We start from the raw sequence: 115343 nt of genomic DNA, 5'->3' as shown, positions 1-115343 counted from the left end.
CCTGGAGAATTTGTGGGAGAATACAATTGACGAGGCTATTCAGGAACGGATAGAACTGCTGATTCACCGGGTACATTACCAGGATTTGCAGGCTGCGTTGCGTGCATGGGGACTTTCAGATACGCACGACCTCATGCAGGGCGCCATACTGGCCGCCAGGTACCAGTTTCCCGACCTGATCGATTCACAGATCATCACAGAAATAGACCGGATTAAACGCAATATCTGGCTCGAACTGAATAACTACCTTACGCCACTCGAACAGATCAACGTGCTGAACAGCATGATCTATAACTATTTTGGCCTCAAAGGAGAAGAAGTTTCCTATCAGCGCAAAAACCAGTTTTTTATAAACCAGGTGATCGAATCCAAAAAAGGGAATCCTGTCACCAACGGTATCATTTACCAAAGCCTTTGCAGTATGCTGGATTTACCGGTGTATGCAGTAAATATACCACGACAGTTTATCCTCGCTTATTTCGATAGCTATATCGATTTCTCAACACCGGTAGACCCTGCAGACCACCGGATCTTATTTTTCATTGACCCGATACAAGGTCAGATCTATACACAACAGGATGTGGATACCTATCTCAAAAGAGTATCTGTACCATCTGTACCCTCCTACTTCAAACCGCAATCCAATAAGCAGATCATCCAATTCCTGCTGGAAGAACTGGCCAAATGCTTCCAGGATGATAAAGATGCGTATAAACAGGACGAGCTGATGAACCTGGCGAGCATTATCGAAGATTAACGCGGATTTTTTTCTTGCCCAGGATTAACGGTGATTATGATGATTTTCAGGATTTTTTCTTGTGATTGATTTGATTTTAAAAGAGATTTGGGAAGATATAAGCAAATCCGCTTACATCTTCCCAAATCTTTTAAAATCAAAAAGAAAAAAATCCTGAAAATCATCATAATCACCGTTAATCCTGGGCAAGAAAAAAATCCCCGGCAAGTAAACCCCGTATAATTAAAAAGCCCACCGCATAAGCGATGGGCTTCTTAATTTCTTGCAAGAAAGATATATTATGTGATATAATAATCTCTTACTTAGCTGGAGTTGCAGCAGCAGCAGAATCAACTGGAGCTACAGTAGCAGCAGAATCAACGTGAGCAGCAGAATCAACTGGAGCAGTTGCAGCTGGAGCAGCGTTCATTGTGTCAACAGCAGGAGTTGCAGTAGAATCAGCAGCTGGAGTGCTACCACCGTTACAAGCTACAAAGAACATACCTGCAGCAACAGCGAATACGAATACTTTTTTCATTTTTTGTTTGTTTTATTTTTAAAACCGCCGCAAAGGTAGACAAATTTTACAAATTACAAAATCCTGTCATCTCTTTTTAAGCAAAAACGGCTATTTTTTCCTGAAAAATATCTTTAATGGTACTCCGGTGAAGTTGAAGTTCGAACGGATCTGGTTTTCCAGGTAGTTACGATACGGCGTTTTCACATCGTCCGGCAGGTTACAGAAAAAGGCAAATGCCGGCGTATGCGTAGGCAGCTGCGTTACATATTTAATGCGGATAGGAATACCTCTTACTACCGGCGGGTGATAAGCTTCAATCGCTTTCAGCAGTATTTCATTCAACACGGAAGTCTGTATCCTGCGTTTGCGGTTGTCATACACCTCCAGCGCGGTTTCGATGGCTTTGAAAATACGCTGCTTTTCTATGACAGAAGTAAAGATAACCGGCACGTCGGAGAATGGTGCCAGGCGTTGCTTCAGTTCCTTTTCGTAATCTCTCGCAGTATTGGTGCCTTTTTCAACGGTATCCCATTTGTTTACCAGTACTACGATGCCTTTACCTTTACGGGTAGCGAGACTAAAAATGCTCAGATCCTGTGCCGTTACGCCCTTTTCAGCGTCCAGCAGCAACATCACCACATCAGATTCATCAACCGCCTTGATGGCACGGATCACAGAGTAAAACTCCAGGTCCTCGTTCACCTTGGTTTTACGCCGGATACCTGCGGTATCGATCAGCATAAAGTCCTTCTGGAACATGTTGTAATGGGTGTGAATGGTGTCGCGGGTGGTACCGGCAATATCTGAAACGATATTGCGTTCTGCACCTACCAATGCATTCAGCAAGGATGACTTACCCACATTCGGTTGCCCGATAATAGCGATTTTGGGCAAATCTGTGTCCAGGCTGGCCTCTCCCATTTCAGGCGTGATATTGCTCACTAACTCATCCAGCAATTCGCCGGTACCGCTCCCGCTCATGGAAGAAAGGAAGAAAATATGTTCAAAACCAAGGCTGTAAAACTCTGTCGCTTCCAGCTGCCGTTGGTGATTATCTACTTTATTTACCACTAAGTAAACCGGTTTGGAGGCACGGCGCAGGATATTAGCTACATCTGAATCCAGGTCGGTAATACCAGTGGTTACATCACACATAAAAATGATCAGGTTGGCCTCTTCTATGGCTACTTTTGCCTGTTTGCGGATTTCCCGCTCAAATACATCATCACTGCCTGCTACAAATCCGCCGGTGTCTACCACGTTGAATGTTTTACCATTCCAGTCGGCAATACCATATTGACGATCACGGGTTACACCGCTCTGGTCGTCCACGATAGCCTTACGTTGCTCCAGTAAACGATTGAACAACGTTGATTTGCCTACGTTGGGGCGACCCACTATAGCTACTGTAAATCCTGCCATTTTCTATTAAATTTTGTCGTACTAACCTGGATAATACATCCAGGAATTTTTTATTATTAATATCCGTATTCCTTCAGGAATGTATCATTATCACGCCATTTCCCGCGTACTTTTACAAACAGCTCCAGGAATACTTTTCTTTCTATGAATTTCTCTATGTCCTGACGGGCCAATGTGCCTATCTCGCGGATCGATTTCCCTCTTTCGCCCAGGATAATACCTTTCTGGGTGTCGCGGGTAACAATGATTTCCGCGGTGATCTTTGTCAGTGTTTCCTTTTCCTGGAATTGCGTAACAATTACCGTAGTGTGATAAGGAATTTCCTCCTCGAATAACTGGAATATTTTTTCACGGATCATTTCTGCCACGAAAAAGCGTGTAGACTTATCCGTTAGTGTGTCATCAGGATAAAAAGCATTGGCTTGCGGCAGCAAGGCTACAATTTCAGCCAGTAATTCCTTAATACCTTTTTTCTGCATGGCAGACACCGGTACTACCGCTGCTGCTTTGCCCCATGCTTTTGCCCGTTCAATTAACACCGCCATTTCCTCTTTCAGGATATTATCCATCTTATTGATGATCAGGATAATGGGCACTTTCAGTTTCAGCGAGTCAAACATTTCCAGGTTTTCTTCCAGGGAATCTTTGGCGTCCATGATCAGCAAAGCCACATCAGCATCTTCCAGCGCGGATTTCACCGCCCCCATCATTTTCTCGTGCAGCTTGTATTTAGGATCAATAATACCCGGCGTATCGGAAAACACGATCTGATAGGCAGGGTCTGTTAATACCCCGGTGATACGATGCCGTGTGGTTTGCACCTTAGGAGATATGATAGCCAGCTTCTCACCGATAATGGCGTTCAGCAATGTGCTTTTCCCCGCATTGGGCTTACCGAAAATATTTACAAAACCTGCTTTGTGCATGATGACAATTAAAGACTTGCTTTCACAACTCAAACTTACAGAAATAAAAAAAGCCGAATTTCTTCGGCTCTTAATCTTTTAGACGCTCTTCAGCTCTATTTTGTAGCGAGGAGCGGATTCGAACCACTGACCTTCGGGTTATGAGCCCGACGAGCTACCTCTGCTCTACCTCGCAATGAGGGTGCAAAGATAACATTATTTTAATTCACACCAAATCTTTTTGAAAAAAACACAAAAAGCCAATCGTAAACGATTGGCTTTCATATTGGAATGCTTGATACACTTTTAGAATGGAAGATCGTCAGCGGGCTGTTCCTGAACAGGTTCTGCATCTGGAACAGGGGTTTCGGTTAAAGTTGCCAGCCGTTTTTCCTCATCCCTGCGGCTGAGTAACTGCAACGAAAAAACCCTCAGTCTTAAAGCGCCCGATAGCGCACCGGTGCTGTTGCTTACATAAGCCTCCACTTTTGGAGTACCTTCTACATAAACCATCACACCCTGCGTTAAATAAGGAGCTACGTTACTTTTTTCCCACAGGGAGCAATCTACCCAGGTGGTTCTTTCCTCCAGTACGCCCAGTGCGTTTTTAAAACGCTCATTAACAGCTACCGGGAAATTAAATACGGATGCCCCGTTGACTTCTTTTTTCACTACATCGCGGCCAAGATGCCCGATTAACTGAAGCTTGATCATCAGAAATAAAGATTTAAATAGTTAAAAATTTATGAAAGATGATTGAGAGAAGTATCCATGGAAATTACGCAATTTTCTTTCGCCCAAAAAATAATTTCTGCTTTTTACCCCATACAAGTATACCTTTGCATTAACGCAACACATGGGGTGCCTTACTTTCAGGCTGAGATCACACCCAATGAACCTGGACCAGGTAATGCTGGTTAGGAAATGACAAACAGAAAACAGACACATTTACATGAAACAGCTAATGTTATTAGTGCTGCTATCTATAGCAGGCACTTTACATGCACAATCGCTGGTAACCGGTACCGTTACCAACAAAACCAGTGGCCGTCCACTGGAAGGAGTTACCATTTCTATCAACCAAACCGGCGCATTAACCGACAGCAAAGGCCGCTACAGCATTCATCTTCCTAAAAAAGGAAGCTATCCATTAACCGCCAGCTTCATTGGTTTTAAATCATTTACCACTACTGTAAATGCCAACAATAATATTCAACAGGAAGATATTGCACTGGAAGTATCTCCTTTGTTTGTAAAACCGGTAGAGATCAGCAGTCTGCGTGCAGGCAAAAACTCGCCTTTTGTAAATACCACCATTGCTGCGGCTGATATTAAGAAAGGCAACCTGGGTCAGGACCTTCCCGTTTTACTGGACCAGCAACCGGGTGTAGTTACCAACTCCGACGCAGGCGCCGGTATCGGCTATACAGGTATGCGGGTACGCGGTTCAGATATTACCCGCATCAACGTTACGGTAAACGGTATCCCGGTAAATGATGCCGAATCGCAGGGAACTTTTTTTGTCAACATGCCCGATTTCGCTTCGTCTGTAAGTAGTATCCAGCTGCAACGCGGCGTAGGCACTTCCACTAATGGCGCTGCCGCTTTCGGCGCTACCCTGAACCTCAGCACCAACGAATTCAACGAAAAAGCATACGGCGAAATCAGTAACAGCTACGGTTCTTTCAATAGCTGGAAACACACGGTAAAAGCAGGTTCCGGGCTTATCAACGATCACTTTACCATTGATGCACGCCTCTCTAAAATTTCTTCAGACGGATATATAGACCGCGCTACTTCTGACCTGCGTTCCTTCTATACCTCCGCAGCCTATGTTTCTAAAAAAACGGCTATCCGGCTGAATGTTTTCTCCGGAAAAGAAAAAACATACCAGGCCTGGTACGGCGTGCCACAGGCACTCCTGGCAACCGACAGAACTTATAACATGGCTGGTACAGAGAAACCAGGCACGCCCTACGATAATCAAACCGACAATTATCAGCAGGACCATTACCAGTTATTCCTCAACCAGGAAATCAATTCCCACCTCAATTTCAACGTAGCTTTCCACCTCACCCGCGGACGCGGCTACTACGAAAACTATAATGGGTTCAAACCGGTAGCCGATTATGGCATTCCCGTTCAAATTATCAACGGCGTTAAAAAAGATACAGCAGACATTATCAACCAGCTCTGGTTGGACAACTATTTCTATGGCAGCGTATTTTCTGTAAACCGTACCGGCGAAAAATTCAACTGGAGCCTCGGCGGCGGCTGGAACAGGTACACCGGCGACCACTTTGGAAAAGTGATCTGGGCGGATACCCAATTTGAGAAAGACCACGAATATTACCGTTACCCTGCCGTTAAAAACGACTTCAATATCTACTGGAAAGGAGAATATAAAATCACCTCCGCACTCAGCATTTTTGCAGATATGCAATACCGCAACATCATGTACAACATGGATGGTTTTGAAGCAGCGCCTGCATACATTGCGCATGTGAATTATAATTTCTTTAATCCCAAAGCAGGTATCTCTTATAACATTAATCCCAACAACCGTGTATTCGCGTCCTTTGCTATTGCACACAAAGAACCTAACAGGGCCGACTTTGAAAACAACTACGGCGTAGCTGCTCCTAAACCCGAACTGCTCCGGGATGTGGAAGCCGGCTATTCCTGGAGCAACAGCATTGCTGCTATACAGGCCAATGTGTATTACATGAACTACAAAAACCAACTCGTGCAAACAGGTATGCTCACCGATGTAGGCGCATATATGCGTACCAACATTCCCAAAAGCTATCGCATGGGTATTGAAATAAACGGCCATGTAAAACTGGGTAATATCGTTAGTCTTGCTGCCAACGCAGCCATCAGCCAGAATAAGGTGCTCGATTACCACGCTGTAACATACGACTCCCTGTATGCTCCGCATACCCAAACATTCAGCAAAACAGATATTTCTTTCTCTCCTTCTTTCGTAGGTGGGTTTACGTTATCTGTGAAACCGGTCAGGAACCTCAACGTAGATCTGCTGGGTAAATATGTAAGCCGCCAGTATATGGATAATACCTCCAGCAAAGCCGGGAGCCTTGATCCTTACTTCGTCAGCAACCTGCGCATTAACTACGTAGTGCCGCAAACGTTATTCCGCGAGCTGGGATTACAATTTATGCTCAATAATATTTTCGATACAAAATATGAACCTAACGGCAGCACTTATCCGGGCTACAATCTGAAAAGCGGTACCGTTACCTATGACAACTATTATTATCCGATGGCTGGAATTAATTTCTTTGCCGGGGTTACGATTGGCTTTTAGAGAGGTAAATAAAAAAAGGGGGCGTTGATCAGCTTTGATCAACGCCCTTTTTTTATTTACCTTTTTTCTTGTCCAGGATTTTCTTGCCCAGGATTAAACTGATTTAGAGGATTTAGAGGATTTTTTTATTGTGATTTTAAAAGATTCGGGAAGATGGAGGCAAATTCGCTTATATCTTCCCGAATCTTTTTAAAATCAAATTATAATCACAATAAAAAAATCCTCTAAATCCTCTAAATCAGTTTAATCCTGGGCAAGAAAATCCTGGGCAAGAAAAAATCAACTATTCAGCAGCCGCTCTAACGCTTTATCCACCGATTCAAAAGGGAAACCTTTTACCACTGCGTCCATCTGGGTCGCGATCTGTTCGGTGCATAAATTACCGATGCTGCCGGCATGGGTATGTGCCACGGCTTTCTCAGGTGCAAAAGTGCCCTGTTCTATATCCATACCTACTTTCTTATATGCCTCGCGGAATGGCGTGCCCTGTAATACCAGGTTGTTTACCACTTCTACGCTGAACAAATATTGGTATTTATTGTCGTCCAGTATATTTTCCTTTATGCGGATATTTTCCAGCATCAGGCGGCTCATGCGGATACAATCTTTCAGGGTGCCGAATGCAGGAAACAGGTTTTCTTTCAGCAACTGCAGATCGCGGTGGTAGCCGGATGGCAGGTTGGTGATCATCATCGCAATTTCATTAGGCAATGCCTGCAGTTTATTACCATGTGAGCGGATCAGTTCCCATACATCAGGGTTTTTCTTATGCGGCATGATGCTGGAACCTGTGGTCAGTTCATCAGGGAAGCTGATAAAGCCGAAATTCTGGTTCATAAACAAACACGCATCCATGGCCATTTTAGCGATGGTGGCTGCAATACCCGCGAGTGCAAAGGCTACAATTTTTTCTGTTTTGCCCCTGCCCATCTGGGCGTATACTACGTTATAGTTAAGTGCATCAAAACCCAGCAATGCAGTGGTTAACTCACGGTCAAGGGGGAACGAAGAACCATAACCGGCAGCAGAACCCAGGGGGTTTTTATTCACCACCTTATATGCGCCCTGTAGCATGGTCAGGTCGTCGACCAGGCTTTCTGCATAAGCGCCAAACCATAATCCGAAAGAAGATGGCATCGCTATCTGCAGATGTGTATAACCGGGAATAAGGTGTGCCTTATATTTTTCGCTTTGCTGCTGCAACAGGTGAAACAGCGCCAGCACTTCCTCCACCATGGTTTGCAGCTCATGACGCAGGTACAGTTTCAGGTCCACCAACACCTGGTCGTTCCGCGAACGGCCGCTGTGGATCTTCTTCCCTACTTCTCCCAAACGACGGGTCAGTAACAGCTCTACCTGTGAATGGATATCTTCCACACCCTCTTCCAGCTTAAAATTGCCCGCCTGGATTTCCTGGTAGATATTACGCAGTTCCTTTTTAAGCACGGTTAACTCTTCCGCTTCCAGCAGCCCTATACTTTGCAGCATGGTAATATGCGCCATAGAACCCAGCACGTCAAACGGCGCCAGGAAAGCATCCATTTCACGGTCTTTTCCAACGGTAAACTGCTCTACCGCTGCTAAGGAAGCTTTATCTTTTTGCCACAATTTCATAATAATATAGTTTTTTCATGCTGCCGGGCAGCCTGAAATTAAAAATCATATTTACCAAAAACACGCTGCTTTATTTCCGGCCATTCTTCCTTAAGCATACTGAAGTATACGGTATTACGTACTCTCCCGGTGCTTGTGATCATATGACGACGGAAAACACCTTCCTGTGTACAACCCAGGCTGAGGATTGCATGACGTGATTGTGTATTCAGTTCATCCGTTTTAAACTCCACCCTGTTCAGATCCATCTCCTCAAAGGCATATTGCAGCATCGCATACTTCATGGCCTTATTCAGCCCCGAACCATGCAATGCCGGGGTGATCCAGGTAGAGCCAATCTCGGTTCGTTTATGTAGTAACGACAAGCCCATATAACGAGTGCAGCCCACTATCCTGTTTTCCTGTTTGTCGATGATCACAAAAGGAATGGATTCCTTTGCCGCCCTCTCTGCCAGTCCTTTCTGAATATACTTTTCCAGATCCTGCTCGGTCTCTAATTTATTCAGTTGTATAGCCCACAGGGAAGCATCGGATGCTATCTGCCAGAGATCCGGCAAATGCACTGCCTGCAAAGGTTGCAGCAATACGCGCTTGTTTTCTAAAACAGGTTCAAAGTTCATATTACTGGATCATTTCAAGTAACCTGATATAACTGTCTATTCCCTCTTTAATTTCATGCAGGTGAATATATTCATCTGCAGTATGCGAGCGGGCAGAATCGCCCGGACCCATTTTTACAGAAGTAGCAGGAATCAGCGCCTGATCTGAGGTGGTGGGCGATCCGTAACAGGTTTTGCCGATCGAAAGACCCGCCTGCACAAACGGATGATCCATGGGTATAAACGAAGGACGCATACGTGTAGACCTCGGCTTTACTTCGCAGGAAACATTGGCGCGGATGATATCCAACAGTTCTTCGAGGGTATATTGATCAGTAGCGCGTACGTCCACCACAAAGGAGCAGTCGGCCGGTACTACGTTATGTGCTTTATTGGAAGTATTGATCACCGTTACGCTCATCTTCACAGGACCCAGTGTTTCCGATACTTTCGGGAAACGGTAGTCTTTAAACCAGTTCAGGTCGGGCAGCGCTTTATACAGGGCATTTTCACCCTCTTCCCGTGCTGCATGTCCTGCTTTGCCTACACTGTTGCAATCCAGTACCATGAGGCCTTTTTCTGCAATGGCCAGCTGCGTTAAAGTCGGTTCTCCTACTATCGCAAATTCGATGGCAGGCAGTTGGGATAAAATGCTTTCAATACCATTTGCCCCGCTGATTTCTTCTTCTGCGGTGGCAGTGAGTATGATATTATAACTAAGATCGCTGCGGTGATAAAAATGCAGGAACGTGGCGATCAGGCTTACCAGGCAACCTCCGGCATCATTGCTGCCAAGTCCATACAGCTTTCCGTCTTCCACATCCGGACTAAAAGGGTCGCGGGTATATTGCGGATTGGGCTTTACTGTATCATGATGGGAGTTCAGCAGTATATTACGTTTGGAGGGGTCGTAATGTTTATTGAGTGCCCAGATATTATTGAGATGCCGCTCATGCGGAATATCCATGGCTGTCAGGAAATCGCTGATCAGTTGTGCGGTGCCATCTTCTTCGCGGCTTAACGATGGCGTGGCGATCATCTGTTTCAACAGCGCCACTGCCACATCATATAGTTTTTCGTTCCACATAGGTTAGCATATTAGGGTGCCTGCCACTTTTGCTGTTGTATTACTCAGCACATCGTCTGCGTGTCCGATCAGCACTTCTTTTACCCCATTTTCAATGGCACCGAAAGCGTTTTGCAATTTAGGCAATATGCCGTCTGTCAATATTTTCTCCGCCAGCAGTTGCTGGTAAATTTCTTTGTTGATCAAATTGATCACAGCGTTATCATCTGCCGGATCACGTAACACACCTTTCTTCTCAAAACAGTAGATCAGCCTTACACTGTAAGCCGCCGATAAAGCAATGGCCAGGGAAGAGGCAATAGTGTCCGCATTGGTGTTCAGGATCTGTCCGTTGCCATCGTGGGTAAGCGGTGCAAACACCGGTGTAATACCTGCTTCCAGCAATGCTTTCAGAGGAGCGGTATGCAATGCTGCGGTATTCACATCTCCTACAAATCCATAGTCGATGTCTTTTACGGGTCTTTTCACCGCAGGGATAATATTACCGTCAGCGCCCGTTAAGCCCATGGCATTACAGCCATTAGTCTGCAGTTTTGCTACCAGTTGTTTATTCACCAGGCCGCCATATACCATGGTTACAAGGTCAATAGTGGCTGCGTCGGTGATCCGCCGGCCATCTACATAATTAGATTTGATGCCCAGCTGATCGCCGATACGGGTAGCAATTTTTCCGCCACCATGTATCAGGATCTTTTTACCGGGTACCGCCGCAAATTTTTCGAGAAAACTTTGCAGCAGTACCGGGTTATCTATAACGTTTCCGCCTACTTTGATGATAAATAAATCGATCATAATTATCCTTTCAGTATTTCACTCAAAACTGCCTGCGCAGCCCATACACGGTTACCCGCTTCCGGGATAACGATGGCATTCGGTCCGTCCAGTACTTCATCAGCAATGACTACATTCCTTCTTACCGGTAAACAGTGCATTACTTTTGCATCGTTGGTGAGTTTCAGTTTTTCGTTGGTAAACATCCAAGCGGGATCTGTGCAGGTAATTTTACCATAGTCTTTGTAAGAAGACCAGTTTTTCACATACACGAAATCCGCATCCTGCAACGCTTTGTCCTGGTTGTATTCTATCCGGGCATTACCGGAAAATTGTTCATCCAGTTCATATCCTTCGGGATGAGTGATCACAAAATCTGTTTCTCCCCAGGCATTCATCCATTGTGCGAATGAGTTGGGAACAGCCTGTGGCAAAGCCTTTACATGCGGCGCCCAGGTCAGTACCACCTTAGGTTTACGGGCATGCTGCCAGTTTTCCTTAATGGTGATAACATCTGTTAAACTCTGCAAAGGATGCAGGGTAGCGCTTTCCAGGCTAACTACCGGCACACCGGCGTATTTAATGAACTGGTTGATATACTTCTCGGTATAATCTTCTTCTTTATTCTTCAAACCCGGAAAGGTACGGATGGCCAGTATATCAAAGTACTGCCCCATTACTGCCGCCGCTTCCTTTACGTGTTCGGTAGTGTTACCATTCATGACAACCCCGTCATTCATTTCCAGCGCCCAGCCTTCCTTATCGATATTAAACACGATGGCTTCCATGCCCAGGTTTTTAGCTGCTACCTGTGTACTTAGCCGTGTTCGCAAACTGGGATTCAGGAATATCATTCCCACTGTTTTGTTCTTACCTAATTCCTTGTCCCTGAAAGGATCTTTCTTGTAGTTCAACGCAATGTCCACTAACCGCGGGACACTGGGAACATCTGCTGTAGAAATAAATTGTTTCATTTCGCTTATAGGCTTTAAACAGATAGTGGAAAGATATAAAGGCACACTATCTGCCATTCATGGTTGTTTGTCTTTTATTTACTTAATTCTTTTGCGAAAGCTTCGAGGAACTGATCCGCGTGCGCCTGTGTTAACGCCAGTGAAGGCAGTAACCTGATCACATTGGGTTTCGCTTCTCCTGTAAAGATCTTATGCGTTTGCAGCAATTCCTTTCTCACAGATGCCAGTTCTTCCGGCAGTTCAATACCGATCATCAAACCACGGCCTCTTACTTCTTTTACTTTATCAAAGGTCCGCAGTTGTTCCATGAGATAATTACCTACAGCAGCTGCATTTTCTATCAGCTTTTCTTCCCGGATCGTTTCCAGTACTGCCAGGGCTGCTGCACAGGCCAGGTGATTACCGCCAAAAGTGGTACCCAGCATACCGTACGCAGGTTTCATCTTTGGCGAAATGATAATGGCGCCTATCGGGAAACCATTACCCATGCCTTTAGCCATGCTGTAGATATCTGCGTTCACACCGGCATAATCGTGCGAGTAAAATTTACCGCTGCGGCCATAACCACACTGTACGGAATCGGCAATGAATACGGCATTGTGTTCATCACACAAAGTCCTGATCTTGCGCAGGAAAGATTCACTGGCTACGTTGATACCGCCAACACCCTGTATCCCTTCAATGATCACGGAAGATACCTCGTGGTCCCGGAAAGCCTGTTCCAATGCGGCTTCATCTTCCCATGGTAAAAACACTACGTTATCTGTTTCATTCACCGGCGCAACAATTTTTGGATTATCTGTTGCTGCTACTGCCAAGGATGTTCTGCCGTGAAACGCTTTTCTGAAAGCAATCACTTTCTTTTTACCATTGTAAAAAGAAGCCAGCTTTAAAGCATTTTCATTGGCTTCTGCACCGGAGTTACATAAAAACAGCTGGTAATCTTCCTTACCGGATATCTTACCCAGCAAATCGGCCAGTTCTTCCTGTAAAGGCATTTTTACAGAGTTGGAATAAAAGCCTACTTTATGCAGCTGGTCGGTAAGGCGTTTTACATAATGCGGATGCGTATGACCGATAGAGATCACGGCATGTCCGCCATACAGATCCAGGTATTGTGTGCCTTTGTCGTCCCATACATGAGAGCCCAGGGCTTTTTCTATAATGATATCGTTAACGGGATATACGTCAAATAATTTCATGCTGGCAATAAGATTGAAAATGATAAAAACAGTTAGAATACGATGGACTTCAGTTTCAGTCCCGCCGTTTCATCCAGTCCGCACATCAGGTTCATGTTCTGCACCGCCTGACCGGAAGCGCCTTTCAGCAGGTTGTCTTCAATAGAATGGATCACCAGCTTATCGCCGGTTTTTTCCAGTTGAATCAAACATTTGTTGGTATTCACCACCTGCTTCAGGTCTATCTGTTTATCGCTCACATGCGTAAACGGATGACCGGCGTAAAAGTCTTTATACAGCTTTACTGCCTCTTCCAGTGATAAATCACTTTGCAGGTAAGAAGTTACCCAGATACCCCTGGGGTAGTCGCCTCTTACCGGAACAAAATTCACATCACCATTGAAGCCCGGCTGCAAAAGCTGCAGGCTTCGTCGTATTTCTTTCAGGTGCTGATGATTCAGCACTTTATAGGTAGAAATGTTATTGGCTCTCCAGGTAAAGTGGGAAGTTGACTGTAAACTTTGTCCTGCGCCGGTAGAACCGGTGATACCGGTGGTATGCACTTCTTTCAGTAAACCGGCTTTGGCCAGTGGCAGCAAACCCAGCTGGATCCCGGTGGCAAAACAACCTGGATTGGCAATGTTCTGTGCCGCTTTTATCAAATCCCGCTGCATTTCAGGCAGACCGTATACAAAAGTGCGTTCGCTAACGGTTTCGCCTAAACGAAAATCCTGGCTCAGGTCAATCACTTTCACATGCGCTGCTACTTCAGTAGCTTCCAGGAATTTTTTGGATTCCCCATGACCCAGGCAAAGGAACATCACATCAATGTCGCTGCTCAATTCACCGGTAAACAATTGTTCTGTTTCACCCAGCAGATCTGCATGCACAGCATATAACGGGTTACCCGCGTTACTACGGCTATGTACAAACGAAATAGCAACATCCGGGTGATTTAATAAAAGCCGGATCATTTCACCGCCTGTATAACCTGCCCCGCCTATGATGGCGGCCTTGATTCTTGGTGCTTTCATTTATTATCGGGTTGTGCGGAAAAGCCGAGGGCGTAAAGCATAAAGCAAAAAGCTTTGATAGCGATTGATTATGTTTTCCCTTTGCTTTCCAGCTCATGACATTCTTAATGTTTTAATAAAGGCTATTAACATTGCCTTTACTTCGTTTACCTTTTTGTTGAGATCAGCATAAATCTGTTCATTCAAAAACTTCAGGTCAAACGCAAGCAACGCACAGTATTCTACTTCATGTACAGAACCGAGGGCATGATCAAGAAATCTCGTAAAGTCCTTCTCTGTTGTTCTGCCACATCCCTCAACAATATTCAATGGCACACTATACGCAGCTCTCTTCATCTGACTTATCAACGCGAACATCTCATCTTTGGGCAATTGAACAACCACCTCTCTATAGACAAATGTTGTCATCAAATGTGCCTTTCTCCAGACCTCTAATTTTTTGTAATCTCTCATATGGTTTATTATCCAAAACATAAAAAATGCCTTAAACACTGGACCATACTAAAAACAAAAAAATTAATCTCCTACACAACAACTTTCAGCTTTATGCCTTCTGCTTTACGCTCTCCCTAACCTGGTGCCAGATCATGGTCTGGTTACCGAAAATTTTGCTGAAACCTCTTACGTCTTCACCACTCCAGCCGGTGTTCATTTCACCGTACTTACCAAACTTGCTGCTCATCAGATCATAAGGGGAATTGATACCGGTTACCTGGAAACGATAAGGCATGAGTGTTACAAATACTTCACCGGAAACATTTTCCTGTGTGTTTTGCAGAAAAGCTTCTATATCACGCATCACCGGATCCATGATCTGGCCTTCGTGCATATAGTTACCGTAGAACTGTGCCAGCTGGTCTTTCCAGCTCAGCTGCCATTTTGTTAACACATGTTTTTCCAGTGCATGATGCGCCTTGATGATCACCATTGGTGCAGCAGCCTCAAAACCTACACGGCCTTTGATACCGATAATGGTATCACCTACGTGGATATCGCGGCCAATGGCAAACGGACCGGCGATGGTTTGTAAATATTGTATGGCTTCAGACGGATGACCAAATTTCTTGTCATTCACACCTGTCAGCTCTCCTTTTTCAAAAGTTAACTTCACCTGCTCTTCTCCCTGCTTTGTAAGCTGGGTAGGCCAGGCAGCTTCAGGCAGCATGCCATTGGAAGTAAGCGTTTCTTTACCACCAACGGAAGTACCCCACATACCCTTGTTGATAGAGTACATGGCTTTTTCAAAATTCACTTCCACACCTTTCGATTTCAGGTAGGAAATTTCTTCTTCACGGCTCAGTTTCAGGTCACGGATAGGGGTGATGATTTCCACACCCGGAATCATGATATGAAATACCATGTCGAAACGCACCTGGTCATTACCGGCGCCGGTACTGCCATGCGCTACCGCGTCAGCGCCTACTTCCTTCACATAAGCCGCGATGGCCAGTGCCTGGCTCATACGCTCTGCACTCACGCTCAGCGGATAGGTATTATTTTTCAGTACATTACCGAAGATGAGGTATTTGATGACACCGTCATAATAAGAACGTATCGCATTAACAGTTTTATGACTTTTAACGCCCAGGCTGTAAGCGCGCTTTTCAATTTCCTGCAGCTCTTCTTCAGAAAAGCCACCAGTGTTTACAATCACTGAATGCACTTCATATCCTTTTTCTTCGGTCAGATATTTAACGCAATAGGAAGTATCAAGTCCTCCGCTAAATCCCAGTACTACTTTTTTCATTATGACATCTTTTTTTATAATTCCAGTAACAATATTGACAGATCCTGTAGTTAGAACAGGAAGAATTTCTTTTTAGATCCGGTAGCGCCGCCTTCTTTTTTGCTCTTCAGCAAAACAAATCTTTTAAAACGCAACCACCGCTCGTACAACTTTATATTTCCTTTAAATCTCCTGCGCCGCCTGGCATGGTGCATGTGACCGCTGGCGCTCACAGAAAACTGCGGCTGTGGTACAGGATCGGGTTGAGCAGGCGCTGCTTTGTCGGCCATCGCTTTCTCTTCCGCTTCCTTCAACTTTTCCAGCGGGTTGTACAGCATGGCGGTGCATAAACAGTTCTTCCTGTTTTTTGCCGTGAGGATATCAAAATTGACACAGCTTCTGCAACCTTTCCAGAACTCTTCATCATCCGTGAGCTCAGAATAGGTCACCGGCTCATATCCCAGTTCGGAGTTGATTTTCATTACTGCCAGCCCGGTGGTTAAACCAAAAATCTTGGCATCAGGGTATTTCTCCCTTGATAATTCGAATATTCTCTTTTTTATCGATTTAGCTACACCATGTCCTCTGAACGCCGGGTTAACAATCAGTCCTGAATTCGCCACAAATTTTTCATGCCCCCAGGCTTCAATATAGCAGAAGCCCACCCAGTCGCCCTTATCGGTAACAGCAATAACCGCCTTACCTTCTCTCATTTTCAGCTCCACATAGTCAGGGGAACGCTTCGCTATGCCCGTTCCTCTTGCTTTTGCAGACGATTCCATCTCATCGGTGATGGTATTTGAATAGTGAATATCGTCAGGAGTGGCTACCCTAACGATGATATGTTGATTTTCCAACTTTTTAAATTGAAATCGTGAATCAATAAATTAACTTGATATTCCATTAATGGAAAAGCTCACCGGAGGATTGGGGAATCACGGTGCGATAGCGGTTATAGTAAGACAAGCGCTATCAAATTCTAGGTCGTCGGGAAAGGAATCTAAAGACATTGAACCCAACAGAATATACCCCTTTGTTTAAAGCGGGATGATATGCAGAAATGTTGGTATGAGTTGCGGTTTTTTCCAACTTCAGTTCAGCGTTAAATTGTTATAAATATTGTCTTTAGTTTAGAATATCCGCAAAGTTATAACAATATCTTTTTAAATAGTCGAATTTTTTTTCGCAGCCGAACAATTTTAACAAAGGCTGACATTGCGTTGCCCGGGATCGGGCCAGTGAGGTCCGGAAGAAGGATTATATATTACAAATATTTACATTGATTATAAAAAGGTTAGCGGAGATGAAGGCCGTCAGATGGACACTTATCTCCGCTGATTTTATCATTATATGGTATGGCTATCGGGCAATTACGCCCAGATCCGCAATACCGGCCCGGGTGTCATTTTCATTTGCCGGCGCAACCGCTACAAAACGGAAATAACGCGCCTCCGTAGGTTTAAACGGAACAGATTGCTTAATAGGATTGTTTTTGATATTGGCAAACTGACCTTTTGCTACAGGAGTTCCCCAATGCTGACCATCTGTACTGGTATAAAATTCATAGCCATATACTACGCCTGTAGCGCTTTCGCCTGCCGGGGGCGTATAGGTAAATCCTTTGAGTGTCAGGGCTTTACCCATATCCACCTGTAACTCATGCGGGTATTTGGTGGCAGGTTTGTCGGCGGTAACGTACACCGTCCTCTTGTCGTCGTCCAGCAACTTGTTCACCGGGTGATCCGCCGGAACAGCTTCTCCGTCAACAGCTACCACTTTCCAGCCGCTCGGCGCAACGCCAAGATTTCTTGTAACGGTTTCGCTACTGCTGCCATCTTTCAGGAAGGCTTTGGCTTTCACCACACCGCCAAGTGGCAGCTCTATCACGGTAGCATCTGCCGGCGGCGCATAAACGCCTTTACTATGGTCGCCGTGCTGAGTGGTTTCCTTTATGATCACCTTGTTATACCTGGGCGATTGCCTGGTAGGCTCGGTACCGTCCAATGTATAATGCACTTCAGGGTCGGCGGATGCACATGCCAGGAATACCCTGCCATTAACTGCCCACTGAATTTCGGGGGCAGCCATTACTCCGGGCGCCTTGTACAGCTGTACTTCGCTGATCACCGGCGCAGCCTTAGCATCCAGTATGTTGATACGTACCTGCGTAGTGGTATAATCCGGTAAACGCAATATACGCTTGTGTCCTATCGTAGTTTCATTGGCGATCTCCTTCATCTGCCCTTTCTCCAGGATCTCTACAGAGAAATTCTTCACCCGCTGCCCCAGCGCAATGTATTCCTGCAATACCACCCGGTTAAAGGTAACCGGCTTTTTATACGTCAGCGTGATCACGGAATTGTTTGCTGCATCAGAGGCGGCCCAATAGGTAGTATTGGTACCATCATTCAGATGAGCAACTTTTACCGCGGTATTATTTGTACGTGTATTCGTTGCCGTTACTACCGCTTTTTTTGCCAGGTTATTTTTGAACGAAGCATCCAGCACTTTCCGCAGCTCCATCAGGCGGGTGGAGTCGTTTGGATGGATCACGCCGTCGCGGTCTACCGGCACGTTCAGGATCAGGTTACCATTGCGACCTACAGAACCATAATAAATATCGAGCAGGTTGGAAACTGATTTCACTTTATCATCGGTATCCGGGCTGTAGAACCATCCCGGGCGGATAGATACATCACACTCGGCAGGAATCCATTGTTCGCCATCCTCATTACCTTCATTGAGTGACTTGGCCGGAGGGCCGCCGGCGCCTGGAGAAAAACCCTTTACATTCAACGTACTCCAGTTGGTTGTACCGGCAATCCCATTTTCATTTCCTACCCAGCGGCAGCCAGGACCTACGTCGCTGAAAATAACCGCATTGGGCTGATGTTTATATACAACGCTGTGGAACAGGTTCCAGTCGTATGGCTGCTTGATATTACCGCCATTGGCGCCATCAAACCATTGCTCAAATACAGGTCCGTAATTCGATAATACTTCCGTGAGTGTATTGGCAAACACCTGGTTGTAAGTGGCCGTACCATATTCAGGATGATTGCGGTCCCACGGCGAAAGGTATACTCCGAACTTCAACCCATACTCCTTACAGGCAGTGGATAATTCCTTCAGGATATCACCTTTCCCATCTTTCCATGCGCTTTCCCGCACGGTATGGGTACTGTATTTACTGGGCCACAAACAAAATCCGTCGTGGTGTTTGGCGGTGAGCACAATTCCTTTCATCCCGGCCAGCTTGGCGGTACGGGCCCATTGACGGGCATCCACATGTGTAGGATTAAATACTTTCGGGTCCTCGTCTCCATGCCCCCACTCCTTATTGGTAAAGGTGTTGGGACCAAAATGGATAAACATATAATATTCAAGATCATTCCAGGCCACCTGTGCTTTTGAAGGAAGGGCGCCATAAGGCTTGATCTCCTGGGCCATTGCCATATGAAAGCCTAGCAGCCCTGCGAGGAGTAACGTGTTTTTCTTCAAGAATTACGAATTAAGAATTACGAATTACGGATCAGAGCGAAGATAGAGCAGTTGGTTAAAAAGATTCAATCCCAAATTCTCCATTGCTAATTAAATATTCACCAAATATTGCCTCGTAATTCGTAATTTTTAATTCGTAATGGCTGATCTTCTCCGCCGTTTATCACAAAAATGTAAGATTATTCCACTTTAGATTGGATTTGATAAAGCAATTTTTATAAATTTAGTCCCTCCTTACCGTATAAATGTATACGCTAATAAACTTTGAACAATGAACAAACAACCACTGCATCGCAGAAGTTTTCTGAAAAACACGGTAGCGGCTGGCGTAGGAATTTCTATGCTCGGCTCTTCTGCCAAACTATTTGCTAACGAGAAGAAACCTAAAGTTAGAATTGGTGTTATCGGCGTAGGTGCCCGCGGTTTGGGTCACCTGAACTTTTTCCTTCACCGGGAAGATGCGGAAGTAATTGCTTTCGCTGATCCTGATACCGCGTTTACCGTTCCTAAGGCGAAAGCCATGATTGAGAAAGCATACGGCGGCAAGAAAAAGGTAGCAGAGTACACCAATGGTCCGGAAGATTTCCACAACCTGCTGAAACGTGACGATATTGACGCGGTAGTAATTGCTACACCCTGGGAATGGCATACTATCATGGCCGTTGCTGCGATGAAAGCAGGTAAAACACCGGCAGTGGAAGTATGTGGTGCGTCCGATATCCAGGAGTGCTGGGAGCTGGTAAACACCAGCGAACAAACCGGTATCCCGGTATTTGGTATGGAAAACGTGTGCTACCGCAGGGATGTAATGGCCGTGCTGAACATGGTTCGCCAGGGCTTATTCGGCGAGCTGACCCACCTGCAGGGTGGCTACCAGCACGATCTGCGCGGCGTTAAATTCAACAACGGCAAGCAATATTATGGTGGTGGCGTGGAATTTGGCGAGAAAGGTTTATCCGAAGCCAAATGGAGAACTGCACACTCTGTTCACCGCAACGCCGATCTGTACCCTTCCCATGGTTTGGGTCCGATCAACAATATGATCAACATCAACCGCGGTAACCGTTTGCTGTCGCTGACTTCAGTGGCTACCAAATCCCGCGGTCTGCACAAATATATCGTTGACAATGGTGGTGAAAGTCACCCAAATGCCAAAGTGGAATTCAAACTGGGTGATATCGTTTCTACCCTGATCAGAACCAACAACGGCGAAACTATCATGCTTTCCCACGATACCAACTCCCCACGCCCTTACTCACTGAATTTCCGCGTTCAGGGTACCAACGGCCTGTGGATGGATGACCAGAAATCTATTTACGTAGAAAAGAAAAGTAAGTTTGATGAATGGGAGCCAACCGGCGATCCTAAAGATGCCGGCAGCTACTTCGGTAAATACGATCACCCGCTGTGGAAAAAATATGCAAACGATGCAGCTGGAGCCGGTCATGGTGGCATGGACTGGTTTGTACTCAACTCCTTCCTGGAATGTGTCAAACGCAATGCCCCATATCCATTGGATGTATATGACATGGCTACCTGGTATGCCATCACCCCGCTGAGCGAGCAGTCAGTAGCAGAAAGCGGCAGCGTACAATTCATTCCTGACTTCACCCGTGGTCGCTGGATGAACAGAACGCCGATCTTTGCGCTCGACGAGCAGTACTGATCCAGCTTTTAGCCTTTAGCTGCTAGCTTTTAGTGAAATGCAGCGAACCAGCTTTTAGCTTTTAGCTGTTAGCTTTTAGTGAAATGCAGCGAACCAGCTTTTAGCTTTTAGCTGTTAGCTTTTAGTGAAATGCAGCGGAGATAATAGCTTATAACGAAATGCAGCGGAGACAAAAGCGGAGGAAGTAAATACTTTCCGCTGATGTCTCCGCTGCTTTTTTTATTTCCGCTGCATTTCACTAAAAGCTAACAGCTAAAAGCTAAAAGCTGGTTCGCTGCATTTCACTAAAAGCTAGCAGCTAAAAGCTAATGGCTAACTGCTACCGGTTGCACCCTAACCCCGTCTTCAATAGTCGTTACATACACTTCGGGGGTTTTACCATATTGATCCTGGTAGCGGGATTGTATATAAGCTACGTAGTCCTGCACCTTATCTGCTTTTACCAGGTTGATGGTGCAACCGCCAAAACCTCCGCCCATAACACGGGCGCCGGCTACCTCTTCCCGGTCACGGGCCAGGGATACCAGGAAGTCGAGCTCCGGACAACTTACTTCATAAAGCTTGCTCAAACCTTCATGTGTGGCATACATGAGCGCTCCGAACTCCTGCAGGTTACCCTCTTTCAAGAGAACGGTGGCATCCTGCACACGCTTTATTTCTGCGATCACATAGTTACAGCGGTCATATACTTTAGCGGGAAGCTGTGAACGTACTTCATTGAGCATATCCATACTGGCGTCGCGCAATGATTTTACAGCCGGATGATTGGCCTGTATGGCTTTCACGCCTTCTTCGCATTGCTGCCGGCGTACATTGTACTCGGAAGACGCCAGTGAGTGATGTACCATAGAGTTACACAGCACCACTTTATAATCAGGGAAGCTGAACGGGAAATATTCAAATTCCAGGCTGCGGCAATCCAGGAGCATTACCTGGTCCTTTTTGCCATGGAGATTGGCGAATTGGTCCATGATACCGCATTTAACCCCCGGAAATGTATGTTCTGCCTTCTGACCGATCAATGCCATCTCCATCCGGTTCAGGCCATAACTGAAAAGATGATCCAGTGCTGCCACCAGGCCGCCTTCCACAGCAGCAGAAGACGACATACCTGCCCCTACCGGGATATCGCCTGCTATTACGCAGTCAAAACCCGCTACCGGCAAACCACGCTCCTGCAGCTGGTTGATCACGCCCAACAGGTAGTTGATCCATCCTGGCGTAGGTTTCACCTCGCTCAACGAAAAGGAAACGGTTTCGTTAGTAAATACGGCATGTACATTACATACCGGTGTATTGTTCAGCGCTACGGCATATACGATCTTTTTATCGATAGCGGCAGGCAATACAAAACCATCATTATAATCTGTATGTTCACCAATAAGATTGATTCTTCCTGGGGAAACGACCATCAGTGGCTCTTTCTCAAATAAGTGGATAAACTGCTCCCTGGTTTTTTGTATCATTAAAAGAAGATTAAACGTAAAATTTACACCTAAAAATATAAAAATGATTGAGAAATAAAAAAAGGTTGCCCTGAAAATTCAGGACAACCTTTTTTTTTGATATATACCGGGAATTATTTCTTTCCGATCTTGTCTCCCACCAATGCATAAAACAGGATATACAGGTAGCAGGGCACCATACAGTACAGGAATGCGTGTCTGAAATCGATGCTGCTGCTGTAAAGGAAATTGAACATGCTGTGTTCGTTAAACATACCAGCATATACCTGCGGCAGTACGCCACCGCCTACAATACCCATCACCAGCAAAGCGGAACCGATCTTGGTAAAGCGACCCAGGCCGTCAATTGCCATGGGGAAAATGGCCGGCCACATCAGCGCATTTGCCAATCCCAGTAAAGCGATAAAGGTTACCGCAGAAGCGCCGGTGTTAAAATAGGCGGCTACGGTAAATAACACCCCCAGCACCGCTGAAATCTGCAGACCTTTTTTTCCGCTGAGGTATTTCGGAATAGTAGCGATACCTATTACATATCCTACCAGCATGGCTACCAGGGTAAAAGAGGTAAAATATTTGGAGTCATCCACACTCATGCCCAGTGAAGTACCGTATTGTCCGATCACATCCCCTGCCATCACTTCCACACCAACATACATAAAAATACAAACTACGCCCAGCACCAACTGCGGGAACTGGAATACGCTTGTTTTACCATGGGTAGCGGCTGCAGTAGAAGCATCTTCCGCGTTAGTATCTATTTCGGGTAAAGAAGAACGTTTCAGCAGGAATGCCAGGATAGTTAATACAATGGCAATTACCAGGTAAGGACCGATTACGCGGGAGGCCAGGCTGTCCAGCAAAGCATTCTTCTGGGTAGCATCCACTGCAGCTGCAATATCTGCCTCCAGCTTTTCCGCACCTTTCAGTACAATAGAGCTCAGGATCAACGGCGCAAGGGCTCCGGCGCTTTTGTTACAGATCCCCAGGATACTGATACGCTTGGCAGCACTTTCTTTAGGACCAATAATACTCGCATAGGGATTGGACGCTGTTTGCAGCAATGCCAGTCCGGCCCCCTGTACAAACAAGCCTGTCAGGAATACGCCAAAGCTGCGTGCGTTGGCCGCAGGAATAAAGATCAGTGAACCAATAGCGATGATCAGGAGTCCTAAGGCCATCCCATTTTTGAATCCCGTTTTATTCAGGATAAAGGAAGAAGGAATAGACAGGAAGAAATAGGCCATAAAAAAGGCCATGGTTACCAGCAGTGCCTGTGCCACATTCAGCTCACACACAATTCTGAAAAACTGGATCAAGGTACCATTGAGCCAGGTAACAAAGCCGAATACGAAGAACAACATGCCTATAATGGCCATTGACTGTGCGTATCCCGCCTGCTTAGAGGGAACATTCATTGTTACTGTTTGGTTGGACATAAGCTGTCAGAATTATTTTTTTTGATAAGCACGAACATAATTAAACTTCTCCTATATTTCGTGTATATTTCGCAAATATTTTTGCTAAAACGTTTTATCTATTTACTAAATTGCAAGAATAATTTTACTTTTTAAAAAAATTTAAAAAATTATTTATACATTTATCCGGCAAAATTTCACTGTAACTTAACACGTTTATGACTCAGCAATCAAAACAAAGCGCACAAAGTACCCATCCTTCGTTCTTTGTGCTTATTCTGGTTTTCTTTTTCTGGGGATTTCTGGCTGCGTCCAACAGTATCTTTATCCCTTTTTGCAAATCTCACTTTAACCTTACCCAGCTGGAGTCTCAGTTAATTGACTTCTCCTTCTACAGCGCCTATTTCATAGGTTCACTGATCCTGTACCTGGCATCTACTGCGAGGAAAGTAGATATACTTAACAAGATCGGGTATAAGAAAGGTATTATTTACGGTTTGCTGATTTCTGTACTGGGTTCTGTGATTATGATTCCATGCGTGAATAAAGAGAAAATTGTTCCTATTAAAGAAACGATGGCTGATATCAGCAGTTTCCAGGTAGAACAACAGTTGCAGACCTCCGACAGGCAGGTAAAGATCCGCCGCGAGAAAGATCATGACACTTATGCGCTTTTAATCAACAACAATGAAGCTGCAGAGAAGTATACCACCAATCCTCAACTGGTAGCCGCGGTTTCCGGAGGCTTTACAAAAGATGATGAGCATCATCAGTATGCTGCCACCTTTACAAAAGCGAACCTGGAACAGGTTGTAACAGTGCTGGACACAGACTTTAAACAAACGGTTACATTCGGTTATTTTGCACTGATCCTGATGGCTTTATTTATTGTAGCCTTAGGATTTTCCCTGCAGCAAACTGCTGCCAACCCATTTGCCATTTTACTGGGCGACCCTGCCAAAGGTGCTCACCGTTTAAACCTGGCAGGCGGTATCAACTCCTTCGGTACTACGATCGGTCCCATTATCGTGAGCATGTTGCTGTTCGGTAATATCAAAGGAGGCGACGTAAGCACTGACATCAGTAAGATCAATACTTTATATTTCCTTCTCATAGCACTGTTCCTGATCGCCGCGGCTATTTTTGCTTTTGTAAAAATGCCGGAAAGCCAGGACACAGAAGCGTTCGAATCTTCTCCCAAAGCAACCAGGTCCCTGCTGGGTATCACTTTCATGTTCATCCTCATCCTGATGGGGCTGGTGCTGAAATTTGAACTGCCGATGTTTATTGCTGGTATCGTAGGTATTGTAGGTATTCTCTTCTACTCTAAAATAGTATCTGCAGGCAACAGTGAAGGTTGGGGAGCGATGAGATATCCGCAGCTGATTCTCGGTATGCTGGCTATTTTCATCTATGTAGGGGTGGAAGTATCCGTAGCCAGTAACCTCGGTGCATTGCTGAAACATCCTGGTTTCCTGACCGCAAAAGGACTGGCAGAATCAGAACTGGATCCTTATGTATCCCTGTTCTGGGGCAGTATGATGATTGGCCGCTGGACAGGCGCCATCAGCGTATTCAATGTATCTAAATCCGTTCGTAACATCCTGTGTGTGGTAGTTCCTTTCATCGCTTATGGCGTTATTCTCGGCGCCAACAGCATCAAGGGTAACGATATCACCGTGTTATATCCATATACCATCTGTATAGTGGTGCAGATCATAGGCTTCTTTGCCGGACAGGACAAACCCGCCAAAACCCTGATGGTCTTCGGTCTGCTGGGCGTAGGCTCTATCCTGATCGGATTATTCACCACTGGCCAGCTGGCTACCTTCGCATTCATCAGTGGCGGATTATTCTGCTCTGTAATGTGGCCAAGCATTTTCGCATTGTCTATTGCAGGTCTGGGCAAATATACCGGCCAGGGTTCTGCATTCCTGATAATGATGATCCTCGGCGGATCCCTCATACCTCCTGTTCAGGGCGGTTTGGCAGATATTCCAAGCATTGGCATTCACGCCTCTTATGTTATTCCGGCGTTATGCTTTGCTTATCTCGCGTTCTTCGCATTTAGAGTTAAAACCATTTTAAAATCTCAAGGAATTGATTATGAGTCAGCAGTTAGCGGTGGGCATTGATATTGGAGGCACAAACACCAAATTCGGAATTGTAGATCGCAGAGGTAATATTTTATGTGATGGTCGTATGTTGACCAATCAGCATGAGGATGTAACTGGCTTTCTCGAAGAATTACACGGACACCTGGCAGCGCTTATTGAGCAGGCAGGTGGTATAGAAAATATAAAAGGTATTGGCGTAGGCGCCCCCAACGGCAACTTCTACACCGGTAATATTGAATATGCACCTAACCTGCGCTGGAAAGGAGTAGTACCCCTGGCCAGCCTGCTGGAGCAGAAATTTGGTTTGCCTACCGTGCTGACCAATGATGCCAATGCTGCCGCACTGGGAGAACTGATTTACGGCGCAGCCCGGGGCATGAAGGACTTTATTGTGATCACCCTGGGAACAGGTGTGGGCAGCGGTATTGTTGCCAATGGCCAGCTGATCTATGGTCACGATGGTTTTGCGGGTGAGCTTGGCCACTGTATCGTAATCCCGGAAGGACGCTATCATCCCGGCACCGGCGCACACGGTTCGCTGGAAGCCTACGCTTCGGCTACCGGTGTTACAAACACGGCAATAGAATTCCTGGCCACCCGCCCGGATACTGCCAGCCTGATGCGAGAACATACCAAAGAAGAAATCAATTCCAAACTCATCTACGAAGCCGCCATGGAAGGCGATCCGCTGGCTATGGAAGTATATGAGTTCACCGGTAAAATACTCGGTGCCGCCCTCGCCAATTTCGTGATGTTCTCCAGCCCGGAAGCCATTGTGCTGTTCGGCGGTTTAACAAAAGCCGGAGACCTGATCATGAAACCGGTACGGGAGCATATGGAAAAGAACCTGCTTCCCATATTCCAGAATAAAGTTAAATTGCTGTTCTCGGAACTCAAGGAAAGTGATGCGGCCATACTGGGCGCCAGCGCATTGGCCTGGGAGATGAAAGATTAGCATAAGGCTGAAAGCGTAAAGCCTAAAGCATCGCGAAGATAACAGCAAAAAACAATGTTATACTTCCTGCTTTTTACTTTCTGCTTTTTGCTCCAATAAAAAACCTCTTATATGAGTAATAGAAGATCATTCCTGAAAACAGCGGCCCTTAGCGCCGCTGTTTTCTCTTTGGACGGAGTAACGGGAACGGCTGCACGTTCCCAGGGTAAACGTGGTCCTGTAAAAGGAAAACCCATTGTCGTATCTACCTGGGACTTTGGCCGTGCGGCCAATGCTGCAGCCTGGGAAATACTGAAAAAAGGCGGTCGCGCGCTGGATGCAGTAGAAGCAGGTGTAAGAGTACCGGAAGCAGATCCCAACAACCACACCGTAGGTTATTCCGGCTATCCCGACCGCGATGGCCGTGTTACCCTCGATGCCTGCATCATGGATGAACATGGCAACTGCGGCTCTGTAGGCGCACTCGAACATGTAACCCATGCTATATCCGTAGCCCGCCTGGTAATGGAACGCACCCCGCATGTGATGCTGGTGGGCGACGGCGCACTCCAGTTTGCACTGGCAAACGGTTTCCAGAAAGAAAACCTGCTGACACCGGAATCAGAAAAAGCATGGAAAGAATGGCTGAAAACATCGGAATACAAACCGGTCATCAACATTGAAAATAAATCATACACCCCCACCAATGGCGCTACTGCATTTAATCCGCTGATGCTGCCGGGTAATGTGTATAACCACGATACCATTGGCATGGTAGCTATGGATGCCGAAGGAAACCTCTCCGGCGCCTGCACCACCAGCGGTATGGCGTTTAAATTACACGGCCGCCTGGGAGATTCTCCCATCATCGGCGCCGGTTTATATGTGGACAACGAAGCCGGTGCTGCCACCAGTACCGGTGTTGGCGAAGAAGTGATTAAAATAGTAGGCAGCCACCTGGTAGTGGAACTGATGCGGCAGGGATATCCGCCGGAAAAAGCCTGCAAGGAAGCGGTAGACCGCATCGTGAAGAGAAGCCCTTCCAAAGCAAAAGAAATCCAGGTGGGTTTCCTTGCCCTCAACAAAAAAGGAGAGCATGGCGCATACTGCCTGCAGAAAGGATTCAGTTATGCCGTTTGCACCAGCGATACCAGCAACGTGTTAATAGATGGAAAACACCACTTTTAGCGGTTAGCTGTTAGCCGTTAGCTTTTAGTAAATGCAGCGAAGATAGTGATATCTCCATTAGTTTCGTTTACTAAAAGCTAATAGTGAACCGCGAACACTAAAAGCTAATTACTAAAAGTTAAAAGCTATTTGCTCATGCCCTTCACCCTCGAAATATGTGCTGCATCCGTAGCATCATGTATAGCTGCCGAACAAGGCGGCGCCAACAGGATAGAGCTATGCGACAACCTGCTGGAAGGCGGTACCACACCAAGTTACGCTACTATTGCGCTTGCCCGGGAAAAAGTAAAAATAGACCTCTACCCTATTATACGGCCGCGGGGCGGCGACTTCCTATACTCCGACCTGGAGTTTGAAGTAATGAAAAAAGATATTGAGCTGTGCAAACAATTGGGCTGCAACGGCGTAGTGATCGGCATCCTTACCGCCGACGGCCGTGTGGATAAAGAGCGCTGTAAAATACTCACCTCACTGGCCTGGCCAATGGGCGTTACTTTTCACCGTGCCTTTGATATGACAGATAATCCTTTTGAAGCGCTGGAAGATATTATTGCCATCGGCTGTGAACGTATCCTTACCTCCGGCGCCCGTAACACCGCCCTGGAAGGAGCCTCGCTGCTAAAAGACCTGGTGGAGAGGGCCAATGACAGGATTGCAATTATGGCCGGATCAGGGGTACGCGCCGCCAATATTGCGCAGCTGATAAAAACAACCGGTGTAACAGAATACCATACCTCCGCCAAAGCTTACGAAGAAAGTAAAATGGTTTATCGCAATCCCAATGTGAGTATGGGCGGCATTCCAGGCGTTCCTGAATATGGTATCTCTGCCACACAGAAAAAAGAAGTCGAATTAATCCGTGAAATTGGCGAAAAAACATTACTATCTTAGCCTGACATTTAAGCATTAGCTTTTAGCGCTTAGCTATCTCTATGCGATATCCATTATAATTTAAAATCCGCTGGCTAATAGCTAGCAGCTAATAGCTGGCTCAGTGAACATCGAAATGAAAAAATTGATCATTGCAACAGGCTTGTTGCTTGGCGGAATCTTCGCGCAGGCACAGGTCAAAGGGGTAAAGCACGTTATCCTGATAGGCATGGATGGCTTCGGCGCATACTGTTTCCCGAAAGTGGATAACCCTAACATGAAACAAATGATGCAGGACGGCGCATGGACCTTACAGGCCCGCAGCGTATTGCCCTCTTCCAGTGCGGTTAACTGGGCCTCCATGGTGATGGGTGCAGGCCCCGAAATACACGGATACACGGAGTGGGATAGCAAGAAACCGGAACTGCCCTCCCGCGAACTCGACCAATATGGCATGTTCCCTTCCATCTATACCCTGCTCCGTGAACAAAAACCAACCGCCGAAATAGGCGTGATCTATAGCTGGGACGGTATCGGTTACCTGTTCCCAAAAGCTGCAGTCAATAAAGAGCTGGCCTGCCATGATAATGACAGTCTCGCTACCGCCGCTTCGGTGAACTATATCAAAGAAAAAAAACCGGACTTCCTGTTCATCCATTTCGATGAACCTGATGGAACGGGGCATAATATCGGTCATAATATCCAGCCATACTTTGACCAGGTGCATAAGAATGATGTGTTGCTGGGAAAAATATTACAGGCAGTAAAAGATGCCGGCATGTGGGATAATACTATTATACTGCTCACCGCAGACCACGGCGGTATTAAGAAAGGCCACGGCGGCAAAACCATGGAAGAAATGCAGATTCCATGGATCATCCGCGGCCCGGGTATTGCAAAAAACAGGGAAATCAAAAGCAGCGTAATGACCTATGACACCGCTGCTACCCTGGCATGGATCTTCGGTTTGAAAACACCGCAGGTCTGGATCGGAAGGGCTGTGAAAGAGGCATTCATTAAATAATGATACTATGAAAAAAATGCTGCTAGTTACCGTTGTATGTTTTACAGGCCTGACACTTTTTGCACAAACACAAAAAGTAAAAATTCTGACGTATAACATCCATCACGGGGAAAACATGAAACAGGTAATGGACCTCCAGGGAATCGCCAATGTAATACTGGCCACCAACCCCGACCTGGTAGCGTTGCAGGAGGTAGACAGTGCCACTTCCCGCACCAGCCAGTCAGATCAGTTAAAAGAACTGGCGTCTATTACCGGCATGTATACCTACTTCGTAAAAGCCATGGATTTCGACGGCGGCGGTTATGGTACCGGCATTCTTTCCCGGTATCCGATCAATGATGGTATCACTTTTCCGTTACCTTCCACCAAAGGAAATGAACCAAGAGCAGCAGGTATTGTGACGGTAAAACTTCCGGGAGACAGCACCCTCCGCTTTGTGACAACACACCTCGATGCCGGCAAACATGCCACCGACCGCATCGCACAAGCCAACGCACTCGCTGATTACTTCAGGGAAACAGCCACACCGGTGATCATGGCGGGCGACTTCAACGCGCTGCCGGCCACCAGGGAAATCACCGCCCTGAAACAGGTATTCACCGATGCTACGAGCCAGATGGGCCCTACCTTCCCGTCTGATTCTCCCAAAATAAAAATCGACTACATTATGGTGGCGCCCAAACACAAATGGACCGTTACCGGCGCCCGTATCATTGAAGAAACGGTCGCATCGGACCATCGTCCCGTATTATGCGAACTGGAAATGAAATAAACGCTTAGCCGTTACAATAACTAACAGCTAACTGCTAAAAGCCAATAGCTAAAAAAACAATCCGTTATATGACAATGAAAAACGTAGTTCCCCTGTGCTTACTGGCAGTAGCGGCAGGATTGTGGAGTTGCTCCGGCACTCAGCAAACATCCGCACCCAAAGGCAAGGTGAGCATCATTCCCATGCCGGCAAGCATCAGCGAAAAAGCAGATTCTTTTTTGCTGGATAAGCAAACAGTCATCGTTGCCACCAACGAAAGTGATAAGAAAACAGCCGCATTATTCAATGCCTGGCTCAAAGAACTAACCGGCTACGAACTGTCAATAGCAGACAAAGGCGATAAAAACGCCATCATCCTTCATACCGGCAACGACACCACTAACGCAGAAGGCTATACGTTAACTGTTGACCACAATGGTGTAACCATTAATGGTAACAGCAGCAGTGGCACCTTTTATGGCGTTCAGTCGCTGATACAATTGCTGCCGGTGGAAAAAGCACGCGCCATGTTTATACCCGGCGTAAGCATCACCGATGCGCCCCGCTTTGCTTACCGCGGACTGCACCTCGATGTAAGCCGTCACTTCTTTTCCGTTGATTTTGTAAAGAAGTATATCGACCTGCTGGCAATGCACAAAATGAATACCTTTCACTGGCATCTTACAGATGATCAGGGCTGGCGTATTGAAATAAAAAAATATCCCCGCCTCCAGGAAGTGTCTTCCAAAAGAAAAGAAACCATGGCTGGGCGGTATGCCGATAATAAATATGATGGAAAACCTTACGGTGGCTATTATACACAGCAACAGGTAAAAGAAGTAGTGCAGTATGCAGCCGACCACTTCGTAACGGTGATTCCTGAAATTGAAATGCCAGGGCATGCGCTCGCAGCACTCGCCGCTTTCCCTAACCTTGGCTGCACCGGTGGGCCATACGAAGTAGGTACCCACTGGGGTGTATACGACGACGTATTCTGCGCAGGTAACGACAGCGTATTCCTTTTCCTGCAGAATGTGCTGGATGAAGTAATCCCGCTGTTTCCCAGCAAATATATCCACATTGGCGGCGATGAATGCCCGAAAGTACGCTGGGAAAAATGCCCCAAATGCCAGGCCCGCATGAAACAGGAAGGCCTGAAAGATGAACATGCATTGCAAAGCTATTTCATCCAGCGCATGGAAAAATACCTGAACAGCAAAGGCAAACAGATCATTGGCTGGGATGAAATCCTGGAAGGCGGTTTGGCTCCCAACGCTACAGTAATGAGCTGGAGAGGTATAGAAGGCGGTATTACCGCAGCGCAGCAAAAGCATGATGTGATCATGACACCGGGCGAATTCTGCTACTTTGATCACTACCAGTCCAAAGGACCTAACGAACCACTGGCAATCGGCGGATTTCTGCCGGTAAACAAAGTATATTCCTACGAGCCCGTGCCAACAGAGCTGAACAGCGATGAAGCAAAATACATCAAAGGCGCACAGGCAAACCTCTGGTCAGAATATATCAATAACAACGACTACATGGAATATATGGTATATCCGCGTGCATCTGCATTATCGGAAGTATTGTGGTCGCCAAAAGATAAGCGTAATTACGACAACTTTATCGACAGGCTGAAAGTACATGTAAAGCGCCTGGAACTGAAAAAAGTAAATTATGCTAAACATGTGTTTGAAGTAACCGGTAAAGTAACTGATAACGGCAAAGGCGGGGAACAGGTAGTACTGGACAGTAAACTGGATGGCGGTAAAATATTTTTTACCACAGATAGTACCGCACCTACCCCTCAGGCGACTCCTTATACCCAACCGGTACAGGTAAGCCAGTCAGGCACCATCCGCGCACAGGTATTCCTGGATGGAAAACCTTTTGGCAACGAGTTTAGCCAAACGTTTCTCTATCACAAGGGAATTGGCAAGAAAGTGACCCTGGCAACGGCAGCTGATAAAAGCCATAGCCCTGCCAGTACACTGACACTGGTAAACGGTATAGAAGGCAATGCCGCCTATAACGATAACGAGTGGTTTGGTTTTAAAGGCGGTAACATGGAAGCAATCGTGGAACTCGACAGTATCCAGGATATCCACCAGGTGGGCATCAATACTATCAACGTTAAGGGCGACTGGATCTACCCACCCAAACAAGTGGTGTTTTCTGTATCTGAAGACGGCAAAACCTATAAGGAAGTTTATAAACAAACCGCCTTTGCGCAAGAAGGTATCAATAAAGTGCGCGGCAAGCTGCAACAGGTACGTGGCCGCTTTGTAAAAGTGCAGATGCAGAACTTTGGTAAGATCCCTGCCGGTGCAGCAGGAGCAGGCAACCCCGCATGGTTGTTTGCTGATGAGTTCATAATCGAATAAAAACAGTAAAACCGTCCGTGCAATTGCGCGAACGGTTTTCATTTATGACTCCTACACCAAAATATGTGATACGGCCTTCAACCGCTGTGTGCTAAACATATTAACGAGATCAAATATTAAATGGTTCAATACAAGCTAAAGAAATATAATTTAAATATTGCTAAATAATAATGCGCATTAGCAGTAAATTCTTTAATTTTCCGGCTCGTTTTTAAACCGCATCTAATCAAAAACGTTTACAAATGACGATTAATCATCAGGAAATCGAACTGATCGACAGCTTTGAACAAATTGCTGTGGAAATTCATCCTTCTGCCAAAGAGGGTTCCAAAGCAGTGGCGCAGGAAATTGCCGCGTTAATACGCGAAAAAGAGGCTGCCGGTCAAAAATGTATCTTAGGCCTGGCAACCGGATCCACTCCTAAGTATCTCTATGCAGAACTGGTACGTTTGCACAAGGAAGAAGGGTTGAGCTTCAAAAATGTAATTACATTTAACCTGGACGAATACTATCCTATAGAATCAGATGCCTTGCAGAGCTATAACCGCTTTATGAAAGAGCACCTGTTCAATCACATCGATATACCGGAAGGACAATACTTCATTCCGGATGGCACGATTCCTAAAGATCAGATCAAAAAATATTGCGAAGATTACGATAAACGCATCGAAACCTTAGGTGGTATTGATATCCAGGTACTGGGTATCGGTAACAACGGCCATATTGGTTTCAACGAACCTGGCGCCAATATAAACTCCCACACCCGTCTCGTTACACTGGATAACAGCACCCGTTTGGCTAACGCCTACGAGTTTCCTAACATGAGCCAGGTGCCTCGTTTGGCGATCACCATGGGGCTCAGCACCATTTTCAAGGCGAAACGTATTTTGCTGATGGCATGGGGTTCCCACAAAGCCAAAATTGTACGCCGCTCTGTAGAAGGCCAGAGTACCGACCAGGTGCCTGCCTCCCTGCTGCAACAGCACCCAAGCTGCAAATTCATCATTGATGAACAGGCAGCCGCTGATCTCACCCGTTTCAACGAACCATGGCTTACCGGCGATTGCGAATGGACACCGGGTCTGATCCGCAAAGCAGTAACCAGCCTGGCGCTGAAACTGAATAAGCCCATTCTGATGCTCACCGACAAGGACTACAACGAAAACGGTTTGAACGACCTGATCGTACAGTATGGTTCCGCCTATGAGCTCAATATCGAAGAATTCAACAGCATCCGCGATACCATTACCGGCTGGCCTGGTGGCAAGCCTGGTCCCCAGATGCCGCATCATCCGGAACGTTCAGAGCCTGCTAAAAAGCGAGTACTCATCTTCTCCCCGCATCCTGACGACGACATCATCTCCATGGGAGGTACCTTCATCCGCCTGCACGAACAGGGGCATGATGTACATGTAGCCTACCAAACTTCCGGCAACATCGCCGTAACAGACGAATTCCTCCTGCGCTTTATCGACTTCGCAGTAGGATTCGAAGGAATGTTCGACATCGATAAAAGCAAAAGCTCTATGATCCTCGATGAAGCCAAAGCATTCATCAGTACCAAGAAGCCAAGCCAGAAAGATACACCGGAGATCCGTGCCATTAAAGGCCTGATCCGCCGTTGCGAAGCCAAAGCTACCTGCCGTTATGTAGGTATTGCGGAAGAAAACGCGCATTTCATGAACCTGCCTTTCTATGAAACCGGTCTGGTGGAAAAGAAACCAATGGGTCCGGAAGATGTGGCATTGACCGTAGAACTGCTCCGCAAACTGAAACCTCAGCAGATATTCTGCGCCGGTGACCTCGCCGATCCGCATGGTACACATAAGGTGTGCCTGGATGTGATCTTCGCTGCACTGGAAATCGTGAAAACAGAAGACTGGGCAAAAGATTGCTGGGTATGGCTGTATAAAGGCGCATGGCAGGAGTGGGACATTCACGAAATTGAAATGGCAGTGCCAATGAGTCCTGACCAGATCATGCAGAAACGCCTCGGTATCTTCATCCACCAAAGTCAGAAAGACGTAGTGCCTTTCCAGGGTACCGATCTTCGTGAATTCTGGCAACGTGCGGAAGACCGTAACGCCAACACCGCCGACCTGTACGACCGCTTAGGTTTACAGAAATATGCGGCGATGGAAGCGTTTGTACGTTATCACTTCATGTAACTATGATACTAATGATTTTTATGATTATCCTGATTGCCAGAGATGTCAGATGAGATACCATCTTATAAATTTTGATATCTTCGGTCATCAGGATAATCACAAAAATCACATTAATCATAGTCATGAATCTGAGCAGAGCCATAGAAATTGCGACCGCAGCCCATAAAGACCAGGTCGACAAATACGGACAGCCCTATATAGGACATGTTTTCCGGGTAATGCAGATGGGCCGCACCGAAGAAGAGAAAATTGTAGGCGTGCTGCATGATGTGGTAGAAGATACTGACTGGACCTTTGAAGCATTGGAAAAAGAAGGTTTGCCATCCCACCTGCTGGCCGCCCTGTATTGTGTTACAAAACTGGATCAAGACGAAGACTATCAGCACTTCGTGGAACGCACCCTTCAGAACCGCCTGGCCTGTATTGTAAAACTTAACGATCTGACCGATAATATGGACATCAGGCGCATGACCAACGTTCAGGAAAAAGATATTGCCCGCCTTAACAAGTACCTGTACGCCTACCGTAGAATAGCAGCAGCCATTATCCAGTAGAACTTTTTTTCAACTCCTTCCGATTAAACTATTAAATTACAGCTGAAAAACAGAATAGCCATCAATGGAAAACGATATCCTCATTGACTTTAGGTTTGCTAAAGAGAAGCCAAGATTCGGTGAATTATTCTTAATTACGGGAGAAGAGCATCCTAAATTTCCGCCGCGGAACAAACTTTTTGCACAACTGGCGCCGTTAGGGTTTGAACAACTCGACGATTTTTTTGGTATCCTCAACAGTGAAGACACTGGCGATGATGTGCTGGTTTGGCTTTTTCCAATGCTCAATGGAGAAGAAGTATTTCATAACAGCGGACCATTTGATGCTATCAGGCTGTCTTACAGCGCACTCCGGAATGCGCCGGTAAACATTTCCCTCCTGCAGGACTGCTTTAATACCATCAAAGGCATGCCGGATGTGGAAATCACCTTTGAAGGCAGCAACATCAGCGACTTTACACCCGTACAACAGAAAGCCGATGAAATAGTGGCCTACTGGCGGGAAAACAATATAGAACCAGGCTCCGAACAAAGCCTGCTCGTTGAAGAAGAAGAGGATGACTGGGACGACGGGGAAGAAGACTGGGAAGATAATGACGAATGGGAGGAAAAATCCAACTGATCTTACTGTACCTGACCTAACCTGACTTACACCAACGGATTATGAAAAAACAAGCCAACAAAAAAGGCATTGCCGCGCTATTGCTGGTAGTCACTTTAATACTGGTATTGCTCGTTTCCGGTATTCCATCCACCCGAAAGGCCAACAAAAAAGATTGTATACCCAACCGGGGTATTGTTCAGCAAATAAAAAATGGCCCTCCCGGCATCATGATCCATCTGAAAGATGATCCGAAAATTTATTACATCTCCCGTAAAAACGGTGCAGGCATTACGCTGACCACACTCGAAAAACAATTGCGCGGTAAAACCGTACAACTATATACAGCCAGCGACTGGTCGCCACTGGATCCATTTTCCAGTATGAAACAGATCCATCGCCTTCAAATAGCCGACAGCGTTATATACGCCGAATTCTAGGCCCAATCTTTGCGCAGATGCAGCGTGGGTGGAAGCCGGAGTCTCTTCCATCCCCATAAAACAGTAATTTTACCATATGCATCTCAACAAACACTTGTCCTGCCTGGCATTGGCAGCATTACTCGTATCGTGCAATCTGAAAAACAAACCTGGCAAATACGATAACGAAGAGGGCATTGCAGCCGACAGCAACAGTAAAACCAACAAAAAAACAACCAATACGCCTAAAATAGCAGGCGCCATTGCTCCTATTATCAGTGAAAGAATCAGCGGCGGCGCTACCATTTTTATGAACCCCGGCAGCGAACCCCTAGCTTCCCTCCTCGATTATATCCCCCTGCGTTGCGCCCCTGTAAAAAAGGACTGGTACCCCGTCAGCGTGGATTTTGATATCACAAAGGAAGAATTCAGCAAACCGCTTTTTCATAAAGGCCGCAAAATAAAAGTGAATGGCGTGGCGGCAGGCACACTCCAGCGCGATATTAAACTGCCCGTTTCCACCAACGGGGAAAAAATGTGGGCTACCATTAACGGCTATACGGAGAAGAAAAATATCCGTAATGGCACTATCATAGAAACAGCCCTCAGTAGCTTCCTGAAACAACATGCCGGCCGCAGCACCGACGATATGCAGCCGTTTATACGCAACTTTAAACTGGAAGAGGAAACCACCCTGAAACCTTATATCCTGTACTTCAACTATGAAAGCGGTATCGACGATCCCAGCCCCCTCTACCGGCTGGCGCTCGTTTTCCAGGGCAAACAACTGATAGGCGTACTCCACTCCCGCCCATTACAACTCGATGGCAGCAGTACCCGCCGCCTGCAACGCGGCTTTACCATCAGTTATCTCAATGGTATCGATAAAACACTGAAAGAAGATTTTGCCGTGAAGTTTAACAAGTTTATTGTTTCTGTTGATTAACAGGCCCTCACTCATTCCTGATAGCCATAACCTTTGGTTATCAACCATCACTTATCAACATTTGACTTCGGCCCTGCAGTAACGGACCTTTGTGTTTCATTACAAACGTTCCGTGTATGCAGCAAGAGAAAACAAGGCCGGTATGGTTACCCGACAACGCTTCTAAAATAATATTCCTCACGGCGGCAGCCATCACGCTGCTGCCGGTAGTGCAACCGCCGGTGGCGCTGCTACTGGGCTTTGCCCTGGCCCAAACTTCCGGTAACCCTTTTCAAACAGTTACCCCGCGCATTACCCACTGGCTACTGCAACTTTCCATCATAGGAATGGGGTTTGGCATGAACGTACACAGCGCCCTCAAAGCCGGCCGGGAAGGCTTTGTATTTACCATTGCCGCTATTACCGCCACCCTGCTCACCGGCGCCGTATTGGGCAAACTGCTCGGCGTTGATAAAAAAACTGCCCACCTCATTTCCTGTGGTACCGCCATTTGCGGCGGCAGCGCCATTGCCGCCATCGCCCCGGTGATGAAGGCCGGCGAAAAACAAATTTCCGTTGCCCTTGGCATCATCTTCCTGCTCAATGCCCTGGCCCTTTTCATATTCCCCGCAGCAGGCCACCTGCTGCACCTGTCACAACAACAATTCGGATTATGGAGCGCCATCGCTATTCATGACACCAGCTCAGTAATTGGCGCTGCCAACAAATACGGGGAAGAAGCCCTGCAAATAGCCACCACCGTGAAATTATCACGCGCACTCTGGATCATCCCTGTTGCATTTATTACCACCCTGTTGTTTAAAACAGATGCCGGTAAAATCAAAATACCCTGGTTCATCGCCATTTTTGTGGCCGCCATGCTACTCAATACCTGGGTACCCTTATTCCAACAAGCCGGTCCCCTCCTGGTAAAAAGCGCTAAAACCGGTTTATCCCTCACCCTCTTCCTGATAGGTACCAACCTCAGCAGGGAAGCGTTGCAGGGTATTGGCCGTAAACCCCTGCTGCAGGGAGTGCTGCTTTGGGTGCTGATCAGCACCGGCACACTGGTAGCTATCTGCGCACTGGTATAGCCTACCGGGGAAAATCCCGTGATAATCCAATTCTCATTTTTACATATATTTGATTACATGTTCCCGTGAGACACGACCAAAACAGCCAAGGGTAAATTTATCCAATCACCTGTATGACTACACGTAATTCATGAGCCGTTCACCCGCCAACAAATCGGGCACCTATATGGCTGCATTCCGTGCCATCGAAAGTACCAAACCGGAAAAAGAACGCCTGCTTCATGATCCGTTTGCGGCAGTATTTCTGTCCGGGTTCTACCAGTTTCTATTGGTTTGCTGTAGTTACCGCTTTATAAGAAATATCGTCACCAGCTGCATACAATTCCGCTGGCCCGGTACTTTCACGGCAGCCGTGGCCAGAACAAAACTTATCGATGATATGATCATCGACGCAGTCCGGTACGACGGCATCAACCAGGTTATTATTCTCAACGCCACCTATGATACAAGGGCCCATCGCCTCAATACCGGCTTACCACTGCATTATGTGGAAATGGATCACCCGGTATTACAACACCGCAAACGCAAATTGCTGGCCACCCTGGAAAACCAGCCCACCATCCCGGTTGACTACGTACAACTGGATATGAACACCCAGCAAATTTCAGATGTAATTCCCCGGCTATTTTATCGTCAGCATTACAAAACACTGTTTCTTTGGGAAGGCCTCACCTCCAATATGGAAGCTGAACAGGGTGAAACCATCTTTCACCATGTAAGAAAATTTAATCCCGGTACGCAGATCATATTTACCTATGTTGAAAAAGCAGCGCTGGAAAACCCTAAAGCATTTTATGGTTTTGAACGCATCGACCGCCTCCTGCGCCGTGCAGGTGAAAACTGGGACTTTGGTATGTGTCCTGCCGAATTACACGCCTACCTCGAAACACACAATATGAAAGTACGCTATGATGGCGGCGCCGCCGATTACCGCGCACAGTACTTCGGTGAAAAAAGCAGGCAGATGAAAGGCTATGAATATTTCAGAATAGCAAGAGCAGAAGTGAAATAGCAGGCGTATCTTCGGTGAATCATTTTTTACCGTTGCACATATGCATATTCACTACTTTCAACATGTCCCTTTTGAAGGATTAAGCTGCATTGAAGACTGGGCCAGCAAAGGAAACCATAAAGTAACGCATACCCGCTGGTATGAAAGTATAGACGCTGCCGCACTCGATGCTGCCGGATGGCTGATTATTATGGGAGGTCCAATGGCGGTGTACGAACAGGATCAGTATGCCTGGATGACCGCTGAAATAACCCTTATCCGCGAGGCGATTGCTCAAAATAAAAAAGTACTGGGCATATGTCTCGGTGCACAATTAATTGCCGCCGCACTGGATGCTAACGTATACCCACATACGCAAACAGAAATTGGCTGGTTTCCGCTGGACCTCAGCTTCCAGGAGCAGGCAGCACCCATGCAAAAGGTATTCCCGCAGCATTTCAGCACGTTTCACTTTCATGGCGATACCTTCGATGTGCCAGCCGGCGCCACCCGCTTTGCCGCCTCCGCAGCATGCAGCCACCAGGCATTCATCTACGGCGACCGTGTAATAGGGCTCCAGTTTCATATGGAGTTTACACCGGAAAGTTTAACGGATATACTCAACGCCTGCGCTACTTCCATTGATGCCGGCGGCCCCTTCATTCAAAGCAGGGAAAAAATACAGCAATACAATTCCCTGCTGAAACAAAATAACGACATCATGTATCGCCTGCTGGACTACCTGGCAGCGCTGTAAATAAAATCTGTTTGTATGAATGCTGCATTTGATGTATTGATTATAGGCGGGGGCCCCATTGGTCTCGCCTGCGCGCTGGAAGCCAGGAAAGCAGGACTTACCTATATTATCATAGAAAAGGGTTGCCTGGTAAATTCTCTCTACAACTACCCGTTGTACATGACCTTTTTTTCTACTTCTGAAAGACTGGAAATCGGGAATGTGCCATTCGTATCCATAAATCCCAAACCTACCAGGCCTGAAGCATTGGAATACTATCGCAGGGTGGCTACTTCCAATGGGATTAACATAAAACTGTTTGAAGAAGTGCAGCAGGTAACACCTAACGCCGGCGAATATACGATTACTACCAGCAAAGGCGCCTATCATGCCCGCAACGTAGTAATTGCCACGGGCTTTTACGATATTCCCAACCTGATGCAGATCCCCGGAGAAAACCTGCCAAAGGTTACCCACTATTATAAAGATCCGCACTTCTACGCCACCCAGGATGTGGTGGTCATCGGCGCGCATAACTCCGCCGTAGATGCCGCACTGGAAACCTATCGCAAAGGCGCCAGGGTAACCATGGTCATCAGGCAATCAGAAATAGGTTCACGCGTAAAATATTGGGTAAAACCAGATATCGAAAATCGCATTAAAGAAGGTTCTATCAAAGCATATTTCCATTCCTCCCTGCTGGCCGTCCGGGAGCGGGAAGTAGATATTTCCACACCAGACGGCAATATTACCATCCCCAACGATTTTGTCATTGCCATGACCGGCTATCAGCCCAATTTTGAGCTGTTGCAAAAAGCAGGTATCGAACTATCCAACGACGGCATCAAAATGCCCTCCTATAATCCATTAACTATGGAAACAAATATGCCGCACATATACCTGGCGGGCGTAGTTTGCGGAGGCATGAACACGCATGTGTGGTTTATTGAAAACTCCAGGGATCATGCGGAGAAAATTATGACACACGTAAAAGGTAATGCCTAGCGAATTTTGTCTTACCCAGGATTAAACTGATTATGATGATTTACAGGATTTTCTTCTTGTGATTATAATTTGATTTAAAAGATTTTGGGAGATATAAGCGAGTTATTTTTTTCGCTTATATCTCCCAAAATCTTTTAAAATCAAAAAGAAAAAATCCTGTAAATCATCATAATCAGTTTAATCCTGGGCAAGAAAAAAACGCGCACTTAAACGATATTCACCTCCCGCTCCAGCTCTACGCCAAATTTCTCTTTTACACTGGCCAGTACCTCGCCGGACAGGTCATAAATTTCGCTTCCCTTTGCGTGGCCGTAGTTCACCAGTACCAGCGCTTGTTTGGCGTGTACACCGGCATCGCCCTTGCGGTAGCCTTTCCAGCCGCATTGCTCTATGAGCCAGCCGGCTGCCAGCTTATAGTGATCGTTGGCCACAGGGTAAGCCACCAGTTGAGGAAAGGCCTCATGCAGGGCAGTATATTGTGCTTTATCGATAGTAGGATTTTTAAAGAAGCTGCCCGCATTACCAATTTGTGCAGGGTCGGGCAGTTTGGAAGAACGGATATTTATTACCGCCTGGCTGATAGCCTGTATGGAAAGTGTTGTTACGTTCATCCGTTGCAGTTCTTCATTGATGGCGCCATAACTGGTATTAAAATGCGGCTGTTTACTTAACCGGTAAGTAACGGCTAAGATGGCGAACTGCTGCCGGTATTCCTTTTTAAACACGCTTTCCCGGTAACCAAAGTGACAATCAGTATTACTGAATGTTACCATGGTTTTATCTTCCAGGTGAAGAGCCTCCAGTTCATAAAACACATCCTTTATTTCCACCCCATAAGCACCGATGTTCTGCATAGGGCTGGCGCCTACATTACCGGGTATCAGCGACAGGTTCTCCAGGCCGGCCAGGTTCAGGCCTATGCAATGCTGTACAAACCCATGCCAGTTCTCTCCTGCTCCTGCTTTCACATATACATAATCGTTATCTTCCTTAACAATAGTAATCCCTTTGATCTCATTTTTTAACAGCCATCCGTTGAAGTCCTGCGTAAACAGGATATTACTACCCCCTCCCAGTATCAATTGGGGCAGTTCGCTTTCCTGCCTGGCAGCAATGAGCTCCTGCAGTTCATTTACCGAGGAAAAAGCCGCGAAATAACGCGCAGTAGCTTCAATACCAAAAGTATTATATGATTTGAGCAGAACATTTTCTGATACCTGCATAATAACCTAAATTTATGGTCAGCAAAGATAACCGCAAATCATTTAGAAATTTCTACATCCCATAATCCATTTTCATGAATAAAACGGCGATTGTGATAGGAGCTACCGGACTAACGGGAACACATCTTGTGGCGGCACTGCTGAAGGACCCATACTTCAGTAAAGTGAAAGTGCTGGTGCGTAAACCGTGGGCACATGCCAGGCCCGGGCTGGAAAGCATTATTGTGGATTTCGATGACCGCGAAAGCCTGGCGGCCGCACTACAGGGTGATGTGCTGTTTTGCTGTATCGGCACCACCATCAGGAAGGCCGGCAGCCAGGAAAATTTCAGGGAGGTAGATTATGGTATCCCGGTTAAATGCGCGGAAATAGCCCATGAACAAGGCGTTGCCCAATTTGCCCTGATGTCGTCCATTGGCGCCGATCCTCATTCGCGCAACTTCTATTTGCGCACCAAGGGAGAAACGGAAGAAGCGGTGCAATCTAGTGGTTTCAGCGGCGTGTATATTTTCAGACCTTCGGTATTGATAGGACCCCGGAATGAATTCCGCCTGGGCGAGTGGCTTGGTAAATATCTTATCCAGCTTTTTTATTTTTTGTTACAGGGGAGATGGAAAAAATACAGGGCCATTAAAGCAGCAACCGTTGCCAATGCCATGATAGCAGCCACAAAGCACGCGGATACCGGTGTCAGCATTTTTGAATCCGATGCTATTCAAAGCATGGGAGCTTCATGAAATCCAGAAATTCAATCTTACCTTTAACCTGTATGAAAAATTGGGTCCTTCTTCTGACTGTTGCGGTTATCGCAATACTACCGTTATCTATACAGGCACAGGCAAACAGCTACTTCCCTGAGATATGGAAAGAAAAGCCGGCGCTGCATCCCGTTACAACTACCGATCACCCCTATACGGTGCTGGATTACCGGATCGTGCGGGATTTTAATATCAGCCGCCAGGATAAAGCCAATAGCTTTAACTGGGCACATTATAAAACCATCTACAAAAACATAAAAATAAATACGCAGGCCGGCGCTGATAGTCTTACCCAGCTGGTGATGACCATGGAGATGAATGAAGACCTGCGCGGACTTCGATTAAGGATGTTACATCCCAACGGTGAAGTCACGGATCTCAATAACCAGGTAAGAATGGTAGTGCTGAACGGCGGACGAAAAGCCATTGTCGCGAACAACCTGGTATTACAGGCAGGTGCAGAACTCGAATATGAACTGAGCACCAAAGTATTATATGATTTCGCCGGCAGCGATTATCTTCAATCCTCCATTGCCTGCGATCACGTAAGCTTTACGCTGATCGCGCCTAAGGAACTGAGTTTCAGGATTAAAACCAGTCCGGCGATGCCCGTGCTGAGCGACAGTATTGCAGGCGACTATCATTATTACCAGCTCCATCTCGACCATGTACCCGCGCTCGAAAACGATGAACTGTATTATTATCTTCCCCAGTTAAAACGGGTTGATTTTGCGCTGTACCAGGCCAGTATCGGTAAGGATATCACCCGCATCACCTGGCAGCAGCCGGCAGAAGAAAACTATATCCCCTTTGTGGCCATATCGAAGCCGGAATATAAACAGCTGGAAAAGGAATTACAGAAGTGGCCATTTGTAAAACTGCGGATGCCCGTGCCACAAATGATATACCAGGTGGAGCAGTATATAAAAACAAATTTTGAGTTAACCGCGCCATCTGAAACCAGGGAAACAATGGATATTATTTCCATACTGCGAAGCAGGCGTGCAGAAAACGCCGGTATGGTCCGGCTGATGAATGCAGTGTATTATATGCTGAACATCCCTACCCAGGTGCTGTTTACCTCTTCCCGCGATACTTTGCAGCTGGACAGCCAGCTGGTAAATAAGCAGCTGGCCAAAAATGTTTTATTGTATTTTCCTTCGGTTCAACAGGCATTGTCTCCTACGGATATGAATACACGTTTTCCCTGTTATCCGGCACTCTGGGCCGGCATACCTGCCTTGCGCTGCCGGGATACGCTGGTAGGCCAGGAAAGTAAGGTGCTGGTCGATTTTATCAACACTCCCATGACGCCTTATGCTTTAAGTAACATTACCACGGAGGCCTCCCTGAAATCTGTAACAGAGCCGGTATGGGAAGTAAAACAATCCTTTGGTGGTTATCCTGCCGCCAATATAAAAGCTGCTTTTGCCGTAACAGGCACCACCACAGAAGGCAGGTACAAAATTTACAATGCCATCTTACCTTTTGAACCAGGTGTGAGGAAACCCACCGCAGTGACCACAGAAAATGAAGTTTTTAATACCCGCACGCTGGATAAACCTATGCTGATGAACAGTACGCTGAGTACTCCATCTCTCATAGAAAATAAAAATACACAGATCAGCATACGCCTTGGTCAACTGCTGGCGGGCACAACACCAGCCAATATTCCGCTGCCGGCAGATTCCCTTCCGATACAGATCTCATTTCCCTATTACCAGGAAAAAAGGGTGAATATCCCGCTGCCGGCGGGTTATAAAGTAGCTAATAAAGGTAATTTTTCGGCAGATATCAGTGATAAAGGAGCGCAACCCTCATTGGGTTTTAAAATGCGGTGTGAGCAGGACGGTAACGTGCTGCATATTTTTGTACTGGAATGGTACAGGCGAACAGATTTCTCCGGGGAAAATAAAAAGATATTCGGGCAAATGCTGAACAGGATCCACCTCCTGCAACAGCAGAACCTGGTGCTGGAAAAGGAACAGTAATGGCTACACGCCGTCCACATCCGGAATGATCATGACAGAACGGAATTTTTTCTCCATTTTCAACTGTATAATAAACTCCTGTAACACCTGTTTGATATGCGCAATCATTCTCATCTCCCGGGGCAGCTTGATAAGCATTTCCTGCAGGTAATTGTTACGTACCCTTGCCACCAATGGTGCAGCAGGGCCTACCAGTTGTGTGCCTATATGCGGTTGCAACCAGCTGGCCAGGATCTGCGCGGCCTGCTCTGCTACCTGTTGGTTTTTATGCCGGATCGTCAGCTTTAGCAAACGGAAAAACGGTGGATAACCAAATACCTGCCGCTCCGCAATTTCTGCTTCAAACATGGCCTTATAATCATGCGCCATTACATGATGCAGTATCGGGTGACGGGTATTGCTGGCCTGTATTAATACCTTACCCATGCCATGTTTACGCCCTGCGCGGCCACTTACCTGTTCCATCAGCTGAAAGGCCCTTTCGTTGACACGGAAATCCGGGAAGCCCAGTAAATTGTCGGCACTCAGGATACCTACCAGGTTTACATTTTCAAAGTCTAGTCCTTTCACCACCATCTGGGTACCTACCAGTATATCAATACCGCGTTCTTCCAGGAGCTGGATCAGCTTATTGTGACTGTCCTTATTCCGGATGGAATCCATGTCCATACGCGCGATGCGCGCTTCCGGGAATACCTGCTGCAGGTCGTCTTCAATTTTTTCTGTACCAAAGCTTTTAGGCTCCAGTGTTTGCGAGCCGCAGGCTACACAGGTATGTATGTAGGGATACCGGGTACCGCAATAATGACAGGTGAGTTTATCCTGGTTGCGATGATAGGTCAGCGATACATCACATTGTTTGCAATGCGGTATAGTACCGCAGGTAGTACATAAGAGGAAAGGTGCATAGCCGCGGCGGTTCTGGAACAGGATTACCTGTTTACCTTCTGCCAGGCTTTGTCCGATGGCATTCTTCAACGCTTCCGTAAAGTTACCATCCATCGTTTTTTCAGCCATTTCCTTTTTGATATCCACTATTTCAATGGCAGGCATTTCAATACCGCCAAAGCGCTCCTTTAATTCAACCAGTCCGTACTTGCCCTGTTGCGCATTGTAATACGACTCCAGCGACGGAGTAGCAGAACCCAGCAGCACTTTGGCTTTAAACAAACCTGCATAATAGATAGCGGCATCCCTTGCATGGTAACGTGGTGCGGGATCCTGTTGTTTATAGGAAGAATCATGCTCTTCATCCAGGATAATGAGCCCAAGGTTTTTAAATGGCAACAGGAGGCTGGAACGTGCGCCCAGTATGATCTGTATTTCACCGTTCTTTACCTTGTTCCATATTTCCACCCGTTCATTGTTATTAAAACGGGAGTGATAGATACCAATGCTGGTACCGAAATGTTTCTGTAACCGGCGTATGATCTGTGCAGTGAGGCCTATTTCGGGCAGCAGGTATAACACCTGTTTTCCGGAAGCCAGGCACTCTTCCATCATCTTTACATACACCTGTGTTTTACCGCTGGAAGTAACGCCATGCAGCAAGGTTACCTGTTTATCATTAAAATGAGAACGTACTTCTGCGAGCGCATTTTCCTGGGCAGGACTCAGGTTAAAATCGATCTGGGCATCCACCTTACCGGTAGGAATCCTATCTACTGTACGTTTCTCTACCCAAAGAATATTTTTGTCGACCAGTCCTTTCAATTGCGCAGTGGTGGCGCCGGATTTCTTCAGCAGCTCGCTCTGCAATACGCTGCCCTGTGTTTTCAACAGGTGCAGGTAAGCCAACAGCAATTCCATTTGCTTGGGCGCCCGCCCCATTTCATTGAACAGTGCTGCCAGCTGTGCTTCTTCCTGGTACTCAGCATGCAGTTGCACATAATTTTCTTTCTTCTCCTTATATGCTTCTTTTAACTCTTCATATACCAGCAGTACTTTTTTCTCTATCAGTTTTTTGATCACAGAGTATACTTCTGATTTATCGAGGATCATCTGTACTTCATCAATGCGGAGTTCCTTGCGGATATGTAATGCTTCTGCAATGAGGTATTCATCATCATCAAGGGCGGTGAAATCATCACCATAAGCATCATTGAACAACAGGAGTGTTTCGCTGGAAAGCTTAAGATGTGCAGGTAACGCAGCATTCAGCACTTCTCCTTCGGTACACATATAGTAAGCGGCTATCCAGCCCCAGAACGCTAACTGTGTGGGATATACGACCGGATCAGCATCCAGCATATCCAGCAGGGGCTTGGTTTTGTAGGGAGGCGCCTGTTCATGTATGGTTTTTACAATCCCGGCATACTTCTTCTGCTTACCCAGTTGTACTGCTACACGGCTTCCTACCTTCAGCGAGGCTTCCATATTTTCAGGAACAGCGTATGTATAGTTTCTGGGTAACGCCAACGGCAATATTACATCTGCGTATTTCATCCGATTGGCTGCAGGGTTGGGTATTTACGATACTTGCGCAGTTCGGTGTCCATTACATCAAACACCTTTTGTTTGAGGGTGTTGATATCGTCCATTGTCATTCCTTTTACAGGAATGGGAGGCAGAAATACCACGCGGCATTTTCCCGGGCTGATCTGCATCGCTTTATGGGGTAAGCGCTGACCGGCGTCGAGGTAGAGCACCGGTTTAATGGGTATCTGTAATTCAATGGCCATCCGGAAAGCCCCGTTGTGGAAGGGACGCAGCGGCTGTTCACTTTCGTTGGTTGTTCCTTCCGGAAATACGAGGATGGAGATACCTGCTTTCAGGGCGGTCATCATTTCGCGTACACTTCTGGCCCGGGCGGCAGCATTGGAGCGGTCTACCGGTACAACAGAATTTCTATAGATAAATCCGAAGAAAGGAATCTTTGACATTTCCACTTTACCCAGCGGGCGAAAGGGAAGGCGCATTACTTTTACGGCGATGGCTGCATCGAGGTAAGAGCGGTGATTAACCACATAAATACAGGGATCATTATCACGCTCGCATTCATATTTGCGGGTTACCCACATTCCCACCAGCGGAAACCAGGTGTGCGCCCAGAAGCGAAGGAAATAAAAGATAATGTTGCCACCCTTTTCCTTTCCAAGCAACGAAGCCAGGAAAATGGGGGGCAATATTAAAAACATTATTCCCAGGAAGGTGGCAGCGGCGTATATCACATAAATAACACGCAACGGTTTCAAAAGAAAATTCATAAACGCCAGTTAATTCGGGTGGAAAACTACGATAAAATCACGAAAAGCAGAAGGCTGAAAGCACAAAGCAAAAAGCCATTGATCGCTCAGATCACCCGCTTCAATGGCTTTTTGCTTTGTGCTTTCAGCCTTCTGCTAGTCGCAATTGCAGCTCCAGTCTTTGTCAAGGTCAATGCAGGTTATGACCCTGGCATTCTGGCTATCGCAGGGCGCAAATACGATCCGCAGATGTTGTCCTTCGCTGGAATATCCTTCCAGGGCATAGGTTGGGCAGGGCTGGTCGGCAGGATTGGATTTTTCGGCATTGATCGCCCCTTTTTCGAGGATCTCTTCTACTTCCGTTTTTGTCACCTGACGGCACCCCATCCGACAAATGGCATGCTTGGTATATTCCAGGCGGGCATGGCGGTTAATGACTTCAGTACCCACCGTTGCAGGCTGGCTGGTTCCATGGGCTACCACGGGGCGGCTGCCCGGAGCGGGAGGCGCAGGGCTGTTCTTCCACCATTTTTGCTGCCAGCCGGCGAGCAGTAATAAGGATAAAAGTATAACCGGGAGATATTTTTGGATCGACTTCATAAAACAATAGAACGCCGCGCAAATTAGTTAAAATTCCTTACCTAACTATGACATAAAAAGTTCCTACCTTTGCTTCCCTTTATGGAACAGGTAAAAACAGTAGCATTTCATACACTCGGCTGTAAGCTGAATTTTTCAGAAACCTCCACGTTGAGCAGGTTACTGGAACAGGATGGATTTGTAAAAACGGATTTTGAGAATACAGCAGATGTATATGTTATCAACACCTGTTCTGTAACAGACAATGCCGACAAGGAATGCCGTATGCTGGTACGCCGCATACAACGCAGGGCCCCCGGCAGCATGGTAGTAATTACCGGTTGCTATGCCCAGTTGAAACCCCAGGAAATCGCCTCCATAGAAGGTGTGGACCTGGTACTGGGCGCCGCAGAAAAATTCCATATTACCGAACACCTCAAAACCCTCACCAAGGGCGACAGCGCCAAAATCTGCTCCTGCGATATTGAGGATGTGAATAGCTTTCATGCTTCTTATTCATTAAACGACCGTACCCGTACTTTCCTGAAAGTGCAGGACGGCTGTGATTATACCTGTGCTTTTTGTACCATTCCCATGGCCAGGGGCAAAAGCCGCAGCGACAGTGTTGCCAACGTGGTATCACATGCACACACGCTGGCAGCTACCGGTGTAAAGGAAATTGTGCTCACCGGTGTAAACCTGGGTGATTTCGGAAAAGGTTTTGAAGGCGGCAAGAAAAGAGAGGAATCATTTTTTGAACTGGCACAGGAATTAGATAAGGTAGAAGGCATTTCCCGCTACCGCATTTCCTCTATAGAACCTAACCTGCTGACCAATGAGATCATCGAATTTGTGGCCAACAGCCGCAGCTTCATGCCTCATTTCCATATTCCGTTACAGAGTGGCAGCAACGATATACTCGGTCTCATGCGCCGCCGTTACCGCCGGGAATTATACGCAGAAAAAGTGGCGCTCATCAAACAATTCATGCCACACTGCGCTATCGGTGTAGATGTGATTGTAGGCTTTCCTTCTGAAAGTGATGCCCACTTCCAGGAAACATATGATTTCCTTCATGCACTCGACGTTTCTTACCTGCACGTATTTACCTATTCAGAACGTGCCAACACGCATGCACTGGAAATAAAACCGGTAGTACCTGTACACATCCGTAACGAACGCAACAAAATGCTGCGTAACCTGAGTCATAAAAAGCAACAGTTCTTTAATGAACAGCACCTGGGCGAAACCAGGAAGGTGTTGTTTGAATCACTTGGCAAAGATGGGATGATGGAAGGCTATACCGACAACTACATTAAAGTAACTACTCCTTTCCGCCAGGAATGGCATAATCAGCTGATTGACTGGGAGCTGAGGTAAGCGGAAAGCTAAAGGCATAAAGCTAAAAGTTATTGAGGCGAATGATCAGAGCGACTATTGTTTTCGCTTTAATCATTCGCCTCAATAACTTTTAGCTTTATGCCTTTAGCTTATGCTTACTTCGGGAAGCCCGGATCTGCCTTTACTTCATCCAGTTGTTGTGTATGCCGGTTAGTGTGTGCGGCGTCCAGTAACAGCAACTGGTATGCATCGATAGGGCCTAATACCGGGTGATCCATTACATGGTTGCGCAAATCATCGTTGGTGTTGGTAACATACTCGATGAGCTTATTGCGTTGTTCCGTAAAATTTTTAATGGCTTCGGCATTGGAGGAATAACTGTGTTTAGGTATCCCGAAATCAGGTGCTTTTACTTTGTGGCTGCGGTCTTCCACGTTTTTGATGATCTGTTCATCCGTGGCTTTTATTTCTTTTCTTTTTTCAGGATTGGCAGGCGCCTGCATCAGGTGCTGCTCTCCTTCCCAGATAGCTTTTTCTATCAGTGTAATATGCTCCAGGCATTCGATCACTGACCAGCGATCCGGAGCAGGCTTGTATTCCAGCTGTGCATCCGTGAGGCCCTGTATATCTTTCAGGAGATTGTCTCTCGTTTGCTGCAGCTGTGTGATCAGCAATGTTTTATCTTCCTTTACACTTTTTATCCCGGTGGGATAAGGAGCTATAAAACTGGAAAACGTTGCTACTGTGAGCAACAACCATAACTTTTTCATTTTGGGTAAAATTTTAGTGCCAGAGAAAATAGCGTTATGCATTTTTATTAAGGAGTCCGTTAAGTTACGAAAAACCGATGATCTCCAGAAATTCTTCACGGGTAATAAAACCGGCGCCCAGAGAAGCCAGGTGATTGGTATGCACCTGGCAGTCGATCATCTTCAGTTCCTGCGCATAGGTTTGCACAAAGGTGATAAAAGCCGCCTTGGAGGCGTTGCTCACAGCCGCAAACATAGACTCCCCAAAAAAGAAGGGGCCTGTTTTAACGCCATAAAGCCCCCCAACGAGCAGTCCGTTTTGCCAACATTCTACTGACATAGCATATCCCGCCTCATGCAAACGGATATAGGCTTCCTGCATTTCCGGGGTAATCCAGGTGCCTGTTTGTCCTTCTCTTGGAGCAGTACTGCAGCGGGCAATTACGCCGGCAAAATCTTCATTGAAGGTGATATGGAATTGTTGTTTGCGTAATACCTGCCTCATACTGGCAGATACTTTCAGTTCGTCGGGGAATAATACAAAGCGGGGATCGGGGCTCCACCAGAGGATAGGCGGTTCATCGTACCAGGGGAATATACCGGAGCGGTATGCTAGGAGCAAGCGTTCAACAGATAAGTCGCCACCCACAGCCAGTAGTCCGTCCGGCTCAGAAAGCTGTACGGGAGGAAACTTTAGCTGTTTATTGAGACGAAAAACGGACATATCAGCAATCAGCTACCTGCCATTTCTTCAATCGTAACACTTAGTCCCCTTTCCTGCAGCGCTTCACACAAAGGACGCAATTTGATGTATTCTCCCTGTTTTACAGCATATTTTCCATTAAAATGGATAATAAGGGCGCATTGTTCTGCCTGCTCATGGGTATGGCCACATACTTCCATCAGGGAAGAGATCACCCAGTCAAACGTGTTAACTTCATCATTCCAGACCACCAGGCTAAACGGAAACTGTTCATCTTCCGCCACCAGCACATCTATCTCCTCTTCCGGCAGTCCTTTTGTACTTGTATGATCGCTCATCTTTATCAAAAGCTTTACACAAAATTACATGGATTATTCGTTAATTTATCCATATTTAGGGCGGAGTTACTGATTTTTGGAAATACTTCCCGGAACAAAAAAATGGTTATAATGAAAGGATTGGTTTTACTGATGGATACGAATTTGCCGTTAAAAGATCCCGTACCGATCTTTTCGCTGGTGCTGTTTATAATACTGCTGGCCCCGATTCTCCTGCGTAAGCTGAGGATCCCCAGTATTATAGGCCTCATTATAGCCGGCATGCTGATCGGCGATCATGGTTTCAAAATTATCGAAAAGGGAAGTATCGACCTGTTTGCCAAGGCGGGATTATTATACATTATGTTCCTGGCCGGCCTTGAACTTGATATGACAGAATTCCGTAAAAACCGTTACCGGAGTATGGTTTTCGGTGCTTTTACTTTTTTCATCCCGCTGATCATGGGATTTGTGGTATGTACCTATGTACTGCATTTCAACTTTATGGCTACACTGCTGGTTTCCAGCATGTTTGCCACCCATACGCTGGTAGCTTATCCCCTGGCCAGCAGGCTGGGTATCACCAAAAATGAGGCGGTTACCGTAGCGGTGGGAGGAACAATTATCACCGATACAGCCGTGTTGCTGATACTGGCCGTCATTACAGGCGCGCAGGCCGGTAATCTGAACACCTATTTCTGGGTGCGGCTGGGTATTTCGCTGACCATTTTTGCCGCTATTATCCTATGGCTGATGCCTATGCTGGGAAGATGGTTTTTCAAGAAAATAAAGGATGATAAAACATCGCATTTCATATTTGTACTGGCACTGGTATTTGCCTCCGCTTTCCTGGCTGAACTGGCCGGCGTGGAAGGCATTATCGGGGCCTTTCTGGCGGGTTTGGCGCTAAACCAGCTGATTCCACACACCTCCCCGCTGATGAACCGGATCGAATTTGTTGGCAACGCCCTGTTCATTCCTTTTTTCCTGATCAGCGTGGGTATGCTGGTAGATCTAAGGGTACTCCTCAAAGGGCCGGATGCCCTCATTATTGCCGGCGCCCTTACCATTATGGCGCTGAGCAGCAAATGGCTGGCAGCATTCTTTACCCAGCTCACTTTCAAATACAGTGCTACACAACGCAACGTGATATTTGGACTAAGCAGCGCCCACGCGGCCGCTACTATCGCCGTTATCCTGATCGGTTATAACATGGGTATTGTAGATGAACACGTGTTGAACGGCACCGTTATACTCATTCTTATCACCTGCCTGGCCGGGTCTTTTGTAACAGAAAACGCCGGCCGCCGGCTGGCTATACAGGAGGCGGAAAGCAAGCCCGATGCGCCGGAACAGCCAGAGCGTATATTGGTGCCCGTATCCAATCCCGACCGCATTGAAGCCCTGCTGGATTTTGCTGTGATGATCAAGGATACCAGTGCCTCCACACCCATTTACCCGTTGGCGGTAGTACAGGATAATGAAGAAGCCAAAGAGAAGATACAGCTCACCAATAAGATGCTGGAAAAGGCGGTCATTCATGCAGCCGCCACCGAAAGCCCCGTGCAGGTGGTCACCCGCATAGACCTTAATGTGTCTGATGGCATTACACGTGCCACCAAAGAACTGCTGATCAGCGATGTAGTACTGGGCTGGACCGACAGAACCAGCACCACCGACCGCTGGCTGGGCAACATCTTTGGTACCACCCTCGATAACGTACTGCAGCGGGTATGGGAAACCGTATATGTGTGCAACTTCCATTCTCCCTTAAATACCACCAAAAAAATGGTACTGGTAATGCCTCCCAACGCCGAATACGAGCTGGGATTCCTGCATTACCTGCAAAAAATGTTTATGCTGGCCAAACAAGCCGGCGCCAGGCTCCTGGTTTTCTGCAGTGCCAAAACGCAGGTGATCACCGAGGCCTACTCCGAAAAATCAAAAATGAGCGTGGACCTGAGCTTCCGGCAATTTGATACCATAGAAGATTTCCTGATCCTTTCCAGGGAAATTACCCGCGACGACCTGGTAGTAGTGGTGACTGCCCGTAAAAGCACACTCTCCTACCATGCCTATATGGATGGCATCCCTGCCAAACTGGAACGGCATTTTAAAGATAACAACGTTATTCTCCTATATCCCGAGCAACGGGAGTTTGAATCATTAGAGGCCGGTCTGCAACCGGAAGATCTGACGCTGGCGCCTATACAGGAACAAATCGCCAACCTGAATAAACTGGGTAAAGCCGTGAGAAAGCTGTTTAAAAAATAGCGGAAAGCTAAAGGCATAAAGCAAAAAGCTATTGTTATGTGATGTCCATTCGCTACAATAGCTTTTTGCTTTATGCCTTTAGCTTTCCGCTCAAAAAAATGGTCCTGCAGAAATGCAGGACCATTTTTTTGTGTGTAGTGTGGGAGCTACTGGATTCGAACCAGTGACCCTCTGCTTGTAAGGCAGATGCTCTGAACCAGCTGAGCTAAGCTCCCGAAGATCTTTATGGTGTAAGCGGTGTATAGTGTGGGAGCTACTGGATTCGAACCAGTGACCCTCTGCTTGTAAGGCAGATGCTCTGAACCAGCTGAGCTAAGCTCCCGCTAAAGATCTTTGGATAAGTATGTCAAAAAAATTCGGATGTGGGAGCTACTGGATTCGAACCAGTGACCCTCTGCTTGTAAGGCAGATGCTCTGAACCAGCTGAGCTAAGCTCCCTTTTTGTTTCTTACCGATCGTCCCTTTTGTTCGATGGGATTGCAAAGGTATAAACTATTCTTATTCTACCAAATATTTTTTGAAAAAAGAGAAAAAAAGGAAGACAAAGAAACAGTTGACACACCTCTCAAATCCTTTACAACAATACATTACACAGGAAATAAATTTTCAATTTCATATGATAAATAACCACACACTTTTTTACACTTACATATATTTTACATCAATAATGTACCATAAGAATGTTTATTTTTTTAAACAGTTATCATGGACTGATATGAAACAGGACTGACCCGATAATGGTCAGTCCTGTTTTATTTATGCCGGGTGCATTTATTTAATTGCGAATCTGCGGGCGGAATATGATGAAAAGCCTGCCCGCATTCCGTTGACTATTTCTTTTTCTTCTTCTCTGCCTTCTTCACAAAGCCTCCTTCAAAAAAACATTTGATGCCCCTGTAAGCGCCGCAACCGCCAATTTCACGGATATTTACCCGCCCGGCAGAAAACTGGAAGGAAATACCGCAGGAAGATTCTTTGTCCTTGTACTCACCCCGGTTACCCGCCAGGTAATGTCCTTTACCACTCAGTTCTCCTTTACAGCTGCCATTATCTTTGCTGAAGGTGATAAAAAACTGGAATGATTTAGCATCCTCCCCATCACGGATTGACACAATACTCATATCACCTGAGGTGTAGTCGCCGGAAAATTTATGCTTACGCGGCAAAGTATCGATCGGGTTAAAGATCTGTCCGGCATTCGTTGGGCCGTTAGAGTTAGTCATGATCAGGGTTACGGTACCATCGGCATTCACCATATAAAAATCTTCTCTCAGCGCGCTCCGGCTGCCGGAAAGTCTTTTCTCACTACTGATCTTAATTACATTTTTACTGTCGATCTGCAACGACATCAGGGTACCGTCCGCACTACCGGTGTTGGCTACACGTATACGGCTCATGTATTTCCCTTTTTTATCCAGGAAACAGAGATAACCTACAGACTGCGCCCTGCCGGCGGCTTTCACCGTCATGTAGTCAACCACGCTGCCGGGGATACGTTGCAGGGGGAAATATTTTACCGGTTCATTCCTGGTAAAATCCCCCTTTGTAAGGGTATCCGGTAAAAACTTTATTGCAGCAGTATCGAGCGAAAGAGAGTCCGCCAATTTCAGCTGCAACGTGTCGGGCGTAAGCTTATAAGGCAGATTCCCGGGCGTAAACAATGCCTGGAAGTCTTCAAATGTCATTGGCTCATCACCTTTACCTGATTTTTTCTTCGATTTGCAGGCTGCTAAAACACCAATTGCCAGTAATAATAAAAGGAAACGCTTCATTAGAAAAGTTAGTTCTGGGCGAAAAGTTAGATATAATTTTTATATGTGCGCGCTAAAAATCAAAAAACATACCGGATGGGGAAAAGTTCGGATTTATTATTTAGATTTGTCTAAATAATAATTTAGATAACATGAATTTATCAGTGGCGGAAGAAAACTATATAAAATCGATTTATAAACTACAGGAAGGAGATAATGCTGTTACCACCAATGCACTGGCCTACGAGCTGGATACAAAGCCCGCGTCAGTAACAGACATGGCCAAGAAACTGAAGGACAAACAAATGATCGGATATGAGAAATACCAGGGCATTACCTTATCCCCGGAAGGCCGGAAAGCGGCCCTGCAGATCGTCAGACGCCACCGGTTATGGGAGTGCTTCCTGGTAGACAAACTTTCGTTTAGCTGGGAAGAAGTGCATGAGCTGGCGGAAGAGCTGGAACATGTGCGCAGCGAAAAGCTTATTAACCGACTCAGTGAATTCCTGGGAAACCCGGTAATAGACCCACATGGCGATCCCATCCCCGATGCCAACGGCAAACTCGCCAAACCCCGTCCGCAAACATCCCTGGACCAGGCCAATGCCAGGCGGCTGGTCGTAACGGCCGTTACTGATCAGTCCACCTCCCTGCTGGCATTCCTCAACGCCAAAGGGATTAAACTGGGCACCCAGCTGGAAATTATTGCCCACTATGAATATGATAATTCCATTGAAATAAAACTAAGGCATCAGCCGGCCATTACCATCAGCGAGCAGGTGTCGAAACATATTATGGTAAGACCGCTTTAAACATTACGAATCAGGAACGTCAATATACTATGAGCATCGAACACACACATTCATCAGCATCGTTAAGTGAGGTACATCAGAGTGTCGAAACCAGCGGAAAATCCAAATGGAAAAAGATCTTTGCCTTCTTCGGTCCTGCCTACCTGGTGAGCGTAGGTTACATGGATCCGGGCAACTGGGCTACTGATCTGGCCGGTGGCAGTCAGTACGGTTATAAACTGCTTTGGGTGCTTCTCATGAGTAACCTGATGGCCCTGCTGCTCCAGAGCCTGAGCGCCCGGCTGGGTATTGTTCGTGGCCGCGACCTGGCACAGGCCAACCGTGAAACCTATCCCCCCGTCATCAATTTTATTTTATACCTGCTGGCAGAAATTGCTATCGCCGCCACCGACCTCGCGGAAGTACTCGGTATGGCCATCGGTATACAACTGCTGACAGGTTTACCCCTTATATGGGGTGTGAGCCTCACCGTACTGGACACCTTCCTCCTGCTGATACTGCAACGCTACGGTATCCGCAAAATGGAAGGATTTATCATCTCCCTGGTAGCCATTGTAGGTGTTTCATTTTTGATAGAACTGATACTGGTAAAACCACAACTGCACGAAGTGGTGAAGGGCTTTGTTCCTACCATTCCCGACAATACCGCGCTGTATATTGCCATCGGTATTATAGGCGCCACCGTGATGCCGCATAACCTGTACCTGCACTCTGCGCTGGTACAAACCAGGAAAATAAAAAGAGATGATGCCGGAATAAAGCAGGCCATTAAACTGAATTTCATCGACAGTACCATCGCGCTTAACCTGGCATTCCTGGTCAACGCCGCCATACTTATACTGGCTGCTGCTGTATTCTTTAAAAGCGGACGCACAGATGTAGCCGAAATACAGGACGCACACAAACTACTGGACCAGTTGCTGGGCAGTAAACTGGCGCCCATCCTCTTCGCCGTGGCTTTGATTGCCGCCGGACAAAGCTCTACAGTGACCGGTACCCTCGCCGGGCAAATCGTAATGGAGGGTTACCTCCGACTGCGTATCAATCCCTGGTTGCGCCGGCTGATCACCCGGCTGCTGGCTATTATCCCGGCACTGCTCACCATTATTATTGCCGGCGATGAAGAGGTAGGCGCCCTGTTGGTGTTCAGCCAGGTGCTTCTTAGCCTGCAACTGGGCTTTGCTATCATCCCCCTTATCCATTTTGTGAGCGATAAAAAAACAATGGGCATTTTTGCCATCTCCACCCCCACTAAAATTTTCAGCTGGGCTGTCACCGTTTTATTGGTGTACCTTAATATGCGGATGGTATTTTCAGAAGCCTTCAGCTATATGTCAGGTACAGGAAATATATTCATAGACGGGTTGATACTAACCGCCTGCGCCGGTTTCGTGGTGCTGCTTTTTATCACCATCATCTATCCCCTGCGCAGGCGCTACCGGGAAGATGCTGCCGCAGGTATACACGCGGCACATGTGTCATTGGGTGAAATGGAAAAACCGGTTTATCGCTGCATCGCCATGGCGCTCGATTTCTCCAACAAAGACAAGGACATTATCACCAACGCTATTGCTCACGGAAACGAACACACGCAGTATATATTGATTCATATTGTGGAAAGCGCCTCTGCGAAATATTTCGGCCGCGACTCCGACGACCTGGAAACCCGCCGGGATCAGGCCCAGCTGGACACCTATATAGCGCTGCTGAAAAGCCGCAATATACAGGCTAAAGGCGTACTTGGCTTCCGCAAACGTGCCCCGGAAATTGCGCGCATCGTGAAAGAAGAACATGCCGATTTCCTCGTATTGGGCGGTCATGGCCACAGAGGCTTTAAAGACTGGCTATACGGCGAAACCGCCAACCAGGTACGGCACCAGGTAAAAATACCGGTGCTCGTGGTGCAATAACAAAATAAAATATCTTCCATGCAGCATCTCTTTCAACCAGGCGATACCAGGCACTTCACCCGCATTGTACGCCCCGAAGATTGCGCCAGCTTCGACAGCGGCCACGTACACCCCGTTTACGCCACCTTTGCACTGGCCCGGGACGCCGAATGGTGCTGCCGTTTGTTTGTGCTGGAAATGAAAGACGAAACAGAAGAAGGCATTGGCACCAGGCTCACCATAGAACACCTGTTGCCCGCATTACAAGGCAGCGAAGTCATATTTACTGCCACCATCAGCAACCTGCATCATCACGAAATCACCTGCAACTATGAAGCGCATAGCGGCGGCAGATTGATAGCTACCGGTATACAGGTACAAAAGATTTTGAAAAAGGAAAAGCTGGAGCGAATATTTGGACTGTGATTCGCGTGATTTATGTCTTTCCCAGGATTAAACTGATTTTGATGATTTGCAGGATTTTTTTTCTGTGATTATAATTTGATTTTAAAAGATTTGGGGAGATAGAAGCGGGTATTGCTTTCTATCTCCCCAAATCTTTTAAAATCAAGAAAAAAAAATCCTGCAAATCATCAAAATCAGTTTAATCCTGGGAAAGACATAAATCACGCGAATCACAGTCCCAGTGCCGATTTCAACCTCGGATATCCTGTTTTACTCACCAGTACCCTGGCGCCGCTACGCAAAATGGCCAGGTGGTTTTCTTTTTCGTAGGGGTCTATACGTGTTACCTGGTTTATATTCAGGATATAAGAGCGATGTACCCTTGTAAACTGTTGTGGGTCGAGCATTTTCTCGAAGAACGACATTGTTTTATTCTTCAGGAAATTACCTTCCTGGGTAAATATCTTTACATAATCGTCGGCTGCTTCGAGATAGTGAATATCTTGTACGGGAATGATTTTGATTTTACCATTAATTTTGATCACTACCCGGTTGCTTTGCAGCGGCGTGGCTGCGGCTGTTTCCAGCAGCGCAGTTGTGCTGGCAACAGGAGCAGTCTGGAATTGATCCAGCCACTTCTGCACCGCTTTATCAAAACGTTCGTTGGAAAAAGGTTTTAACAGGTAATCTACTGCATGTACCTCAAAAGCCCTGATAGCATGTTCTTCAAAAGCCGTGGTAAAAATAACGGCCGGCATATTCTCTACCAGCTCCAGCATTTCGAAGCCGGTAATTTTAGGCATTTGTATATCGAGGAAAATAATATCCGGCTGATGTTGTTGTATGGCCTTTAACCCTTCAAATCCATCATTACATTCCTGCATAATGGTTATCTGCGGAAAATTCAGCAGGTATTCTTTCACCACTTCGCGGGCCAATGGTTCATCATCAATTATTACTGCTTTTATCATGGGTCTGTGGTACTTTAATAATGGTAGTGAAAATATTTTCGTGGGCAACTGTTTCCAGCAGGTCCTGCCGCGCGAACAGCAGGTACAGTCTGCGTTGTATGGAATTCAAACCAAACCCGGTGCCTTTGTTGGGTTGCTGCAATTCGTTATCGAAAGGATTCTGAATAGATATATATAACATAGTGTCCTGTATCCAGGATTTTATGCTGATGTTTATTTCGCCGGTAGTATCGTATAATCCGAACTTGATAGCGTTTTCCACAACCGGCTGCAGCAGCATTGGCGGCATCAGCAGCTTGTCGGTATCTTCATGGGGGGCAACGGTTGTGGTTAAACGATGACCGAAGCGCACCTTCTCAATATCCAGGTACAGCTGTAAATATTTTAGTTCTTCCGACAGGCTGATCCACTGATCATCTTCCCTTTTCAATGAACCTCTTAAAAAATCAGATAGCTTCAGCACCATTTCCCTCGCTTCTTTTGGCCGCAGCATGATCAATGCATTGATAGAGTTGAGGCTGTTAAACAAAAAATGCGGTTGCAATTGCTGCCGCAGTTTAAACAGTTCCGCTTCTCTTACTATTTTCTCATTTGCATCTTTGCGTTTCAAAAATTCCTGTTGTTCTTCCGCATCGTACCACATCTGGCTTCTGTAACCTATGCCGGCAATGAGCATCCAGCCTACAAGGGCATGAATGGGGATCGCATTGTTTAACCAGCCAATGTAAATGGTATCTTTCGGAAAAGCTGTTATAAGCAACCAGCGGCTTAAACATACCCACAATACTGCCAGCGCAAAACTTACCACAGACGCATAACCAAACTTCATAGTACCGGCAGCAGGACGGTAATAGGCTACATTGTGGCTGATCACCACGCCGGCAGCGGCCAACAGGATAACATGCACAGCACTGTCGGTAACAGCTTGTCCTATCGGAATATGAAACCAATAGTAGAGCAACCCTCCGTATATCAGCCACCATATTGCGAAGGACGACACGAAGGCCCACCACACATTACCTTTGATGATTTGTTTTGCCAAGGAAGCAGATTTTATACGTTGAGCTCAAAATATTGTTGTCCCTGTAACTGCGCCGATTTCATCTGTAACCAGGCAATATAGGAATTGGGATCTCCCGGTTCTTCGATGCGGGAATACAGTTCCATACCGTCTGTCAGCTGATCCAGGGTATATACTTCCGGTACGTTGATGAACTTCCATTGTACCAGTTCCTGTTGTTGATTTTTAAAAGCATATTGTTCCTGCATACCAATTTCGCGTGCCTTGTCACAGGCATCTTTCTTGGTAACAGCGCTGATCAATCTTAATTGTTCATCAAACTGCGGGGTATGATTTCCCTCACCGCAGATGATCTGATATACTACTTTCGCAACAAACCAATGCATAAAATAAAATTTAAAAGTTGGATATAGAAGTGAGATATGGTGGGTTTTCTTATCAGGCGTAGCTTTTTATTTCCAGACCGCCCATAATAACAGTACCTGTTAATATCAGCAGTTTCTCCGGCCCGGTACCCGTCATTACATCGAGGTACCTTTTATCATCCACACCTCCCATAATGGTAGTTACATCTACCTTTATTTTCCAGTTGGCCGGTACTATTATTTCACATCCGCCCATAATAGCCGTAACATCCAGTGTGGCGGTGCCTTCTATATCTGCCTTCATAAAATTCAGTACAGTACCTCCGAAAATAGAAGTCACATCGCCGCCTTTGAAATTTTTGGACATCACTACTTTATCCACGCTGCCGAAAATTGCCGTGGCATCCAGGTAATCGTCGCCTGTTGCGCCGACTATGCTGGCGCCGAAGCGTTTTTTCTGGTCTGCCCATTCCTTTGTTGAATAATTTCGTTTAAAGATGACGATGATGCCCACTCCGATCAATACTACAGGCCAGATAAAACGTGCCGTGTCAAAAGGCCAGTCCTGAATTTCCGCTGCGAGGAAAAAACCACCGATGGCCACCATTACCAGCCAGCCACCCATGCGGAAGTTATGCCTGAAACCTAAAACAACACCTACTGCAATGAGGATCATCTGCCAGGAAAACCAATAGTCAGGGACTTTCAGATCCAGACGCTGTAATAACAGGCATGTACCTACGATTACCAGGATAGCGCCTCCAACGGCCCGGCCCTTTTTTCTTGATTCCTCGATATCTTCGTTTTTCATTTGTTCTGATTTATGATACAAATGTAGAACGGCCTGGTCTTTTTCAAAACAGTGTTTAGGCTAATCAGGTACCCTTACCGGTAAAAAGCAGGAAATTACCGGTAAAAACGTCAGCGCCATTTTTAAAGCGGAAGACTTAATGCCATTGGCCAAAATTGTCGCTGAATGTGCCGGCTGCCGGTAGCCATACCTTACTGTCGCCGGAGAACAGATTACCATCAATACCATTTCTTTGTTTTAATATTTCAAAGGTATCCGGATTCAGCTTCAGTATCAGCAAAGGAACCAACACGACTGGTTGTAATTATGCTATTGTTTGTTGCTATTTAACCACCGCCGGTAGTTTACCCCTTTCCGGGCCACCAACCAGCGGTTGACAGGCTTACAGTTCCACCGTTACCAGTGCGTCGCTCCCCGCCAGGCCGGTAAGGATCTTCTTTAGTTGCTGCACCATAGGATCAGGGCCACAGATATAGAAATGCTGATCAAAATTGGTAATCTTCTCTTTCAGATAGTTTTCGTCGATGGTATGATGATCATAGCCAGGCACCTCCTGTTCGGTGAGCGTATTGATGAAACGTCCACCCAGCATGGCCTCAAATTCATCTTTTAAAATAATATCGCCCAGGGTTTTATTGGAGCAGATCAATTGGTTAGCACCCAGCTGTCCTTTGTTCTGCAGATCACGGAAGATGGCAATAAAAGGGGTGACACCGGCGCCACCGGCAATAAACACCCCCTCTCCCCTGTAATGTATGGTACCCCATACATCGTGGAGGATCAGCTCGTCGCCGGCCTGTAGCTGCCCAAGTTCATGGGTAACACTGTTGTGGTCATCATATATTTTGATGGTAAACTCCAGGTGCTCCCACGCTGTGAGACTGGTAAAGGTAAACGGACGCCTCTCCTCTTCCCATCCCGGCTTATTGACCGACACCTCTGTAGCCTGACCGGGCACAAAGGTGTATCCACGGGGCTTTTCGACAGTAAACTGACGAACATTATGCGTTACGGGAGTAACGGCAAGAATTTTTACGATATGGCTTTCCATGGTTCAGTTTTCTGGTCTATGAATATAGGGCATTTTTCGTCTTAACGCAAGGCCTGTTGCAGCAGCGGCGCCAGGGCATGTGCCCAGCGGCTGTAATCCTTTCCGGACGGATGCAAACCATCGGCTGCTACCAGCTCGGGATCATGTACCGCTTCCCTGGTAAAGTGCGTGATGTTGAGGTATGGCACCTGCATTTCTTCCGCGATACGCTTATTCACAGCGTTGTAGTCATCTATCTCCGTAGCAATCTGTTCACGATTACGGTCGGCCGCAAAAGGTGTTACGCCCCAGTCCGGTATGGATAAAACCACCACGTGGGAAGGTCTGTTGCCGGCAAAGGCAATAGCTTTTTTCAACAGCAGGGTAAACTCTGCTGTATAATCGGTGATGTATTGGCCACGGTACTGGTTGTTTACGCCAATCAGGAGTGTTACCACATCATAAGTTTCTGTAATGTTTGCGGCTTTGATTCCCTCTTCCAGTTCAGCGGTGGTCCAGCCGGTAGTGGCAATGATCAAAGGCTCGTCCACCTGGAGACCCTGCTGCCGGAGGAGTTGTGCTGTTTGTACGGGAAAGCGTTCGTTGCCGGCTACCTGTTCGCCAATAGTGTAACTATCGCCCAGGGCGAGGTACTTGATGGGAGTCATGGTGGTATCTGAGATTTTGTTGCTGCAAAAAAATTGAGCAGCAAAATAACATTAATCCTAACATAAGCAAAAAGTTATATACCGTACGATTATTTGTATAATAAGAGAAGAACTTAACCCGGCTTTAAGCGGAAAAGCGTTACCTTTGCACCCGAATTACAACAATTACGTAACGCATAACGAAACCGTTTTATGCCGGCAGAAAAAATATCGATGAACAATGGCCTGTTACAGGTCCCTGCACAACCAATCATCCCATTCATAGAAGGCGACGGAATAGGTCCGGACATCTGGAAAGCCAGTGTTCGTGTATTCGACGCAGCAGTTGAAAAAGCCTATGGTGGTGATCGGAAAATTGAATGGAAAGAAGTACTGGCGGGTGAAAAAGCCTTCCAGCAAACAGGTGAATGGCTGCCAAAAGCAACACTGGACGCATTGAAAGAATACCTGGTGTCAATTAAAGGTCCCCTGTCTACTCCCGTTGGTGGCGGTATCCGCTCCCTGAACGTTGCGATGCGCCAGGAACTGGATCTGTACGCCTGTGTAAGACCCGTACGCTGGTTCAACAGAGTACCTTCTCCCGTAAAACATCCGGAGAAAGTGGATATGGTGATCTTCCGTGAAAACACTGAAGACATCTACGCCGGCATTGAATACATGACTGGTACCCCTGAAGCTAAAAAACTGCTTGATTTCCTGCAAAATGAAATGGGCGTTAAGAAGATCAGGTTCCCGGAAACTTCTTCACTGGGTATCAAACCCGTGTCTGTAGAAGGTACTGAGCGACTGGTACGTGCAGCTATCAGCTATGCACTGGAGCACAAACGCACTTCTGTAACCCTGGTACACAAAGGCAACATCATGAAATTCACTGAAGGTGGTTTCAAAAACTGGGGCTATGCATTGGCAGAAAAAGAGTTTGGTGATTATGTATATACCTGGGAACATTGGGAAAAAACCAAGAAAGAACTGGGTGAAGAAGAAGCTAACAAAGAACTGAAAGTAGCACTGGCACAAGGAAAACTGCTGATTAAAGATGTGATTGCAGATAACTTCCTCCAACAGATATTGCTGGCACCACAGGATTATTCCGTAGTAGCTACCCTGAACCTGAACGGCGACTATATTTCCGATGCACTGGCTGCAGCTGTAGGCGGTATTGGTATTGCCCCTGGCGCCAATATCAACTACAACACCGGCTATGCGGTATTTGAAGCTACCCACGGTACTGCTCCCCGCTTTGCTAACACCAACACCATGAACCCATCTTCAGTTATCCTGAGTGGCGTAATGATGCTGGAATACATGGGCTGGAAAGAAGCTGCCGAAATCATTGTTCATGGCCTCAGCACAGCTATCATGCGCAAACGTGTTACCATCGACTTCTACAACCTGATGGATGACGCTACCCTGGTGAAAACCAGCGAATTTGCGGATGAAGTGATCAAGCAAATGCACTAAGCGAAATTTTGTCTTGTCCAGGATTAGACTGATTTCGCTGATTACAGTGATTTAATATTTAAATTTTATAATAACGTTAGGGGAGATTGAGGCAGATATTTGCTTTGATCTCCCCTAATCTTTTTTAATTCTTACAAAATCGAAAGATAAAATCAGGATATCAACGGAATCAGTCTAATCCTGGTCAAGATATAATCCGCTTAATTTTGTTTTTTTCATAGCTATTCGTATTTTTCGTGATTATCCCGAAAGGGGCTACTTAAATAATTGTTGCGAATTGCTTTTAATCTAATTTTTTAAAAAACCCGAAATGGCAGAAAAAATTAAAGTTGCTAATCCGGTAGTAGAACTGGACGGTGATGAGATGACGCGAATCATCTGGAAATTCATCAAGGACAAACTGATACTTCCATACCTGGATGTTGAAATTAAATATTATGATCTGGGCATGGAGCATCGGGATGCTACCAACGACCAGGTTACCATTGATGCAGCAAATGCTATCAGGGAAGTAGGCGTAGGTATCAAATGCGCTACCATTACACCGGACGAAGCCCGTGTAAAGGAATTTAACCTGAAACAAATGTGGAAATCACCTAACGGTACTATCCGTAACATCCTGGATGGTACTGTATTCCGCGAGCCTATTGTAATGAAAAATGTGCCACGCCTGGTACCTAACTGGACTGCTCCGATCTGTATTGGTCGTCATGCTTTCGGTGACCAGTACCGCGCTACTGATTTCGTTACAAAAGGAAAAGGTAAACTCACCATCAAATTTGAAGGTGAAAACGGAGAAGTGATCGAACACGAAGTATATAACTTCAAAGGTGATGGCGTTGCACTGGCTATGTACAACACTGACGAGTCCATCAAAGGCTTTGCACGTGCATGTTTCAACCAGGCGCTGATGAAAAAATGGCCGCTGTACCTGAGCACCAAAAATACCATCCTGAAAAAATACGATGGCCGCTTTAAAGATATCTTTGAAGAAATCTATCAACAGGAGTTCAAAACCACTTTCGAAGCAAACGGCTTAACTTACGAGCACCGTTTGATCGATGACATGGTGGCCAGCGCCCTGAAATGGCATGGTAACTTCGTATGGGCCTGCAAAAACTATGATGGCGACGTTCAATCCGATACCGTTGCACAAGGTTTCGGTTCCCTGGGCCTGATGACTTCTACGCTCATCACACCGGATGGTAAAACAATGGAAGCAGAAGCAGCACACGGCACTGTAACCCGTCACTACCGCGATCATCAGGCTGGCAAACCAACTTCTACCAACCCAATCGCGTCCATCTTTGCATGGACACGCGGTCTGGAATTCCGTGGCAAGCTGGATAACAACCAAAAACTGATCGACTTCTGTCATGCGCTGGAACAGGTTTGTATCGAAACCGTGGAAAGCGGTAAAATGACAAAAGACCTGGCAGTTTGTATCCATGGTAACAAAGTAGAACACGGTAAAGATTACCTGTATACGGAAGAATTCCTGGATGCGCTGGATACCGCATTGAAAGCAAAACTCGCATAAATACTGGCCTATGGAGGCATAAAATAAAAATGCAGCGAAGACATCTTCGCTGCATTTTTATTTTATGCCTCTATAAATTATAACTTCATCTTCCTGCGTAATATTTTATCTTCTCCATAAATATCATCAAAGAAAACCAGGTTACCATGTTGTCCTTCTGCCGTAAAATAACGCAGGTAAATAGGAACATGCTTTGGCAGATCTACCTGTTTCTTTTCCTCTCTCGCCAGCCACACGCGAACACTGTCGCCGCTATGTCTTACACTGTCCGCCCGCACCAGGTACTGTGCGAGGCTATCCCATTGCTGTACCCGCACACAACCGTGACTCATGGCACGCATCGAATTCTTGAATAAACCGCGGTTATTAGTATCGTGCAGGTAAACGCTATATTTATTCCGGAAGTTGAACTTCATCACCCCGAGTGAATTGTCTATTCCATCCATCTGCCGCAATACATATGGGAAACGGCCTTTACCCAGCTTCGCCCACTCAATCGTTGACGGATCTACTGTATTACCATCCTTATCAATTACCTCCAGGTTTTTGGCAGCCAGGTAGCCTACATTTTTTTGGATGGCCGGCAACATCTCCTTAAACACAATGCTATAAGGTACCCGCCAATAAGGATACATCATAAAATTAGTCATATAGGAATTCAGCAGCGGTGTGCGGGTACGCGGCGTACCTACAATCACGCGCGACTCCAGCACCACTTCTCCGCTATCAACTACTTTCAGCGTATAACCGGGCAGATTTACCATAATATACTGTACCGGCAACGTGTCGGGCAGCTTACGCCAGCGGTCCAGGTTGACCGCTGCCTGCATTACCCAATCGTGTACCGAACGGTTCAATGCCATCACGGTTCTTTTGCCGGCAACGCCATCCGGATAGATATTGAACTCTTTTTGAAAAGCTTTGATACCGGTTCTCAACATGGCGCTATCTGGCTGTACACCGGTAGTATCCAGGTGCCCGCTCTGTACCAGGCGGTTAATCACTAACTGCCGGAAAGCCACGGTATCTGTATAGTTGAGCGGTAAAGTATCCCAATGGTAACCCGCATATTTGGATTTGAAAGTTTGTATGCCTTCCTTCAGTGCTATATAGCCGGGATGCACAGGCTCCTGTGCATGCAGGATACCGGTCACATTTTTTTCGCTGAGCGCCTGCTGCAATTGTGTGATTAACTGGGCGTCCGTAAATAACGAGTCTTTTTTAAGCGTGATGCTGTCGCGGGGGGCAACGCCAAAACGCAGGTCGGAGGCCATTTTCATAAAGGCATCTGTCATCAGCACATCTACCTTTGCCCACAATGCCGCATCTTTTTTCGCCGTTGCGTCATTACTGATCTGCTCCCAGGCAGCAGTAAGCGCCGGTTCATGGTAATGGGCAGGCAATAATCCATCGTCTTCCGCATGCTGTATCATATACAACATAGAATCTGCCGCCGGATTTGCTACTCCGTCTTTAGACCAGTGCCCTACCGGTTTCTCCGTTCCATAAAATTCCTGTATTGCAGAAGGCCGAAACGCCAAAAGGCTGTCCTCCAGTTCCCCTTCATTATCTTTCAGGGCCGACAAGCGCTCGGTGATATTATCTGTTATCACTTCATCGAGCTGTCTGATGTTTGTTACAATCTGTTTTTGTTTTGGGGCGGTATGCTTCTTTTTATTTACACAGGCTAACAACAAGCACACTCCAGATCCGCATAACAAACTAAAAATTAAAATTTTGTTCTTCATCTGCAGTAAATCGCTATGGTAAAGATAGGGATTTACAAATACTATGCTCGAAATTTTTGTCTTTGCCCAGGATTTTTTCTTGCCCAGGATTAAACTGATTTTGATGATTTAAAGGATTTTTTCTTTTTTGATTTTAAAAGATTCGGGAAGATATCAGCGAATCTTTATCTATATCTTCCCGAATCTTTTAAAATCAAATTATAATCACAATAAAAAATCCTTTAAATCATCAAAATCAGTTTAATCCTGGGCAAGAAAAAATCCTGGGCAAAGACAAAATCCTTATTTACAACAATCCTTTTTCACAAACAGGGATTGTAAGATTTTCAATATTCCTGTTAATACCTTTTTCATCGTTAATTTTTTAAAAAAAGAGGCCACGGTGTGCAGCAGCCTCTTTTTAAACTAAAACTAAAACAACTAACTTTTATATCTCCGGCTCTGCGGCATATTATATCTTATCTAATGGTATACGCTCTGGCGCTTTCAATTGTTTAAACTTACTTGGCGTGAGACCGGTAACTTTTTTAAATTGTGCCGAAAGATGCGCTACACTGCTGTATCCCAGCTTGTAGCTGATTTCGCTTAAACTTAATTCGTTGTATACCAACAACTCTTTTACCTTCTCAATTTTTTGCTGAATAATATATTGTTCAATCGTAGTGCCTTCCGTTTCAGAAAAGAGATTGCTGAGATAATGATAGTCTTTCTGCAACTTTCCTGCCAGTAAAGTGGAGAAATTTTCCTTCATTTCATCCAGATCAGAATGATGCACCGCCTGTACCACAATACTTTTAATGCCGGCAATCAGCTGTTGTTTTTTATCATCTATCAGCAAAAATCCTTCCTTCTGCAAGGTAGCCGACAACTGCTGCAGTTGTTTTTCTGATACCTTCCCTGCCACCGTTACCTTACCCAGTTGTATATCTTTTATATCCAGCTGTTCGGCGGCAATAGCGGTTGTTACCACCTTAATGCAACGCGGACAAACCATATTTTTTATAAACAGATCTGTTGTGGCCATTTGCTATTTTTTAATATTAAAAATATTATGTTCCACCCTGATTAAAAAAGAGTTGAACGTATTTCTTGTCATATCACCTGCCAGCTGCGCACGATAAGACAGATCCAGCCGGGTGGTGCTGTTGAAAATAAACTGAACTGCCGGAGCAATATCCAGGTAAGAACCCCGGCCTGCCGCGTCGGTATTGGTTTTCCCTAGCAGTTCCACATACAGGTTTAAATTCGTTTGCTGAAAGTTTTTATATTTTACAGGTAATACGAGGTAGCCTGCAGAAAGACTATAATTTACCGCATTCCGGGAGAAATCATCCGGAATGTTGTTCTTCACATTGTTCATATAGCGGTTGTATCCCAATGTGGCAGACAACGCCAGTTTATGTAACAGCTGCGTAGCTATAATGCCGCCATTTACGCCAGAGGTAGCCCCTTCCAGGTCCAGCTCCTTATTATTGTATGGCTTCATCGCATGCGTACCGGCAGGCATTACCGGGTAATACGGATTATCGATCACAGAACCTTTTACATAAGCCGCCATCCGGAAATGTGCATGCGGCTGGTCGAGCGACAAAAAACGGTATTTAGCGTATACGCTTCCCCCTTCCGCGCGTAACGACGACTGCATCATATTGGAGGCATAACCGATTACATGCAACATGAGCCGTTTGTTCACGCCCCACATTACTTCCGGCTCGAAGCGCATACCATTATCACCGGAATGCTCCATGTTAAAGAACTTATTGGTGAGTCTTATTCCCAGCGAATTAGCGGGCATATTGCTCGCAGGCTCTGTGTTCACATATAATTCCTGCGCTGCAGCAACACCGGTACCGGCCATGATGGCCGCTGCTGTCATTATAAATATCTTCATACTGTAACCAGGTATTAAATAGTAACGTGATAAATCCGTCCGGTTGCAGTGCCGGCACCGGTTTTACAACAGTCGCCCATCATGCCTGTTTTGTAACAGGGCATACTTGTTTCAGTACTGAATTTTTTGAATTGTTTGGCAGAAACAAAATCTTTGTCGATCACCGTGATGTCTTTATCACCGGTTAATACCTGGCTCTTTATATCCATAAAGTGCAGGGTGCTGCCGGCAAAGGCAACATGAGTATCGTTCTGTACAGCCACGCCGTCGAAACCGGCAGTCATTACCAGTTTACCTACAGAGAAACCGGCATCTTCCACTTTTGCCTTGATAGCATCAATGCTTACCGGAGCACCGGTTTTAAAGGTTAATATAAACGTAGTATTATCGAGGTCGGTGTCTATTTTATCTACAAAAGGCAGTGATTCCAGCGCCTCATAAGTTGCTTTTGAACACATGGCGCAGGTAAGCCCGGTAGCATGTACGCTGGCCTTTTTAAATTGTGCATGAGCGCCGAAAGTTAAGCCCAATGCGAGCAGTATAATGGAAATTGTTTTCATGATCTGATGAATTAAATAAATAAAAGTATTTACAGTCCTGGTGTGGTTGCTCCGCTATACACGGGTGCTACATAACAGGCTGTATCAGATCAGGAAGCTGCAGTTTTGGAGGAAGAGGTGATGATCGGTTATCTCCGGCGGATCAGGATGATCACGGCCTGTGAGGACTTTGGCAACAGCTAACGCCGGAACGGGTAAAATCCTTACCGGCAGCTGCATATCCATTGAGATGCTAAAATCCTGCTGCAGGGCTTTGGCAGCCTGGTGCGATTCAGTGACTTTGCAAAACTTAAATTCATCTTTGCAACAATCCATACCTTTTGAGGGCTTGCCACACTGCTTGCACTTGCCGGCAGGTGCTTCCCTCAGGTCGATACCTGCCAGTTTACCCATGCAATAATGCACGTTGACTGCAAACCCGCTGGTCAGCGTAGTATACAGTATGGCAAATAATATGGCAAAAAATCGTTTCATGATGAATTACAAAGATAGCTAATTGGGCCTAAAGCGCAAAGCAGAAAGCAAAAAGCCATTGAGGCGAATGATCAGCGCGACTGACTATTAATTCGCTACTTTCATTCGCCTCAATGGCTTTTTGCTTTCTGCCTTGCGCTTTAGGCTTAATTGATAAACCACCACCTTAGCCCCACCCTGAAGGCGAAGTTATTATAGGGGTATAAAGGGGCAGCGTAGTTATTGTTACCAATAAAGGTGTTCAGATTTTCTGCACGTATATATGCAGAGAAGGATTTGATACGGAAGTTGGCGAAAGCAGCTATATCCGGTAAAGGATTGCTGATCTTTTGTGTATTCTGATAAATAAACTGCCCTGTCAGCGGTGAATAGTCATCCGCATAATAGCTGGTATTGTACTTGAATTCCAACCCGGTAACCAGGTTCAGGTTCGTATATAATCTTTTTTCGAATGCAAAACGGTTGCGGGTCCAGAAGGTGGGTACATTCAGGGGTCCGTTGCCATGCAACTGCTGGAAAGCCACATCCAGGTACCAGGCAAATGGCTTGATGTTAAACTTCTTGCTGAATGTAATCTGCAGGAGGTTAAACAGGGAACCATATTGTGCACTATGATAATAATCCTGGAAATAAGTGTAGTTGGTAAACAGGAAATAGTTTACCGCCAGGGAGTATTTCAGTTTGGCATTATCCGCAGCAAACTGCAGCTGGGTGGTATTTTGTTTGGCAAGACTGGTATTATACCAGGCATCGCGGTTACTGTTAAAGTACTTGTACACGTAGGATGGCTCGCGGTTTACGTTATTGACCGACAGTCGCACATCTCCCCAAACATCATTAATATGCCGGCGCAACATACCATATATGCCGTAATCACCAATATTCTGGCCTACTACGTAAAATTCACCCCTGGCAGAAAAATCCCATTGCTGGTTACGTGTTTTGTTACGGTATTCACCGTGTACGGCCAGGTTGGTGAAGTTGATATCTGCATCCAGGAAAGTGCCGCTAATGCTTTCAAACCGGGCGCCCAGGTTAATAAAATGGCCCTGGTTACCACGTACGGGAAATTGTATGAGCGACAGGTCGTTGGAAATCATTTTCCATTGATGCTTTGCAGTTACGGTATCGCCGGGTATAAAGTTGTAGTGTTTGGTAAAGTAAGCTGTATCCGGGTTGTTCTCGGCGTAGTTAAACTGGTAATCATCATTTTGATAATTAAAAGTGTACTGCACACGGAATACCGGTTCATAGCGGTAATAATCGGTGGTATCGTTTACATGAATACTATCGCCATGCCCCCAGTCATATTGCTGCTGGATGAGGAATCCCGTTTCCCGGTAGCTCGACTTCACCGGCAACGTACCTCCTCCAAAAAAGGCATACGCCTGGGAAGTGCTGTTACCGAGGTTTACCGGCAGGGTTTTACGCTGCTTGAAGTTAGGGTCCGTCATCAGGGAATCGTACTTGAGACCGCCATTTTCGCCACCATTGATCTTGTTATAATAGAAACTCATGTAGGTGTTGGCGCGCTTGTTTTTGCTCTGGTAACGGGCGGTAAACCGGTAGATATCGTGATTCGTGTTTTGGGTGCGGTAGTATCCGGGTGAATTTATTTTGCGATAATCGAACGCAAAGTTAAAACGTTCCGTACGGTTCTGTGTGTGTGATAAACCTATCACCTGTTCCTGTTTGCTACCTACCAGGTACTGCAGCTCCGTGTAAGGGCGGGTAGTATAGTAAAAGCGCGCATCCTTATGGGAATTGGAATAAACATCGTACGAATGAAAGCCTGCATCAAATCCGGCCTTCATGATAGGTGTATATATCAGGTTATAGGCGGCGCTGCCGGTATTACCGAGCGTAACATAGTTAGCAGGTACCTTCAGGTAGTTGGTCTGAAAATCGGCTACGGAAGAATCTATCGAGTAATAAACAGGATCCCCCAGATAGCGGTAGGTGAGCGTTAGCGTATCCGGCTCGTGATCGTGTTTTCCCGTATCACGCTGCATTTTACTGCTGCCGCCCCCGCCGCCCATACTGCCGAAGCGCCCGGTGTTAAACTGGGCTTTTAATTGATCCCCGCAAAAAAACAGCAGGGCTATGAAAATGAAAAGTTGCTTCATCCGAAAGTAGCAAAAGCGTTTATAGTTGCCGGATTAATTCACTAAAGATAAGCGTAAGCTTAGGTTCTGCTGCCTTGGCAGCTGCCAGTACTTCATCATGTGTAATCACATTTTCTTCCTCCCGGATACCGATATCGGTAATTACACTCATGGCAAATACTTTCAGGCCGGCATGTGCCGCTACAATCACTTCGGGCACCGTGCTCATTCCCACTGCATCACCGCCGATGATATGCATATACTTATATTCTGCCCTGGTTTCAAAGGTAGGGCCCTGTACGCCTACATATACGCCGCTGTGCAAAGATATATTGTTGGCGGCAGCTATTTTATTGGCGGCATCGATGAGTGTTTTTGCATATGGCTCGCTCATATCCGGGAAACGAGGTCCTAATGTATCCTCGTTTTTGCCCCGTAACGGATGCTCCGGCTGCAGGTTAATATGATCCCTGATAATCATCAGATCCCCTACGTTAAACGCCGGATTCATGCCTCCGGCGGCATTGGAAATAAACAAAGTGTGGATACCCAGCGCTTTCATGACCCTGACAGGAAAAGTTACCTGTTGCATGGAAAACCCTTCATAAAAGTGAAAACGCCCTGCCATGGCTACTACAGGCTTACCCTGCATATAACCCAGGATCAATTTGCCCGAATGCCCTTCTACGGTAGACTCAGGAAAATGTGGTATATCGCTGTATGGAATTGCTACGCCGCCTTCAATTTCTGCGGCCAGGTTACCCAGCCCGCTGCCGAGTATAATGCCCGCCACTGGCTTCTCCTGCCAGTGCTTACTGATATATTCCCCCGCTGCAGTGATCTTTGCTGTTAATTCACTCATCTGTTTATACATTAATTAAAAGTCGGATTTAAAAAACAAACCCGCGCAAAGTTATTTTTTAATTCACAAATGACTGCAGTTTTATATTTAAATCATAATGACCTATTTTAGCGCAAATTTTATTCCGATGAACTTACACGAGTACCAGGCTAAAGAACTGTTGAAAAAATATAATGTACCGGTACAGGAAGGTATTCCGGTGGATACCCCTGAAGCGGCTGCGGAAGCATACAAGCAGCTGAAAGTGCAATTTGGTAATGAATTTGCCGTTGTAAAGGCTCAAATACATGCCGGCGGACGCGGAAAAGGTAAGATCCGTGGTACAGAACAGAGAGGTGTGGCAGTAGGAAAAAATGCAGAAGACATCAAAACCATAGCAGGAAATATACTGGGAGGCACCCTGGTAACCATTCAAACCGGCGAAGCTGGTAAACTGGTAAATAAAGTGCTGGTAGCACAGGATGTTTACTATCCCGGCGCTAACCCTGTAAAAGAATTTTACCTGTCTATCCTGCTGGACCGTGCTAAAAGCCAGAATGTTATCATGTACTCCACTGAAGGCGGTATGGATATCGAAGAAGTAGCACACAGCACACCTGAAAAAATATTCAAAGAATGGGTGAAACCAAATATGACCCTGCAGCCGTTCCAGGCACGTAACATCGCTTTCAACTTTGGTTTGAGCGGTGAAGCGTTCAAAAACATGGTGAAATTTGTTACTAACCTGTATAACGCATACGTAGGACTGGATTGCAGCATGCTGGAAATTAACCCGCTGTTCAAAACCAGCGACGACAAAATCATTGCCGTAGATGCTAAAGTAAACCTGGACGATAACTCCCTGATGCGTCATCCTGACCTGGAAGCACTGCGTGATATTTCGGAAGAAGATCCTACTGAAGTAGAAGCCAGCAAATTTAACCTCAACTTCGTGAAACTGGATGGTAACGTAGGTTGTATGGTAAATGGCGCCGGTTTGGCCATGGCTACCATGGATATGATCAAACTGAGCGGCGGTGAACCGGCTAACTTCCTGGACGTAGGTGGTACTGCCAACGCACAAACAGTAGAAGCAGGTTTCCGTATTATCCTGAAAGATCCAAAAGTAAAAGCTATCCTGATCAATATCTTCGGTGGTATTGTTCGTTGCGACAGAGTAGCACAGGGTGTAATCGATGCCTATAAATCTATCGGTAACATCACTGTTCCTATCATTGTACGCTTACAGGGTACTAACGCTGCAGAGGCAAAAGTACTGATCGAAGAAAGCGGTCTGAAAGTGCAGTCAGCTATTTTGCTGAGCGAAGCAGCAGCTTTGGTGAATAAAGCAGTAGCATAAGGCAGAAAGAATAAAGCACAAAGCATAAAGCTAATAAAGCGAATGATCTGAGCGGAAGTACTATTCTCTCAGATCATTCGCTTTATTAGCTTTATGCTTTGTGCTTTATCCTTTCTGCCTCACAACACTAATCATTCTTTTTAGGCGGCTGGGCCGGCATGGTTGCCTTAGGCTTCTCCTTCTGTTCTTCTTTAGGTTTGGGAGCAGGCGCCGGTTCGGGCTTGTCGGTACCCGGGGTGGCAAAATCGCTCGCATCACCGGAGCCATAGTCATCAGCCGAGCCATTACCCACATTTTCAGATTCTGCACCAGGTTTCACATTGGACTCATAGTTCATGTAAATATCATCCTGGCTCATATTGGGAGGAATCGGGAAATGATCATTGGAGCTTATTTTCAGCGTAGGATCTGCATATACTTTCTGCATAAAATACGCCCAGATCGGCAAACCGGTATTCGCACCCTGCCCAATGGCTGTGGTGCTGAAATGGATAAAGTTATTTTCGCAACCCACCCAGGCGCCGGCCAGCAGCTTAGGCGTATAGCCCATAAACCAGCCGTCGGTATTATCATTGGTAGTACCGGTTTTACCAGCTATTTCCCCCTGTATATTATAACGGGAACGGATACGGGCGCCGGTACCACCGGGAGCTACCACCCCTTCCATCATTTTCACCATGGTGTAGGATTCTCTTTCGCTGATCACCTCACGCTTAACCGGGGCAAATGTTTCGAGGATATTACCGTTCCTGTCTTCAATACGGGTAATATAAATCGGTTTGGTATTAATACCTCTTGCAGGGAACATCGTGTAGCCCTGTAACAGTTCGTACAGGGATATTTCCACCGCACCCAGTGCAATAGCCGGGTAAGCAGGAATATCGCTGCTGAAGCCTACCTTGTTTTTTGCGAAGTCCGCAAAAGGCTTGGCCCCAATCTGCTTGATCAGGTAGGCGGCTACCAGGTTAAGTGATTTTGCCAGGGCGCCGGCCATAGTAATAGATCCACCGGTGCTTCCTTCAGAGTTATGCGGTGTCCATCCGTTGATGCTAATGGGTTCGTTTGGTAATACGGTATTGGGCGACATTCCATTCATGATGGCAAAGCAATACAGGAATGGTTTGAAGGTAGAACCAACCTGGCGGCGGGTTTTGGCTACGTGATCGTTTTTGAAATAACGGAAGTCTGGTCCGCCTACCCATGCTTTCACCTCACCACTTTCCGGATCCATGGCCATAAAGCCTGCCTGTAAGATGGCACGCGTATATTTGATGGAATCCAGTGGAGTCATGGTGGTATCTATTTCGTTCAGGTCAGGTTCTGTAGAACTTTTCCAGCCAAATACCTTCATACGGGTAGGTGTATTAAACACCCGGGCAATGGTGGAATCATCCTCCTCATCTTCTTTCATGGCCTTATACCTATCAGATTCTTTCATGTACTGATCGAGGTACTTGGGCCATTTTTTCCAAACGCTGCCGGTTTTAACATCATTTTGCGCGGAAAGCGATTTTTGCAGTACCGCCAGGTGTTTGGCCACCGCTTCTTCTGCATACAATTGCATACGCGGGTTGATGGTGGTATATATTTTCAGGCCATCGCGGTAAAGGTTATACTCTGAACCATCTGCCTTCTTATGGGCCTTGCACCAGCTTTTCAGCTCATCGCGCAGTACTTCACGGAAGTAAGGGGCCAGCCCTTTGTTGTGGTCAATTTTATTATAGTGCAGTACAATCGGTTTGCTTTTAGCAGATGCTGCTTCTCCCGGTGTTATAAACCCGGCTTTCTGCATATTGTCGATCACCGTATTGCGGCGGTCGAGTGCATATTGCGGGTTACGGCGGGGATTGTATACCGTGTTGCCCTTGAGCATACCTACCAGTATGGCTGCTTCTTCTATCGATAGGTGTCCGGCATCCTTGCTGAAGAAGGTTCTTGCGCCGTTCTCTATACCGTATACGTTATCGCCAAACGCCACTGTATTGAGGTAGAGGGTCAGGATTTCCTGTTTGGTGAAATTTCTTTCCAGTTTTACGGCAATGATCCACTCCTGTATTTTCTGGAAGGCGCGGCCAATGGGGTTACCTGAACGCTGTTTCCCCAGGTTATCTGCCTGCAGGTTCAGTGCCAGCTGCTGGGTAATGGTGCTGGAACCACGTTTTTTACCGATTAACAGGTAAAAGGGAATGGCCAGCGTACCTTTTGGGTCAATACCGGAATTATCATAAAACCTGGTTTCTTCGGTTGCTATCAGCGCATTGATCACATTTTTGGATATCTCATTATAGTCGCTGCTGGAACGGTCTACCTGGTAGTATTTACCCAGGATGGTACCATCGTCCGCGATCACTTCTGCGGCCAGCGCTGCACGGGGATTTTCCAGTTCTTCCATGGAAGGCATACTGCCTATAACACGGAAATTAATGAGTAAAACAAAGAGAACAATTAATGCTAAGATACCAAAAGCCACCCGCCACAATATTTTCACCGATTTTTTCATGCGCTTATATAATTTGTTTTATGGCCAAATCGCTCTTTCTTAAATGAATAGCAATTTATTACTATCTGTTGGCTATATATGTAAATTTTTCAATAAAGTTCAACTGCAATAAACAAGCCTGTTTATTGCAGTTTGACCGACAAAGCTATTTAAAATTCCAAAAATACTTACTGGGTCACATAAGTTTCTGTAAAAAACTTACGATAGCCGGCCAGGTCTTTGGTACTATTCAGCAGGATAAAGTTATCTCTCGAAATAACAAAGAAATTATACTCATTAGGCCGTATCCGGGGTATGATAGTAGCGGCGGCCGCTTCCCTGATCTCGTCAAAGTATTCCAATGCTTTGTCCTCATTCGGGAATATCCTGAAAATGAGCATTACATCATTGGGGGTCAGCACAAAGCTGCCTACTTCAATTTTATCATTTGCGTGTTTAGTAGCATTGTAGCGGGTAAACTGGTTCAATCCTTCGTCCATCAACTGTTTCGAGACATGGTCAAAGGAGAGCACCACAAAAAACGGGTTGTTTTCCGTTACCTTATAGGGTGTTACCGGTTTGGGTGGCGCCACGGTAGCAATGGGTCCCGGTAAAGGAGCTGCAATGCCGGCGGCAATTTTGGACGAATCCGCACGGGTTTTAGCCACATTGAGCTTATCGGTAATGACAGGTTCCGGATTTTGCCAGGGGTAGCGCATGGTAATATTTTCATCCAGTAGTTGTCCGTTCGCATCTCTTTTCCGCACCTCCAGTTTAGCGAGGTAATTTGTCAGCTCGGCACGATGATCCAGCGCATCCATCAGGGCCTGGGCCTGTAAACGAATGGGCTCATCGGCCGCATATTTGGTGAGCACGGCCTGCACGGCCTTGCGCGATAATTGCAGGGAGTCTGTTGCAAATGCGGTATCCGTTTTCACAATCAGCATCGCTTCCAGCAAATCGAATTTCGGTTTAAGGAAGGTAACACCGAAAGTGCTGTCGGCCTGTAATTTCATCGCCATGGCGCCGGCATAGTTTCCGTTGCGGAAAGCCGTATAGGCGCTATCGTAAGCTTCGCTGATCCTTTTCCTTTTATCTGCGTCTATATCCTTCAGGCCACCGGAGCGGATGATGTCCGCGAAATTCGTATTGCCGTACTGGTTAAGCACCAGGGTTCTATATTGGTTTGCCTGTGCGGTATGATTGAGTTTACTGTGCCAGATATACAACGAATACAGTACTTCCGGCTTACGCGGGTGATCCGGAAACAGGTAGAGCAACGAATCATAGGTTTCTATGGCCAGCGGATAATTTTCCAGTTTATCGTGATACAGTTTGCCGAGGTCGAACCAGGCTTCCCTGGTGGCCGCCTGTGACGCCGCCAGTTTTTCCGGTGTGAGCGGCAGGCCTGCAGTGAGCAGCTCCACACTTACGCTGTCTGCCGGTATCTTCGCAGCAGTGGCCGTTGTATGTTCTTCCGTTATTTCAATGGGTCCGCTGCTGTTAGTAGCATTAACTACGCCGTTCTGGCTGCGGCGCCAGTTATCGCCCGGCTGGCGGTTTCCCCATCTGCGTTTAAATTCTGAATAGCCGGCAGATTTGCTGGCGGCATTATAAAAGTACCAGTCCCCTTTTTCCTCTTTGGGGCCGTAGGCGCCACCAGTGGTCAATCCCATGGCAGATGCATCGAGGGGATTGGCGGCGGCGAGGGCATCTTTCTTTTTCTTGTCGGCCGCCTCATTTTTAAGGGTGGCAGCCATTTTGGTCAGAAAAATATTCCTGTCGGAGGGCGACATAGCCACAATTTTCTGCAGACTATCTTCCCGGTGAATGATCTCCAGTTTGGCCACCACATCGGAGAGTACTTCCTTACGGGTGTTCACAGTAGCTACATCTGCGAAGTCCTGGGTCATTACGCCGGCGGTGCTGTCGTAATATTTTTTTGCATCAGGGTAATTCCTCAAGTCGTAGTAAATATCGGCCATGCCTTTATAGGTGAGAGTACGCTGCATGAGGTTATCGCTGGGCACTTTCAGTGATTGCTTCATATAACCGATGGCCGCTTCGGGGTTTTTCGGATACGAAAGGGTGCCCATGGTATAATAGATACCATCCCTGAAACGGGAGAAACGCTCTTTTCTGAGCATATGATGGAGCCCTGCAATGCTTTTAGCCAGATCGCCGGTGGTTTGCGCGTTTGTTTTAGCAATCTGCAGCCTTGCCTGGAAATCCATCATCGGATCGGGTTTCATGCCAATTACGTTGCGGAACTGCTCCAGGGCTGAATCCGGGCGGTTTTGCAGCAGGTACAGCTGGCCAAGGATGTAAGACATCCTGGCCCTGGCTACCCGGTCGCGGCTTTTTTCGATGGCCAGTGTCAGGGGAGCGATTGTTTCGGGATATCTTTTCTGTATATAGTTGCTATAGGCGCGAACTTCCGCCAGGCCGCCATCCAGGCGGTGCGGGAAGTTCGGGTCGGTAGTGAGGATGTTCAGGAGGGCCTGTACTTCATCATACTCCTTTTGTTCCAGCAGTGTTCTGGCCCGCCACAGGAAAGCGTCGTTACGGGCTTTCGTATGTTTGAACCGCCCCATGATGCCTTTCCTTTTTTCAGCGGTGGCGATGGAGATCTGGTCATTTTCCCGGGCGCCTACTACGGTTTTATACTCTGATTTCTGTTTGGGCGCAAAGGCTATATTGATGTATTGGAACGTTTTATTGGCGTTTTCAAGGTCTCCTTCATAGAAGTAAGCACGGCCCATGAGCAGGAAACAGTCGTCGATCCACTTGCCGCGGGGATCATGAAGCTGGATACCCATAGTAGCTTTATCGATCACGGAGTCCAGTTCTCCTTTACTGAAGCCCTGGCTTTGCAAGCTGAAGGGATAGAAGGGCAAAAGAATGTTGTAGTTATCCTGACCGTCGCGGTTGGCGGTTTTCACCACTCTCTCCAGTTTTACCCTGGCGTGAAAGTAATAGTTGAAGCGGGTGGCCATGTTCTGGAAAAACTTCCTTTTCCAGGTCCATTTCTTTTTCTCGAGCATTACCTCGGAGGGGGGGCGTCTGTCCTGAACCCGTTGTTCTTTGGGTTTAAACAGGGGTTTGGCAACAGGACGATGTTGCTGATTTTTAGGGTCCTGGCTCTGGGGATCTGTCTGCTGCGGCTGTTTTTGTGGCTTGTTCTGGGCCCAGACCGCCGGCAAACCCAGGCAAGATGACAATACAATTATTCCCAGATATTTAAGTAGCAGTTTGATGCAATTCATGGATGCCAGGGTGTATAGGCTAAATATATATAACTTATAGATTGAAAAAATATTTTAAAGATAGGATAAAATAGTGGCTTTTTGCTTTCCGCTTTTCGCTTTAAAAATAATGATTAACTTTAGCCCGCCTTAAATGAAGTACCGCAAACATGGCCAAGAAGGGGAACAAAAACAACAGACGAAACCTGGAAAAACTCAGTCATAAATACCGGCTGGTAATTATGAATGACGACACCTATGAAGAAGTGACATCGTTCAAACTTTCCCGTATGAGCGTGTATATTGCATTCAGCACCCTGTTTGTATTACTGGTAGCTATTACGGTAGCCACAGTGGTATTTACGCCTTTGCGGTATTATATACCGGGCTATGGAGACCTGAAACAACGTAAAGAATTTATCCATCTCAAAATGAGGGCAGACTCACTGGAAACAGCCATTAATGCCCGTGATCAGTACCTGAAAAACATCAAACAGGTGATCAACGGTGAATTTACCGGAAAACTTGACACAACTATGTTGAAGGTGCCTGCCGTAGACAACAGTACCTATTAATCTTTTATTATTTAAATATTTAACGTGATGAGAGTTTGGCGGAGTATGCGGATAAAATAGATAAATACATAAAGATAAAAATATTTATATATTTTGTTATATTACATCACTAAACTTGAAAAACCTAACTCCCTATGTTCAATAACAATCAGAAATCGAAAGGTGACAACAAATCCATGTTACCTACATCAACCGTGAACATTATTGGCAATGGCACTACCATCCAGGGTGACATTGTATGCGAAGGCGACATTAGAATTGACGGCCAGGTAAACGGGCTGGTATCTACAAAGGCCAAAATCGTGGTAGGTCCTGAAGGCGATATTGTTGGCGACCTGGTATGCCAGAGCGCGGATATCCTTGGTAAGGTTACCGGTATTATTAAGGTAGAAGAATTATTGTTCCTGAAAGGCAATGCCTTAGTGAAGGGCGATGTGTATACTGCTCATTTTGAAATGGAGCCTACTGCTAAATTCAACGGTCGTTGCTACATGGACGATCAGCAGCCGGCTGATAATCAGAAACATGGAAAATCCGTCCTCCAGGAAGCCGAATAACCGCAATTTACTGTTGCGTTATGCCGGGCTGGCCTTCCAGATGATGACTACCTTAGGTTTGGGTGTATTTGCAGGGTATAAACTTGACCACTGGATTGGCTGGCGGTTCCCTGTATTTCTTATCATTTTTTCTTTAATTGCATTAGCCATACTTTTGTGGCAAATAATAAAAGACACCCGACGGCATGAGTGATAGATTTTTTATACGGTTATTCGCAGTTTTTGGAATTTTAAACGGACTTATTATCATATTCAAACCCAGGTTGCTGGACCTTGGCACACACGTAAATGTGCTGATGGCTGGTAACCTGATTATGGCTATTATATCCCTGGTGTCTTATATTATGAGCCGCCGGGGACTCGCTTCCTCCAATCATAACGCCTTTATCAGGGCTGTTTACGGTTCTACTCTCAGTAAACTCTTTCTTTGCGTTATAGGTATTGTGACATATGTGCTTAGTTATAAGCCGGATGTCAGCAAACTGACCATTTTCATGCTGTTGTTCCTGTACCTGGTATACACTGTATTTGAAACACTCAGTCTTTTCCGGCTGACGAGGCTAAAAAAATAATCTATTTGAAAAAAGAGGCGCCCTTAAATGCTTTAGCGTCCTACTTACCCGAAGGCACCTTCGGACAGGTCATGGATTTTTTAACGACCTATAAGGTACACCTGACGGTGACCCGTGAAAGGTCGAGTATACTTGGCGACTACCGCCACCCTGATGGGCAGGGCAAAGGCCACCGTATCAGTGTCAACGGTTCTCTGAATAAATATGCCTTCCTGCTTACCCTCCTGCACGAAATTGCCCATCTCACCACCTTTAACAAATATGCCAACCGCGTGGCATCACACGGAAAAGAATGGAAACAGGAATTCACCTATATATTACATGGCTTTGTAGGTAAAGGCCTGCTGCCACCCGATGTAGAAACAGCCGTTCGGCAAAGTATGACTAACCCGGCTGCCAGCTCCTGCGCAGATGAAAACCTGATGCGGGTGCTGAAAAACTACGACCGCCAAAAAGAAAATCACTTTTTTGTAGAACAGGTACCCTTAAACGGGATGTTCAAAACTAAGGATGGACGTGTATTCCGGCGGGGTGAAAAAATAAGAAAACGCTACCGCTGTGAAGAGGTAGCGTCTAACAGATGGTATCTTTTCAGTCCTGTATACGAGGTGGAACTGTTGGCTTAGTCCTTCGGTCCTACATAATGTAGCGCAGGATAAGCCATGGAACGGTTAATCAACTGTATCTCCAGCTGCACAATACCCGCTTCTGAAGCCGCCTGCAATTTAGGAGCATCATCTGTTGGCTTATGATAGTCGTCGTGACCGCCGGTATGAAAAAACATTACCGGTACTCCGCTTATATAGAAGTTATGATGATCAGATGCGCCTTTACCGGCGGCATCTGTAAAATACTTAATACCAGGCTGCTGTACGTCCTTGAAAATAGCAGGCCATTCTTCTGCGCTGCCATGACCGCCAATACCAATACCACGTTCGGGGTTGTAGCGCCCGATCATATCCATATTGAGCATGAAATGCATATCCTTAAGTGGCATCAGCGGATGGGCAGTATAATACTTAGAACCCTGTAAGCCCATTTCTTCTCCCCCAAAAGCTATAAACAGAAAATTAAAAGGTTCCTTATAGCTGTTTTTTATGTAGTGACGCGCCAGCTCCAGCAGGCCGGCCATACCGGAAGCATTGTCGTCTGCACCATTATGGATCTGGCCTACAGGATATTTGCCGTCAAACAAGGCGGCAGTACCCAGGTGATCGTAATGGGCGCCAATAATAATCGTACGTGCGGCGCCGTTATCAAGGTAGCCGATCACATTGCGGCTGGGGATATTTTTATGTTCTTTTCTGTCGAAAGTAAAATCCTGGAAATAGCTCCCGCCATTGACCGCCTGCAGCCCCAGTTTCTTAAACTGTTTGGCCACATAACGGCTGGCCTTTTCCCCGCCTTTTTCTGCGGTGCCCCTGCCTTTCAGCTTATCGGAGGCCAGGTAATTAACGATGCCCTGGATACGGGCGGCATCAGGAATAGTGTCCTGTGCGAGTGCACTGCTGCTGATAGCGGCAGCACACGTGAATAATAACCAACGCTTCATAATACTTTTATGAACTGAAAGCGTAAAGGATAAAGCAAAAAGCAATTTTCCCGAATGATCAAAGCGGATACTATATTCGCTCCAGTCATTCGGGAAAATTGCTTTTTGCTTTATCCTTTACGCTTTCAGCTTTTTATTTATTTAAAATAATCCTATTTTTTCTTTTGCTGGATTTCCTGCTGCCGCTTCTGTACTTCTTCCAGCTTCTCCTGCCATTTGGACTTGCTCTTCGGCTTCTTCTTATTTTCCTGGATCTGTGCATGAATCTTATCATGGTTAATGATAAATTTCTGGATCACAAACTGCAACAGGATACTGATCACGTTGGACAGAAAGTAATAGAAAGTCAGCGCCGCCGCCAAACGGTTGAAGATACCGAGTAACATAATAGGCATTACATACGGCATATACTTCATTACCGGGTTGCTCTGATCGGTCATACCACGGTTGTAGAATGCCAGGATCAAGCTGGTAATGGTCATGAGGATGGTAAACAAACTCACGTGATTACCGTAGAAAGGTATGTTGAAAGGCAGGTTCAGGATAGAATCGTAAGTAGACAAATCCTTTGCCCACAGGAAGCTTTCCTGACGCAGCTCAATGGAAGACGGGAAGAAGCTGTACATCGCCACCAGGATAGGCAGCTGCAGTAATGCCGGTAAACATCCGCCCAGCGGGTTTACGCCGGCGCTTTTAAACAGTTTCATCTGCTCCACGCCAAAAGCCTGCTGATCATCACCATGCTTGGCTTTCAGTTCATCGATTTCAGGTTTCAGCACTTTCATCTTGGCCTGTGATACGTAGCTCTGGTAAGTGAAAGGAGCTATCAGCAAGCGGATAAAGAGGGTGAGCAGGATAATGATGATACCATAGTTGCTGATAAATCCGCTGAGGAAGTTAAACACCGGGATAATGATACCAATGTTTACATATTTCACAAAAGCAAAGATACCGGTACCCAGCGGGATGATCTTCTGTAAACCAATATCAAAAGACTTCAGGGTTTTATAATGGTTAGGACCATAATAAATTTCTACCGGGAAACTAAAGTCATTTGCACGGCTATACGGGATTTGTATGGTGGTAAATGTTTGTCCTACAATATTGGGGCTTTCCGGCACTTTGGTATTTACATCCGCATTGTTGAAAAGCGCTCCTTTGGCGATCAGGGTGGTGTTAAAGAACTGTTGTTTTACGCTCACCCATTTCAGTTTGTTATCCAGTTTTTCGTGGCTGGAGCGGTTCAGGGTGAAGTAATCATGTTTATCATGTTCCAGCATATAATGCACCTGGTTGTTCAGGCGCTCGTTCTGCATATCATGTTCCTGTTTATCATCCTGGGCATTCCATTGCAGGTTGAGGTAGTTCTGGTTGCCTGGAAACAGTCCTTGTAAACCTACCGCATGAATGGTATAATCTACCACATAGCTGCCGGGTTTAAGGGCATATATAAATTCGAGGTAGGCAGCAGGATTGCTGGTATTGAGGCGGTAAGTGATTGATTTTACGCCACCTGCCTGCTCCTGCGGCTGGCCCGCGGTAAAGAACAGGTCAGCGCTGTTCAGTACTTTGGTTACGCTGGCGGGTACTTCTACGGACAAACGGTTAAATGAGCCCTGAAGCAGCATCAGCGGAGTGCCTTCGTAGGTTTTATATTGTTTCAGTTGTACGCTGGCTGGTTGTCCGCCTTTATTGGAAAAGGTGATTTTTACCACATCATTTTCCAACACGGTGTTTTGCACACTGCCGGTAGCAGCGGCAGCAAATGCACCGAACTCACCACTTAACAGTGCCTGATGCGCTGAATCCAGCGGACCACCGTTGGCAACAGCAGCAAGACTGGCTGTATCTGTAATGGGGGTTTTAGGCTTATTAAGTTCTGCTATGGAATCTTGCCTGGCTTTTTCCCTTGCGGCTCCTGCCTGTTGTTTCTGGTTGAAGAATATGTATCCTACCAACAAAACGCCCAACAGTAAAAACCCAATGACCGAATTTCTATCCATGAAATGCAATTAAAATTTAGGCAGCAAAGGTAAGCATGATTTTATGAATTGACCATGCTTTTTAGGTGAAACCCCTGTTAAATGCGGTTAAAATAATAAATAAGCAACAAAAATGCGTATAGCATTGAGAATCAATGCAAAATTTATCTTCCCCAGGATTTTGATGATTTTACTGATTGCATTGATTTTCTTTTATGGATTTTGAATGATAAAATAAGATTAGCGGAGACCAAAGAGGAAAATTTCCGCTTCTATCTCCGCTAATCATTATAAATCAAAAGATAAAAATCAATACAATCAGTAAAATCATCAAAATCCTGGGAAAGACAAAATTCGCTTTACTTCACGATTGACTCTTCCAGTTTCGCTTTACCGTTTTTGCTTTCAGCGTATTGCTTGGCTGCCTTAATAAAGGAAACAAACACCGGCGCCGGGCTTTCCACGGTACTTTTCAGTTCCGGGTGGAATTGAACACCTACAAAGAAAGGATGGTTGGGCAGTTCCACGATTTCAACGAGACCGCTTTCCGGGTTTTTACCGGAAAGTACGAGTCCGGCTTCTTCAAACTGTTGCAGGAAGTCGTTGTTAAACTCATAGCGGTGACGATGTCTTTCGCTGATAGATGTTTTACCATAAATTTCTTCCGCTTTGCTGCCTGGCGTGAGTTCGCAGGCATAAGCACCCAAACGCATGGTACCACCTTTGGCGGTTACCTTTTTCTGCTCTTCCATGAGGTTGATCACAGGGTGAGCGGTATCAGGGTTCATTTCCACGGAATGCGCATCCTTCCAGCCGATTACGTTACGGGCATATTCCACCACGCTCATCTGCATACCTAAACAGATACCAAAGAATGGCAGCTGGTTTTCGCGGGCATACTGGATGGCGGTGATTTTTCCTTCTATGCCGCGGTGACCGAAGCCCGGCGCTACCAACAGCCCATCGAGATTCTTCAGTTTTTCGCACACATTTTCAGGTGTCAGGTGCTCAGAGTGGATATTTTGAACAATTACCTTGCATTCATTGAGGGAACCGGCATGTACAAAGGATTCCAGGATGGATTTATAGGCATCCTGCAATTCCACATATTTACCAATCAGACCAATGGTTACCTTGGATTTCGGATATTTCAGTTTATCGAGGAATTCGCGCCATTTCACCAGTTCCGGTTCCTTTTCCACGGGTAAGCCCAGTCTTTTCAGCACAGAAACATCCAGCTTCTCGCGCATCATTTCCAGGGGAACTTCGTAGATAGTAGGTACGTCGTTGGCTTCAATCACGGCATCCACCTGTACGTTACAGAACAGGGCGATCTTCTTTTTCAGATCGCGGTACAGCGGTTCTTCTGTACGGCAAACGATAATATCGGGGTGTACGCCATATTCGCTTAACAGGCGTACAGAGTGTTGTGTGGGTTTGGTTTTCAGCTCTTTCGCTGCACGGAGGTACGGAATAAGCGTAAGGTGAACAACCAGGCAATCTTCCTCTCCCAGTTCCCACTGCAACTGGCGAACAGCCTCGATGTAGGGAAGCGATTCAATATCACCCACGGTACCGCCGAGCTCAGTTATCACGATATCAAATTTGCCGTCCTTACCCAGCAGAAGGATACGACGTTTGATTTCATCTGTAATATGCGGGATTACCTGCACCGTTTTGCCCAGGTAAGCGCCTTCTCTTTCCTTGTTAATAACTGTCTGATAAATACGGCCAGTAGTAACGTTATTGGCCTGAGACGTAGGCGTATTCAGGAAACGCTCATAGTGTCCAAGATCCAGATCGGTTTCTGCGCCATCTTCCGTTACATAACATTCACCATGTTCATAAGGGTTTAATGTTCCCGGATCCACATTAATATATGGATCAAATTTCTGAATAGTCACTCTAAAGCCGCGCGCCTGCAATAGTTTTGCAAGCGAGGCAGCTATAATTCCTTTACCCAAAGAGGAAGTAACACCTCCCGTAACGAAGATATATTTTGCCATAAAAACTAAAATTCTGCTAAAACTACTTGACCTATAAACGGGGAAGTGCCGGACTGCATTTGGTGTATTACCGATCAAGTAAACTACTTCCGAAGGTCATGCAAAGTTACACAAATTTGCGTCGCTCCCAAGTTTTTTACCATGGCGCTTTATTTGTTTGTTAATTTTTGGGAGAATATCTTCGGCGCTCATCACTGATCTACAGGGCGTTTTAAAGAATTTTCAAGTACGGGAAATTATTTATTAAAAACCTTTATCCGGCAACTTACTTCTGCAAATGTGTACGCTACTATAAATATATAAACAGTAAATTTGCGTCCGAAATACATAAAAGATGACTTTAACACCAAAGAGAGCGCAAGACTCGCTGATACAGATGACCGAACTGGTTTTACCGAACGATACCAATACATTCGGTAACCTCATGGGCGGTCGTTTGATGTACTGGATGGACATTGCAGCCGCCCTGGCCTGTATGAAACATTGCAGTGCACCGGTAGTAACTGCTTCCGTAGATAATATATCCTTCGAAAATCCCATTAAACTGGGTAATGTGGTGCATATTGAGTCTAAAGTGAGCCGTGCCTTCAATACCTCCATGGAAGTACATATGCGGGTATGGGGAGAAGATCCGGTACAGCAATACCGCTATAAATCCAACGAAGCGTTCATGACCTTTGTGGCCCTGGATCCCAACGGCAATTCCCGGCCTGTGCCTGGTATTATCACCGATACAGAAGAAGAAAAAAAACTATATGAAGGCGCTTTGCGCCGGCGGCAGCTCAGGTTGATTCTTGGCGGTAAAATGAAGCCGGAAGATGCTGATGAATTAAAAGCGTTGTTCTTTGAGAAGATTTAGATCGCCTTCGGCGATTGTCTTTGGGCAGGATTAAACTGATGGAGATGATTTTCAGGATTTTTTTGTGATTAAAGTTTGATTTTAAAAAGATTTGGGGAGATAAAAAGCGAATTTTTGCTATTATCTCCCCAAATCTTTTTAAAATCATTGCTGGAAAATCCTGAAAATCATCTCCATCAGTTTAATCCTGCCCAAAGACAATCGCCGAAGGCGATCCCCCCTACATCTCTCCCTCCCACTCTTTATAGAACCTTTCCAGGAATATTTCCATAAATGCATGACGTTCTGCTGCCAGTTCTTTCCCGGTAGTGGTATTCATCCGGTCTTTCAGCAATAATAATTTTTCGTAGAAATGCACGATGGTGGGGGCTGTACTATTTTTGTATTCCTCTTTGGTCATATTCAGATTTGGCTGTACTGCCGGATCATGGATAGCCCGGTTTTTAAAGCCGCCGTAATTAAAGGCCCTGGCAATACCCATGGCTCCGATAGCGTCGAGACGGTCGGCATCCTGTACTACGCCCAATTCCACAGAATAAAATTTCTTTTCCTGGTTGCCGCCTTTAAAAGAGATATGGCGAATGATGTTTTCCACATGCGCAATGATATCGGCCGGTACTTCCAGTGTTTGCAGGAATGCGGTGGCTTTGGCCGGACCAATGTTTTCGTCGCCGTTATGAAATTTTGAATCTGCAATATCGTGGAGCAGTGCGCCCAGTTCTACTACCAGCGGGTCCACAGTTTCTTTCGCCGCAATATGTTTTGCCTGTTGCCATACCCGGTAAATATGCCACCAGTCGTGGCCGCCTTCTGCGCCTTCCAATTCCTTCTTCACAAAATTTACTGTCGCCGTTATTATTTCGGATTGATCTGTCATAACCACAATGATATTTAATTTTCCGGAAGTAAATAACACGAAAAAACAAATGGGTTATATTGCTTGTTAAAGCCAATATGATACAGATAAAACGTGTTTATGAAGCTTATGCAGCCAGTGATGGTTACCGGATCCTGGTAGACCGTTTATGGCCGAGAGGCCTTACCAAAGAGGTCGCCCATGTAGATGAATGGGCCAAAGAAATAGCGCCCAGCAACGAACTACGCAAATGGTTCCATCATGATCCAACGCAGTTTGCTGCATTCAAAACAAAATATCTACATGAATTACAGGAGAAAAAAGATATGTTGGCCGCTATAAAAGAGAAAGCGCAACATCGGCGGGTAACATTACTCTACGGGGCTAAAGACGAAACCAACAACCAGGCACAGGTACTGCTGGAGTTGTTGAAAAAATAATCTACCTACTTTTGCTTTCCGGCTTTACCAGTACATCGGTAATGCTGTTCAGCTTTCTTACCTTACTGGCAAAATCTCCGCTTAATTTTTCGCGGATCTGCGATAATTTGTTCAGCACGTCATCAAGGGTATCAGGAATAGCATCCTGCAATACCTGCTTAAGGCGCTTGGCAATGGTGGGTGATTTTCCATTGGTAGAAATCGCAATTTTCAGGTTTCCTTTCCTGACAATAGAACCCAGGTAAAAATCACAAAGATCCGGGGTATCGGCTACGTTGATCAGCACCTTACTGCCTTTGGCCTTCTCCCATACGTAATAATTAAATGCTTTGTCGTTCGTGGCAGCTATTACCAGGTCTTTCCCCAGGAGATCACCGCAGGAAAATGATTTCTGAACAAGGGTAATGTTGGGATACTGGTGCGTAAGCGCTTCCAGCTCAGGCAAAAAATCCAACGACACTACTGTAATGGTTGCCTGGGGGCAATTTTCCAGCATGGCATTGGCTTTTTCCAGTCCGATATTACCACCGCCTACCACGAGAACATGCAGACGGTGTAATTTGAAAAACACCGGGAATAACTGATTTTCTTCCATTATACGGCAATTTTTAGTTCTTCTGACACCTTGCTTTTTAAGGCCTGGAAGGCTTCGTGGAAACTTACCACTTCACCGATCACCAGTACCGCAGGGTTATGCAGATCATGCTTAGCAGCTATTTCCAGGAGATCGGCCACATTACCCACTCCCATTTTCTGGGTAGGCAGGGTGCCATTCTGGATAATCGCGGCAGGGGTATTACCCTTTCCTGCTGCACTGTAGATCCCTGCAATTTCTGCCAGTTTGCTCATTCCCATCAGTATAATAACCGTGGTATTGGCGCTGATGGCGTGATCCAGGTCGCGGGATAGGTTCCCGTTCTGCGTGTTACCGGTAATTACCCAGAAACCCTCACTTACATTACGCGCTGTTACCGGGATTTTGTTGACGCCCGGAACAGAGATCGCGCTGGAAACGCCAGGTATTACTTCTGTGGTAATGCCAAACTGTTCAGCAAAAGCAATTTCTTCCTGACCGCGGCCGAAAACAAAGGAGTCGCCTCCTTTTAAGCGAACAACGCTGCCATAAGTTAATGCATATTTTACAATCATCCTGTTTATTTCATCCTGTGAATAAACGTGCATGCCCGCACGTTTACCTACAAAACGACGAAGGCAGTTTGCCGGCGCATGGTCCAGCAATTCGTTGCTGGACAATGCGTCATACAGGATTACCCTGGCGTTTTGAATGGCCTTTAACCCCTTAACGGTGATCAGTTCCGGATCGCCCGGGCCGGCGCCTATCAATGTGAGTTTAGGTTGTATATTTTGCATGATTGGTCGTGTTTGGATAAATGAATAATAATTACGCCTGTACCAGTTTGCTGGCTTTCTGACGGTAAACCTGTGCAGCGTTGTAAAAAGATTGCGCCTGATCAAAATAAGATTTCGCAAAACTTTCTGTTGCCTCGTTGCCGTTGATCTGGAGCACTACCGTTTTAAAGTCAGGCTCAAAGCTGAATTTGCCGGTAGCGACGAAGTGTTTGTCAAAATCGTTGATGATGCCGATCTGTGTGTTACCGTTGATTGCCTCACCGAGCAGCAGGGCTTTTGCACCCTGTACAAAGGAAGAGTAAGCGTGGTAGATACTGTCTGAATAAGCACCTTTAACAAAAGCAGCGCTGCTCAATTCCAGTTTTTCTTCCGCTTCCAGCAGCAGGGTAGCTACCAGGTCAATGATTACACCGGCGCACTCTCCCACTCCGATCGCAGTAGCATAATCCTGTGCCTGTCCCCAGTCAACAAAGTCGCCGGCAGTAAGGGAGCTCAGATCTGCCAATGGTTTCAGCAGCTCGTAGAAATATTTTTCTCCCTGGCGGTCGTAGTATTCATTAAACAATTCATTTTCTCCTCCGTTGATTTCGTAGTCGTGCAACAGGCTGCGTAATACATCTGGTCCGCGGCGGCTCGGTACTTTGATCACCTTGTCGGCTACACGGCCAACGCCGTCACCTACGATACCGCCGCCCAGCAATACCTGCAGGGCTGGTAATACTTTTCCTGCGCTTTTCATGGAAGAACCATGGAAGCCGATACTGGCAATACCGTGCTGACCGCAGGAGTTCATACATCCGCTGATCTTTATTTTGATGTCTTTATTGTATACGAGGTCCGGGAATTCGTCGGTGATCACATTTTCCAGTACTTTGGCAATACCGGTGCTGCTGGAAATTCCGAGGTTACAGGTATCTGTACCCGGGCAGGCGGTGATATCCGCGATGCTGTCGAAACCTGGTTCCGCAAAACCTGCATCTTCCAGTACGCTGAAAACATAAGGCAGGTTAGCCGGAGAAATGTATTTCAGCAACAGGCCCTGGTTGGCGGTTACCCTTACATCGTCTGCAATTACCGGGCGAAGCGCTTCTATCAGTTTGCGGCTGATAGCGGAGCCAATGTTACCGAGTGTAATTTTCACATAAGCGCCGTAGTAACCTTTTTGTTTTTGCTCAAAGGTGTTAGTAGCTTTCCAGGCTTCATATTTCTTCGCGTCCTTGATGCTGTATGCGGGTACAGGACCGGGAACCGGTGGTTGTGTTTCAGGCCATGCATCTGCATCTACCGGCACGCTTTTTACTTTTACTGCTTTGTATTCTTCCTTTATCAGGCGCTCAAATTCTTCCATTCCGATTTTCTGGATGAGGAATTTCATGCGGGCTTTGTTCCTGCTGGTTCTTTCACCGTAGCGGTCAAACACGCGCAGTACATTTTCGATATAAGGGATGAGCAGATCGGTTTCGAGGAACTCGTATACGGTTTTAGCGAGAAAGGGTTGTGCGCCCAAACCGCCACCTACCAATACTTTGAAGCCGCGAACTTCTTTGCCGTCGATTATTTTCACTTTAGGGATCATGCCGAAATCGTGCATGAATGCCCAGGCGGTATCTTTATCAGAAGAGGAGAAAGCGATCTTTATTTTACGACCCATTTCCTGGCTCACCGGGTTACGCAGGAAGTAACGGAAAGTGGCATCTGCGTAGGGTGCTACATCAAATGGTTCATCCGGATCGATCCCCGCGCGGTCGGAGGCCGTTACGTTACGAACGGTGTTACCGCAGGCTTCGCGGATGGTAATATCATCCAGTTCCAGTTTTGCCCACATTTCGGGTGTTCTGTCCAGGCTTACATAGTGTATCTGTACATCCTGGCGGGTGGTGAGATGCAGGTTGCTGGTAGCATATTCGTCAGAAATTTCAGTAATCCGGTTCCACTGCTGCAGGGTCATTTTACCATATGGTAATTTGATGCGCACCATTTGCACACCAGGCTGACGCTGCCCATACACCCCTCTTGCCAAACGGAGGCTACGGAATTTTTCGTCCGTAATAGCGCCTTCGCGGAACAGGCGAATCTTCTTCTCCAGGTCTATAATATCTTGTTCTACGATCGGATTTTCTAGTTCTGTTCTGAAGCTTTGCATAAAAAGTATTTTCTGGTGGTGGTAAAAAGCAATTTGTTTTCCTGGTTGGGGTGTTGGTCGTTTCTCTAAAATCAAAAGCCCCCGGAATATTTGCGGAGGCTCGTATAATGTTGATTTACAGTAAGCTGATCACTGGTATCCTTTATTACACGCGCCTCGCAGGTGTTGAATTACAACAACGGTTACTGCGACACATTTTCAATTCATTACCCATATTCCCTATAATTTTAGTAGAGTAATACAAAGATAGAAATGCAGCTCATCTTTCCAAAACTTTTTTCTGAATTAATAAGCCTCCAAAAAGGGGGGAAATTGGCGATTGGAGGGGCCTGCAGGGGAAAAAGAGCTTCAAACGGGCTATGGCAGCCGGATAGGGGCCGGATAAGGGAGCAACAGGTGCAGTGGGGTGATAACCAAAGTTTATGCGGTATAACTTTTTGTTATGGAAGGAATGGATAAGGGAGGCGGGCTGAAGGAGAACAGGTATCGGATGCCGGGGGTAAAGCGGATGTGATTCGGCTGAAATGTGCCCGCATATCTTCTTATCTTTGCCGCGCATAAAACGGATAACTGCGTATAAAAAGACTATATGATAGATACGGTAATATTTGATATGGACGGACTGCTGGTAGATTCAGAACCTTTATGGGGCATTGCGATGCGCGAGGTATTTGCAACGGTGGGGGTAAATCTGTCTCCTGAGCTCACGCATTTAACCACGGGGTTGCGTACCAAAGAAGTGGTGAGTTACTGGCATAACTATTATAAATGGGAAGGAAAAAGCGCCGAACAGGTAGTGACGGAGATCATAGACAGCGTAATAGCGAAAATCATTGCAGAAGGCAAGTCTATGGAGGGTTTGACCTATATTCTCGAATATTTTAAGGAGAAGGAATTTAAAATGGGGCTGGCCTCCTCTTCGCCCCTGCGCCTGATCAATGCAGTACTGGATCATTTGCAGATAAAGCAGTATTTCCAGGCGGTATATTCTGCGGAGTTTGAGGACTACGGTAAACCGCACCCGGCAGTGTACCTGGCCTGCGCCCAAGCGCTGAGCAGCGATCCGCTGGACTGTATCGCCTTTGAAGATTCTGTTACGGGCATGACGGCGGCGAAGGCCGCGCGGATGACCACCGTGGTCGTACCAGAAGCGCATAACCGGAATGATCCGCGCTATGCGCTGGCAAATATGAAGCTGGATAGTCTGCTTGAATTCAATGATGCCCGCCTGTCATTACTGATGAAATAACAACATCACACCATTTTCCAATCAACACTATGAAAATCGTAGATCTATCCAAAACCATTGCCTACAACAAGCAGGATCCATGGTTTATGCGTATCCGCATCAAGCACAAAACACATCGGCAAAGCAAGGGCCTGATCCGCTTTTTTATTGGTTTGCCTGCGAAGCTTTTCCCCAAAGGATTTGAAGGGTGGGCTGACGATAAGATCATAGGCATGGGAGTACATGCCGCTACGCATATAGATGCCCCCTGGCATTATTCGCCCACCGTTAATGGCGAGCCTGCCAAAACTATTGATGAAATACCACTGGAGTGGTGTTATGGTGATGGCGTGGTATTGAACATGACACATAAGGCAGATTTTGAGGAGATAACGGTAGCGGATATACGTGCCGACCTGGAAAAAAGTGGTGTGGTGATCAGGCCGGGTACCATTGTGTTGATTTATACGGGGCGCGACAAGTACATCGGCACAAAGGAGTATCCTATGCGCGGTACCGGCATGAGTGCAGAAGCAACACATTGGCTGATTGACCAGGGAGTGAAGGTGATGGGAATTGACCAATGGGGATTTGATCTGCCATTAAAATATATGGCGCAGAAAGCAAAAGAAAACAAGCGGGATAATTACTTCTGGCAGGCGCACCTGGTAGGGCAGCAAAAAGAATATTGTCATATGGAGCAGCTGGTTAACCTGGGCGTGTTGCCTGCGTCGGGTTTTAAAGTGAGTGTGTTTCCGTTGAAGATAAAGGGGGCGAGCGCCGCGCCTGCGCGCGTGGTGGCTATTTTTGAATAAGGCAGCGTTTTTGCGCCCCGTTTTTTTCTTGCCCAGGATTTTTTCTTGCCCAGGATTATACTGATTATGAGGATTTACAGGATTTTTTTATTGTGATTATAATTTGATTTTAAAAGATTCGAGAGATACAAAGCAATATCAGCTTCTGTCTCCACTAATCTTCTAAAATCAAAAAAGAAAAAAATCCTGTAAATCCTCATAATCAGTATAATCCTGGGCAAGAAAAAATCCTGGGCAAGAAAAAACCCGCTCCAATATTACTCGGAGCGGGTTTTATTATTTAACGAAACTTGGTCTTATTGTGCGCTTTTTTCTTCGCCACCTTCAGATTGTTTCAGTTTTTCTCTCAGTTCAGCTAAAGCACCCAGATCACCTAAAGTAGCTTTTTCAACTTTACCCTGGATGTTTTTCACAGCCTTACGGGTTTTGTCAGCTTCTTCTCTCTTCTCTTTCACTACAGCCTGTTTTTCTTCCGCCTGTGCTTTTTCCCAAACTCTGGTATGAGAAACCAGGATACGTTTTTCGCTGCGATCGAATTCGATGATCATGAATTCTTTCACGTCTTCAACGTTGATTGGTTTTTCATCTTCAGTTCTCAGGTGACGTGCAGGAGCGTAAGCTTCCAGACCGTACTGCAGTTGAACAGTAGCACCTTTGTCGTCTTTCTTCACAACAGTACCTTCGTGGATAGAGTTGATCGGGAAGATAGTTTCAAAAGTGTTCCATGGATCTTCTTCGATCTGTTTGTGACCGAGGCTCAGTTTACGGTTGTCTTTATCAATACCCAGGATTACTACATCTATTTCGCTACCTACTTTAGTGTATTCAGATGGGTGGTTGAAACGTTTGATCCAGCTCAGGTCAGAGATATGGATCATGCCACCGATACCAGTTTCCAGTTCAACGAAAACGCCATAAGGAGTGATGTTTTTCACGATGCCTTTGTGACGGCTTTCAACCGGGAATTTAGTTTCGATAGTAGACCATGGATCTTCTGTCAGTTGCTTGATAGACAGGCTCATTTTACGCTCGTCTTTGCTCAGGGTAACTACCACTGCTTCGTATTCTTCTCCTAATTTGAAGAATTCTTTCGCGTTGATAGGGGTAGAAGCCCAGGAGATTTCAGAAACGTGAACCAGACCTTCAACACCTGGCATGATTTCCAGGAATGCACCGTAGTCTTCGATGTTTACAACTTTACCTTTTACTTTAGCACCTTCGGTGATAGTAGCTGGTAAAGTATCCCACGGATGCGGGGTCAGTTGTTTGTAGCCCAGGCTTATGCGACGTTTTTCGTCATCGAAGTCAAGCACAACAACGTTGATTTTCTGATCCATCTGGAGCACTTCGCTCGGATGGGAGATACGGCCCCAGCTGATATCTGTGATATACAGTAAGCCGTCCAGACCACCCAGGTCGATGAATGCACCGAAGTCGGTGATATTTTTGATGGTACCTTCCAGCACCTGGCCTTTTTCCAGTTTGCTGATGATATCCACTCTCTGTTGTTCGATATCGCTTTCGATGAGCGCTTTGTGGGAAACAACGGCGTTGCGGATGGTTTCGTTTACTTTCACCACCTTGAACTCCATAGTTTTGCCTACAAACTGGTCGTAATCTGTAACTGGTTTCACATCGATCTGAGAACCTGGCAGGAATGTTTCCATACCGTATACATCTACGATCAAGCCGCCTTTGGTTTTGCTGGTAACGGTACCAGTAACCACTTCGCCTGTTTTGTAAACTTCCACGATTTTTTCCCATGCACGTTTCTGGCGAGCCTGTTTACGGCTCAGGTGCAGGTTACCATCGCGGTCTTCTTTTTCTACTACCAGCACTTCCACTTCATCACCGATCTTCAGACCTGGTAAGTCACGGAATTCGTTCAGAGAAATCAAACCATCAGATTTGAAACCGATGTTGATTACTACGTCTGTGTTGGTTAAACCTACTACAGTACCGGTCAGCAGGCTGTTTTCTTCAAACACCTTGAACGTGCTGTCATAAGTTACATCGTACTTTTCTTTTTCTTCTTTGCTGTAGGAAGAAACGTTACGTTTGTCAACGCTCCAGTCGAAATCGTCGTGTGCAGTTTCAACTTTTGCTACAGGTGCCTTTGGTGTCGCTGTTTCAACCGCAACTTCAGCTTGCGGAGCCTGTTGTTCAGCGTTTTGTTCGTTAGAAATGTTGTTTTCGCTCATAAAAAATTAAAAATTTAAGCCGGAATACCCGGACTCCCTGTTTTATGGGACGGCAAAAATACGAAAAAATCCCTGTTTATCCGCTTTTTTATTGAAGAATAACGCTATCTGCTGTCATATGGGGCGCAGTTTTCAGATATTTTTTAAATGTATTATTAAAATTTATACTTCGACAAAAAACTGAACTATGTAACCAGGCATTTTTTTTGCCGGAAAAGCAACCAGAATCGGGATTAATTGTTGATAAACAGAGAGGGGTGAGCGGAGATTTATCCGCAGTAAATCAGCTTATTTTTCCTCTATTCAAAATGTTAATTACTATTATTTAATCCCGGAATTTATTTTAATTTGTGTATATGAACGGGACCTCATTTCAATCGGATATTCGCTATTGGCTCAGGCAAGGTAATACAGTGAACTATTTGTTATTCTGGAACATCGTTATTTTCCTGGGAATCAACGTGCTGCGTCTTATTGCCTTTCTGACCAAACAACCCGCTCCGCTTATATGGACCTATGATCAGCTGGCCATCCATGCGCCGCTGAGCGCTTTTATATTAAAGCCCTGGGGGCTGATCACCTACATGTTTACGCACGAGGAAATATTCCATGTGTTGTTTAATATGATCAACCTGTACTGGTTTGGTAACCTGTTCAGGGACTTCCTGGGTAATAAGCGGGTGCTTCCTTTATATCTGCTGGGGGGTATTGCCGGCGGTTTACTTTATCTTTTAAGCAGCAGCCTGTTTACCGGCTATGTGGGTTCTACCATGGTAGGGGCTTCTGCTGCTATTATGTGTATCCTGGTAGCTGCGGCAACCCTGATGCCCAACTATGAAATCGGGCTGATGTTCCTGGGCAGTGTAAAGCTCAAGTGGCTGGCGGCAGCCCTGGTGGTACTGGGATTGATTTCTATTCCCAATGGCAATATAGGCGGACTTATTTCCCATATGGGCGGTTCCCTGTTGGGCTTCTTTTACATCCGTATCCTGCAGGCCGGCACCGACCTTTGTAAACCATTAATATGGCTGTTTGACGCCAATACCCGGCGGGAGCAACGGCAAATCGCCCGGAAATTCAAACCTAAAAAATCACCGCTGAAAGTAGTAAAAAAGGCTGACGACAACAGCCAGTCAAGGCTGGATCAGTTGTTGGATAAGATCAATGAAAAAGGCTATAATAGCCTGAGTGCAGAAGAAAAAGCATGGTTAGACAAAGTGAGCAAAGAAAACTGATTAACTTTGCGGTTCAATTTCCGCCATTTAAGACATGAAAACATTTAATGTTCCGGTTATATATCGCAGTCCGCTGATCAGCGCCATCAAAAACCAGCGCAAGCAGGAGGACCGCATGAAGAAGGACTTCACTCCTACTGAGCTTGATTTTGGTCCGATCAGGATTTTACTCGCCCGTCACTTTGGATTTTGCTATGGTGTGGAAAACGCCATTGAAATCGCCTTTAAAACGGTAGATGAAAACCCCGGCAAACGTATTTTCCTGTTGAGTGAAATGATCCATAACCCGCATGTGAACAACGATCTGCTGGGTCGCGGGGTACAATTTATCATGGATACTTCGGGTAATCAGCTGGTTCCCTGGGAAAGCCTGCAGCACGATGATATTGTGATCATTCCTGCGTTTGGCACCACCCTGGAAACCGAGCGGCAGCTGGCGTTGCTGGGTATAGAACCCCTGAAATACAATACCACCTGCCCTTTTGTAGAACGTGTATGGAACAAGGCAGAGCAAATCGGGAAGAAAAATTACACCGTCATTGTACATGGCAAGCCTAAACATGAGGAAACCCGGGCTACCTTCTCCCATAGCCAGGCGGGCACGCCTACGGTGGTAGTAAAAGATATTAAAGAAGCTGCACTGCTGGCTGAATTCATCAACGGACAAAGAAAGCCGGATGAATTTTATGACCTGTTTAAAGGGCAGTACTCCCCCGGCTTTGATGCGGCTGCCGATCTTCAACGGGTGGGTGTAGTGAACCAGACTACCATGCTGGCCACGGAAACGCAGGCGATTGCCGACTATATCAGGCAGGTAATGATGGCCACTTTCGGGCTTACAGAGGCCACTGTTGGAGAAAGATTTGCCGATACCCGGGATACGCTTTGTTATGCCACCAACGATAACCAGACCGCAGTTACCGGTATGTTGCTGGAGCCGGCAGATCTGGCCATTGTAGTGGGCGGGTACAACAGTTCCAATACTTCGCACCTGGTGGAATTGTGTGAAGAAAAGCTGCCAACCTATTTTATCTCATCTCCCGAACATATACTTTCCGGCAGTGCCATTAACCATTGGGATTTTCACCATAAAAGGGAAATCAGCAGTAATAGTTTTTTACCTGAAAAAGATCGGATAACTATCCTATTAACGAGTGGCGCATCCTGTCCGGACGCGTTGGTGGAAGGAGTGATCCGGCGGTTATTGTCTTTTTACGGGCTGGAGCACAAAGCCGATGAACTGGCCACAATTGATTAAAATAGATTATATATAGATATTTACTTGAAAACGAGGTATAACAAAAAAGACACCAGGAAGGTGTCTTTTTTCTTTGGGGCTAATCACGCTAGTAATGCAGAGTATAAAATCTTTATATTGTGTTTATATTGAAATCGTAATTCAAAAGTAGTTTATCTGCAATATGCCCGCAATAGCCATTTATTATATGGTAGGTAATTAACTATAACTGGCATAAAAACGAATAAAATCGGAGTCGTTGCTTTGTCAAAACTGCATGGCCTTTTTCAGGAAGTCGGCTTTACGCCGCCTGGATACTTCTACCTGTGTGCCATCACTCATTAGCGCAAACCCTCCTTCACCCTGTATATAGGACTGCATTTGCTGCATATTTATCAGGTGAGAATTATGTACCCGGAAGAAATCCACATCAGACAGGAGTTCTTCAAACTCCTTGAGTGGCCGGGATACCATCAGGTTCTTTTTGTCGGTAAAAAAGATACGGGTATAGTTGCCGGTAGATTCGCAGCGGACGATATTCTGAACGGGCATAAACACCAAACCGTTGATGGTAGGCAATGCAATCTTCTTATGTGTTTGCTGGAGTGTTTTCATGTTTTGTAAAAAAACCTCCATCGGAGATACACCCGGTTCTTTATGGCGATTCAATTTTTTCTCCCGGAACTTATCCAATGCATCCTGCAATTCCTTTATGCTAAAGGGTTTCAGGAGGTAATCCAGTGCATTAAACTTGATGGCCTTCAACGCATATTGTTCATATGCTGTTGTAAAAATGACGTCAAAGAAAACTCTTTCAAATAGTTTCAACAGCTCAAAACCGTTCTGATAAGGCATTTCCACGTCGAGAAATACCAGGTCGGGTTGTAATTCGTCGACCAGCTCTTTTGCTTCCCGCACACTTTTCGCCGAACCAATTACATGTACACCGGGACATTTTTTTTGTAACATCGTTTGCAGGGCATCAATGCAATGTTGCTCATCGTCAACAATGACAGCTTTGATTTCGCTCATACAGGTAGCTTTAGCTATTAGCAGTTTTATGGTTAAATAATAATGATATGGCAACGTATCCTAACCGGGCCGCTAAAATATAAATTCAGCAGGCAAAACAATCGTGACTTTAGTTCCGGTGGCCTGTCCTGATTCATCTTCGAGATCTGTTATGGTTACTTTTGCTTCTTTGTTATTGATTTTCCGTATCAGGTCTATCCGTCCTTCTGTTACTTTCATTCCCACTGAATTGTGCGTACGTCCTTTCCGGTCTTTAATTTCCATGGCTTTTTTCCGGCCGATACCATTATCGGTAATGGTGCAGATAAGGCTGCGTTTTTTCAGTACAATTTCGATATCGAGGAGTCCTTTTTCATCCGGTTGTTTGTGCACAAGTCCATGCCAGATGGCGTTTTCCACATATGGTTGTAATATCATGGGGGGAATCAGTACTTCTTCATCGTTGATTTCCGGGTCAACATTGAACCGGTATTCAAAAATTCCATTGCAGCGAAGCGCTTCGAGGTCAAGATACAATCTTAATGATTCCAGTTCTTTATTTAATGTAACAAAAGTATGCTGTGTATTATCCAGGATGAGGCGCATCAGCCGGGAAAACTTGGTCAGGTAGTCGGAGGCCTCCTCCTGGTTATTGCTCCATATATAGCGGTGGATGGAGCTGAGAGAATTAAAAATAAAGTGGGGGTTCATCTGCGAACGAAGCGACCGCAGCTCCAGTTGCAGGGTTTGTTTGTTTGTTTTGAGGTTACGGTGCCGGATATAGAAAAAGCCACCAACAATCGCCATTATCAGGAAAGCTGCCAGGAAAAAGGTAACTACCACATTTCGTTTGGTGCGAAGGTCCCCTATCACTTTATCGTGTTCGAGGTTGCGGATCTGGACATTTTTCTGGTCTACCTCATAGATGGTTTGCATTTGGGTGAGGGCCATGGCCGACTTCTCATCCAGGATACTGTCTTTATACAGCAGTGATTTATCCATTGCATCGAGCGATTTCCGGAAATCGCCGCTTTCTTTAAAATCGGCAGCCAGTGCTTTATAGGCCTCCATCAGCATGGCTTTGAATCCCCAAAAATTGCTGATATCGATCGACTGCATCATATATTTCCTTGCCTCATCGTGCTTACCCTGGGCTCTGAGGAGCTTACCTATACTGAGGTAACTTTCCGCCACATGCACTTTATCATCTACCTTATCATTTACCTCCAGCGCTTTTTTCAGGTAAAACATAGCGGACTGGTAGTCCTTCTTTTCCTGGTAAGCGGCACCAAGGGCGTTGTAACAGATGGCCATACCAATGGGCCTGTCCATTTTCTGGTTCATGGCCAGGGAGCGTTTATAATACTGGATGGCCAGGTCCAGTTTATTTTGTCCCTGGTAGGCATAACCAAGGTTACCCAGGTTGATCGCTATTCCAAGGTCGTTATGGCTTTTTTCTTCCAGTTCCAGCGCGTGGTTAAAATGCGTGATGGCGTCGGCATATTTTTCCGTGGTAAGCTGGATATTCCCGATGCTGTTGGTGGCTACGCAGATATTGCGGACATCATTGATCTTCTCTGCCAGCCGCAGGGCCCTGACATGGTAGTCGAAGGCTTTCTGGAGTTTATCCTGGCGGCGGCAATCCACGCCTGCATTGTTCAGGGAGAAAACGATCAGGAAAGTATCATTGATTTCTTCAGCCGCCTTGAGGGCTTTTTCGTGGTAGTCTTCCGCAACGATATAAAGTGACTTATTTCTTTTACTGGTACCGATCTCATTATACGCAAGCGATATACCTTTGGCGTATTTGAGTTGCTGTGCCAGCGTGAGGGCATCCTGGGCGAAGGGGTTTTCTATTTTGTGTGATTCAAAATAACGGGCGTTAGCTCCGCTCTTTTTCAGGAGCAGAGACACCTTGGCGGTATCATTTGGGAGCGCACGAACGGAGTCCAGTAACCTGTAAATCCGAATGGAATCCTGGGCTATGGCTCCAAAACAGGCTCCCAGCAACAGCAGGGATAAAAAACATACACCTTTTATAGACATTGGCTGGTCTGTGTGACTACACAATTTAAAAAAGAATTACGAATAACACGTGTGATTTAAAGATAAACGCGTCAAATGGGGCACTGTCAACATTCGCACTATCGTCTGACAATCAAAAAGTTTTAAAAAAGCGAAAGGGCGAAAGAATTCGCCCCTTCTTCCTATTAACCGAATACACCTACTGAAAATATGAGATAGCAGTGGCGTACCACTCCATCCCACATTACCTTTCATGCCTGCATGGGCAGCGGTGTGACTACAACAGGCGAAATTTTATATAATAGCAATTTATAATCGGTTAATAGCAAAGGGTCCTTGTGGATATAGCTAGGATAAGACCTTTCCTGAGGCACGATATATAATAACGCGTCTTACGCACATTTTCTGAATGTCTTATTCAGCCAGGTCATTTGCACAAAATCGTTGGCACAGTGACTTCCAATACAAAAATTACCTAAGCAATGCTTCTCAGGGAGGATAAGGTTGGTTCAGCAAAAAGTGTCAATAAAATGACATCAGTTTGGCATGCAAATAAATTCTGCTGGAAATTCGGGAGGATGTGGAAAAATTATTGGGTCAGTAGCAAGCTGCTACATAAGCAAATGTATAAAACACTTTTAATAAATGGAAATAATATTTTATGAAGAATGGGCCATGATTGCATCTTCTACCCATTGCATCACTAATTGAAGCTGATCTTCAAGGTTTAAGTGACTGTTATCCAGGATAATAGCGTCATCAGCCTTACGCAGCGGGCTTATTTCGCGGTTGGCGTCGATGTAATCCCTTAATTCAAGATTCTGTTTTACTTCTTCCAGGGTAATGTTCGGGTTCTTTTCATACAGCTCTTTAAAGCGGCGCTGTACGCGGATAGCGATTTCGGCGGTCATGAAAATTTTAAGTTCTGCATGCGGGAATACTACAGTGCCTATATCCCGGCCATCCATCACGATACCTTTACGGGTACCCATTTTCTTTTGCTGTGACACGGCGAAATCGCGGACTTCCTTAACCGCGGCGACTTCGCTCACCTTTTCCGCTACTATCATTTCCCGGATGAGGTGTTCTACATTTTCGTTATTAAGATACATTTCGCTAAACCCGGTAAGGGAATTGGGCACAAAATCGAGGTGCACATCTTTCAGGGCCAGCGCTACCGCTTCGTGAGAAAGCCAGTCGATACGGTTTTGAATAAAATAAAGTGTAACTGCACGATACATCGCACCACTGTCTATATAGGTATAGTCCAGCTTTTTAGCTAATTGCTTAGCCAAAGTGCTTTTGCCACATGAAGAGTAGCCATCTATCGTGATGATTATTTTTTTCAAAAGTATCTGTTTAAATGAATCGTCTATAGGGAAGAACGTTACAAAATTGAGTCAAATAGGCGAGAAAAACAAGAGAATTACGAATTGGGAATCAGGAATTACGAATTACGGGTATGCCATTCGTAATTCGTAATTCCCCAATTCCTGATTCCTGATTTTACTGGGCAACGATCACCTTACAGGTGTATGCCACTTTCATGGTATTTTTATGATAAATTACCAGGAAGTAAACGCCGGCAGGCATATCTGTGATATTCACATCCTGGTCCTTGTTGACCGTATACTGGCGTATTGCCTGGCCCCAAACATCCTGCAGCTGCATCAGCATTTCCCCACGAATACCGCGGATTGATACTTTAAACTTACCATTGTTCGGGTTCGGGAATACATTAATTTGTACAAATGGCGGTACGGCACGTACTTCGGAATAGGTGATCTTACCATTCCGTCCTACGGCCTTTATGCGGTAATAGGTCCAGTCGTCGTAATCATTCATATCCTGCCAGGTATAACTCAGCGGCGTACTGCTGTTACCGTTAATAGCTTTGGTAGGTACAGTAGTTATTTTAGTAAAGGCTTCTTCTCTTTCGTACCGGCGTTCCACTTCAAACACGGCGTTGTAAATTTCCCTGCTGGTGGTCCAGTCCAGCTGCACGATGAAAGGCGCTATGCGGAATGCCTCAAAGCTGAGGAACATGGCTGGTTTGACGGAGCCGAACAAAGTTGTTTTTGCAAAAAACTCATTGCTGCCCAGCGCAGTGAAATGCCGCAGGTGCATGGTAGCCGGCTGCATCATGGCATTAGTTGTTAGTGTTCCTGGCAGCGGTTTATAGGGGATTGATGGTACATTATCCCATACACCGGTTACAAAGCGGGTAATGAAGCTGCTGTCGCGATATGTAGCGTAGGCGGGCAGTTCACTCACATCCATATGCTGCAGGATCACATCTACTTCTCCCCCGCTATTATCTACCCGGCGGATGTTCCAGGTTTTATTCACAAAACTGTCAGGGTAAGCGGTGCCGCCGGCGGCTACAGTAAAAACGCTGTCGTATACCCTGGCGCCGATCATATCGATCCCGCCTATCATCAGTACCGCTGCAGGCGCATAGCCCGCATCGTCGGTGCCTATAGGAAATACTACTTTACCGGCGGCGTTATTAATTCCTGCGCGATAGAAGACGCCACCGGCGATGCCTTTGCCTGTTACTACATAACGATAATCCGAATACCCCGTAACGGTACCCGGTGTTTTATCGCCCAGCTGCAGGTTCCAGCCGTTGAGATAAAGACGGCCGCTGCTAAACTGGAGGTTATTCCTGATTTTCAGATCGCTGAAATCATCCAGCAGTAAACCAGCCGTATTATTCAGTTGCAGGTTGGGAAAGCTCGGGCCTGTTTTGGTGATGAAGCTATAACCTCCGAATACTTTTTGCTGCCCGGAGGCAAGGCCGGAAAAACTGAAGGTACCGCCGGTGCCGGAAATGCCATCAGGGCTTTCATCCGGCAACGTAGCACCGTTTCCGTTAGTCCATAGTTTGCCGAGGAAATAGAAGGTCGTATTGGGGTTGGATCCGAGGATACCATTATTGGTCATATCAGCGAAGATGCCTACGTTGGTATTACCGGAGAGCCACACAGTGGCGCCGGTAGGGATGTAGACGCCTTGCTGGGCGGAGAGGTTTTTCGCCAGCAATAGTATAAATGATAATATTAAATATTTCTTTTTCAATTATGCTTATTGGATAACAGTCAGATCAAAAACCCGGTTTGTGATAGTACCACCCGAAGTGTTGTTAAACGTTACGGTAACCGTATTACTGCTACTTACTCTTGAAGAAAGGATATAGAAATTGGCGGCAAAATCAACTCTTGGATTAACGATAACGCTTCCTCCAACCGCTGCCCCTGTCACGGTAAATGTTTTTGAAACTACCCCTACAGCAATAGAAGCCACTGTCTGATTAGTCAAACGGAAGATGCCGCTCAATACCGTTCCCCCGACACCTATTTTAGCCGTTCCATTTACATCAAGGCTCGCATTGGGTGAATTAGTTTTAATCCCCAGCTCTTTTGATGAATTATCCCAGAATAAATTAACAGAGTCTTGTCCTACTTCTGATTTTGAATCGGTGAACCGGGAACCGAAGATTAATCCCCCTACTCCCAATAAAGAATCACCCTGCATCGTCACCACTTTATACCATGGGTTAGAACCGGCAACTAACGGAGGCGGCGCAGCCGTGTTATTTTTCCATTCTCTCAGGGCTAGTGTATTCTTATCAAAATATAACTGGGTAGTATAGCCTGTATTCTGAAATGACAGTACACTCCATGCCCAGGCGCCTGTTCCGGCCGGGCCATTTACCACTGTACCGCTGGTGGGGCTTGCCCATATTTTCATTCTATATTTTGGATCGGGTGCATCTGCGTACGTAATATCGTTACTGGTTAAATTACCATAAGAAGCGCCGCCGGTAATGTCTTGTGAAGGGACATATAGTTGTCTGGTTGTATTCCATTTTAAAACGTCTCCATCGCCTGGCAAACTATCAATGACAGCATTCTTCTGTATTTTATTAGCATTCCAGATATTCTTGGCGCTATCGACGCTGATAGTCCAGGCGGGATTGGTAGAAAGCGTTTGCGTAATAGATGGCGCCATCGTCATTACGCCTGAGCCGGGAATAATAGAAATCTTATTGGTGCCATCCAGATAAGAAGGCGTGAAATATTCGAGTGAGGTGGCATTCTTAACCCTTATGAGGTTACCAACAGCTCCGATAGTAGAAAGCCCTGTACCACCAAGCGTTAGCGGCAGGATGCCTGTTGTTATTTTACTTGCATCCAAAGCGGGAATATCAGCCGCCACTAAGGAGCGAAACCCAGGTGCAGCGGCGGCTCCTGTAGCCGGACCAGCAAAAACAAGGTTTGCATTTTGTGTATTCAGGTTAGCTGTTATAGTTCCATTGGCGGTGAGTGGTGAACCTGTTATGCTGAATAAGGGCTGTGACGGCATGGAGAATCCAATGGATGTGATGCCACCAGCGGCGGGGGCTTTAGCGATCCATTGCGTGCCATTAAAGGTAAGTACCTGATCGTTCAGTGGTGCTGTACTAAACAAAACATCGTAATCGGCTATTTTATTTGCGTTCCACAACTTAGTGGCATTGTTAGCGCTCAATGTGCCGGTGGCAATACCGAGTGTGGTACCCAATGTCAGGGCAGACACATCTCCGTTGGCATCTTTACCTAATACTTTTGTAGGGGTGCTCAAATCGTTGACTACACGCAGATTAAGCGTCTGCAAACCATTTGTGAAATTCTTAAGTCCTTTGAATGACTGGGCGCCTGTGTTAACAAATCCTGCGGCTGTTAATCCTGCATCCGGAATGGTCAGTGTGTGTGTTCCACTTGCGGTGGCAAATCCAAACGTACCCGCAGGGGTATAACTGGCAGTTATGTTTTGAGTTGGTGTAAGGTCGTTGTTAATAGATTTGATGGCGCCGCCTTCCGGAATCAACTTGTTCCAGTAACTATTTGCCCTGACGCGGAATGAGTTATCAGTTGTCAGATAAATGATCATACCATTTATCGGACTTGTGATCAGGCTGGTATCGGCGATGCGGGTTATTAATAAGGCCTGCTTTGTACTCTCCAATTCAAGTAAAGCAGATGGTTTTAGCAGGGTGGGATTCGTTCCCAGCTTTAATTGCTGCGCCAGCAATTGCTGACTGCATAAGCAGCACAACATAGCAGCACATACTTTTACAAGCCCTTGCAGCTTCATACATCATCATTTAAGTAAGCACAAAAGAGGAGAAACGGCTACGGTTATACGTAGCCGTTTCAAATACTGTTCAACCTTATTTCTTAATAATATACCAGGTATCGGTACCGTTTGATTGTACGGTGATAAAAGTCCAGTCGTTGTAGATGTCGATGGAGTTGCCATCTTCCACAAACTGTCCGGCCTGGGCTTTCACAGTTACCGTGTTATTAAGATTATTGCTGACATCAAATGCAGCTTTCTTGATGGTGTAGATACGTCCTTTTGCGCCTGCTGCGGTTGGCAGGTTAACGATAACTGCGCTACCACTTTTTACAACTACGGTATAATCGGTGGCATCAATGTTATACGGACCGGAGGCAATTTCTTTAATAGCCATAGATACGGAACCCGCTACCTGTAAAGTAGAATTAGCGAGTGATGTAGTATCGCCGATTTTCACATTTTTCTGTACGGATACATCGTTGGCAAATCTTTTGTCGCCCGCGAAGGATTGTGACGCATTGCTTACCAGACCGCCTATTACAGATGGATCGGCTTGCGGGATGCTCACAGTTACTTTGTTGGTGGCATCTTTTACAACCTTGAGATCTGTACCGGTATGATCTGAACCAAAGGTCAGGTCAGTGAATACAGATTCCGGCAGGTCCCTGGTGATCACTTCTTTACTGGCATTCAGCAACAATACTGTGTGGTTGGTATTATTACCTACGGCAGTACTATTCAGTGTTACCGTGTTATCGAGTATTGATTTTCCGGTTACATTTAAGTCGCCGGTTACTTTGGTATTACCGGTTACATCTGCGCCACCGGTAGTGATAGTTAATTTATTATCCAGTGTAGAAGTACCGGTTACATGGAGTGTTCCACCTGCTTCGGTATTACCGGTGATGGTGGTAAGACCTGTAATATTTGTAGCGCCGGTGATATTGGTTACGCCGGTGATGTTGGCGCCGCCTGCAGTTACATCGAGCCCGTTTTTACCGGTAATTTTTCCGGCAAAGGTTTTAGCTCCACCAAAGGTTTGGGTGCCAAAGTTCACGCCGCCTGGTGTGAATTCGGTGGCTGCATTTAAAGCGATAGTAGGATTATTGGAGGCGTCTGTTCCTATTGTTAAGCCTTTAGCGTCTGCGGCGTCGATGAAGTTTGCTATCTGCAGTGCTTTGCCGGCGGCAGTATTAAACTTATTCCAGTCGGCATTGGTGAGCAAACCTACTGCCGGTCCGCCTGCCGCACCGGTCTGTGTAGCGATGCTCAGCTGGTGTGTGGTAGTGGCGCCGGTGGTAGAGGTAGTGAATTTGTAATCTCCCGCTGCGTTGTCGGTGTTGATTTTCTGATCCAGTTTAGCTGATCCGTTGATCATGAAGTCGGAGAGAGCGGCGGCAGTGAGGGTGCGTTTGAACACCTTACCGGTTCCATCAACGATCACTGCATCCATTAAGGTGCTACCGCCGGCGGTGATACCGCTGAGGGTGAGATCATTTTTCACAATTACGTTACCGTCGTCCACACGAAGACCTTCCTTGTTATTACCTCTCATTACAAAAGGTATGTTATTGGTGGTTCCGATAAACTGGGTGGTGGCATCTGCTATGGCATTACCCAGGAGGTCCCAGGAAGAGGCTTTGGTGGCCATCTTTTCCCACTTGTAGTTGTGTCTTACATAAAACCCTTCTGTTCCGGCTGCGGTCCAGTAGATGATCATACCATCCGGTGGATTCAGGGCTGTCATCAGGGTGGTATCGGCTACACGTGGCAGCAGCAAACCCTGTTTATCTGACTCCAGTTCCAGGATCGCTGATTTCTGGATGGAGGTAGGGTTTTTACCCACTTTCAACTGTGCCTGTACCTGGGTGGCGACAAGGCTTACGCCACCTATCAGCATTACGCGCGTCACGATGCGTAGAGATTTTCTCATAGATATAAGGATAAATAGTTCATGTCAAGTACACCACCGGCATTGTTACCTGCCGGCGTGAGGGATATAAGGATAAATGCAAAAGTGTATTCGAGGTATAAGTAAATCAGTCAAGTCCTGTCGCTACTTTATAGAATATCTAAAAAATATAAATTATTATAAATTGATAAATAAATATTTATGTAGATAGTATAAAATACATACTGCAAATGTGACATATTATATCTTTTTAAAAAATGACATGATTGTACCATTTTTGGTATTGGTTCATTGAAAAGGTGGAAGCAGGCGTCTACCTAAAACAAGGTAGATACCAGTTGGCAAACGGTCACTTAAAATGGTGAAGGTGCTTGTCGGTATTAACTTTCGGAGGAAAAAGGATGATAAGGGAATGATTAACATGTTCATGTTACACAAACAAACAGCCCGTCGAAGGAGGATACCTTGACGGGCTGTTTTAATTTATTTGCAGCGAATTAGTTACGCTTCTGATTTTTCTGATTTACTCTTGGAAGAGTTGTTTTTCAGGGTGAAGATCAGCTTCTGATTTTCCTTATCCAGGTCTGCCACGAGAATATCGCCATCATGAATATTCATGTTGAGGATTTCCTCAGCCAGGGGATCTTCCAGGTATTTCTGGATAGCCCTGTGCAGTGGCCTGGCGCCGAACTGCTGGTCGTAGCCTTTATCTGCCAGGAAGCCTTTGGCTTCGTCTGTCAGTTCGAGACTGAATCCGAGGTTGTTCAGGCGTTTCAGTACACTCTTCATTGTAATATCAATGATGGTGTAGATATGTTCCTTGGCCAGGGAGTTGAAGATGATGACATCATCGATCCTGTTCAGGAATTCAGGAGAGAAGGTACGTTTCAGTGCTTTTTCGATCACTGATTTGGTGTTCTCTTCTTCATTTACGGCCCTTGCGCTGGTGGTAAAGCCAACACCGGCACCGAAATCTTTCAGCTGACGGGCTCCGATATTGGAGGTCATGATGATGAGGGTATTTTTGAAATCCACTTTACGACCGAGGCCATCAGTGAGGATACCATCATCCAGTACCTGCAACAGGAGGTTATAAATATCCGGATGTGCTTTTTCGATTTCATCCAGCAGGATCACAGAGTAAGGTTTGCGGCGAACTTTTTCAGTGAGCTGACCACCTTCTTCGTAGCCTACATATCCCGGAGGAGCACCAATGAGGCGGCTTACAGAGAATTTCTCCATGTATTCGCTCATATCGATGCGGATAAGCGCTTCGTCGGAGTCGAACATGTAGCGGGCCAGAGATTTGGCGAGCTCTGTTTTACCAACCCCGGTAGGGCCGAGGAATATAAAGGTACCTATTGGTTTTTTCGGATCTTTCAGACCTACGCGGTTACGCTGAATGGCTTTGGTGACTTTGCTGATGGCATCGTCCTGTCCAACCACGGCGCCTTTGAGGTCTTCGCCCATACGGCGCAGTTTCTCTGTTTCTGCCTGCACCATCCTTTTAACAGGGATGCCGGTCATCATGCTGACAACTTCCGCAATGGCTTCTTCATCAATGGGGTAGCGTTTATGCTTTACTTCTTCTTCCCACATAGCTTTGGCGCGTTCCAGGTCTTCACCCAGTTTCTTTTCGGTATCGCGTAAAGCAGCGGCTTCTTCGAAGCGTTGGCTTTTTACTACTTTATTTTTTTCCTGTTTGATATCTTCAATCTGTTTTTCCAGGTCGAGGATATTCTGCGGAACATTGATGTTTTTCAGGTGAACACGGGCGCCTACTTCATCGAGTACGTCGATAGCCTTGTCGGGCAGGAGACGGTCGGTCATGTAGCGGTCGCTCAATTTCACACAGGCGTCGATTGCTGCGTCAGTATAGCTTACGTTATGGTATTCTTCATAACGGGGCTTGATATTGTTGAGGATCATAATGGTTTCGTCCACGCTTGGTGGTTCCACCATTACTTTCTGGAAACGACGGTCGAGTGCGCCATCTTTTTCGATGTACATGCGGTACTCATCGAGGGTAGAAGCGCCAATGCACTGGAGTTCTCCCCTTGCGAGTGCAGGTTTAAAGATGTTGGAGGCGTCCAGGGAACCGGAAGCGCCACCGGCGCCAACGATTGTATGAATTTCATCGATAAACAGGATGACATCCCTGTTTTTCTCGAGTTCATTCATGATGGCCTTCATTCTTTCTTCGAACTGGCCGCGGTATTTGGTACCAGCCACCAGGGCGGCGAGGTCGAGGCTTACCACGCGCTTGTCGAACAGCACGCGGGAAACTTTACGCTGCACGATACGCAGCGCCAAACCTTCCACGATGGCGGTTTTACCCACACCGGGTTCACCAATAAGAATCGGATTGTTCTTTTTACGGCGGGAAAGTATCTGGGATACCCTTTCGATTTCCTGCTCGCGGCCAACAATCGGGTCTAAGCTGCCACTCTCGGCCAGCTTGGTAATATCTCTACCAAAGTTATCCAGTACGGGCGTTTTGGATTTGGTATTTGTCTGTTTGGCTTTGGATGCGTAACTCTTTCTTTCGTCCTCAAACTCTTCTTCGCCCGGATCATCAAATTCTGATTTAGGGTCCGCAGATTTTACAAAGCCCAGTTCGTTTTTAAAAGTATCGTAGTCCACGTCAAATTGTTGTAAGATTTGTGTACAAACGTTTTCCTTATTCTTAAGTATCGAAAGCATTAAGTGCTCCGTTTCCACCGTAGCGCTTTTCAGTGCTTTGGCTTCCAACACGGTAACACGTATTACCTTCTCTGCCTGTCTGGTAAGCGGGAGGCTATTGATGTTAGCGATGTTCTTTCCGGTCTTATCTTTTACAGCCAGCTCTACTTCCTTTCGTAACTCATACAGATCTACGTTCAAAGCCTGCAGAATCTTTACGGCCGTGCCCTCGCCTTCTCGAATAATACCTAACAGCAGGTGTTCAGTACCTATGAAGTCATTTCCCAGGCGTAAAGCTTCCTCTCTGCTGAACGAAATGATCTCCTTAACTTGCGGTGAAAAATTCTGGTCCATTGTGAGATTATTAAATTATCAAAAACCCTTACGGGGGCTTGCTTATACAATAATAACGAATAATTCTGACTTAAGATTATCACGCTATCTGTCGGAATGAAGTTATTCCTTTTTTCAACTTAAACAACTTACACTTTAATAGTATAAGATTTATTTTTGCGTTGATGCGGGTACGTTCGTTTAAAAATATCTACGAAGAAAAGGAGGTTTTTGTTTCGATCTCTTGCGGTTATATTTTATAGGCGGGTTCCCTCTGTTCAAAATTCATTTTTATTAAAAGTATAAAACAACGTCCAACGCATGAAATTCAAAATTGATACCAAAGAAAAAATAGTCGTTTTTTGTCC

96 protein-coding genes, 4 tRNA genes and 1 pseudogene (2 of these 101 cut by a window edge) are annotated in these 115343 nt (G+C 46.1%); 41 read left to right on the top strand and 60 right to left on the bottom strand.

Annotation, left to right across the window (positions count from 1 at the left end; genetic code table 11):
* Positions 1 to 757: the 3' portion of a transglutaminase-like domain-containing protein gene (locus KE626_RS11470; RefSeq protein ID WP_211973030.1), read on the top strand. Its footprint begins 116 nt before the window's first position; the window shows 757 of its 873 coding nt (coding positions 117-873); its start codon lies beyond the left edge, outside the window; its stop codon occupies positions 755 to 757.
* 298 nt (positions 758 to 1055) lie between these two features.
* Here KE626_RS11470 and KE626_RS11465 read toward each other — a convergent pair whose 3' ends face one another.
* From KE626_RS11465 to KE626_RS11445, 5 genes are all read right to left on the bottom strand, one after another.
* Entirely contained in the window at positions 1056 to 1274 is a 219-nt protein-coding gene (locus tag KE626_RS11465; RefSeq protein ID WP_211973029.1) for a hypothetical protein, read from the bottom strand.
* A 90-nt stretch (positions 1275 to 1364) separates the two neighbouring features.
* Positions 1365 to 2678, bottom strand: coding sequence for a ribosome biogenesis GTPase Der (gene der / locus KE626_RS11460; protein ID WP_211973028.1), 1314 nt, complete (start codon positions 2676 to 2678; stop codon positions 1365 to 1367).
* 56 nt (positions 2679 to 2734) lie between these two features.
* Entirely contained in the window at positions 2735 to 3604 is an 870-nt protein-coding gene (gene era / locus KE626_RS11455; RefSeq protein ID WP_211973027.1) for a GTPase Era, read from the bottom strand.
* 103 nt (positions 3605 to 3707) lie between these two features.
* Positions 3708 to 3779, bottom strand: a tRNA-Met gene (locus tag KE626_RS11450).
* A 110-nt stretch (positions 3780 to 3889) separates the two neighbouring features.
* A complete protein-coding gene (locus tag KE626_RS11445; RefSeq protein WP_211973026.1) occupies positions 3890 to 4297 on the bottom strand; it encodes a single-stranded DNA-binding protein in 408 nt (135 codons plus the stop codon).
* Positions 4298 to 4535: 238 nt separating this feature from the next.
* Here KE626_RS11445 and KE626_RS11440 point away from each other — a divergent pair, with 238 nt between their 5' ends.
* A complete protein-coding gene (locus tag KE626_RS11440; RefSeq protein ID WP_211973025.1) occupies positions 4536 to 6911 on the top strand; it encodes a TonB-dependent receptor in 2376 nt (791 codons plus the stop codon).
* Between the two features lie 279 nt (positions 6912 to 7190).
* Here KE626_RS11440 and argH read toward each other — a convergent pair whose 3' ends face one another.
* The 11 genes from argH to KE626_RS11385 form a co-directional block, all read right to left on the bottom strand.
* Complete coding sequence (argH, locus tag KE626_RS11435; RefSeq protein ID WP_211973024.1) at positions 7191 to 8525, bottom strand: argininosuccinate lyase; 1335 nt, start codon at positions 8523 to 8525, stop codon at positions 7191 to 7193.
* Positions 8526 to 8563: 38 nt separating this feature from the next.
* Positions 8564 to 9145: a GNAT family N-acetyltransferase gene (locus KE626_RS11430; protein ID WP_211973023.1), complete on the bottom strand. Its 582-nt coding sequence runs from the start codon at positions 9143 to 9145 to the stop codon at positions 8564 to 8566.
* A 1-nt stretch (position 9146) separates the two neighbouring features.
* Positions 9147 to 10211, bottom strand: coding sequence for a M20 family metallo-hydrolase (locus tag KE626_RS11425; RefSeq protein ID WP_211973022.1), 1065 nt, complete (start codon positions 10209 to 10211; stop codon positions 9147 to 9149).
* A gap of 3 nt (positions 10212 to 10214) precedes the next feature.
* Positions 10215 to 11003: an acetylglutamate kinase gene (gene argB / locus KE626_RS11420; protein ID WP_211973021.1), complete on the bottom strand. Its 789-nt coding sequence runs from the start codon at positions 11001 to 11003 to the stop codon at positions 10215 to 10217.
* A 2-nt stretch (positions 11004 to 11005) separates the two neighbouring features.
* A complete protein-coding gene (locus KE626_RS11415) occupies positions 11006 to 11956 on the bottom strand; it encodes an N-acetylornithine carbamoyltransferase (protein WP_211973020.1) in 951 nt (316 codons plus the stop codon).
* A 74-nt stretch (positions 11957 to 12030) separates the two neighbouring features.
* The gene (locus KE626_RS11410) at positions 12031 to 13158 is read right to left on the bottom strand and encodes an aspartate aminotransferase family protein (RefSeq protein WP_211973019.1); all 1128 of its coding nucleotides are present in this window, start codon (positions 13156 to 13158) and stop codon (positions 12031 to 12033) included.
* Between the two features lie 32 nt (positions 13159 to 13190).
* On the bottom strand, positions 13191 to 14171 hold the full coding sequence (gene argC, locus KE626_RS11405) for an N-acetyl-gamma-glutamyl-phosphate reductase (protein ID WP_211973018.1): 981 nt from the start codon (positions 14169 to 14171) through the stop codon (positions 13191 to 13193).
* Between the two features lie 93 nt (positions 14172 to 14264).
* Positions 14265 to 14624, bottom strand: coding sequence for a four helix bundle protein (locus KE626_RS11400; RefSeq protein ID WP_211973017.1), 360 nt, complete (start codon positions 14622 to 14624; stop codon positions 14265 to 14267).
* Between the two features lie 91 nt (positions 14625 to 14715).
* A complete protein-coding gene (locus KE626_RS11395; RefSeq protein WP_249207408.1) occupies positions 14716 to 15918 on the bottom strand; it encodes an argininosuccinate synthase in 1203 nt (400 codons plus the stop codon).
* A gap of 50 nt (positions 15919 to 15968) precedes the next feature.
* On the bottom strand, positions 15969 to 16754 hold the full coding sequence (locus tag KE626_RS11390) for a GNAT family N-acetyltransferase (protein WP_249207407.1): 786 nt from the start codon (positions 16752 to 16754) through the stop codon (positions 15969 to 15971).
* A gap of 502 nt (positions 16755 to 17256) precedes the next feature.
* The gene (locus KE626_RS11385; RefSeq protein ID WP_249207406.1) at positions 17257 to 19398 is read right to left on the bottom strand and encodes an alpha-L-fucosidase; all 2142 of its coding nucleotides are present in this window, start codon (positions 19396 to 19398) and stop codon (positions 17257 to 17259) included.
* A 271-nt stretch (positions 19399 to 19669) separates the two neighbouring features.
* Here KE626_RS11385 and KE626_RS11380 point away from each other — a divergent pair, with 271 nt between their 5' ends.
* Positions 19670 to 21064 (top strand): Gfo/Idh/MocA family protein, encoded by a 1395-nt coding sequence (locus KE626_RS11380; RefSeq protein ID WP_211973016.1) that lies wholly within the window; start codon positions 19670 to 19672, stop codon positions 21062 to 21064.
* Between the two features lie 305 nt (positions 21065 to 21369).
* Here the strand turns inward: KE626_RS11380 and galK are convergent, their stop codons facing one another.
* Both galK and KE626_RS11370 read right to left on the bottom strand, forming a co-directional pair.
* Complete coding sequence (galK, locus tag KE626_RS11375; RefSeq protein ID WP_211973015.1) at positions 21370 to 22530, bottom strand: galactokinase; 1161 nt, start codon at positions 22528 to 22530, stop codon at positions 21370 to 21372.
* Between the two features lie 113 nt (positions 22531 to 22643).
* Positions 22644 to 23966 carry a sugar MFS transporter gene (locus tag KE626_RS11370; RefSeq protein ID WP_211973014.1) on the bottom strand — a complete coding sequence of 441 codons (1323 nt, stop codon included), beginning with the start codon at positions 23964 to 23966 and terminating at the stop codon, positions 22644 to 22646.
* A gap of 197 nt (positions 23967 to 24163) precedes the next feature.
* Here KE626_RS11370 and KE626_RS11365 point away from each other — a divergent pair, with 197 nt between their 5' ends.
* The 16 genes and pseudogenes from KE626_RS11365 (at position 24164) to KE626_RS11290 (ending at position 41712) form a co-directional block, all read left to right on the top strand.
* On the top strand, positions 24164 to 26080 hold the full coding sequence (locus KE626_RS11365) for an MFS transporter (RefSeq protein WP_211973013.1): 1917 nt from the start codon (positions 24164 to 24166) through the stop codon (positions 26078 to 26080).
* Positions 26052 to 27017 (top strand): ROK family protein, encoded by a 966-nt coding sequence (locus tag KE626_RS11360; RefSeq protein ID WP_211973012.1) that lies wholly within the window; start codon positions 26052 to 26054, stop codon positions 27015 to 27017. The genes KE626_RS11365 and KE626_RS11360 overlap by 29 nt, the downstream gene beginning before the upstream one ends.
* A 111-nt stretch (positions 27018 to 27128) precedes the next feature.
* The gene (locus KE626_RS11355; RefSeq protein WP_211973011.1) at positions 27129 to 28184 is read left to right on the top strand and encodes a glycosylasparaginase; all 1056 of its coding nucleotides are present in this window, start codon (positions 27129 to 27131) and stop codon (positions 28182 to 28184) included.
* Between the two features lie 135 nt (positions 28185 to 28319).
* On the top strand, positions 28320 to 29075 hold the full coding sequence (locus KE626_RS11350; RefSeq protein WP_211973010.1) for a copper homeostasis protein CutC: 756 nt from the start codon (positions 28320 to 28322) through the stop codon (positions 29073 to 29075).
* Between the two features lie 115 nt (positions 29076 to 29190).
* Entirely contained in the window at positions 29191 to 30078 is an 888-nt protein-coding gene (locus KE626_RS11345) for an alkaline phosphatase family protein (RefSeq protein WP_211973009.1), read from the top strand.
* A 7-nt stretch (positions 30079 to 30085) separates the two neighbouring features.
* The gene (locus KE626_RS11340; protein WP_211973008.1) at positions 30086 to 30853 is read left to right on the top strand and encodes an endonuclease/exonuclease/phosphatase family protein; all 768 of its coding nucleotides are present in this window, start codon (positions 30086 to 30088) and stop codon (positions 30851 to 30853) included.
* A 68-nt stretch (positions 30854 to 30921) separates the two neighbouring features.
* Entirely contained in the window at positions 30922 to 33219 is a 2298-nt protein-coding gene (locus tag KE626_RS11335) for a beta-N-acetylhexosaminidase (RefSeq protein WP_211973007.1), read from the top strand.
* A 236-nt stretch (positions 33220 to 33455) separates the two neighbouring features.
* Positions 33456 to 35387 (top strand): annotated as a pseudogene (gene nagB, locus KE626_RS11330) (glucosamine-6-phosphate deaminase); the annotation flags it as partial.
* A gap of 122 nt (positions 35388 to 35509) precedes the next feature.
* Positions 35510 to 35941 carry a phosphohydrolase gene (locus KE626_RS11325; protein ID WP_211973005.1) on the top strand — a complete coding sequence of 144 codons (432 nt, stop codon included), beginning with the start codon at positions 35510 to 35512 and terminating at the stop codon, positions 35939 to 35941.
* A 64-nt stretch (positions 35942 to 36005) separates the two neighbouring features.
* Complete coding sequence (locus KE626_RS11320; protein ID WP_211973004.1) at positions 36006 to 36563, top strand: hypothetical protein; 558 nt, start codon at positions 36006 to 36008, stop codon at positions 36561 to 36563.
* 41 nt (positions 36564 to 36604) lie between these two features.
* Complete coding sequence (locus KE626_RS11315; protein ID WP_211973003.1) at positions 36605 to 36982, top strand: hypothetical protein; 378 nt, start codon at positions 36605 to 36607, stop codon at positions 36980 to 36982.
* Between the two features lie 76 nt (positions 36983 to 37058).
* Entirely contained in the window at positions 37059 to 37907 is an 849-nt protein-coding gene (locus KE626_RS11310) for a hypothetical protein (RefSeq protein ID WP_211973002.1), read from the top strand.
* Between the two features lie 116 nt (positions 37908 to 38023).
* A complete protein-coding gene (locus tag KE626_RS11305) occupies positions 38024 to 38980 on the top strand; it encodes a YeiH family protein (RefSeq protein WP_211973001.1) in 957 nt (318 codons plus the stop codon).
* A 130-nt stretch (positions 38981 to 39110) separates the two neighbouring features.
* Positions 39111 to 39992: a class I SAM-dependent methyltransferase gene (locus KE626_RS11300; RefSeq protein ID WP_211973000.1), complete on the top strand. Its 882-nt coding sequence runs from the start codon at positions 39111 to 39113 to the stop codon at positions 39990 to 39992.
* Positions 39993 to 40032: 40 nt separating this feature from the next.
* The gene (locus KE626_RS11295) at positions 40033 to 40728 is read left to right on the top strand and encodes a type 1 glutamine amidotransferase (protein WP_211972999.1); all 696 of its coding nucleotides are present in this window, start codon (positions 40033 to 40035) and stop codon (positions 40726 to 40728) included.
* Between the two features lie 15 nt (positions 40729 to 40743).
* Positions 40744 to 41712 carry a YpdA family putative bacillithiol disulfide reductase gene (locus KE626_RS11290; RefSeq protein ID WP_211972998.1) on the top strand — a complete coding sequence of 323 codons (969 nt, stop codon included), beginning with the start codon at positions 40744 to 40746 and terminating at the stop codon, positions 41710 to 41712.
* 206 nt (positions 41713 to 41918) lie between these two features.
* On the opposite strand, the gene murB is transcribed toward KE626_RS11290, so the two are convergent.
* Positions 41919 to 42935, bottom strand: coding sequence for a UDP-N-acetylmuramate dehydrogenase (gene murB, locus KE626_RS11285; protein ID WP_211972997.1), 1017 nt, complete (start codon positions 42933 to 42935; stop codon positions 41919 to 41921).
* 74 nt (positions 42936 to 43009) lie between these two features.
* Here murB and KE626_RS11280 point away from each other — a divergent pair, with 74 nt between their 5' ends.
* A complete protein-coding gene (locus KE626_RS11280) occupies positions 43010 to 43672 on the top strand; it encodes an oxidoreductase (protein ID WP_211972996.1) in 663 nt (220 codons plus the stop codon).
* Between the two features lie 32 nt (positions 43673 to 43704).
* Positions 43705 to 45684 carry a DUF3857 domain-containing protein gene (locus tag KE626_RS11275; protein WP_211972995.1) on the top strand — a complete coding sequence of 660 codons (1980 nt, stop codon included), beginning with the start codon at positions 43705 to 43707 and terminating at the stop codon, positions 45682 to 45684.
* Between the two features lie 3 nt (positions 45685 to 45687).
* Here KE626_RS11275 and priA read toward each other — a convergent pair whose 3' ends face one another.
* The 3 genes from priA to KE626_RS11260 form a co-directional block, all read right to left on the bottom strand.
* Entirely contained in the window at positions 45688 to 48129 is a 2442-nt protein-coding gene (priA, locus tag KE626_RS11270) for a replication restart helicase PriA (RefSeq protein ID WP_211972994.1), read from the bottom strand.
* Complete coding sequence (locus KE626_RS11265) at positions 48126 to 48890, bottom strand: lysophospholipid acyltransferase family protein (RefSeq protein ID WP_211972993.1); 765 nt, start codon at positions 48888 to 48890, stop codon at positions 48126 to 48128. The genes priA and KE626_RS11265 overlap by 4 nt, the downstream gene beginning before the upstream one ends.
* Before the next feature lie 135 nt (positions 48891 to 49025).
* Complete coding sequence (locus KE626_RS11260; protein WP_211972992.1) at positions 49026 to 49469, bottom strand: DUF4258 domain-containing protein; 444 nt, start codon at positions 49467 to 49469, stop codon at positions 49026 to 49028.
* A 69-nt stretch (positions 49470 to 49538) separates the two neighbouring features.
* Here KE626_RS11260 and mtaB point away from each other — a divergent pair, with 69 nt between their 5' ends.
* Complete coding sequence (gene mtaB, locus KE626_RS11255; RefSeq protein WP_249207405.1) at positions 49539 to 50828, top strand: tRNA (N(6)-L-threonylcarbamoyladenosine(37)-C(2))-methylthiotransferase MtaB; 1290 nt, start codon at positions 49539 to 49541, stop codon at positions 50826 to 50828.
* Between the two features lie 116 nt (positions 50829 to 50944).
* Here mtaB and KE626_RS11250 read toward each other — a convergent pair whose 3' ends face one another.
* The 3 genes from KE626_RS11250 to KE626_RS11240 all read right to left on the bottom strand — a co-directional run bounded on the left by KE626_RS11250 (position 50945) and on the right by KE626_RS11240 (position 52579).
* The gene (locus KE626_RS11250) at positions 50945 to 51559 is read right to left on the bottom strand and encodes a DinB family protein (protein WP_211972991.1); all 615 of its coding nucleotides are present in this window, start codon (positions 51557 to 51559) and stop codon (positions 50945 to 50947) included.
* Positions 51560 to 51623: 64 nt separating this feature from the next.
* The gene (gene aat, locus KE626_RS11245) at positions 51624 to 52262 is read right to left on the bottom strand and encodes a leucyl/phenylalanyl-tRNA--protein transferase (protein WP_211972990.1); all 639 of its coding nucleotides are present in this window, start codon (positions 52260 to 52262) and stop codon (positions 51624 to 51626) included.
* 8 nt (positions 52263 to 52270) lie between these two features.
* The gene (locus KE626_RS11240; protein ID WP_211972989.1) at positions 52271 to 52579 is read right to left on the bottom strand and encodes an ATP-dependent Clp protease adaptor ClpS; all 309 of its coding nucleotides are present in this window, start codon (positions 52577 to 52579) and stop codon (positions 52271 to 52273) included.
* 111 nt (positions 52580 to 52690) lie between these two features.
* On the opposite strand from KE626_RS11240, the gene KE626_RS11235 reads away from it, so the two are divergent.
* Positions 52691 to 54832, top strand: a complete 2142-nt coding sequence (locus tag KE626_RS11235) for a cation:proton antiporter (protein ID WP_249207404.1) — start codon at positions 52691 to 52693, stop codon at positions 54830 to 54832.
* 140 nt (positions 54833 to 54972) lie between these two features.
* Here the strand turns inward: KE626_RS11235 and KE626_RS11230 are convergent.
* The 4 genes from KE626_RS11230 to KE626_RS11215 form a co-directional block, all read right to left on the bottom strand.
* A tRNA-Val gene (locus KE626_RS11230) sits at positions 54973 to 55047 on the bottom strand.
* Between the two features lie 32 nt (positions 55048 to 55079).
* Positions 55080 to 55154 (bottom strand) — tRNA-Val (locus tag KE626_RS11225).
* Positions 55155 to 55195: 41 nt separating this feature from the next.
* A tRNA-Val gene (locus tag KE626_RS11220) sits at positions 55196 to 55270 on the bottom strand.
* A 392-nt stretch (positions 55271 to 55662) separates the two neighbouring features.
* The gene (locus KE626_RS11215) at positions 55663 to 56604 is read right to left on the bottom strand and encodes a hypothetical protein (RefSeq protein WP_211972987.1); all 942 of its coding nucleotides are present in this window, start codon (positions 56602 to 56604) and stop codon (positions 55663 to 55665) included.
* A gap of 131 nt (positions 56605 to 56735) precedes the next feature.
* Here KE626_RS11215 and KE626_RS11210 point away from each other — a divergent pair, with 131 nt between their 5' ends.
* Genes KE626_RS11210 through KE626_RS11200 form a run of 3 tightly spaced genes read left to right on the top strand, consistent with a single transcriptional unit; the run spans position 56736 to position 59710 of the window.
* Positions 56736 to 57395, top strand: coding sequence for a metal-dependent transcriptional regulator (locus tag KE626_RS11210; RefSeq protein WP_211972986.1), 660 nt, complete (start codon positions 56736 to 56738; stop codon positions 57393 to 57395).
* 29 nt (positions 57396 to 57424) lie between these two features.
* Positions 57425 to 59305, top strand: coding sequence for an Nramp family divalent metal transporter (locus tag KE626_RS11205; RefSeq protein WP_211972985.1), 1881 nt, complete (start codon positions 57425 to 57427; stop codon positions 59303 to 59305).
* A gap of 18 nt (positions 59306 to 59323) precedes the next feature.
* Positions 59324 to 59710, top strand: coding sequence for a thioesterase family protein (locus KE626_RS11200; RefSeq protein WP_211972984.1), 387 nt, complete (start codon positions 59324 to 59326; stop codon positions 59708 to 59710).
* Positions 59711 to 59919: 209 nt separating this feature from the next.
* Here KE626_RS11200 and KE626_RS11195 read toward each other — a convergent pair whose 3' ends face one another.
* The 7 genes from KE626_RS11195 to KE626_RS11165 all read right to left on the bottom strand — a co-directional run bounded on the left by KE626_RS11195 (position 59920) and on the right by KE626_RS11165 (position 64555).
* Positions 59920 to 60660 carry a LytR/AlgR family response regulator transcription factor gene (locus KE626_RS11195; RefSeq protein WP_211972983.1) on the bottom strand — a complete coding sequence of 247 codons (741 nt, stop codon included), beginning with the start codon at positions 60658 to 60660 and terminating at the stop codon, positions 59920 to 59922.
* Complete coding sequence (locus KE626_RS11190; RefSeq protein ID WP_211972982.1) at positions 60638 to 61702, bottom strand: sensor histidine kinase; 1065 nt, start codon at positions 61700 to 61702, stop codon at positions 60638 to 60640. The genes KE626_RS11195 and KE626_RS11190 overlap by 23 nt, the downstream gene beginning before the upstream one ends.
* An 11-nt stretch (positions 61703 to 61713) precedes the next feature.
* Positions 61714 to 62067, bottom strand: coding sequence for a DUF4288 domain-containing protein (locus tag KE626_RS11185; RefSeq protein ID WP_079469030.1), 354 nt, complete (start codon positions 62065 to 62067; stop codon positions 61714 to 61716).
* 52 nt (positions 62068 to 62119) lie between these two features.
* Positions 62120 to 62857, bottom strand: coding sequence for a LiaF transmembrane domain-containing protein (locus KE626_RS11180; protein WP_211972981.1), 738 nt, complete (start codon positions 62855 to 62857; stop codon positions 62120 to 62122).
* A gap of 136 nt (positions 62858 to 62993) precedes the next feature.
* A complete protein-coding gene (locus KE626_RS11175) occupies positions 62994 to 63149 on the bottom strand; it encodes a hypothetical protein (RefSeq protein ID WP_211972980.1) in 156 nt (51 codons plus the stop codon).
* Positions 63150 to 63239: 90 nt separating this feature from the next.
* Positions 63240 to 63908, bottom strand: coding sequence for a ferredoxin reductase domain-containing protein (locus tag KE626_RS11170; protein WP_211972979.1), 669 nt, complete (start codon positions 63906 to 63908; stop codon positions 63240 to 63242).
* 41 nt (positions 63909 to 63949) lie between these two features.
* A complete protein-coding gene (locus KE626_RS11165; protein WP_211972978.1) occupies positions 63950 to 64555 on the bottom strand; it encodes an SGNH/GDSL hydrolase family protein in 606 nt (201 codons plus the stop codon).
* 192 nt (positions 64556 to 64747) lie between these two features.
* On the opposite strand from KE626_RS11165, the gene icd reads away from it, so the two are divergent.
* Together icd and KE626_RS11155 are read left to right on the top strand one after the other, a co-directional pair.
* Positions 64748 to 66016, top strand: a complete 1269-nt coding sequence (gene icd / locus KE626_RS11160) for an NADP-dependent isocitrate dehydrogenase (protein WP_211972977.1) — start codon at positions 64748 to 64750, stop codon at positions 66014 to 66016.
* Between the two features lie 310 nt (positions 66017 to 66326).
* Complete coding sequence (locus KE626_RS11155; RefSeq protein ID WP_211972976.1) at positions 66327 to 67556, top strand: NADP-dependent isocitrate dehydrogenase; 1230 nt, start codon at positions 66327 to 66329, stop codon at positions 67554 to 67556.
* A 77-nt stretch (positions 67557 to 67633) separates the two neighbouring features.
* Here the strand turns inward: KE626_RS11155 and KE626_RS11150 are convergent, their stop codons facing one another.
* From KE626_RS11150 to KE626_RS11120, 7 genes are all read right to left on the bottom strand, one after another.
* Entirely contained in the window at positions 67634 to 69259 is a 1626-nt protein-coding gene (locus KE626_RS11150; protein WP_211972975.1) for a L,D-transpeptidase family protein, read from the bottom strand.
* Between the two features lie 496 nt (positions 69260 to 69755).
* A complete protein-coding gene (locus tag KE626_RS11145; RefSeq protein ID WP_249207403.1) occupies positions 69756 to 70328 on the bottom strand; it encodes a helix-turn-helix domain-containing protein in 573 nt (190 codons plus the stop codon).
* 3 nt (positions 70329 to 70331) lie between these two features.
* Complete coding sequence (locus tag KE626_RS11140) at positions 70332 to 71195, bottom strand: transporter family protein (RefSeq protein WP_211972974.1); 864 nt, start codon at positions 71193 to 71195, stop codon at positions 70332 to 70334.
* A gap of 14 nt (positions 71196 to 71209) precedes the next feature.
* A complete protein-coding gene (locus KE626_RS11135) occupies positions 71210 to 71755 on the bottom strand; it encodes a heavy-metal-associated domain-containing protein (RefSeq protein ID WP_211972973.1) in 546 nt (181 codons plus the stop codon).
* 84 nt (positions 71756 to 71839) lie between these two features.
* Positions 71840 to 72229: an HYC_CC_PP family protein gene (locus KE626_RS11130; protein ID WP_211972972.1), complete on the bottom strand. Its 390-nt coding sequence runs from the start codon at positions 72227 to 72229 to the stop codon at positions 71840 to 71842.
* 146 nt (positions 72230 to 72375) lie between these two features.
* Positions 72376 to 74355 carry a putative porin gene (locus KE626_RS11125; RefSeq protein ID WP_211972971.1) on the bottom strand — a complete coding sequence of 660 codons (1980 nt, stop codon included), beginning with the start codon at positions 74353 to 74355 and terminating at the stop codon, positions 72376 to 72378.
* 19 nt (positions 74356 to 74374) lie between these two features.
* On the bottom strand, positions 74375 to 75196 hold the full coding sequence (locus KE626_RS11120) for a purine-nucleoside phosphorylase (protein WP_211972970.1): 822 nt from the start codon (positions 75194 to 75196) through the stop codon (positions 74375 to 74377).
* A gap of 127 nt (positions 75197 to 75323) precedes the next feature.
* Between KE626_RS11120 and sucC the strand changes: the two genes are divergently transcribed.
* Positions 75324 to 76535 carry an ADP-forming succinate--CoA ligase subunit beta gene (sucC, locus tag KE626_RS11115; RefSeq protein WP_211972969.1) on the top strand — a complete coding sequence of 404 codons (1212 nt, stop codon included), beginning with the start codon at positions 75324 to 75326 and terminating at the stop codon, positions 76533 to 76535.
* Between the two features lie 127 nt (positions 76536 to 76662).
* On the opposite strand, the gene KE626_RS11110 is transcribed toward sucC, so the two are convergent.
* On the bottom strand, positions 76663 to 79035 hold the full coding sequence (locus KE626_RS11110; RefSeq protein ID WP_211972968.1) for a penicillin-binding protein 1A: 2373 nt from the start codon (positions 79033 to 79035) through the stop codon (positions 76663 to 76665).
* A 167-nt stretch (positions 79036 to 79202) separates the two neighbouring features.
* Positions 79203 to 82280, bottom strand: coding sequence for a type IX secretion system periplasmic lipoprotein PorW/SprE (gene porW, locus KE626_RS11105; protein WP_211972967.1), 3078 nt, complete (start codon positions 82278 to 82280; stop codon positions 79203 to 79205).
* Positions 82281 to 82429: 149 nt separating this feature from the next.
* Between porW and KE626_RS11100 the strand changes: the two genes are divergently transcribed.
* The 5 genes from KE626_RS11100 to KE626_RS11080 all read left to right on the top strand — a co-directional run bounded on the left by KE626_RS11100 (position 82430) and on the right by KE626_RS11080 (position 84589).
* A complete protein-coding gene (locus tag KE626_RS11100; protein WP_133809203.1) occupies positions 82430 to 82834 on the top strand; it encodes a hypothetical protein in 405 nt (134 codons plus the stop codon).
* A gap of 134 nt (positions 82835 to 82968) precedes the next feature.
* The gene (locus KE626_RS11095) at positions 82969 to 83391 is read left to right on the top strand and encodes a bactofilin family protein (RefSeq protein ID WP_211972966.1); all 423 of its coding nucleotides are present in this window, start codon (positions 82969 to 82971) and stop codon (positions 83389 to 83391) included.
* Positions 83360 to 83584: an AtpZ/AtpI family protein gene (locus KE626_RS35175; protein ID WP_211972965.1), complete on the top strand. Its 225-nt coding sequence runs from the start codon at positions 83360 to 83362 to the stop codon at positions 83582 to 83584. The genes KE626_RS11095 and KE626_RS35175 overlap by 32 nt, the downstream gene beginning before the upstream one ends.
* Positions 83577 to 83963 (top strand): hypothetical protein, encoded by a 387-nt coding sequence (locus tag KE626_RS11085; RefSeq protein ID WP_211972964.1) that lies wholly within the window; start codon positions 83577 to 83579, stop codon positions 83961 to 83963. Before KE626_RS35175 ends, KE626_RS11085 begins: the two co-directional genes overlap by 8 nt.
* A gap of 5 nt (positions 83964 to 83968) precedes the next feature.
* Complete coding sequence (locus tag KE626_RS11080) at positions 83969 to 84589, top strand: SprT-like domain-containing protein (protein WP_211972963.1); 621 nt, start codon at positions 83969 to 83971, stop codon at positions 84587 to 84589.
* Here the strand turns inward: KE626_RS11080 and KE626_RS11075 are convergent.
* From KE626_RS11075 to pyrG, 3 genes are all read right to left on the bottom strand, one after another.
* Positions 84586 to 85515, bottom strand: a complete 930-nt coding sequence (locus KE626_RS11075) for a M20/M25/M40 family metallo-hydrolase (protein ID WP_211972962.1) — start codon at positions 85513 to 85515, stop codon at positions 84586 to 84588. The two genes, KE626_RS11080 and KE626_RS11075, sit on opposite strands and share 4 nt — an antisense overlap.
* A gap of 152 nt (positions 85516 to 85667) precedes the next feature.
* Positions 85668 to 87518 (bottom strand): membrane protein insertase YidC, encoded by a 1851-nt coding sequence (gene yidC, locus KE626_RS11070; protein WP_211972961.1) that lies wholly within the window; start codon positions 87516 to 87518, stop codon positions 85668 to 85670.
* 338 nt (positions 87519 to 87856) lie between these two features.
* Entirely contained in the window at positions 87857 to 89503 is a 1647-nt protein-coding gene (gene pyrG / locus KE626_RS11065; protein WP_211972960.1) for a CTP synthase, read from the bottom strand.
* A 334-nt stretch (positions 89504 to 89837) separates the two neighbouring features.
* Here pyrG and KE626_RS11060 point away from each other — a divergent pair, with 334 nt between their 5' ends.
* Positions 89838 to 90362: an acyl-CoA thioesterase gene (locus tag KE626_RS11060; RefSeq protein ID WP_089893755.1), complete on the top strand. Its 525-nt coding sequence runs from the start codon at positions 89838 to 89840 to the stop codon at positions 90360 to 90362.
* Positions 90363 to 90582: 220 nt separating this feature from the next.
* Here the strand turns inward: KE626_RS11060 and KE626_RS11055 are convergent, their stop codons facing one another.
* Positions 90583 to 91239 carry an HD domain-containing protein gene (locus KE626_RS11055; RefSeq protein WP_211972959.1) on the bottom strand — a complete coding sequence of 219 codons (657 nt, stop codon included), beginning with the start codon at positions 91237 to 91239 and terminating at the stop codon, positions 90583 to 90585.
* Between the two features lie 77 nt (positions 91240 to 91316).
* On the opposite strand from KE626_RS11055, the gene KE626_RS11050 reads away from it, so the two are divergent.
* Complete coding sequence (locus KE626_RS11050) at positions 91317 to 91658, top strand: DUF488 domain-containing protein (RefSeq protein ID WP_211972958.1); 342 nt, start codon at positions 91317 to 91319, stop codon at positions 91656 to 91658.
* A 1-nt stretch (position 91659) separates the two neighbouring features.
* Here the strand turns inward: KE626_RS11050 and KE626_RS11045 are convergent, their stop codons facing one another.
* Genes KE626_RS11045 through KE626_RS11035 form a run of 3 tightly spaced genes read right to left on the bottom strand, consistent with a single transcriptional unit; the run spans position 91660 to position 95172 of the window.
* A complete protein-coding gene (locus tag KE626_RS11045; RefSeq protein WP_211972957.1) occupies positions 91660 to 92253 on the bottom strand; it encodes a precorrin-2 dehydrogenase/sirohydrochlorin ferrochelatase family protein in 594 nt (197 codons plus the stop codon).
* A complete protein-coding gene (gene cobA / locus KE626_RS11040; RefSeq protein WP_211972956.1) occupies positions 92253 to 93029 on the bottom strand; it encodes a uroporphyrinogen-III C-methyltransferase in 777 nt (258 codons plus the stop codon). Before cobA ends, KE626_RS11045 begins: the two co-directional genes overlap by 1 nt.
* Positions 93030 to 93060: 31 nt before the next feature.
* Complete coding sequence (locus tag KE626_RS11035; protein ID WP_211972955.1) at positions 93061 to 95172, bottom strand: HEPN domain-containing protein; 2112 nt, start codon at positions 95170 to 95172, stop codon at positions 93061 to 93063.
* Positions 95173 to 95761: 589 nt separating this feature from the next.
* Between KE626_RS11035 and hxpB the strand changes: the two genes are divergently transcribed.
* Both hxpB and KE626_RS11025 read left to right on the top strand, forming a co-directional pair.
* Positions 95762 to 96421, top strand: a complete 660-nt coding sequence (hxpB, locus tag KE626_RS11030; protein ID WP_211972954.1) for a hexitol phosphatase HxpB — start codon at positions 95762 to 95764, stop codon at positions 96419 to 96421.
* A gap of 29 nt (positions 96422 to 96450) precedes the next feature.
* Positions 96451 to 97215: a cyclase family protein gene (locus KE626_RS11025; RefSeq protein WP_211972953.1), complete on the top strand. Its 765-nt coding sequence runs from the start codon at positions 96451 to 96453 to the stop codon at positions 97213 to 97215.
* Positions 97216 to 97511: 296 nt separating this feature from the next.
* On the opposite strand, the gene rpsA is transcribed toward KE626_RS11025, so the two are convergent.
* Positions 97512 to 99416 (bottom strand): 30S ribosomal protein S1, encoded by a 1905-nt coding sequence (gene rpsA / locus KE626_RS11020; RefSeq protein WP_211972952.1) that lies wholly within the window; start codon positions 99414 to 99416, stop codon positions 97512 to 97514.
* A gap of 356 nt (positions 99417 to 99772) precedes the next feature.
* Here rpsA and KE626_RS11015 point away from each other — a divergent pair, with 356 nt between their 5' ends.
* Complete coding sequence (locus KE626_RS11015; protein ID WP_211972951.1) at positions 99773 to 100651, top strand: rhomboid family intramembrane serine protease; 879 nt, start codon at positions 99773 to 99775, stop codon at positions 100649 to 100651.
* A gap of 34 nt (positions 100652 to 100685) precedes the next feature.
* Positions 100686 to 101909, top strand: a complete 1224-nt coding sequence (locus tag KE626_RS11010; protein WP_211972950.1) for a 4-hydroxy-3-methylbut-2-enyl diphosphate reductase — start codon at positions 100686 to 100688, stop codon at positions 101907 to 101909.
* Between the two features lie 246 nt (positions 101910 to 102155).
* Here the strand turns inward: KE626_RS11010 and KE626_RS11005 are convergent, their stop codons facing one another.
* From KE626_RS11005 to KE626_RS10975, 7 genes are all read right to left on the bottom strand, one after another.
* The gene (locus KE626_RS11005; RefSeq protein WP_211972949.1) at positions 102156 to 102920 is read right to left on the bottom strand and encodes a LytR/AlgR family response regulator transcription factor; all 765 of its coding nucleotides are present in this window, start codon (positions 102918 to 102920) and stop codon (positions 102156 to 102158) included.
* Positions 102921 to 102992: 72 nt separating this feature from the next.
* Positions 102993 to 104945, bottom strand: coding sequence for a tetratricopeptide repeat-containing sensor histidine kinase (locus KE626_RS11000; RefSeq protein WP_211972948.1), 1953 nt, complete (start codon positions 104943 to 104945; stop codon positions 102993 to 102995).
* A 638-nt stretch (positions 104946 to 105583) separates the two neighbouring features.
* Positions 105584 to 106273: a (d)CMP kinase gene (cmk, locus tag KE626_RS10995; RefSeq protein ID WP_211972947.1), complete on the bottom strand. Its 690-nt coding sequence runs from the start codon at positions 106271 to 106273 to the stop codon at positions 105584 to 105586.
* A gap of 157 nt (positions 106274 to 106430) precedes the next feature.
* Positions 106431 to 108005 (bottom strand): T9SS type A sorting domain-containing protein, encoded by a 1575-nt coding sequence (locus tag KE626_RS10990; RefSeq protein WP_211972946.1) that lies wholly within the window; start codon positions 108003 to 108005, stop codon positions 106431 to 106433.
* A gap of 6 nt (positions 108006 to 108011) precedes the next feature.
* Positions 108012 to 110063: a hypothetical protein gene (locus KE626_RS10985; protein ID WP_211972945.1), complete on the bottom strand. Its 2052-nt coding sequence runs from the start codon at positions 110061 to 110063 to the stop codon at positions 108012 to 108014.
* A 76-nt stretch (positions 110064 to 110139) separates the two neighbouring features.
* Positions 110140 to 111981: an autotransporter outer membrane beta-barrel domain-containing protein gene (locus KE626_RS10980; protein ID WP_211972944.1), complete on the bottom strand. Its 1842-nt coding sequence runs from the start codon at positions 111979 to 111981 to the stop codon at positions 110140 to 110142.
* A gap of 480 nt (positions 111982 to 112461) precedes the next feature.
* Positions 112462 to 114996 carry an ATP-dependent Clp protease ATP-binding subunit gene (locus KE626_RS10975; protein ID WP_211972943.1) on the bottom strand — a complete coding sequence of 845 codons (2535 nt, stop codon included), beginning with the start codon at positions 114994 to 114996 and terminating at the stop codon, positions 112462 to 112464.
* 300 nt (positions 114997 to 115296) lie between these two features.
* Here KE626_RS10975 and KE626_RS10970 point away from each other — a divergent pair, with 300 nt between their 5' ends.
* A protein-coding gene (locus tag KE626_RS10970) for an STAS domain-containing protein (RefSeq protein ID WP_211972942.1) crosses the window boundary here: on the top strand, positions 115297 to 115343 show its beginning. The gene runs 328 nt beyond the window's last position; the window shows 47 of its 375 coding nt (coding positions 1-47); the start codon lies at positions 115297 to 115299; its stop codon lies off the right edge, out of view.

Source organism: Chitinophaga hostae (assembly GCF_018224885.1).
GTDB lineage: Bacteria > Bacteroidota > Bacteroidia > Chitinophagales > Chitinophagaceae > Chitinophaga > Chitinophaga hostae.
Note: the sequence above shows the minus strand (reverse complement) of the source record. Positions and strands in the feature narration are given on the sequence as shown.

Coding starts and splice junctions, on each gene's coding strand:
- hxpB (WP_211972954.1), top strand. CDS start 95,762: ATGATAGATACGGTAATATTTGATATGGACGGACTGCTGGTAGATTCA.
- KE626_RS11045 (WP_211972957.1), bottom strand. CDS start 92,253: ATGGAAGAAAATCAGTTATTCCCGGTGTTTTTCAAATTACACCGTCTG.
- KE626_RS11165 (WP_211972978.1), bottom strand. CDS start 64,555: ATGACTCCCATCAAGTACCTCGCCCTGGGCGATAGTTACACTATTGGC.
- yidC (WP_211972961.1), bottom strand. CDS start 87,518: ATGGATAGAAATTCGGTCATTGGGTTTTTACTGTTGGGCGTTTTGTTG.
- sucC (WP_211972969.1), top strand. CDS start 75,324: ATGAACTTACACGAGTACCAGGCTAAAGAACTGTTGAAAAAATATAAT.
- galK (WP_211973015.1), bottom strand. CDS start 22,530: ATGATACAAAAAACCAGGGAGCAGTTTATCCACTTATTTGAGAAAGAG.
- KE626_RS11415 (WP_211973020.1), bottom strand. CDS start 11,956: ATGAAACAATTTATTTCTACAGCAGATGTTCCCAGTGTCCCGCGGTTA.
- KE626_RS11410 (WP_211973019.1), bottom strand. CDS start 13,158: ATGAAATTATTTGACGTATATCCCGTTAACGATATCATTATAGAAAAA.
- KE626_RS11305 (WP_211973001.1), top strand. CDS start 38,024: ATGCAGCAAGAGAAAACAAGGCCGGTATGGTTACCCGACAACGCTTCT.
- KE626_RS11180 (WP_211972981.1), bottom strand. CDS start 62,857: ATGAAAAACGAAGATATCGAGGAATCAAGAAAAAAGGGCCGGGCCGTT.
- KE626_RS11340 (WP_211973008.1), top strand. CDS start 30,086: ATGAAAAAAATGCTGCTAGTTACCGTTGTATGTTTTACAGGCCTGACA.
- KE626_RS11025 (WP_211972953.1), top strand. CDS start 96,451: ATGAAAATCGTAGATCTATCCAAAACCATTGCCTACAACAAGCAGGAT.
- priA (WP_211972994.1), bottom strand. CDS start 48,129: ATGAAATACGCAGATGTAATATTGCCGTTGGCGTTACCCAGAAACTAT.
- era (WP_211973027.1), bottom strand. CDS start 3,604: ATGCACAAAGCAGGTTTTGTAAATATTTTCGGTAAGCCCAATGCGGGG.
- KE626_RS11050 (WP_211972958.1), top strand. CDS start 91,317: ATGATACAGATAAAACGTGTTTATGAAGCTTATGCAGCCAGTGATGGT.
- KE626_RS11125 (WP_211972971.1), bottom strand. CDS start 74,355: ATGAAGCAACTTTTCATTTTCATAGCCCTGCTGTTTTTTTGCGGGGAT.
- KE626_RS10985 (WP_211972945.1), bottom strand. CDS start 110,063: ATGAAGCTGCAAGGGCTTGTAAAAGTATGTGCTGCTATGTTGTGCTGC.
- pyrG (WP_211972960.1), bottom strand. CDS start 89,503: ATGGCAAAATATATCTTCGTTACGGGAGGTGTTACTTCCTCTTTGGGT.
- KE626_RS11010 (WP_211972950.1), top strand. CDS start 100,686: ATGAAAACATTTAATGTTCCGGTTATATATCGCAGTCCGCTGATCAGC.
- KE626_RS11295 (WP_211972999.1), top strand. CDS start 40,033: ATGCATATTCACTACTTTCAACATGTCCCTTTTGAAGGATTAAGCTGC.
- KE626_RS11055 (WP_211972959.1), bottom strand. CDS start 91,239: ATGACAGATCAATCCGAAATAATAACGGCGACAGTAAATTTTGTGAAG.
- KE626_RS11265 (WP_211972993.1), bottom strand. CDS start 48,890: ATGAATTTTCTTTTGAAACCGTTGCGTGTTATTTATGTGATATACGCC.
- KE626_RS11310 (WP_211973002.1), top strand. CDS start 37,059: ATGCATCTCAACAAACACTTGTCCTGCCTGGCATTGGCAGCATTACTC.
- KE626_RS11275 (WP_211972995.1), top strand. CDS start 43,705: ATGAAAAATTGGGTCCTTCTTCTGACTGTTGCGGTTATCGCAATACTA.
- KE626_RS11095 (WP_211972966.1), top strand. CDS start 82,969: ATGTTCAATAACAATCAGAAATCGAAAGGTGACAACAAATCCATGTTA.
- KE626_RS11325 (WP_211973005.1), top strand. CDS start 35,510: ATGAATCTGAGCAGAGCCATAGAAATTGCGACCGCAGCCCATAAAGAC.
- KE626_RS11320 (WP_211973004.1), top strand. CDS start 36,006: ATGGAAAACGATATCCTCATTGACTTTAGGTTTGCTAAAGAGAAGCCA.
- porW (WP_211972967.1), bottom strand. CDS start 82,280: ATGAATTGCATCAAACTGCTACTTAAATATCTGGGAATAATTGTATTG.
- KE626_RS11135 (WP_211972973.1), bottom strand. CDS start 71,755: ATGAAAACAATTTCCATTATACTGCTCGCATTGGGCTTAACTTTCGGC.
- KE626_RS11120 (WP_211972970.1), bottom strand. CDS start 75,196: ATGAGTGAATTAACAGCAAAGATCACTGCAGCGGGGGAATATATCAGT.
- KE626_RS11315 (WP_211973003.1), top strand. CDS start 36,605: ATGAAAAAACAAGCCAACAAAAAAGGCATTGCCGCGCTATTGCTGGTA.
- KE626_RS11060 (WP_089893755.1), top strand. CDS start 89,838: ATGACTTTAACACCAAAGAGAGCGCAAGACTCGCTGATACAGATGACC.
- KE626_RS11210 (WP_211972986.1), top strand. CDS start 56,736: ATGAATTTATCAGTGGCGGAAGAAAACTATATAAAATCGATTTATAAA.
- KE626_RS11280 (WP_211972996.1), top strand. CDS start 43,010: ATGAATAAAACGGCGATTGTGATAGGAGCTACCGGACTAACGGGAACA.
- KE626_RS11200 (WP_211972984.1), top strand. CDS start 59,324: ATGCAGCATCTCTTTCAACCAGGCGATACCAGGCACTTCACCCGCATT.
- KE626_RS11345 (WP_211973009.1), top strand. CDS start 29,191: ATGAAAAAATTGATCATTGCAACAGGCTTGTTGCTTGGCGGAATCTTC.
- KE626_RS11100 (WP_133809203.1), top strand. CDS start 82,430: ATGGCCAAGAAGGGGAACAAAAACAACAGACGAAACCTGGAAAAACTC.
- cobA (WP_211972956.1), bottom strand. CDS start 93,029: ATGCAAAATATACAACCTAAACTCACATTGATAGGCGCCGGCCCGGGC.
- KE626_RS11155 (WP_211972976.1), top strand. CDS start 66,327: ATGGCAGAAAAAATTAAAGTTGCTAATCCGGTAGTAGAACTGGACGGT.
- KE626_RS11290 (WP_211972998.1), top strand. CDS start 40,744: ATGAATGCTGCATTTGATGTATTGATTATAGGCGGGGGCCCCATTGGT.
- KE626_RS35175 (WP_211972965.1), top strand. CDS start 83,360: ATGGAAAATCCGTCCTCCAGGAAGCCGAATAACCGCAATTTACTGTTG.
- KE626_RS11000 (WP_211972948.1), bottom strand. CDS start 104,945: ATGTCTATAAAAGGTGTATGTTTTTTATCCCTGCTGTTGCTGGGAGCC.
- KE626_RS11015 (WP_211972951.1), top strand. CDS start 99,773: ATGAACGGGACCTCATTTCAATCGGATATTCGCTATTGGCTCAGGCAA.
- KE626_RS11440 (WP_211973025.1), top strand. CDS start 4,536: ATGAAACAGCTAATGTTATTAGTGCTGCTATCTATAGCAGGCACTTTA.
- KE626_RS11430 (WP_211973023.1), bottom strand. CDS start 9,145: ATGAACTTTGAACCTGTTTTAGAAAACAAGCGCGTATTGCTGCAACCT.
- KE626_RS11235 (WP_249207404.1), top strand. CDS start 52,691: ATGAAAGGATTGGTTTTACTGATGGATACGAATTTGCCGTTAAAAGAT.
- KE626_RS11170 (WP_211972979.1), bottom strand. CDS start 63,908: ATGGAAAGCCATATCGTAAAAATTCTTGCCGTTACTCCCGTAACGCAT.
- KE626_RS11205 (WP_211972985.1), top strand. CDS start 57,425: ATGAGCATCGAACACACACATTCATCAGCATCGTTAAGTGAGGTACAT.
- KE626_RS10980 (WP_211972944.1), bottom strand. CDS start 111,981: ATGAGAAAATCTCTACGCATCGTGACGCGCGTAATGCTGATAGGTGGC.
- KE626_RS11240 (WP_211972989.1), bottom strand. CDS start 52,579: ATGAGCGATCATACAAGTACAAAAGGACTGCCGGAAGAGGAGATAGAT.
- KE626_RS11425 (WP_211973022.1), bottom strand. CDS start 10,211: ATGTGGAACGAAAAACTATATGATGTGGCAGTGGCGCTGTTGAAACAG.
- KE626_RS11250 (WP_211972991.1), bottom strand. CDS start 51,559: ATGAAAAAGTTATGGTTGTTGCTCACAGTAGCAACGTTTTCCAGTTTT.
- KE626_RS10975 (WP_211972943.1), bottom strand. CDS start 114,996: ATGGACCAGAATTTTTCACCGCAAGTTAAGGAGATCATTTCGTTCAGC.
- murB (WP_211972997.1), bottom strand. CDS start 42,935: ATGCAGGTATCAGAAAATGTTCTGCTCAAATCATATAATACTTTTGGT.
- KE626_RS11400 (WP_211973017.1), bottom strand. CDS start 14,624: ATGAGAGATTACAAAAAATTAGAGGTCTGGAGAAAGGCACATTTGATG.
- KE626_RS11195 (WP_211972983.1), bottom strand. CDS start 60,660: ATGATAAAAGCAGTAATAATTGATGATGAACCATTGGCCCGCGAAGTG.
- KE626_RS11300 (WP_211973000.1), top strand. CDS start 39,111: ATGAGCCGTTCACCCGCCAACAAATCGGGCACCTATATGGCTGCATTC.
- KE626_RS11140 (WP_211972974.1), bottom strand. CDS start 71,195: ATGAAGATATTTATAATGACAGCAGCGGCCATCATGGCCGGTACCGGT.
- KE626_RS11130 (WP_211972972.1), bottom strand. CDS start 72,229: ATGAAACGATTTTTTGCCATATTATTTGCCATACTGTATACTACGCTG.
- KE626_RS11215 (WP_211972987.1), bottom strand. CDS start 56,604: ATGAAGCGTTTCCTTTTATTATTACTGGCAATTGGTGTTTTAGCAGCC.
- KE626_RS11395 (WP_249207408.1), bottom strand. CDS start 15,918: ATGAAAAAAGTAGTACTGGGATTTAGCGGAGGACTTGATACTTCCTAT.
- der (WP_211973028.1), bottom strand. CDS start 2,678: ATGGCAGGATTTACAGTAGCTATAGTGGGTCGCCCCAACGTAGGCAAA.
- KE626_RS11260 (WP_211972992.1), bottom strand. CDS start 49,469: ATGAAGTCGATCCAAAAATATCTCCCGGTTATACTTTTATCCTTATTA.
- argB (WP_211973021.1), bottom strand. CDS start 11,003: ATGATCGATTTATTTATCATCAAAGTAGGCGGAAACGTTATAGATAAC.
- KE626_RS11445 (WP_211973026.1), bottom strand. CDS start 4,297: ATGATCAAGCTTCAGTTAATCGGGCATCTTGGCCGCGATGTAGTGAAA.
- KE626_RS11360 (WP_211973012.1), top strand. CDS start 26,052: ATGAGTCAGCAGTTAGCGGTGGGCATTGATATTGGAGGCACAAACACC.
- KE626_RS11185 (WP_079469030.1), bottom strand. CDS start 62,067: ATGCATTGGTTTGTTGCGAAAGTAGTATATCAGATCATCTGCGGTGAG.
- argH (WP_211973024.1), bottom strand. CDS start 8,525: ATGAAATTGTGGCAAAAAGATAAAGCTTCCTTAGCAGCGGTAGAGCAG.
- KE626_RS11350 (WP_211973010.1), top strand. CDS start 28,320: ATGCCCTTCACCCTCGAAATATGTGCTGCATCCGTAGCATCATGTATA.
- KE626_RS11145 (WP_249207403.1), bottom strand. CDS start 70,328: ATGGCCACAACAGATCTGTTTATAAAAAATATGGTTTGTCCGCGTTGC.
- KE626_RS11110 (WP_211972968.1), bottom strand. CDS start 79,035: ATGAAAAAATCGGTGAAAATATTGTGGCGGGTGGCTTTTGGTATCTTA.
- KE626_RS11380 (WP_211973016.1), top strand. CDS start 19,670: ATGAACAAACAACCACTGCATCGCAGAAGTTTTCTGAAAAACACGGTA.
- KE626_RS11075 (WP_211972962.1), bottom strand. CDS start 85,515: ATGAAGCGTTGGTTATTATTCACGTGTGCTGCCGCTATCAGCAGCAGT.
- KE626_RS11005 (WP_211972949.1), bottom strand. CDS start 102,920: ATGAGCGAAATCAAAGCTGTCATTGTTGACGATGAGCAACATTGCATT.
- KE626_RS11370 (WP_211973014.1), bottom strand. CDS start 23,966: ATGTCCAACCAAACAGTAACAATGAATGTTCCCTCTAAGCAGGCGGGA.
- aat (WP_211972990.1), bottom strand. CDS start 52,262: ATGTCCGTTTTTCGTCTCAATAAACAGCTAAAGTTTCCTCCCGTACAG.
- KE626_RS11355 (WP_211973011.1), top strand. CDS start 27,129: ATGAGTAATAGAAGATCATTCCTGAAAACAGCGGCCCTTAGCGCCGCT.
- KE626_RS11335 (WP_211973007.1), top strand. CDS start 30,922: ATGACAATGAAAAACGTAGTTCCCCTGTGCTTACTGGCAGTAGCGGCA.
- argC (WP_211973018.1), bottom strand. CDS start 14,171: ATGAAAGCACCAAGAATCAAGGCCGCCATCATAGGCGGGGCAGGTTAT.
- KE626_RS11085 (WP_211972964.1), top strand. CDS start 83,577: ATGAGTGATAGATTTTTTATACGGTTATTCGCAGTTTTTGGAATTTTA.
- rpsA (WP_211972952.1), bottom strand. CDS start 99,416: ATGAGCGAAAACAACATTTCTAACGAACAAAACGCTGAACAACAGGCT.
- KE626_RS11465 (WP_211973029.1), bottom strand. CDS start 1,274: ATGAAAAAAGTATTCGTATTCGCTGTTGCTGCAGGTATGTTCTTTGTA.
- icd (WP_211972977.1), top strand. CDS start 64,748: ATGCCGGCAGAAAAAATATCGATGAACAATGGCCTGTTACAGGTCCCT.
- KE626_RS11365 (WP_211973013.1), top strand. CDS start 24,164: ATGACTCAGCAATCAAAACAAAGCGCACAAAGTACCCATCCTTCGTTC.
- KE626_RS11035 (WP_211972955.1), bottom strand. CDS start 95,172: ATGCAAAGCTTCAGAACAGAACTAGAAAATCCGATCGTAGAACAAGAT.